At 61.8% G+C, this 101,939-nt stretch carries 93 protein-coding genes and 4 tRNA genes; 48 read left to right on the top strand and 49 right to left on the bottom strand.

Going from position 1 to position 101,939, the window contains the following annotated elements; translation table 11 throughout:
- Positions 1-140 precede the first annotated feature (140 nt).
- A complete protein-coding gene (locus tag Q8O69_RS10225) occupies positions 141-644 on the bottom strand; it encodes a cupredoxin family protein (RefSeq protein WP_305591805.1) in 504 nt (167 codons plus the stop codon).
- An 82-nt stretch (positions 645-726) separates the two neighbouring features.
- Positions 727-1,170, bottom strand: coding sequence for a hypothetical protein (locus Q8O69_RS10220; RefSeq protein ID WP_305591803.1), 444 nt, complete (start codon positions 1,168-1,170; stop codon positions 727-729).
- 84 nt (positions 1,171-1,254) lie between these two features.
- Between Q8O69_RS10220 and Q8O69_RS10215 the strand changes: the two genes are divergently transcribed.
- From Q8O69_RS10215 to Q8O69_RS10200, 4 genes are all read left to right on the top strand, one after another.
- Entirely contained in the window at positions 1,255-1,656 is a 402-nt protein-coding gene (locus Q8O69_RS10215) for a hypothetical protein (RefSeq protein ID WP_305591801.1), read from the top strand.
- Positions 1,657-1,792: 136 nt separating this feature from the next.
- On the top strand, positions 1,793-2,338 hold the full coding sequence (locus Q8O69_RS10210; RefSeq protein ID WP_305591799.1) for an AAA family ATPase: 546 nt from the start codon (positions 1,793-1,795) through the stop codon (positions 2,336-2,338).
- A 26-nt stretch (positions 2,339-2,364) separates the two neighbouring features.
- Positions 2,365-2,808, top strand: a complete 444-nt coding sequence (locus Q8O69_RS10205; protein ID WP_305591797.1) for an NUDIX hydrolase — start codon at positions 2,365-2,367, stop codon at positions 2,806-2,808.
- An 87-nt stretch (positions 2,809-2,895) separates the two neighbouring features.
- Positions 2,896-3,420, top strand: coding sequence for an NUDIX domain-containing protein (locus Q8O69_RS10200; protein WP_305591795.1), 525 nt, complete (start codon positions 2,896-2,898; stop codon positions 3,418-3,420).
- 82 nt (positions 3,421-3,502) lie between these two features.
- Here the strand turns inward: Q8O69_RS10200 and fhuF are convergent, their stop codons facing one another.
- Positions 3,503-4,249 (bottom strand): siderophore-iron reductase FhuF, encoded by a 747-nt coding sequence (gene fhuF / locus Q8O69_RS10195; protein WP_305591793.1) that lies wholly within the window; start codon positions 4,247-4,249, stop codon positions 3,503-3,505.
- Positions 4,250-4,452: 203 nt separating this feature from the next.
- On the opposite strand from fhuF, the gene Q8O69_RS10190 reads away from it, so the two are divergent.
- The 6 genes from Q8O69_RS10190 (at position 4,453) to Q8O69_RS10165 (ending at position 11,620) form a co-directional block, all read left to right on the top strand.
- Complete coding sequence (locus Q8O69_RS10190; RefSeq protein ID WP_305591791.1) at positions 4,453-5,673, top strand: MFS transporter; 1,221 nt, start codon at positions 4,453-4,455, stop codon at positions 5,671-5,673.
- A 61-nt stretch (positions 5,674-5,734) separates the two neighbouring features.
- Complete coding sequence (locus Q8O69_RS10185) at positions 5,735-7,696, top strand: TonB-dependent receptor domain-containing protein (RefSeq protein ID WP_305591789.1); 1,962 nt, start codon at positions 5,735-5,737, stop codon at positions 7,694-7,696.
- A gap of 58 nt (positions 7,697-7,754) precedes the next feature.
- The gene (locus Q8O69_RS10180) at positions 7,755-8,792 is read left to right on the top strand and encodes an iron ABC transporter permease (protein ID WP_305591787.1); all 1,038 of its coding nucleotides are present in this window, start codon (positions 7,755-7,757) and stop codon (positions 8,790-8,792) included.
- A gap of 2 nt (positions 8,793-8,794) precedes the next feature.
- On the top strand, positions 8,795-9,838 hold the full coding sequence (locus Q8O69_RS10175; RefSeq protein ID WP_305591785.1) for an iron chelate uptake ABC transporter family permease subunit: 1,044 nt from the start codon (positions 8,795-8,797) through the stop codon (positions 9,836-9,838).
- Positions 9,838-10,674, top strand: coding sequence for an ABC transporter ATP-binding protein (locus Q8O69_RS10170; protein WP_305591783.1), 837 nt, complete (start codon positions 9,838-9,840; stop codon positions 10,672-10,674). Before Q8O69_RS10175 ends, Q8O69_RS10170 begins: the two co-directional genes overlap by 1 nt.
- Positions 10,675-10,678: 4 nt before the next feature.
- Positions 10,679-11,620, top strand: a complete 942-nt coding sequence (locus Q8O69_RS10165) for an iron-siderophore ABC transporter substrate-binding protein (protein ID WP_305591781.1) — start codon at positions 10,679-10,681, stop codon at positions 11,618-11,620.
- Between the two features lie 21 nt (positions 11,621-11,641).
- Here Q8O69_RS10165 and Q8O69_RS10160 read toward each other — a convergent pair whose 3' ends face one another.
- The 10 genes from Q8O69_RS10160 to Q8O69_RS10115 all read right to left on the bottom strand — a co-directional run bounded on the left by Q8O69_RS10160 (position 11,642) and on the right by Q8O69_RS10115 (position 29,531).
- On the bottom strand, positions 11,642-13,120 hold the full coding sequence (locus tag Q8O69_RS10160) for an amino acid adenylation domain-containing protein (RefSeq protein WP_305591780.1): 1,479 nt from the start codon (positions 13,118-13,120) through the stop codon (positions 11,642-11,644).
- Positions 13,117-17,679 carry a non-ribosomal peptide synthetase gene (locus Q8O69_RS10155; protein ID WP_305591778.1) on the bottom strand — a complete coding sequence of 1,521 codons (4,563 nt, stop codon included), beginning with the start codon at positions 17,677-17,679 and terminating at the stop codon, positions 13,117-13,119. Before Q8O69_RS10155 ends, Q8O69_RS10160 begins: the two co-directional genes overlap by 4 nt.
- A gap of 10 nt (positions 17,680-17,689) precedes the next feature.
- Positions 17,690-18,448 carry a 2,3-dihydro-2,3-dihydroxybenzoate dehydrogenase gene (dhbA, locus tag Q8O69_RS10150; protein WP_371136094.1) on the bottom strand — a complete coding sequence of 253 codons (759 nt, stop codon included), beginning with the start codon at positions 18,446-18,448 and terminating at the stop codon, positions 17,690-17,692.
- Positions 18,449-18,602: 154 nt separating this feature from the next.
- Positions 18,603-21,722, bottom strand: a complete 3,120-nt coding sequence (locus tag Q8O69_RS10145; RefSeq protein WP_305591776.1) for an amino acid adenylation domain-containing protein — start codon at positions 21,720-21,722, stop codon at positions 18,603-18,605.
- The gene (locus Q8O69_RS10140; RefSeq protein WP_305591774.1) at positions 21,719-22,591 is read right to left on the bottom strand and encodes an isochorismatase family protein; all 873 of its coding nucleotides are present in this window, start codon (positions 22,589-22,591) and stop codon (positions 21,719-21,721) included. Before Q8O69_RS10140 ends, Q8O69_RS10145 begins: the two co-directional genes overlap by 4 nt.
- A gap of 13 nt (positions 22,592-22,604) precedes the next feature.
- Positions 22,605-24,245 (bottom strand): (2,3-dihydroxybenzoyl)adenylate synthase, encoded by a 1,641-nt coding sequence (locus Q8O69_RS10135; protein ID WP_305591772.1) that lies wholly within the window; start codon positions 24,243-24,245, stop codon positions 22,605-22,607.
- A complete protein-coding gene (locus Q8O69_RS10130) occupies positions 24,242-25,414 on the bottom strand; it encodes an isochorismate synthase MenF (RefSeq protein ID WP_305591770.1) in 1,173 nt (390 codons plus the stop codon). The genes Q8O69_RS10135 and Q8O69_RS10130 overlap by 4 nt, the downstream gene beginning before the upstream one ends.
- A gap of 273 nt (positions 25,415-25,687) precedes the next feature.
- Positions 25,688-27,622, bottom strand: a complete 1,935-nt coding sequence (locus tag Q8O69_RS10125) for a UvrD-helicase domain-containing protein (RefSeq protein ID WP_305591768.1) — start codon at positions 27,620-27,622, stop codon at positions 25,688-25,690.
- Between the two features lie 114 nt (positions 27,623-27,736).
- On the bottom strand, positions 27,737-28,339 hold the full coding sequence (locus Q8O69_RS10120; protein WP_305591766.1) for a glutathione S-transferase family protein: 603 nt from the start codon (positions 28,337-28,339) through the stop codon (positions 27,737-27,739).
- A 34-nt stretch (positions 28,340-28,373) separates the two neighbouring features.
- The gene (locus tag Q8O69_RS10115; RefSeq protein WP_305591764.1) at positions 28,374-29,531 is read right to left on the bottom strand and encodes a PLP-dependent aminotransferase family protein; all 1,158 of its coding nucleotides are present in this window, start codon (positions 29,529-29,531) and stop codon (positions 28,374-28,376) included.
- Positions 29,532-29,642: 111 nt separating this feature from the next.
- Between Q8O69_RS10115 and Q8O69_RS10110 the strand changes: the two genes are divergently transcribed.
- The 3 genes from Q8O69_RS10110 to Q8O69_RS10100 all read left to right on the top strand — a co-directional run bounded on the left by Q8O69_RS10110 (position 29,643) and on the right by Q8O69_RS10100 (position 32,112).
- Positions 29,643-30,074, top strand: coding sequence for a MarR family winged helix-turn-helix transcriptional regulator (locus Q8O69_RS10110; protein ID WP_275961499.1), 432 nt, complete (start codon positions 29,643-29,645; stop codon positions 30,072-30,074).
- 230 nt (positions 30,075-30,304) lie between these two features.
- Positions 30,305-30,916 carry a LysE family translocator gene (locus Q8O69_RS10105; RefSeq protein ID WP_305591762.1) on the top strand — a complete coding sequence of 204 codons (612 nt, stop codon included), beginning with the start codon at positions 30,305-30,307 and terminating at the stop codon, positions 30,914-30,916.
- A complete protein-coding gene (locus tag Q8O69_RS10100; protein ID WP_305591760.1) occupies positions 30,916-32,112 on the top strand; it encodes a benzoate/H(+) symporter BenE family transporter in 1,197 nt (398 codons plus the stop codon). Before Q8O69_RS10105 ends, Q8O69_RS10100 begins: the two co-directional genes overlap by 1 nt.
- 64 nt (positions 32,113-32,176) lie before the next feature.
- On the opposite strand, the gene Q8O69_RS10095 is transcribed toward Q8O69_RS10100, so the two are convergent.
- Together Q8O69_RS10095 and Q8O69_RS10090 are read right to left on the bottom strand one after the other, a co-directional pair.
- Positions 32,177-33,253, bottom strand: a complete 1,077-nt coding sequence (locus Q8O69_RS10095) for a 3-deoxy-7-phosphoheptulonate synthase (protein ID WP_305591813.1) — start codon at positions 33,251-33,253, stop codon at positions 32,177-32,179.
- Between the two features lie 169 nt (positions 33,254-33,422).
- The gene (locus tag Q8O69_RS10090; RefSeq protein WP_275961496.1) at positions 33,423-33,842 is read right to left on the bottom strand and encodes a PilZ domain-containing protein; all 420 of its coding nucleotides are present in this window, start codon (positions 33,840-33,842) and stop codon (positions 33,423-33,425) included.
- On the opposite strand from Q8O69_RS10090, the gene Q8O69_RS10085 reads away from it, so the two are divergent.
- From Q8O69_RS10085 to cysB, 5 genes are all read left to right on the top strand, one after another.
- Positions 33,841-34,227, top strand: coding sequence for a thioredoxin (locus Q8O69_RS10085; RefSeq protein WP_305591811.1), 387 nt, complete (start codon positions 33,841-33,843; stop codon positions 34,225-34,227). The genes Q8O69_RS10090 and Q8O69_RS10085 overlap by 2 nt on opposite strands.
- The gene (locus tag Q8O69_RS10080) at positions 34,227-35,174 is read left to right on the top strand and encodes a putative 2-dehydropantoate 2-reductase (RefSeq protein ID WP_305591758.1); all 948 of its coding nucleotides are present in this window, start codon (positions 34,227-34,229) and stop codon (positions 35,172-35,174) included. The genes Q8O69_RS10085 and Q8O69_RS10080 overlap by 1 nt, the downstream gene beginning before the upstream one ends.
- Before the next feature lie 9 nt (positions 35,175-35,183).
- Positions 35,184-36,089, top strand: coding sequence for a 5'-nucleotidase (locus Q8O69_RS10075; RefSeq protein WP_305591756.1), 906 nt, complete (start codon positions 35,184-35,186; stop codon positions 36,087-36,089).
- A gap of 158 nt (positions 36,090-36,247) precedes the next feature.
- On the top strand, positions 36,248-36,748 hold the full coding sequence (locus tag Q8O69_RS10070; RefSeq protein ID WP_305591754.1) for a universal stress protein: 501 nt from the start codon (positions 36,248-36,250) through the stop codon (positions 36,746-36,748).
- Between the two features lie 113 nt (positions 36,749-36,861).
- Positions 36,862-37,836 carry an HTH-type transcriptional regulator CysB gene (cysB, locus tag Q8O69_RS10065; protein ID WP_275961493.1) on the top strand — a complete coding sequence of 325 codons (975 nt, stop codon included), beginning with the start codon at positions 36,862-36,864 and terminating at the stop codon, positions 37,834-37,836.
- Between the two features lie 61 nt (positions 37,837-37,897).
- Here the strand turns inward: cysB and Q8O69_RS10060 are convergent, their stop codons facing one another.
- The gene (locus Q8O69_RS10060) at positions 37,898-38,782 is read right to left on the bottom strand and encodes a bile acid:sodium symporter family protein (RefSeq protein ID WP_305591752.1); all 885 of its coding nucleotides are present in this window, start codon (positions 38,780-38,782) and stop codon (positions 37,898-37,900) included.
- A gap of 146 nt (positions 38,783-38,928) precedes the next feature.
- Complete coding sequence (locus tag Q8O69_RS10055; RefSeq protein ID WP_305591750.1) at positions 38,929-39,690, bottom strand: SDR family oxidoreductase; 762 nt, start codon at positions 39,688-39,690, stop codon at positions 38,929-38,931.
- Between the two features lie 224 nt (positions 39,691-39,914).
- Here Q8O69_RS10055 and Q8O69_RS10050 point away from each other — a divergent pair, with 224 nt between their 5' ends.
- Entirely contained in the window at positions 39,915-40,922 is a 1,008-nt protein-coding gene (locus tag Q8O69_RS10050; RefSeq protein ID WP_305591748.1) for an NADP-dependent oxidoreductase, read from the top strand.
- 156 nt (positions 40,923-41,078) lie between these two features.
- Here Q8O69_RS10050 and Q8O69_RS10045 read toward each other — a convergent pair whose 3' ends face one another.
- From Q8O69_RS10045 to Q8O69_RS10025, 5 genes are all read right to left on the bottom strand, one after another.
- On the bottom strand, positions 41,079-44,147 hold the full coding sequence (locus Q8O69_RS10045) for an efflux RND transporter permease subunit (protein ID WP_305591746.1): 3,069 nt from the start codon (positions 44,145-44,147) through the stop codon (positions 41,079-41,081).
- The gene (locus Q8O69_RS10040; protein WP_305591744.1) at positions 44,144-45,175 is read right to left on the bottom strand and encodes an efflux RND transporter periplasmic adaptor subunit; all 1,032 of its coding nucleotides are present in this window, start codon (positions 45,173-45,175) and stop codon (positions 44,144-44,146) included. The genes Q8O69_RS10045 and Q8O69_RS10040 overlap by 4 nt, the downstream gene beginning before the upstream one ends.
- A 90-nt stretch (positions 45,176-45,265) precedes the next feature.
- Positions 45,266-46,045, bottom strand: coding sequence for an ABC transporter permease (locus Q8O69_RS10035; RefSeq protein ID WP_305591809.1), 780 nt, complete (start codon positions 46,043-46,045; stop codon positions 45,266-45,268).
- Positions 46,046-46,056: 11 nt separating this feature from the next.
- Positions 46,057-46,989 (bottom strand): ABC transporter ATP-binding protein, encoded by a 933-nt coding sequence (locus Q8O69_RS10030; RefSeq protein WP_275961486.1) that lies wholly within the window; start codon positions 46,987-46,989, stop codon positions 46,057-46,059.
- 209 nt (positions 46,990-47,198) lie between these two features.
- Positions 47,199-47,858 carry a transglutaminase family protein gene (locus tag Q8O69_RS10025; protein ID WP_305591742.1) on the bottom strand — a complete coding sequence of 220 codons (660 nt, stop codon included), beginning with the start codon at positions 47,856-47,858 and terminating at the stop codon, positions 47,199-47,201.
- A 165-nt stretch (positions 47,859-48,023) separates the two neighbouring features.
- On the opposite strand from Q8O69_RS10025, the gene Q8O69_RS10020 reads away from it, so the two are divergent.
- Together Q8O69_RS10020 and Q8O69_RS10015 are read left to right on the top strand one after the other, a co-directional pair.
- The gene (locus Q8O69_RS10020; protein ID WP_305591740.1) at positions 48,024-50,471 is read left to right on the top strand and encodes an acyl-CoA dehydrogenase; all 2,448 of its coding nucleotides are present in this window, start codon (positions 48,024-48,026) and stop codon (positions 50,469-50,471) included.
- Positions 50,472-50,537: 66 nt separating this feature from the next.
- A complete protein-coding gene (locus Q8O69_RS10015) occupies positions 50,538-50,948 on the top strand; it encodes a PA2817 family protein (RefSeq protein WP_305591738.1) in 411 nt (136 codons plus the stop codon).
- 112 nt (positions 50,949-51,060) lie between these two features.
- Here Q8O69_RS10015 and Q8O69_RS10010 read toward each other — a convergent pair.
- From Q8O69_RS10010 to Q8O69_RS09995, 4 genes are all read right to left on the bottom strand, one after another.
- Positions 51,061-51,136 (bottom strand) — tRNA-Gly (locus Q8O69_RS10010).
- A 21-nt stretch (positions 51,137-51,157) separates the two neighbouring features.
- Positions 51,158-51,233, bottom strand: a tRNA-Glu gene (locus tag Q8O69_RS10005).
- 43 nt (positions 51,234-51,276) lie between these two features.
- Positions 51,277-51,352, bottom strand: a tRNA-Gly gene (locus Q8O69_RS10000).
- Between the two features lie 38 nt (positions 51,353-51,390).
- Positions 51,391-51,466: transfer RNA gene (locus tag Q8O69_RS09995), tRNA-Glu, on the bottom strand.
- Between the two features lie 224 nt (positions 51,467-51,690).
- Between Q8O69_RS09995 and Q8O69_RS09990 the strand changes: the two genes are divergently transcribed.
- Both Q8O69_RS09990 and Q8O69_RS09985 read left to right on the top strand, forming a co-directional pair.
- Positions 51,691-52,461, top strand: a complete 771-nt coding sequence (locus Q8O69_RS09990) for a hypothetical protein (protein WP_275961482.1) — start codon at positions 51,691-51,693, stop codon at positions 52,459-52,461.
- A 51-nt stretch (positions 52,462-52,512) separates the two neighbouring features.
- Positions 52,513-53,175, top strand: coding sequence for a glutathione S-transferase family protein (locus tag Q8O69_RS09985; RefSeq protein ID WP_305591736.1), 663 nt, complete (start codon positions 52,513-52,515; stop codon positions 53,173-53,175).
- 67 nt (positions 53,176-53,242) lie between these two features.
- On the opposite strand, the gene Q8O69_RS09980 is transcribed toward Q8O69_RS09985, so the two are convergent.
- Both Q8O69_RS09980 and Q8O69_RS09975 read right to left on the bottom strand, forming a co-directional pair.
- The gene (locus Q8O69_RS09980) at positions 53,243-53,725 is read right to left on the bottom strand and encodes a GAF domain-containing protein (protein ID WP_305591734.1); all 483 of its coding nucleotides are present in this window, start codon (positions 53,723-53,725) and stop codon (positions 53,243-53,245) included.
- Positions 53,718-54,611, bottom strand: coding sequence for an ATP-binding protein (locus Q8O69_RS09975; RefSeq protein WP_305591732.1), 894 nt, complete (start codon positions 54,609-54,611; stop codon positions 53,718-53,720). Before Q8O69_RS09975 ends, Q8O69_RS09980 begins: the two co-directional genes overlap by 8 nt.
- A gap of 99 nt (positions 54,612-54,710) precedes the next feature.
- Here Q8O69_RS09975 and Q8O69_RS09970 point away from each other — a divergent pair, with 99 nt between their 5' ends.
- Positions 54,711-57,023: a response regulator gene (locus Q8O69_RS09970; RefSeq protein ID WP_305591730.1), complete on the top strand. Its 2,313-nt coding sequence runs from the start codon at positions 54,711-54,713 to the stop codon at positions 57,021-57,023.
- Here Q8O69_RS09970 and Q8O69_RS09965 read toward each other — a convergent pair.
- From Q8O69_RS09965 to msrB, 3 genes are all read right to left on the bottom strand, one after another.
- The gene (locus tag Q8O69_RS09965; protein ID WP_305591728.1) at positions 56,999-57,472 is read right to left on the bottom strand and encodes a MarR family winged helix-turn-helix transcriptional regulator; all 474 of its coding nucleotides are present in this window, start codon (positions 57,470-57,472) and stop codon (positions 56,999-57,001) included. The two genes, Q8O69_RS09970 and Q8O69_RS09965, sit on opposite strands and share 25 nt — an antisense overlap.
- A complete protein-coding gene (locus Q8O69_RS09960; protein ID WP_090387165.1) occupies positions 57,469-57,954 on the bottom strand; it encodes a glutathione peroxidase in 486 nt (161 codons plus the stop codon). Before Q8O69_RS09960 ends, Q8O69_RS09965 begins: the two co-directional genes overlap by 4 nt.
- A gap of 110 nt (positions 57,955-58,064) precedes the next feature.
- Positions 58,065-58,460, bottom strand: coding sequence for a peptide-methionine (R)-S-oxide reductase MsrB (gene msrB, locus Q8O69_RS09955; RefSeq protein WP_170048966.1), 396 nt, complete (start codon positions 58,458-58,460; stop codon positions 58,065-58,067).
- A 469-nt stretch (positions 58,461-58,929) separates the two neighbouring features.
- Here msrB and Q8O69_RS09950 point away from each other — a divergent pair, with 469 nt between their 5' ends.
- The 4 genes from Q8O69_RS09950 (at position 58,930) to htpX (ending at position 62,367) form a co-directional block, all read left to right on the top strand.
- Entirely contained in the window at positions 58,930-60,141 is a 1,212-nt protein-coding gene (locus Q8O69_RS09950; protein WP_305591725.1) for a pyridoxal phosphate-dependent aminotransferase, read from the top strand.
- Positions 60,142-60,153: 12 nt separating this feature from the next.
- The gene (locus Q8O69_RS09945; RefSeq protein WP_305591723.1) at positions 60,154-60,897 is read left to right on the top strand and encodes an SDR family NAD(P)-dependent oxidoreductase; all 744 of its coding nucleotides are present in this window, start codon (positions 60,154-60,156) and stop codon (positions 60,895-60,897) included.
- Positions 60,897-61,349: a hypothetical protein gene (locus Q8O69_RS09940; RefSeq protein WP_305591721.1), complete on the top strand. Its 453-nt coding sequence runs from the start codon at positions 60,897-60,899 to the stop codon at positions 61,347-61,349. The genes Q8O69_RS09945 and Q8O69_RS09940 overlap by 1 nt, the downstream gene beginning before the upstream one ends.
- Before the next feature lie 145 nt (positions 61,350-61,494).
- Entirely contained in the window at positions 61,495-62,367 is an 873-nt protein-coding gene (gene htpX / locus Q8O69_RS09935; RefSeq protein ID WP_275961473.1) for a protease HtpX, read from the top strand.
- A 53-nt stretch (positions 62,368-62,420) separates the two neighbouring features.
- Here htpX and Q8O69_RS09930 read toward each other — a convergent pair whose 3' ends face one another.
- Positions 62,421-63,077 carry a thiopurine S-methyltransferase gene (locus tag Q8O69_RS09930; RefSeq protein WP_305591719.1) on the bottom strand — a complete coding sequence of 219 codons (657 nt, stop codon included), beginning with the start codon at positions 63,075-63,077 and terminating at the stop codon, positions 62,421-62,423.
- Between the two features lie 171 nt (positions 63,078-63,248).
- Here Q8O69_RS09930 and Q8O69_RS09925 point away from each other — a divergent pair, with 171 nt between their 5' ends.
- Positions 63,249-64,019: a class III extradiol ring-cleavage dioxygenase gene (locus Q8O69_RS09925; RefSeq protein ID WP_305591717.1), complete on the top strand. Its 771-nt coding sequence runs from the start codon at positions 63,249-63,251 to the stop codon at positions 64,017-64,019.
- A 70-nt stretch (positions 64,020-64,089) separates the two neighbouring features.
- On the opposite strand, the gene Q8O69_RS09920 is transcribed toward Q8O69_RS09925, so the two are convergent.
- A complete protein-coding gene (locus tag Q8O69_RS09920; RefSeq protein WP_305591715.1) occupies positions 64,090-65,805 on the bottom strand; it encodes a DEAD/DEAH box helicase in 1,716 nt (571 codons plus the stop codon).
- Between the two features lie 332 nt (positions 65,806-66,137).
- On the opposite strand from Q8O69_RS09920, the gene Q8O69_RS09915 reads away from it, so the two are divergent.
- Complete coding sequence (locus Q8O69_RS09915; RefSeq protein WP_305591713.1) at positions 66,138-66,929, top strand: crotonase/enoyl-CoA hydratase family protein; 792 nt, start codon at positions 66,138-66,140, stop codon at positions 66,927-66,929.
- Between the two features lie 133 nt (positions 66,930-67,062).
- Here Q8O69_RS09915 and Q8O69_RS09910 read toward each other — a convergent pair whose 3' ends face one another.
- Positions 67,063-67,836: a spermidine synthase gene (locus Q8O69_RS09910; protein WP_275961468.1), complete on the bottom strand. Its 774-nt coding sequence runs from the start codon at positions 67,834-67,836 to the stop codon at positions 67,063-67,065.
- Between the two features lie 163 nt (positions 67,837-67,999).
- Between Q8O69_RS09910 and Q8O69_RS09905 the strand changes: the two genes are divergently transcribed.
- Genes Q8O69_RS09905 through Q8O69_RS09875 form a run of 7 tightly spaced genes read left to right on the top strand, consistent with a single transcriptional unit; the run spans position 68,000 to position 75,092 of the window.
- Complete coding sequence (locus tag Q8O69_RS09905; protein WP_305591711.1) at positions 68,000-69,340, top strand: NAD(P)/FAD-dependent oxidoreductase; 1,341 nt, start codon at positions 68,000-68,002, stop codon at positions 69,338-69,340.
- The gene (locus tag Q8O69_RS09900) at positions 69,340-70,275 is read left to right on the top strand and encodes a bile acid:sodium symporter family protein (RefSeq protein ID WP_305591709.1); all 936 of its coding nucleotides are present in this window, start codon (positions 69,340-69,342) and stop codon (positions 70,273-70,275) included. Before Q8O69_RS09905 ends, Q8O69_RS09900 begins: the two co-directional genes overlap by 1 nt.
- The gene (locus Q8O69_RS09895) at positions 70,275-71,057 is read left to right on the top strand and encodes an SDR family NAD(P)-dependent oxidoreductase (RefSeq protein ID WP_305591707.1); all 783 of its coding nucleotides are present in this window, start codon (positions 70,275-70,277) and stop codon (positions 71,055-71,057) included. Before Q8O69_RS09900 ends, Q8O69_RS09895 begins: the two co-directional genes overlap by 1 nt.
- Entirely contained in the window at positions 71,057-71,797 is a 741-nt protein-coding gene (locus tag Q8O69_RS09890) for a sulfite exporter TauE/SafE family protein (RefSeq protein ID WP_305591705.1), read from the top strand. The genes Q8O69_RS09895 and Q8O69_RS09890 overlap by 1 nt, the downstream gene beginning before the upstream one ends.
- Positions 71,794-73,548 carry an amidohydrolase family protein gene (locus tag Q8O69_RS09885; protein WP_305591703.1) on the top strand — a complete coding sequence of 585 codons (1,755 nt, stop codon included), beginning with the start codon at positions 71,794-71,796 and terminating at the stop codon, positions 73,546-73,548. Before Q8O69_RS09890 ends, Q8O69_RS09885 begins: the two co-directional genes overlap by 4 nt.
- A gap of 35 nt (positions 73,549-73,583) precedes the next feature.
- On the top strand, positions 73,584-73,727 hold the full coding sequence (locus tag Q8O69_RS09880) for a hypothetical protein (protein ID WP_305591701.1): 144 nt from the start codon (positions 73,584-73,586) through the stop codon (positions 73,725-73,727).
- An 18-nt stretch (positions 73,728-73,745) separates the two neighbouring features.
- Complete coding sequence (locus tag Q8O69_RS09875) at positions 73,746-75,092, top strand: class II 3-deoxy-7-phosphoheptulonate synthase (protein WP_305591699.1); 1,347 nt, start codon at positions 73,746-73,748, stop codon at positions 75,090-75,092.
- Between the two features lie 106 nt (positions 75,093-75,198).
- Here the strand turns inward: Q8O69_RS09875 and Q8O69_RS09870 are convergent, their stop codons facing one another.
- Both Q8O69_RS09870 and Q8O69_RS09865 read right to left on the bottom strand, forming a co-directional pair.
- On the bottom strand, positions 75,199-76,110 hold the full coding sequence (locus Q8O69_RS09870; RefSeq protein ID WP_305591697.1) for a response regulator: 912 nt from the start codon (positions 76,108-76,110) through the stop codon (positions 75,199-75,201).
- A gap of 1 nt (position 76,111) precedes the next feature.
- A complete protein-coding gene (locus tag Q8O69_RS09865) occupies positions 76,112-77,416 on the bottom strand; it encodes an ATP-binding protein (RefSeq protein WP_305591695.1) in 1,305 nt (434 codons plus the stop codon).
- Positions 77,417-77,601: 185 nt separating this feature from the next.
- Between Q8O69_RS09865 and Q8O69_RS09860 the strand changes: the two genes are divergently transcribed.
- Both Q8O69_RS09860 and Q8O69_RS09855 read left to right on the top strand, forming a co-directional pair.
- A complete protein-coding gene (locus Q8O69_RS09860) occupies positions 77,602-77,769 on the top strand; it encodes a DUF2897 family protein (RefSeq protein WP_305591693.1) in 168 nt (55 codons plus the stop codon).
- 22 nt (positions 77,770-77,791) lie between these two features.
- The gene (locus Q8O69_RS09855) at positions 77,792-78,550 is read left to right on the top strand and encodes a CPBP family intramembrane glutamic endopeptidase (protein WP_305591691.1); all 759 of its coding nucleotides are present in this window, start codon (positions 77,792-77,794) and stop codon (positions 78,548-78,550) included.
- Here the strand turns inward: Q8O69_RS09855 and Q8O69_RS09850 are convergent.
- The 3 genes from Q8O69_RS09850 to Q8O69_RS09840 all read right to left on the bottom strand — a co-directional run bounded on the left by Q8O69_RS09850 (position 78,501) and on the right by Q8O69_RS09840 (position 80,913).
- Positions 78,501-79,322, bottom strand: coding sequence for a substrate-binding periplasmic protein (locus tag Q8O69_RS09850; protein ID WP_371136090.1), 822 nt, complete (start codon positions 79,320-79,322; stop codon positions 78,501-78,503). The two genes, Q8O69_RS09855 and Q8O69_RS09850, sit on opposite strands and share 50 nt — an antisense overlap.
- Before the next feature lie 71 nt (positions 79,323-79,393).
- Positions 79,394-80,179 carry a substrate-binding periplasmic protein gene (locus Q8O69_RS09845; RefSeq protein WP_371136089.1) on the bottom strand — a complete coding sequence of 262 codons (786 nt, stop codon included), beginning with the start codon at positions 80,177-80,179 and terminating at the stop codon, positions 79,394-79,396.
- A gap of 110 nt (positions 80,180-80,289) precedes the next feature.
- Complete coding sequence (locus Q8O69_RS09840; RefSeq protein WP_275961456.1) at positions 80,290-80,913, bottom strand: TetR/AcrR family transcriptional regulator; 624 nt, start codon at positions 80,911-80,913, stop codon at positions 80,290-80,292.
- A gap of 242 nt (positions 80,914-81,155) precedes the next feature.
- Between Q8O69_RS09840 and Q8O69_RS09835 the strand changes: the two genes are divergently transcribed.
- The 7 genes from Q8O69_RS09835 to Q8O69_RS09805 all read left to right on the top strand — a co-directional run bounded on the left by Q8O69_RS09835 (position 81,156) and on the right by Q8O69_RS09805 (position 90,471).
- A complete protein-coding gene (locus tag Q8O69_RS09835) occupies positions 81,156-82,955 on the top strand; it encodes an acyclic terpene utilization AtuA family protein (protein WP_305591687.1) in 1,800 nt (599 codons plus the stop codon).
- Between the two features lie 2 nt (positions 82,956-82,957).
- The gene (locus Q8O69_RS09830) at positions 82,958-83,827 is read left to right on the top strand and encodes an SDR family oxidoreductase (protein ID WP_305591686.1); all 870 of its coding nucleotides are present in this window, start codon (positions 82,958-82,960) and stop codon (positions 83,825-83,827) included.
- A gap of 4 nt (positions 83,828-83,831) precedes the next feature.
- Positions 83,832-85,448: a geranyl-CoA carboxylase subunit beta gene (gene atuC / locus Q8O69_RS09825; RefSeq protein WP_305591685.1), complete on the top strand. Its 1,617-nt coding sequence runs from the start codon at positions 83,832-83,834 to the stop codon at positions 85,446-85,448.
- 18 nt (positions 85,449-85,466) lie between these two features.
- Positions 85,467-86,624 (top strand): citronellyl-CoA dehydrogenase, encoded by a 1,158-nt coding sequence (atuD, locus tag Q8O69_RS09820; protein ID WP_305591683.1) that lies wholly within the window; start codon positions 85,467-85,469, stop codon positions 86,622-86,624.
- 149 nt (positions 86,625-86,773) lie between these two features.
- Positions 86,774-87,571: an enoyl-CoA hydratase/isomerase family protein gene (locus tag Q8O69_RS09815; protein WP_305591681.1), complete on the top strand. Its 798-nt coding sequence runs from the start codon at positions 86,774-86,776 to the stop codon at positions 87,569-87,571.
- Between the two features lie 53 nt (positions 87,572-87,624).
- Positions 87,625-89,613, top strand: a complete 1,989-nt coding sequence (locus Q8O69_RS09810) for an acetyl/propionyl/methylcrotonyl-CoA carboxylase subunit alpha (protein WP_305591679.1) — start codon at positions 87,625-87,627, stop codon at positions 89,611-89,613.
- A 39-nt stretch (positions 89,614-89,652) separates the two neighbouring features.
- The gene (locus tag Q8O69_RS09805) at positions 89,653-90,471 is read left to right on the top strand and encodes an NAD(P)-dependent oxidoreductase (protein ID WP_305591677.1); all 819 of its coding nucleotides are present in this window, start codon (positions 89,653-89,655) and stop codon (positions 90,469-90,471) included.
- Between the two features lie 42 nt (positions 90,472-90,513).
- Here Q8O69_RS09805 and Q8O69_RS09800 read toward each other — a convergent pair whose 3' ends face one another.
- Positions 90,514-90,897, bottom strand: a complete 384-nt coding sequence (locus tag Q8O69_RS09800) for a VOC family protein (protein WP_305591675.1) — start codon at positions 90,895-90,897, stop codon at positions 90,514-90,516.
- A 180-nt stretch (positions 90,898-91,077) separates the two neighbouring features.
- Between Q8O69_RS09800 and Q8O69_RS09795 the strand changes: the two genes are divergently transcribed.
- Complete coding sequence (locus Q8O69_RS09795; protein WP_305591672.1) at positions 91,078-92,904, top strand: long-chain-acyl-CoA synthetase; 1,827 nt, start codon at positions 91,078-91,080, stop codon at positions 92,902-92,904.
- Positions 92,905-92,938: 34 nt separating this feature from the next.
- On the opposite strand, the gene Q8O69_RS09790 is transcribed toward Q8O69_RS09795, so the two are convergent.
- The 8 genes from Q8O69_RS09790 to Q8O69_RS09755 all read right to left on the bottom strand — a co-directional run bounded on the left by Q8O69_RS09790 (position 92,939) and on the right by Q8O69_RS09755 (position 100,448).
- A complete protein-coding gene (locus tag Q8O69_RS09790) occupies positions 92,939-93,196 on the bottom strand; it encodes a hypothetical protein (RefSeq protein WP_305591670.1) in 258 nt (85 codons plus the stop codon).
- Between the two features lie 392 nt (positions 93,197-93,588).
- Positions 93,589-94,365 carry a hypothetical protein gene (locus Q8O69_RS09785; RefSeq protein WP_305591668.1) on the bottom strand — a complete coding sequence of 259 codons (777 nt, stop codon included), beginning with the start codon at positions 94,363-94,365 and terminating at the stop codon, positions 93,589-93,591.
- Positions 94,362-94,943, bottom strand: coding sequence for an RNA polymerase sigma factor (locus Q8O69_RS09780; RefSeq protein WP_269382352.1), 582 nt, complete (start codon positions 94,941-94,943; stop codon positions 94,362-94,364). Before Q8O69_RS09780 ends, Q8O69_RS09785 begins: the two co-directional genes overlap by 4 nt.
- Positions 94,940-96,694 carry a VWA domain-containing protein gene (locus tag Q8O69_RS09775; protein WP_305591666.1) on the bottom strand — a complete coding sequence of 585 codons (1,755 nt, stop codon included), beginning with the start codon at positions 96,692-96,694 and terminating at the stop codon, positions 94,940-94,942. Before Q8O69_RS09775 ends, Q8O69_RS09780 begins: the two co-directional genes overlap by 4 nt.
- Before the next feature lie 78 nt (positions 96,695-96,772).
- Positions 96,773-98,212: a PLP-dependent aminotransferase family protein gene (locus Q8O69_RS09770; RefSeq protein WP_305591664.1), complete on the bottom strand. Its 1,440-nt coding sequence runs from the start codon at positions 98,210-98,212 to the stop codon at positions 96,773-96,775.
- 233 nt (positions 98,213-98,445) lie between these two features.
- Positions 98,446-99,258 carry an OmpA family protein gene (locus Q8O69_RS09765; protein WP_305591662.1) on the bottom strand — a complete coding sequence of 271 codons (813 nt, stop codon included), beginning with the start codon at positions 99,256-99,258 and terminating at the stop codon, positions 98,446-98,448.
- Positions 99,255-99,611 (bottom strand): DUF4398 domain-containing protein, encoded by a 357-nt coding sequence (locus Q8O69_RS09760; protein WP_305591660.1) that lies wholly within the window; start codon positions 99,609-99,611, stop codon positions 99,255-99,257. Before Q8O69_RS09760 ends, Q8O69_RS09765 begins: the two co-directional genes overlap by 4 nt.
- Before the next feature lie 9 nt (positions 99,612-99,620).
- Positions 99,621-100,448, bottom strand: coding sequence for an ABC transporter substrate-binding protein (locus tag Q8O69_RS09755; RefSeq protein ID WP_305591658.1), 828 nt, complete (start codon positions 100,446-100,448; stop codon positions 99,621-99,623).
- Positions 100,449-100,559: 111 nt separating this feature from the next.
- Between Q8O69_RS09755 and Q8O69_RS09750 the strand changes: the two genes are divergently transcribed.
- The gene (locus Q8O69_RS09750) at positions 100,560-101,489 is read left to right on the top strand and encodes an alpha/beta fold hydrolase (RefSeq protein WP_305591656.1); all 930 of its coding nucleotides are present in this window, start codon (positions 100,560-100,562) and stop codon (positions 101,487-101,489) included.
- A gap of 66 nt (positions 101,490-101,555) precedes the next feature.
- On the opposite strand, the gene Q8O69_RS09745 is transcribed toward Q8O69_RS09750, so the two are convergent.
- On the bottom strand, positions 101,556-101,939 hold a 384-nt coding region (locus tag Q8O69_RS09745; protein WP_305591654.1), incomplete at its 5' end, for an FAD-binding protein.

The raw sequence follows: 101,939 nt of genomic DNA, 5'->3' as shown, positions 1-101,939 counted from the left end.
CGGCCAGAGCACCTGGCTGTATGAGTCCAAGGCGATCATTGCCTATCTCGACGAGCGCTTCGCTGCAGTCTGAAAAAAACGGGGCCGCTAAGCGGCCCCGGTTGTTTCAGCGTTATGGCTGATCACTCAGGCCAACGTATTCAGTTAGCCAGCACCCGCACCTTACCCACCATACCGGCCTGGTAGTGGCCGGGAATCAGGCAGGCAAAGTCGAACTCACCTGCGCGATTGAAGGTCCAGATAAGCTCCTCGCGCTGCCCTGGGGCGACATGGGCCATATCCGGCGAATCGTGTTGCATGCCCGCGGATGTCGCCATCATCGCAGCATGCTGCTGCAACTCAGCCTGAGTGCCGAGCACAAACTCGTGCATGACCTGCCCCTCGTTGCGATGAACAAAGCGGATGGTTTCGCCCTGCTTAACTTCAAGCTGGTCGGGGCTGAAACGCATCTGATCGTTCATGCTGATTTCGATGGTCCGGCTGACCTGCTCCGGCTCGCCGGCGATGCCCCAGGCTTTCTGCTGTTTGGCCGGCGCTGCCGCGTGATGCGTGCCGTGATGTTCGCCAGCGGCCAGCGCAGCACTGGCGCCCAGCAACAGGCCCAGACTCAACAGCAAGGCAACGGAATTTGAAGATGCACTCATGGTTAGGTTCTCGAATTAGAAACTGAATAAACGCTGCGGGCCAAACGCAGCAGAGCGCTGACCGCATACAGCAACACACTGTTCAGACGAGAAATAACCGCGGGGGACGTTCGAGGGGTTCGCTGATAAAGCCCACAAACTGGTCAAGGCGCGCCAGGGATGGCTCACCGGCTTGCAGCGGTGCATCGCAGCCCTTCACTGAACTCAGGATTACCGCACCCACACAGAACGCACAAAGGCTACACAGGCTTTTATCCAAATCCGCTAGCGCATTGCTGGCGTTATCGCTGGTGTGATGTTCGCCATGGGTAGACGCCTCAGCAGCCTGAGCCGCGACCATCATGCCTGGATGATGCGCCGTCATCTGCGCATCAACCTGCGCCGTAGCGCTGCCCTGCTGGGTTAGCGCGCATAGCTGCATGCTGAGGGCGGCCATGCCCTGCGCCGGGAGGGCGAGCATCAGCATGCAGATCAGGGCAGTATGCAGTGAGCGCATGGCAGCGGAGGTGGTTTTGGGCAATGACATGGAGGCGGATTATCCGCCCAATAGCGGCTTTGTCCACACCCGAGCATGGGCAAAAGCCCCCGCAGCTGGCTATGATCGGAGCCCATGACCAACACCCCACCCTTGCGCCAACCCTGCCCACCCGGCGCCTGCGATTGCGGGCGCGAGCAGCTGTTGCAGCAAGCAAACAGCGATGTGCGCATCCTGTTGCTCACCCGCAACGAGGAAAAGCGCCTGCTAGAACGCCTGGAAAACCTTGAAAGCCTGGCCGACCTGGAAAAGCTGCAGCGGCGCATCTACGAGCAGCTCGGTGTGCGCGTCGTCGTCGCTCCCGGCTTTAATGAGGTGCGCAGCATGCGCGGCATCGCAATCCAGATCGCTGAACTGCCCGGGCTGTGCCGCAAAACCCGCCAGGCCATCCCCACCGCCATTCGCCGCGGATTGGAGAAACGCCCACAGATCGCCTACGACCTGCTTAACGCCCATGACCTGTTTCGCGATATTTAAGGGGCTGGCTAAGAGGGTCGTAAGCTGACCAAAAAGGCCAGACACCGGTCGACTGCATGAGCCGAAAACCGCGCGATTGACAGGCCGGTAAAAATCAGCAGAATCGCCGCCCCTTTTCAACGGATGGAAGTCCCTCGTGCAACGGATTGTGATTTTGGGCAATGCTGGCAGCGGCAAGTCCACTCTGGCGCGGGCCTTGAGCAAACGCCTCAGCTTGCCCGTCGTGCACCTGGATACACTGTTCTGGGAGCCTGGCTGGGTCGAGCCCGACGCGGCGCAGTTCCGTGCAAGGGTGCGCGATGCGCTCACAACGGATGCCTGGATCTGCGAAGGCAACTACGCCCGACGCACCTTCGACCTGCGCCTGCCCAACGCCGACCTGATCATCTGGCTTGATACACCAAGGCTGACCTGCCTGACGCGCGTTATCGTGCGTAGCGTATTGAATCGACCTCGCCCCGACCTTCCAGCAGGCTGTAGAGAGCAACTCGACCAGGCATTTCTGGGTTTTCTTAAATTCGTCTGGCAGTTCGACCATGGCTACCGCCAAGGTATCGATGCAGTGCGCATGACCATAGCCCCAACGCTGCCAACAGTGCATTTACGAGGCCGTCGACAGATTGCCGCCTTCCTTGCTCGGTTGCCCGCAACACCTGCAGCTCGGCCCAGTTCGATCAATTGAAGACCCGAAGAAAGGGATTATTACTCGTGGCAGAACACTTCATCCGCCCGCTCGCACTGTGCATTTTCCATCATCAGGGGAAAATACTGGTCAACCAATTCCACGATTCCGATGAGAACCGGATGCTCTTTCGCCCTATTGGCGGCGGCATTGAATTCGGCGAAAGGAGCCACTACGCCATCGTCCGCGAAGTGCAGGAAGAACTGGGCCGTTCGATCAGCGATATTCGCTTGATTGGCACGCTGGAAAGCATCTTCACCTACGCAGGCAAGCCGGGGCACGAGATTGTCCAAATCTACGATGCCAGGTTTGACGACGCAGAGGTCTATGAACAACCTTGGCTAGACGGCCACGAAAGCGATGGCGCGCCGTTCAGGGCCATGTGGCACTCCAGCGCAAGTTTCACCCCTGCATCACCGCTAGTACCCGAGGGGCTTTACGACCTACTCAAGCGAGCATTGCTGTTGTGACAGCCCATCGGTAGGCCGGGGCTGGCCGTATGCCAATTAAGGCTGTGTTGGCATGCGACGCAATTTTCAAACTCAAGGATCAGGCACATGGCATTACTGGTAGAGAAAGCGCCCATTACTAAAGCCCTGATGGAGGCTGACTTGAAAGATGCTTGTGACCCCAACCTGCTTGCGACAAAAGCATGCCCTGTGGTTGTGCGGATGATTGACGGCATGGAGTACCTGCTGGTGTTCAAACATCCACTAGCGGGTTACCAACTGGTGAAGGGCACCATTGAATTGGCTGAGCGGCCTGCCCATGCAGCCGTGCGCGAGCTTGCTGAAGAATCGGGCATTTGTAATGCCCAGGCAGTAAGGGATCTAGGCAGTTGGAATGCCGGGTACGAGCAACAGATTTGGTCGTTTCAGCTTTGTGAGGTCGCAGAGTCGCTACCCCAGCAGTGGCGCTTCGACACACATGATGATGGCGGACATGTCTTTGAGTTCTTCTGGCATCCGTTGAGTGCTGGTTTTCCCACGCCTTGTCACACGCTGTTTCAGGCAGCCTGGGCACAGATCAGAAATCGGCTTTACGCCACGGACGCGGACACACATAGCCCTTACAGGTGCTAACAGCAGCTCATCGATCCTCCCAAAAGCTGACCTGATTCACACCGAATTCACCCGCAACCTGCTGCACGATGCGAAGCACGTGCTACTTAGGCTGCTTCAAGCGTGGACAATTAGGGCAAAGCTCCACCCCTGGCAGCACGTAGCGAATGCAGCACAAACGGCGCTGCCGCCAGGGCCGTACCTGACCATCTGCGTGTTCGATATCGATATAGCGGATTGGCGCATAGAGCGGGTTGCGCGAACCATCCGGGCGTTGCGCGGTGCTTAGCAGGCACTGGCCGTCGAGCAATAACTGCGGCTGATCGCTGCGCTTTTGCAGTTGCCCAAGCCAAGCCTCGAAGTAGTTGCCGGCATTGCTCCAAAGCACCTTCGCCGAGACCCCGCTATGGGCGCAGAGCGCCTGAATAAACGGCTGCAGGTTGTCATCGAGCAGATGAGCAAAACGCTCGAAGGGATTTTGCGGCGGCGGCATCGGCTCGCATGGCCCAGGCAGCTTGAACACCAGCGGCAAGCCTTCGCCATCGACGATGATCGCCAGCTGTTCGAGCTGCAGCGGCATGCGTTGGTCCAGCAGCAGCGCCGCACTGATCACCGGCGGAAACAGGCGCATAAAGTACTGATTGGCCCAGATCGACGCCAAACCGCGCTGGTCGGCAGCCGCGAATTGCGGACGGAAGCGTGCCATCAATTCACTCAGCTTCTGCGGCTGAAGGAATTGCTCACCACTGATGGCCTCACGCGGATCATCCGCCGCCACAAAAACATTGCGATAACGCGCCTGATCGCCACTGAACAGTGTGGCCAGCTCGGACAGCATCTCTCCTTCCACGGAGGTATCCGTTGATGCCGCTAGAGCTGCGGTTGCAGGCAAATTCGGCGCCTCAGCAGCAGCGTTCTTCTTGGGAAAATCCTTGGCGTGCAATGCCGTCACCCGTCACAAAAAGCCAATATTAACGCTAACGATTAGCATTTGCGAAATACTGATTCATTACTTAAGATGCAGCCCGCGCCCAATCTAGAGCGGTTATGCACATGGATGATGTAGGACACTCGAAAGCAGCCGTGCATCTGGCGATGCTGATCAACCTGCTTTCCATCGGCAGTCTGATGATGGTGATGCCCCTGGGTCCGGATCTGGTTCGTCACCTCGGCATGCAGGCCAGCCATGTCGGTTATATCAGTGGCGGCGCCACGCTCGCCTCTGCCCTGAGCATGGCTCTGGCGGCGCCCTGGCTGGATCGCCTAAAACGCAAACAGGCGCTGGTGATCCTTCTAACCCTGCGTTTCGCCTTGCTGATGGCCTGCGCCCTGACCAGCAGCGCCGAGCAGCTGATTCTGCTGTTTGTGCTCTCCGGCCTGGTTGCCGGGCCCATGGGCGCGTTGCTGATGGCAAGCATGCTCGACATCGTCCCGCCGGCCGAACGCGGGCGAAAACTCGCCTATATCGGCATGGGCTTTTCTCTGGCAGCCATTGTGGTGGTGCCCCTGGCTCTGGAGCTGGCGCTGCGCTGGAGTTGGCAAGCGCCCTTTATCGTTTTCGGCGGTGTGGGCCTGGCGCTGGCGTTGTTGTGTCAACTGCTGCTGCACATTCAGGCCAGCGCTTCGCGGCCCAGCGGCTCGGTATTACCGCTGTTGAAATCGCCGCTGTGCCTGGGCGCACTGGCGATCACCGCGCTGCAGATATTCGGTCACTTTCTGCTGGTGCCGCATTTCTCCAACTACTTCCAGTTCAACCTGAGTTTTCCACGCGAGCAGATCGGCCTGCTGTTTCTCTGCGGCGGTCTGGCCAGCCTGGCCGCCATGCGCCTGGGCGGTATCTGGATCGACCGTGGCCAGGCATTGACGGTGATTCTGCTCAGCAGCTTCGGTCTGGCACTGACCACGCTGCTGGGTTTTGCCACGCCGATTGGCCTGTCGATCTACCTGGTCTTCGTGCTGTTTATGGCCGCCAGCGCGGTGCGCACCAACAGCAGCATGACCATTGCCGCAGCGATCCCGCCGCCGCACCAGCGCGCCGCCTTTATGGCGTTTCAGGGCACCGTCAGCAATATCGCCGCCGGGCTCGGTAGCCTGTTTTCGGCGCTCTACCTAAGCACTGGCACAGATAACCAGCTTCAAGGCTTCAACCAGTTAAGCGGCTTTTATGTGGTCGTCGGAATACTCACGGGGGTGGGTATGTGGTTGCTCCAACGCGGTATCCGGCGACGCGACGCCGCCAGCCACACCGCAGGCATAACAACACAGGCGGGCTGAAACCGCCGATCACCAGTGATCAGCTGTAAACGCGTCAACACCTACTCAAATGGAACCTGTCATGTCTTTTGTCAGAAACATCAATCGCCGTCGCGCCATCTCGGTGGGCGTACTGGGCGGTCTGCTGCCTTTCGCGGCGCTGGCCGACAACAGCGTCACCCTGGAAGACAGCATCGTCACCGCCTCGCAAACGGCCCACAGCCAGTTGAGCGTGCCCGCCAGCGCCTCGGTTATCACCCGCGCCGAGCTGGAAAAGATGCCGGTCTATGACCTGGCCGATGCGGTAAAGCGCCTGCCTGGCGTGCACATCAATACCTCCTCGGCCTATGGCCGCAAGGAGATCAAGATTCGCGGCATGGACTCGGACTACACCCTGCTGCTGGTCAACGGCCGCCGCATCAACTCGCGTGACGCCCTGACCTCCAACTACGCCAACGACTTCGACCTGTCCTCGATCCCCATGGCAGCGGTTGAGCGTATCGAAGTGATTCGTGGCCCGATGTCTTCGCTGTATGGCGCCGATGCCCTGGGCGGGGTGGTCAACGTAATCCTGCGTCAGCCAACCAACAGCACCAAAGCCGGCGTGGCCGCCAGCTATGAAAGCCCCCGCAAGGGCGATGAAGGTGACAGCCTGAAGACCAGCGGCTACCTCAGTGGCGCGCTGATTGAGGACAGCGTGCTTGGCAATCTGATTGTCGAGTCCACCGACCAGGAAGCCTGGCAGACCGACCAACTCACCTTGAAGGGCACCGATGCTGCGGAAAAACGCCGCGGCAACAACATTTTGGGCTCTCTCAGCTGGCTGATCGACGAACAGCAAAGTATCGACCTGGACATCAGTCACCGCGAAGAAGCACGCAAAGCGCGCTGGAACAACTACGGTGCGTTGATTACCAATGTCCAAGACATGGATCGCACCACGTTCGGCCTGGCACACAACGGCAACTGGGACAGCTTCAATTCCCGCGTGCGCTACTACTACGAAAAGGTCGAGCTGACCGACGACTCGCAGATCATGACCGCGCTACGCAAACGCATCGGTGAGGTGGAGCAGAACAACCACACCGTCGACGGCCAGATTTCCACCACCCTCGGCAGCCACCTGCTGACCGCCGGTAGCGAGCTGCGCCGTACCACCCTGGAGCATAACCAGAACCTCGGTAAGGAAACCGAAGTCGACCAGAAAGCCATCTACCTGCAGGACGAGTTTTCCCTCGGCGACCTCGATATCACCCTTGGCGCACGCTGGGATGACCATGAGGTATTCGGCGGCGCATTCAGCCCGCGCCTCTACAGCATCTACAACCTAACCGACAACTGGGTGCTCAAGGGCGGTGTCGGCAAGGCCTTCAAGGCACCGGACATTACCCAGTCCGACGAGAGTTACAGCGTGTTGGCCTGCCGAGGCATGTGCCAGATCGTCGGCAACCCGGACCTGAAGCCGGAAACCTCGGTCAGCTATGAGCTGGGCACCCTGTATCAGAACGAGCGCCTGCAAGCCGGCATCATGTTCTTCAACAACGAGATTGAAGACATGATCGTCAGTGACAGCTGGCGAGCTGGTTACCGCCCTGCAGTGATGACCTACACCAACGTCAGCAAAGCGCGCATCCAAGGCTACGAATTACAGGGCCGCTACGCCTTTACCGACGCCTTGGCCGCACGCGCTAATTACACTTACTCGGACGCCGAAGATCGCGACACCGGCAAACCGCTGAACTACAGCCCGCAACACATCGCCAATATCGGCTTCGACTGGCAGGCATTGCCAAAACTGGGCCTGAATCTGGACTACCAGTACACCGGCAGCCAGATGCTGGTCGTACCAGCCAAATCCGCCAGCTTCGAATCGGGGGCCTACTCCACCCTCAGCCTGGGCAGCAATTTCCAGGCAACCAAAGAACTCACACTCAAAGCCGGTCTGAACAATCTGACCAACACCAAGCGTGATGACGTCGCTCAATCCATCGATCACATCCTGATGGGCCGCACCGTTTACGTAGGCTTCAGCTACGACCTGTAACACCCGTACCCCGGCGACACCTGTCGCCGGGGTTACCCGAACTCTGCCCAGTAGAACCATGAGCCAACAAACCCGCACGCTTCACATCCAGCAACGCCACGTCTTGCTCGCCGGCAGCCTGTTGCTGCTTGGTCTGCTAGCACTGTCCCTGGCCACCGGTGCTGGGCAATACGGCGCGGCGGATGTGCTCGGTTTTCTACTGGGCAACCCCAGCAGCCTGGCCGATGACAAACTGGCTATGGTGGTTAACAGCCTGCGTCTACCACGCACTCTCGCCGCGTTGCTGGTCGGCGCCAGCCTGGCGCTGGCCGCCACCCTGCTGCAAAGCGCGACGCGCAACCCACTGGCCGAACCCGGCCTGCTCGGGGTGAATGCCGGCGCGGTGCTCGGCCTGGTGGTCGGGCTGATCTACTTCGGCGTCGAATCCACCCAGGGCTACCTGCTCTGGGCCGGTGCCGGGGCGCTGCTGGGCAACCTGCTGGTGCTCGGCATCGGCGTAATGCTTGGCCAGGCCAGCCCGCTCAAGCTGATCCTCGCCGGCATGGCCCTGGCGGCGGTGTTCGGCGGCATCGCCAATTTTCTGCTGCTCTCCACTAGGGTGGCGCTGGAGCAGTTTCGCTACTGGAACCTCGGTTCACTGTCGGCTTCCGAGCTGTCTGCCGTGATCACAGTCAGCCCGCTGGCGCTGCTCGGCTTGGTGCTCGCGGCCCTGCTCTGCCGGCAACTGACGCTGATGCAGATGGGCGACAGCCAGGCCCGCGCCCTGGGCATCTCGACTACCTGGGTGCGCGTTGGCGTTCTGCTCGCCGCCACCCTGCTGACCGCCTGCGCCATCGCCCTGTCCGGGCCAATCGGCTTTGTCGGCTTTCTGGCTGCCTACTGCGCGCGCCTGCTGGAACCGGTGGCGCTGCTACGTCAGCTATTGTTCTCCAGCCTGTTCGGCATGCTGTTTCTGCTCGCTGCGGACATCCTCGCGCGCTGGCTGGTGCAACCCTTTGAACTGCCGGTCGGCACCCTGCTCGCTGCGCTCGGTGCGCCGGCCTTGATCGCCATCGTCCTGCGCGGCGGCTTCCGTTCTCTATTGGCGGTGAAATAAACATGCCCAGCCATCAACCCTCCGGGCTCTGGCATCTGCGTCTGGGTCAGCTGAACCTGCTGCTGCATCGGCGCACCTGGCTGCTCAGCCTGCTGGTGCTTACGGTGCTGTTGGCGCTGGTGATCATGGCCATCAGCCTCGGCTCCGGGCGTATGGGCGTACTCGATGTACTGGCCACGTTGAGCGGCCAGGGCAGCAAGCTCAACGACATCATGGTGTTCAAAATCCGCATGCCACGGGTCGCCGCTGTGGTGGTCGCAGGACTCGCCATGGGCATGGCTGGCTGCCTGATCCAGACCCTGGTACGCAACCGCCTGGCCACCCCGGACATGGTCGGGGTTAACGAAGGCGCGGCGCTGGCGGTGATCGGTTTTGCTCTTTATCTGACTGTTGGCAGTTGGCCCTGGTGGGCCTCGCCGTTGGGTGCGGCGCTGGCTGCTGTGGCGCTGTTCGTGCTGTGCCGCCGGCCTGGCGAGCAGGGTTATCTGTTTATCGTTATCGGCATCGCCCTGTCAGAGCTGCTCGGCGCCATCGGTGATTTTATGATGGCCACTCAACCGCTGGTGCACCTAGGCAGCATCTACCTGTGGACCATGGGCCATTTCGCCGGAGCCAGCTACCAGACGGTCACACCGATTGCGTTGATCCTACTGGCGCTCTGCCCGCTGCTGGCTTGGCTTAACCGCCCGCTGGCACTGCTGCGCTTCGGTGAGGCGACCGCGCAGAACCTCGGCATCAAGGTCGCGGCGCTGCAACTGGCAGTGCTTGGCGTGGCGATTCTGGTGGCGGCGCTAGGCACCGCCATCGGCGGCCCGGTGATATTTATCGCCATGGCCGCGCCAATCATCGCCTCCTGGCTGGCCCGCGATCACCTCGCGCCGATCTGGCTGGCGGCGTTATGTGGCGCGGTGCTGCTGGTGGGCAGCGACACCCTGGTACGCCTGCTGGCGCAGCCCGAAGAAATCCCCACCGGGATCATGACTCGCCTGCTTGGCGGCGTTCTGCTGCTGATCCTGTTGCTCAAAGACCGCAAAGGCTCCGATTGATGCCCCTGTTACCCACGCCGATACCCCAGCCCCTACCTGCGCAACTGCGTGCGCATAACCTGAGCTTCGCCTACCAGGCCAAGAGCGTGCTGAAGGACGTCTCGTTCGAGCTGCCCAAGGGCAAGCTGATCGGCATTGTCGGGCCCAACGGCAGCGGCAAATCCACTCTGCTCAAGCTGCTGGCGCGGCAACTGCCATTGCAGGGCGGCCAAGTCGAACTCAACGGCATACCGCTGCAACGCTACGCAATGAAAGCCCTGGCCCGCGAGCTGGCCTTTCTGCCGCAGCGCCCAGTGATGGCCGAAGGCATTCGCGTCGAGCAGTTGGTGCAATACGGCCGTCACCCGCACCAGGGCTGGTTCAACCAGTGGAGCGCGGAAGACGCCCGCCAGGTCGCCCGCGCCCGCGATGCCATGCAACTGCAGGAGATCTGGCAGCAGGTCGCCTCCTCGCTGTCCGGCGGCCAGGCACAGCGTGCCTGGCTGGGCATGATCCTGGCACAGAACACCGACCTGGTGCTGCTCGATGAACCCACCAGCGCGCTGGATATCGGCCACCAAGCCGAGGTCATGGAGGCAGTGCTGAATATCGTCGGCGAGGGCCGCACCGTGCTGATCGTGATTCACGACCTAGGCGTGGCCGCGCGTTACTGCGATGAAATCATCGCCCTCGACAACGGCCGTATTGCCGCCATGGGCCCGGCCCGTGAGGTGATCAACAAGACCCTGGTCGACCAGCTCTACCACACCGACGTGGACATCCTCGCGGCGCCCGATGACGGCGCTCCCGTGGTGGTGCCGCGCCGTCGCAAGCCCGCCCACTCTGAACAGGACTAATCCGATGACGACTCTATTGCGCTGGAGTCTGCCCCTGCTGCTTGCCAGCCAGCTGTTAAGCGCGGCCGCCGTGGCCGGCACCCGCCAAATCGAAGATGCTTTCGGCAACCCGGTTACTGTGCCAAGTGCACCGCAGCGGGTGATCACCTTGAGTGAACTGGATCTGGATGCCGCGCTGGCCCTGGGCATCACTCCGGTCGGCACGATTAACGGCCGTGGCCAGGCCGCGCCGCCACGTTATCTCGACAGCCAAGCAGTAGCCGGGATCAAGGTGGTCGGCGATATCGACAACCCGAACCTGGAAACCCTGCTGGAGCTGGAACCCGACCTGATCCTCACCGGCCCGGTAAAACCCGAGCAACTGGCGATCCTCAATGAAATCGCCCCCACGGTGATCACCTTCGCCTGGGCCAAACCCTGGCAGGAAAGCCTGCAACGCACTGCCAACGCGCTCAACCAAAACGCTGCCGCCGATGCGCTGCTGGCACGCTACAACGCCCGCGCCGCCGAAGCCCGCGAACGCTTGAAGGCTCACCAGGGCGAGACCTTCAGCATCGTGCGCTGGAACCCCAAAGGCCCGTCCTACATGTTCAAGGATGCTTTCGCCAGTAGCGTGATCGCCGACGTCGGCCTGCTGCGCCCCAGCTATCAACAAGACCCCGGCCACACCCACTCCATGGCACTGAGCCTGGAATCACTGCAACTGTTGGATGCCGACTGGCTGGTGATCGGCACCCTGAGCACCAGCGGCGAAGCCGTGGAAGCCCTGCAACAGGCCGAACAGACCCCAGCGTTCAAGCAACTGTCGGCAATCCAGGGCAAACGCTTTGGCGCAGTCGATGGCTCGCTATGGACCTCCCTCGGCGGCCCACAGGCCGCGTTGCAGGTGATCGCCGATATCGAACAGCTGCTCGGCAAGGCTGACGCTCAGCCGATCAAAAACTGACTGAACGCCGTTCGGCTCCGGTTACTCCGGAGCCGGCAGGCGATTTCTATCCAGCTTGCCACTGGCGGTTTTCGGCAGGCTGTCGAGCAGCAGAATGCGCGCCGGAATCATGTAGTGCGGCAGCCGCTGCTGCAGCGCGCGGCGAATGCTCATACGGCCCAGACCAGCGCCCTCGCGCAGTTCCACGTACGCCACCAGACAGGCGTCATCACCGCTGCCATGCAACCGCACCGCCGCGTCCTGCACGCCGTCGATACGCCGCAGACAGACTTCGATCTCGCCCAGTTCGATGCGAAAGCCGCGCAGCTTTATCTGCTCGTCGCGCCGCCCCAGATAACGGTAGGCATCCTCGCCGACCCGCTGCACGCGGTCACCAGTGCGATACAGCTGGCGGCCTTGCCAGGCAATAAAGCTCTGTGCGGTCAGATCTGTGCGCGCCCAGTAGCCGCTGGCCAGCGACGGCCCTTCGATGCACAGCTCGCCCTCGCCGCCAATGGCCAAGGCCTCACCGGCCTCGTCCAGCACCCAGTGGCGGTAGCCATCGAGGGACTGGCGCAGCAGCACGCCCTGCTCGCCCAGAGGCAACTCCACCCGCGCCATCAGCGACCAGACGGTGGCCTCGGTGGGGCCGTAGCAATTCCACAACTGGCCTACCAGCGGAACCAAGCGCTCGGCCAGGGGCGCATCCAGTGCCTCGCCGCCGCATAGTGCAGTCAGTCCGGCGCGACCCGGCCAACCGGCCTTGAGCAGCATGCGCCAAAACGCTGGGGTGGCCTGCAGGGTGTTGATTTCCGGATGCTCGGCCAAAAGCCTGAGCAGCGCGTCCGGGTCCTTGTGCGCCGGATTGCCAACCACTTGCAGTGCGCCACCGGCCCATAGCGGGCCGAGCATTTCTAGCAGGGAGATATCAAAGGCTGGGGTGGTGATAAACAGCCAGCGGGTGGCGCTGCCCAACTGCAGCCTGCGGCTAGCGGCGCTGAGGAAATTGGCCAGGGCGCGGTGGCTGATCACCACCCCCTTGGGCCGCCCGGTGGAGCCCGAGGTAAACATCATATAAGCCGGCAATTGCTCATCCAGCTCCGGCCAGCTCAGCTCGCCTCCTACACCGTCTCGCAGGTGCAGGCTCGGCATGACAAAGCGGCCTTCGCCCCCAGCATCCTGCAACACCAGCGCCAGCTCGGCGTCGTCGGCAATCCCCTGCAAGCGCTCGAGGGGGAACTCCGGGTCCAGCGGCACAAAGCACAACCCGTTATGCAGACAGGCCAGCGTCGTCGCCAGCAAGTCAGCCGAACGTTGCAGGTACAGGCCAACCCGCGCCCCCACTGGCACGCCCTGCACCTTCAGTTGCGCGGCAATCGCCGCAGTACGTGCGGCCAGACGCGCGTAGCTATAACTGTCGCCAGCCCAGCCCAGCGCGGGCGCGCCGGCATGCTCGACGAACACCTGCGCCAGGTGGGTGCCCAGCAGTGGCACGCCAAGGTTCTGCTGCATCGCCGTCATGCCTGCACCGCCACGGCCAGCTCGGCCAGTTCACTGAGGTGCTGACGCAGACGCTGCAGCAGTTGCTCGCTGAGATCGCCGCGCAGGCAGCCGATCTGCCGCAGGGTCAGGCGACCATCAAAAATCCCGCCATGCAGGCTGATCAGTTCCGCCGAACGATTGTCCGCCGCACTTGGCCGGCCCGGTGCGATGGGCAACGGCTGCCAGTCGCCCTGGCCGCTGCGCGCGCTGCCCAGATAGTTCAACGCCACCGGCGGCAGCGGTAAGGGGTTGGGCTCCGCCAGGCTGGCGCGCAGTGGCATATAGCCGACGCCGTTATCCGGCACCTGGTGCAGCTGCTCGGCGCATTGCGCGATCAGCTGCGCCCAGTCCGCCTGATCATCCAGCACCAGCGGATACATGCTGGTGAACCAGCCCAGGGTGCGGCTGACGTCCAGGCCCGGGTCTATCGCCTCGCGGCCATGGCCTTCCAGCAGAATCCACTGACGCTGTCCCAAGCCCATTTCGCTAAGCGTGCGGGTCAACGCGGCCAGCAACAAACTGCGCACCTCACAGGCAAATACCTGGGTGGCGTGCTGGCTAAGTTGCTGAGTTAGCGCCGGTTCCAGCTCAAGTAGATGCACCTGGGTCGGCTCGGTGCTGATCCACTCAGCTGGGATGCGATAGTCCATCGCCGCCATGCGCTCGCGCCAGAAGCGCAGCTGCGCGCCGGCTTGCAGCACATAGGCGAGCAAGCCCTGGCCCCACTGGCGATAGCTGCTGGTCTTGGCCGGCAGCGCTTCGCCACGATGTAGACGCGCCAGGTCATCGGCGAGGATGCGCCAGGACACCGCATCGACCACCAGGTGGTGACAGGCGATAAACAGCCCGCGACCCTGCGGCAGGTTTTCCACCAGCGCCCAGCTCAGGCTACGCCCCAGCATCGGCTCGAAGTGGCTTTGCAGCTCGGTCAGCGCCGCTTGCAAACCGGCTTCGCCCAGTTCGGCGTAATCAAGGATTGCTGGCGCTGCCAGCGGCAGATTCTCCAGGTAACGCTGACTGGTCGGCGTCACCGCCAGGCGCAGGGCATCGTGATGCTGCAACAACTGCTGCAAATAACCGCGAAACTGCGTCACCGCAACGCCCGCAGGCAGGCGTAGCAATACGCCCTGATTCCAGTGCTGCGGGGTGGCCAGGGGCTGCTCGAAGAACCAGCGTTGAATCGGCTGCAAGGGGAACTCGCCAGTCAGCACGCCCTGTTCGGCCTCTACCGCGATCGCCTCACGCTTGCTGCCCAGCACCCGACACAGGCGGCGCACGGTCTTGGCCTCGAACACTTCCTTGACCGAGCAGGGATAGCCGGCATCGCGCAGGCGCGTGGTCAGCTGGATACTCAGGATCGAATCGCCGCCCAACTGGAAGAAGTCGCTCTGCACACCGAGCGGCTGATTCAGCACGGCCTGCCAGATGGCGAGGATCTCGGCTTCGAGCGGGTTGGCCGGCGGCGTATGCTCACCGCCAGCCGCCAGGTCGATCTTCGGCAACTGGCGCAGGTCGAGCTTGCCATTCGGCGTCAGCGGCATCTGTTCGAGCAGCACCAAGCTGCTCGGCACCATATATTCCGGCAGGCGCTGCGCCACGTCATGCAAGACCACTTCGATCACCGGCTGAGCTGCACCGGGCTTGAGCGCCGCGTAGGCGACCAGGGCCTGACGCTGGCCATCGCGCAGCACCAGCACCTTGACCTGTTGCAGCGCCGGACAGCTGAGGCTCAGCTGGGTTTCGATCTCCCCCGGCTCAATGCGGTAGCCGCGCAGTTTGATCTGCTCATCCAGCCGGCCCAGGTATTCATAGTCACCATTGCCCAACAGCCGCGCGCGGTCGCCGCTGTGGTACAGGCGCATGGTGACGCCGGCCACGCAGTGTTCGCGGAATGCCGCTGCCGTGCGCTGCGGCTGGTTCAAATAGCCGCGCGCCAGACCGAGGCCGGCCAGGCACAGTTCACCCGGCACACCGACCGGGCAGAGGTTGCCCAGCTCGTCGAGGATCAGCGCCTGCATACCGTCGATTGGCGTACCTATGCTCAGACTGCTGCCTGGTAGCAAATGCTTGCACAGCGCAGTCACCGTAGCCTCGGTTGGCCCATACATATTGATCAGGCGCACGCGCCCGGCCCAGCGCTCGATCAACCCGGTCGGACAGGCCTCACCGCCAAAGCCGATGGCCTGCAAAGCCGGCAACTCACGCTCGGGCAGGGTCGCGAGCAAGGCCGTGGGGCAGATCATATGGCTGCTGGCGCTGCGCTCGAGCTGCTCCAGCAGGCCCTCATCCGGGTCGCCCCAGACCAGGCTCGCACCGTGGGTCAGCGGCAGCAGCGCACACATATTGCCGGCGTCGAAGGACAGCGACATGCAGTTGAACATGCGTGCCTCGCAGCCCAGTTGCAGGCGCTGGGCGTGGTCCTGCAGCAGGTTGACCAGGCTGCCCTGTTCGACCATCACGCCCTTGGGCAAGCCGCTAGAACCGGAGGTGTAGATCACCTGAGCGAGCTGCTGCGGGTCGTGGCCGAGCGCCGGGGTGGTCGGTGGCATGCCGTCGAGTTGCGCCTGTAGGCCGGCATTCTGCAGATCGACCCAGCGCACGCCAGTATCCAATGCGAATGACGGCTGGCCCTGGCCGACTATCAGCTCAATGCCGGCATCGCCGAGGATGTGTTGTAAGCGTTCACGCGGGTAGGCTGGGTCCAGCGGCACGTAGGCGGCGTTGATTTTCCAGATGGCCATGACCGCCACGGCGAAGACATTCTCGCGGCGCGCCAGTACGCCCAGCAGCGCACCCGGGCCGCAGCCCTGGCTAAGCAGCCAATGCGCCAGGCGGTTGGCTCGCGCATCCAGTTCGGCATAACTTATCGCCTGCTCGTCAAAACCCAGGGCCGGGCGCTGCGGATGCAGCCGCGCCATATCCTCGAACAAGCCCAGCGCCGTACGCCGATTGGGATAATCCGTAGGCAACGAGGCCAGGCGCACGGCGGTCTGCTGTAACAGCGGCTGATCGAGCAGCGGCAGCGCCCAGATATCCATCTCGGGCTGTTCAACCACCGCTTCCAGCAGCAATAACAGGCGTTCGGCATAACGTTCGACCGTGGCGTGCTCGAACAGCGCCGTGGCGTAAAGCCAGTCAACCCGCACAGAGTCCATCAATTCGGTGACCTTGACCGAGATATCGGTCTTGGCCGGCAGCACCGGCGAGGTTTCCTCGACCGCCTGGCAACCGGGAATCAGGTCGTTGAAATCGACCCGCGCCTGGTATACCAGCATGATCTGAAAAATCGGGTTGATCGCCGTGTGGCGATCCATGCCAAGCGCCTCGCTAAGTGCCTCGAAGCGGTACAACTGGTGGTCGAAGGCCTCCAGATCATCCTTGCGACAGGCCTGCAGGTAATCGCTAAAACTCTGCCGCTCGGGCAGCTGGGTGCGCAGCACCAAGGTGTTGACGAAAAAGCCCACCAGCCCTTCGATATCCGGGCGCTCGCGGTAGGCCAGCGGCGTGCCGATAACGATGTCGCGCTCGCCACTATGGCGCGCCAGCAGCAGCGCGAACAGCGCATGCAGGCCGATAAAGGGCGAAGTGTTGTGGCGCTGGCAGAGCTCTTTGAAACGCGCCCACAGCGCATTGTCGATAGTCGAGAACACCAGCTCGCCGCCACTGGCCTGATGCGCCGGACGCGGCTTGTCCAGCGGCAGGCTGTGCACATCGGCAATACCGCGCAGGCGCTCGACCCAGAACGGTTTGAACTGCTCGTGGTAGTCACGGAACAGCGGCGAGTTGAACCAGCTGGCGTAGTCGATGTAGTTCAGCGCCGGCGCTTGCCAGTTCAACGGCTGGCGATTCTGGAAGGCCAGAAACGCGGTCTTGAGGTCGGCAAACATGTTCTTCACCGACCAGCCGTCGGAGATGATGTGGTGCTGGGTGATCAGCAGCACGTGCTCACGCGCGCCGAGGCGTAGCAGGTGCACACGGGTCAGCTCGCCCGTGGTGAGGTCGAAGGGCCGGTTGATCTCTTCGCGCACCCGTTGCGCCACCTGCGTTTCACGGGCGGGTAGCTCAAGAGCGGACACATCCTCAACGTCCAGCTGCAGCGACTGCTGCGACAAAATCTGCTGTTCGCCACGGCCCTGGGCATTGCGCACAAAGCGCGTGCGCAGGCTGGCGTGGCGCTGCGCCAGCGCGTCGAAGGCAAACGCCAGCGCCGGCACATCCAGCTCGCCGCTCAGGCGGAAATACACCGGCATGTTGTACAGGTGCGAGCTTTCCTCGTACTGCTCGATAAACCACAAACCGCTCTGCGATGACGATAGCGGGCCACTTTCGGCATGCTGCGCCTGGATCGGTGCGGCAAAGGCGTTGGCGGCGGCCAAGCAGGTGACGATGGCGTCGCGGTTAGCGCGAATCTGCTGGCCCAACTCCGGGGTGATGGCGTCCTTGCTCGACTGGGAAACTAGCTGGCCCTGAGCATTCAGACTCAGCTGCACGCCCTGGCGGGCCAGCTGGTTCAGCAGGCCGATGATATTAGTGTTCATGAGCTACCTCTTAGTCGGTCAGGCTTGCGCCGCCGTCAACCACGATGTCTTGCAGGGTGATGTGGCTGGCCAGGTTGGAGGCCAGGAACAGCACGACGCTGGCGACCTCTTCCGGGGTGGCGATCTTCTGCAGTGGGATGCCCAGCTTGAACTGCTCGGGAAAGCCGGCGATGGTGCGCGCTGGCGCGTCACTGCTGTGCCACATGCCGCGCTGCATCGGTGTGTCAGTGGAACCCGGCGACACCAGGTTGCAGCGCACGCCATGGGTCGCCAGCTCCAGGCCGGCGGTGCGGATCAGGCTGCTCAGCGCAGCCTTGGACGCGCTGTAGGCAGCCATCTGCATGCGCGGCACATGCGCCGCGTTACTGCTCACCGCCACCACTGCGCCACGCCGCCAGGCCTTGAAGCGTGGCATCAGTTGGCGCAGCAGGTAGAACGGCCCGGAGACATTCACCCGCAGGCAGGCATCCCAGTCCTCCAGTGCCAGCTCCTCAATCGGCGCCAGACGCAGCACGCCGGCGACACTGGCCAGCACATCGATCACCCCGTGGGCACCCAGCAGCTCAAAGCAGGCCTGCTGCACCGCCTGGGCATCGCCAATATCCAGCACATAGCGGGTAAAGCCGTAATTCTGCTCGGGGAAGCTCAGATCGAAGCCGATCACCTGCCCACCCAACTGGGCAAACCCCTCCGCCACGCTGCGGCCAATGCCCTGGCCGGCACCGGTGACCCAGATGGTCTGACCGCTGAAATCCATTTGTCTGTTCATCTACATGCTCCTTAGAGCCTGTTCACGATCTCGCGAGCTAGAGCGATACAAGGCAAAAACAAGCAAGGAAGCGGAATTTACGAGCGGTAAATGAGCATTCCGAGCTTGTTTTTAACGCAGTAGCGCCGACGCGCAGCAGATCGTGAATAGGTTCTTACCAAACCTGTTCCACCTGCGCCTCGCCCTGCAGCACGCGGCTGTCGAGGAAGTGGCAGAAGTCAGCCAGACGCGGGTGATCGAAAACATCGGAGACCTTCACCGCCGTGCCGAACTCACTGGCCAGGCGGTTAACGATCTGGATGGTCTGCAGCGACTGCCCGCCCAGCTCGAAAAAGTTGTCCGCGGCCTGAATCGCATTGACGCCGAGAATCTGCTGCCAGATGCTGCGCACCCGTTGCTGGGTCTCATCGTCCAGCGCCTGCTCGCGTGAGCCTTGCAGGTACTCCGTTTGCAGGCGCTTGCGGTCGAGCTTATTGGTGGCGGTGCGCGGCAACGCCGGGTAGTGCCGGTAGTCGGTCGGCACCATGGCCGCCGGCAGCAGCTTGCTCAGTTCCTGGCGAATGCCGCGCACGTCATCCCGCGGACCACTGATAAAGGCCACCAGCCGGCGCAGCCCACCGCCCAGTTCCAGGCCCTGCACGCAGGCCTCATCGACGCCACTCAAGGCCAGCAGGCGCGACTCGACTTCGCCGGGCTGGATGCGATAGCCGCTGATCTTGAACTCGTTATCCAGACGGCCGAGGTAAACCAGCCGGCCTTCCTCTATCCGCACCCGGTCACCAGTGCGGTAGACCTGTGTCTGTTGCGCGCCAATCAGCAAGCTGGCAAAGGCTTGCGAATCGCTGCCAAGGTAGCCGTTGGCTAACTGCGCGCCGCACAGCACCAGCTCGCCCTCCTCGGCCGGACGTTCGCCACGGCCCAGCACCAGCGCCGTGACGGCGGCCAGCGGCTGACCAATCGGCAGGTTGGCGCTACTCGTTAGGCTATCGCTGGCCGGCGCGACGCCTTGCAGATCGCAGGTAGTCGCCACCACCGTGGTTTCGGTCGGGCCATAGGTGTTGATCAGGCGAATCGCTGGCGGGGCCATGCGCTGCCAGGCCGTCAGCTGTTCGGGATAGACCGCCTCGCCGCCGATGATCACGCTCTTCAACCCACCCGGCACCTGTACCAGGTCGGCGCGCAGGGCCACCACCCACTCGTTCCAGAAGGCGGTCGGCAGGTCGAGCACACTGATTGCCAGTTGCTCGAGACCCTCGACAAAGGCGCTGATCGACTCCAGCAGCGCATCGGTACGCAGCACCAGCGTCGCGCCGGCGCTGAGGCTGACAAATACCTCCTCAATGCTGGCGTCGAAGTTGAACGGGGCGAACTGCAGCATGCGGTCCGAGGCATCCACGCCATAGCGCAGGCGCGCCGCCTGGATAAAGTGGTCCAGCGCGCGATGGCTGATTTCCACACCCTTGGGCGTACCGGTGGAGCCGGAGGTAAACATCAGGTAGGCCGCCGCCTCGCCCTGACGTGGCGCGCAGAGGCGATTGGCGCTGTGCAGCACGCCAGCCAGTTCGATCGGGCCGCTGTAGCTATCGGCCAGGCGATGGCGGAACGCCGCCTCGGTAACCACCAGCGCCAGCTGCGCGGTGGTGCAGATCAGCCGCTGGCGTTCGCCAGGCTGCTCCGGATCGAGCGGCACATACACCGCCCCCGCCAACAGCACGCCGAGCTGAACGACAATCGCCTCGGGGCTGCGACTGAGCATCACCCCGACCCGCTCGCCCGGCTGTACGCCACGTTCACTCAAGGCGGCGGCGATGGTTTCGGCCTGCGTTTGCAATTCGCCGTAGGTAAGCCTGCGCTCGCCCTGGCACAGCGCCAGGTGCTGCGGCTGGCGTTCGGCCTGGGCGCGAATGGCCTGTAGCACGCTGCCGACCTCGGCCATGGCGACCTGCTCGGCGGTCGGCGCGCTGAGCAGATGCTGCGCGCGGTACTGCGCGCTCCAGGCGCTCAACAACTGATCACGCGGCTGTTGCGGGGCCTGCAACCAGGCGGCCAGCAGGCTGAACAATTCCTCCTGCAGCGCGCGCACCTGCGCCTGGCTGTAGCACGCCGGGTTGGCGTCGTAATCCAGCAGCGGCACGCCGTTAGCCCCCAGGTGCACTTCCAGGGTCAGGTCTTCCACCGGACCGGCGCTCAGGCTCAGGGTGCGCGCCGGACAGTCACCGAAGGTCTGCGGCCGGTCGAACGGCATGATATTGATCAGCGGGCCGAACAGGCGCTGCTCGCCACCGACCCGAGCGAGATCGCGGCGCAGTGACTCGTAGCGGTAGTGCTGATGCTTGCGGCTGCTGCGGCGCAGCTTGCCGATGCTCTGCGCGGCTTCTAGCAGATTGGCCTGATCGCTCAGATCGAGGCACAGCGGTGCGATGTTCATCTGCATGCAGGGCACGTTGAAGGAGGCCGAACCCATGCGGTTCATCACCATCAGACCGAGCACCTGGGCGGCGCTGCCGCTGACCTGGCGCAGCTGTGCCGACAGTGCGGCCAGCAGCAGGTCTGGCCAGCCAAGCTTGTTGGCCTCGGCCAGTTGATTGAGGGCCTGCCACAGCGCCGGCGGAAACGCTGCCGAATGACGAAGGAAGGTCGCCGAAATAGGCGCGACGCGCTCGCTAAAGCTGACTGCCTCGGGCAGCGCACCCAGCTGTTCACACCAGTAGTCGCGAGCCGCAGCCGTGCGGCCCTGGCTTTCGCGCTCGGCGTCTTCAGTCAGCACTGCGGCGTAGTCACCAAACTCGCAAGGCGCAGCCGCCTCATCGCGCAGAGACGCACCGTACAAATCGGCAACGCGCTGATAGAGCAGGTTGCTGCCGTAGCCATCGAGGGCGATGTGGTGAATGCAGCCGTAGAGAAAATCCACCTGCTCGCCCTGCAGCAGAGTGAAGCGGCATGGCAGCTCGCGTTCCAGATCGAACGGCTGGCGAATCTCGGCCATGCCCCACTGCTGCACCCAGGCCTGGGCATCGACCCCGACCGGTATTTGCACCTGCGCCACACTGAGCGGCAGTTCGGCAGGGTTGAACCACACCTGCTCGCCATTGACCACGAAATGCCCGGACAGCGCTTCGCACTCGCTGACCGCCTGGCGCAGCGCGGCGAGCAGCGGCGGCGCCTGGATCTTGCCGGCGAAGGCGATGCATTCGGCGGTGTTGAACATGGCGCGGTCTTCATTCAGCACATAACCGTGCCACAGGCCCTGCTGGGCGACTCCCAAGCGCCTCATGCGGCACCGCCATGCTGTTTGATCAGGCTCCACCAGCCGTTCAACGTCGGCGTCTTGGCCAGATCGGTGAAACTCAGTTCCAGACCTTGCGCGCGCCACTCACTGAGCAGCGCCATCACCTGAATCGAGTCCAGGCCATAGTCGAGCAGGTTCTCGTCGGGATCGAAGGGTTCGTCCAGCTCATCCAGCAGGCTCAGCAGGCGCGCCTGCAAGGCGGCGCGGGTCAACGCCGGAGCGCCCGCGCGGCCCAGGCTGAGCACATCGGCGCAGCGAACCACCTGGCCACAGCGGGTCGCCACATAATTCAGCGCCATCTGGTGGTCGGCCTGGTTAAAGTCGGCCACGCCATCGGCCAGCAGGAACGGCTGGATGTCACGCATAAAGGCGTCGCAGGCGGTCATCAGGCAGCCGATATGAGCGTAGATGCCACCGATGATCAGTTGGTCGCGCCCCAGCTCCTTGAGCATGTGCTCCAGCGGCGAGCGCTGAAAGGCGCTGTAGCGCCACTTCACCAGCACCGTATCGTCGGGCTCCGGGGCCAGCCCGGCGATGATCGCCTGGCGCTCGGGGTGCTGGGTAATGCCCGGCCCCCACATATCATTGAGCAGGGCCCGTTCGGCGTCGCTTTGCACGCCGGGCTGGGCGGTGTAGACCACTGGAATGCCCAGCAGCTTGCACTGCGCACGCACTGCTGCCAGCCGCTCGACCAAAGCCTGAACGAAGGCGCTGTCGGCCTCCCAGAAGTCGGCGAAGTACGCCTGCATATCGTGAATCAACAACACCGCGCGGGATGGATCAAGCGTCCACGTGACCTTGTCTGGCGTCCATTCGCTGGGAATGCTGTAGGGCTGCAGAGCCGGGATAGCCATGGGCAGGATTTCCTTATTCAGTAGGGGCTGATTCAGTAGGAGCCAGGTGGGCCGCGATCCGCTGGCGCAGACGGGTCTTGTCGACCTTGCCGACGGCGGTCATGGGCAGCCTGTCGAGGTGTTCGAAACGGTCGGGCAGCTTGTAATCGGCCAGGCCCAGGCCACGCAGAAACTTGCGCAAGGCGATGCTCTTGAGCGCCGGGTCACGGCTGACCACGAAGGCGCAGCTCTTCTCGCCCAGCGCCGTGTCGGGCATCGCCACCAGCGCCGCGTGGGTGATTGCCGGGTGCGCCATCAGCAGGTTTTCCACTTCTTCGGCGGCGATCTTCTCGCCACCGCGATTGATCTGGTCCTTGATCCGCCCGACCACCTCCAGATAGCCATCGGCGCGCAGCCGCACCAGATCGCCGGAGCGGTAGAAACCATCGGCATCGAAGGCCTGGGCGTTGTGTTCGGGGCTCTGGAAATAGCCGCGAATGGTGTAAGGGCCACGGGTCAGCAGCGCACCGATCTCACCGACCGCCACCGGGTTGCCGGCGCGGTCGAGCACGCGCACTTCATCCGCCGGGCTCATCGGGCAACCCTGGGTGCCATAGACGTGCGCCTCGTCATCATCGAGACGGGTGTAATTGACCAAGCCCTCGGCCATGCCGAACACCTGCTGCAGGCGACAGCCCAACTCGCTGCCAATCCGCTGTGCCTGTGCCTCCGGCAAGCGCGCGCCGCCGACCTGCAACAGTTGCAGGCTGGCCAGCTCTGCCGCTCTCCCGCTAGCGGCCTGCAACCACAGCGACAGTGCCGGCGGCACCAAGGCGCTGACATTCACTTGGTGGCGGGCGATTAGCGGGAAGCAGGTCGCCGGCCCCGGATCGGCCGCCAGCACCACGCCGCCGCCGGCATGCAATACCCCCAGCGCGCCAGGCGAACTCAACGCAAAGTTGTGCGCGGCCGGTAGCGCGCAGAGATAGCGGGTGTGGCGGTCGAACGCGCAGATTTCCACGCTACGGCGCACGCTGTAGGCGTAATCGTCATGGGTGCGCGGAATCAGTTTCGGCGTGCCGGTGCTGCCACCGGAAAGCTGGAAGAACGCCACCTGATCGGCTGGCGTCGGTGCATAGGCACGCAACGCGACAGCCGGCTCCAGCCAGGCGCTTAGCGACCGCGTAGGGTCGGCATCGCCATCGAGCAGCATCGTGCCGAGCTCAGGAATAGCGGCCCGCAATTCGTCGAGGAAACTGTCATCAGCAAACAACGGATGCTGGCGACTGCCGATAAACAGCCGCGGGCGCACCTGCCCAGCGTAAGCCAGCAGCTCCAGGCGGCTATGGCTGAACAGCGCGTTGACCGGGGCAATACCCGCCTTGAGCAGGGCAAAGAAGACGATATAGAACGCGGCCTGATTACCTAACTGAACCAGCCCCCGATCACCCGGCCCGAACCCCTGATTGGCCAGGCGCTGAGCCAGGTGAGCGGCCTGCGCATCCACGTCGGCATAGCTCAGCTGGCGTTCGCCACAGATCAGCGCAATCGCCTCGGGTTGCGTCTGCACCTGGGCTTCAAGCAGTTGCGTCAGCGGCTCACCGCGCCAGTAGCCGGCCTGGCGATAGCGCGCGGCAAATTCCGCCGGCCAGGGCGTGAACGGCACCAGACTCATAGCGCCTCCCGTTCCAGGCCGAAGGCCGAGAGCATGGTGCCGAGCTTGTTGCCGGTCTCCAGCCACTCCGACTCCGGACAGGACGCGGTAACCAGCCCCGCGCCGGCAAACAGACTGACCCGCGTGTGCTCGACGATGCCGCAGCGGATCACCACCGCCCATTCGCCGTTGCCATCGGCATCACTCCAGCCGACGATGCCGCCAAATACGCCGCGGTCGAACGGTTCCAGCTCGGCGATCAGACGCTTGGCTGCCGCCGTCGGGAAACCGCACAACGCAGGCGTTGGGTGCAGACGACAGGCTAGGCTTAGCGCGGACGCAGGCGTATCTAGCTCGCCAGCGATCTGCGTCGACAAATGCCAGAGCCGCGCGGTTTTCAGCAACGAAGGCGCCTCGGCCACGCTCAGGCTGCGACACAGCGGGCGCAACTGGCGATCCAGTTCCTGGATCACCAGGCGATGCTCGTGCAAATCCTTGGCCGATTGCAGCAGCGCCTTCGCCACCAGCGCATCGGCAGCAGGATCGGCCAGCCGCTTGGCTGAGCCGGCCAGTGGATTGGAGGTGAAGTGCCGACCGTGTTGACGCAGCAACAGCTCGGGGCTGGCGCCGATCAGCACGCCGCCATCCGGCAAATCCATGGAAAAGTGGTAAGCCTCGGGGTTCTGCTGGCGCAGCCCCTGGAACACCGTGGCGGCGCAGGGTGCGTTGTCGAACTCCAGCTGCAACAACCGCGACAACACCACCTTGCTCACCTGGCCGCCACGCAACACTTCAACCGCTCGGCCTACGGCCTGCTTGAAGCCAGCCTGATCCGGCTGTTCAGTGCATTGCCGGGCCTTGCCGCAGGGTAAACCGCAAACCCTGGTTGGCGGTGCGACTGGCAACAGGCGCGAAACATGGCGCGGAACAAACAGACTGGACGGCTGCTGCTTGTCGAAGGGAATCACCCCAACCACCAGCGGCTGGCCCAAGCCCGCCGCCCTTGCCTCGGCAAAGGCCGCCTCTACCGCCCGTTCAACGCCGTGACCATCCTCACCTGCCGGTGTCTCGATGGCCTTGAAACAGCCGCCGGCCTCAACCCCGCCTTCGGGGGAATAGAACCTATAAGTGGGCGCATAGATATCGCTCCACGGGGAGCCCCCACGAGCGACACGCGTCAATGCATTCACTCCAACCTCCATATCTAACGCTAATACGAATAATTAGCATTTACAGAAAGGAGGCAAAACTAACCACTCGCAGAAGTTGCGTCAATTTATTTCTAAGGCTCTAGCCCGAGGGTTACTGAGACGAAATGGTGGGATTTGCAGCCATCCGCAGCGAACCTGCAGCCCGCATGCGGCTTTGGCCGGCAAGTGCAGCGATCCCGTCTGGGTGAATAAGCAAAAGTGATTTAGCCAATCTGCCAACGACATCGCAGCACTGACACCAAGAGGGAACTTCTACTTGCCCCGCCCCGCCAGGATGCGCGTTGCGCCCTGGGTTTTCTGGCAGTACCAGAACACCCGGCTGACCCCGCGGGTGATCGCCACGTAGGCCAGGCGCAGGCTTTCATCCTGCATGGCCTGGTCGTAGCTGTTGCTGAAGAAGCCCGAGTAGGCGTACAGCGCATTGCGCAGCGGGTGCGGTTCGGGCGGGTGGCAGTCGTCGAGGATGATCGCCACTTCGGCCTGCAGGCCCTTGGCGCGGTGGATGGTGTAGGCCTTGACCGGCAGTTTCTTATCCAGCTGCGCGGTGATGGCCTGCAGCGGCTCATTACGCCGACTGAGCAGCAGCACCGCATTGCGCTCACGGCTGTTGCGCCCGGCCGCATAGGCGCACTGCTCGCTGATCTGCTTGAGCAGTTCCGGCAGGCGTGCCTTGCTGTCGAAACGCTGGATCAGGCGCACGCCGTGATCGCCCGACTGGGTGGGTTTGATCGCCTGACTGGCCTTTGCCTGTTTATGTTGCACGCCGCCCAGCAGCGCTTCGGCGTCGCGGATAATCGGCTCAATCGAACGGTAGTTGTTGGCCAGGGTCAGCACGGCACTGCGTTTGGCTTTGCCTTTACCGGGAAAGTGCCGGTCGAAGTCGATAAACAGCTCCGGTGAGCTGCCACGCCAGCCGTAGATCGACTGCCAGTCATCGCCGATGGCCATCAGGCTGACGGTTGCGCCCTGCCCGGCTTGGGCACGCTGTACGGCCTGCAGCCACAGTACGATCTGCGGCGAGATGTCCTGAAACTCGTCGATCAATAGATGGCTGAATGGCGCCAGCAACTGCGCCGAAACGCCCTGCCCGCCAGCTCTCAACCGCACCGTCAGCTGGGCAAAGGCGCCATTAAAGGTCATCAGTCCCTGCGCCTGCAGGCAACGCTCGAAGTACGGCCAGAACAGCAACAGAGCATCGCTGAACTCGCGTACAGCTGCCGAACCAGTCAGCGCCTGGGACTGCATAGCCGACACATCAATACCGATGCTCTCGGCAAACCCGGCCTGGGCGTAGAACGCCTCATACAGCGGCGCAGCACTGAACTCGCCTGCCAGCTTGTAGGCATCCAATGGCGCCTTGGGCAGGCGCTTACCCGTATCGGCTGGCGGCGGCAACTGCAGCAGACTGTGCACCTTTTGCCGAAACGCCGGCTGTTCGGCATAGCACTGCTGATAAGCCTGTTTCAGCAGGCGCTGCTGAGCCGGTCGCAGGCGGCCGGCGCTTAGCGGGTTATCCAGTTCGCAGCTCGCCGCCTGTGGGTCATCTAACTGTTCGAACCAGCGCGGATTATCCAGCAGACTCTTGGCCACGCTACCCATGGCCGAGTGGAAGGTGCGCACGCACTGGCGCGCCTGACTGGCATCGAAGGGATAGTTGAAGAAGCCCAGTACCTTGAGCAGCTGTTCGCGCAACTCGGCGCAGGAGGCATTGGTAAAGGAAATCACCGTCAGCTGCTCGGGCTTGATGCCCAGGTGACAGAGCATAAACACCACCCGCAGCACCAGCGTGGTGGACTTGCCCGAACCGGCACCGGCGAAGATGCGCGTCAGCGGATGATGGCTAAAAATCATCGCCCACTGCTCATCCGATGGCGCACTCAGCAGCCCAGCCATTACCGCCCGCGCCACCTGCTCGCGCATGGCCTGAGCGTGCGCGGCTTCGACCGCCAGCATCGCCGGCCCGTAAATACCTTGAGTGCTTGGTTTACTCGCAGCGCGGCGTGGTTTAGCTGGCGACTTCGCGCTAGCAGATCGAGCCTTGGCAGGCGCTTTTTTCGCCCGTGGCGCAGGTTTTTTTAACGGCGCAGCCGCTTCACGCTCAGCGCGCAAATAGGCAGTGGTATGAGGGAAGTAGCGCGCCAGAGCAGCGGACAAAAGCCGCTTGTAACGCTGAACAGCAGATGGCATTCGCGACCCAGCCAGAAGATAGATCGTTGAATGATAAGTGCTTTTTACGGCGAGCTGGCGACTGAGCAGTGAGAAAGCGCAGCGCCTCTCACCGCTCAGTTCACCCGACGGCTATCAGTCGAGCATGCCGATATAGCGCGGGTGGCTGGCAACCCGCGCCAGCCAGGTGCGGATGGCCGGATACGGGGCCAGGTCGAAGCCGCCCTCATCCGCCACATGGGTGTAGGCGTACAGGGCGATATCGGCAATCGAGAAGTTCTCGCCAACCAGATAGGGCGTGCGCTGCAGCTGCTTTTCCATCACTTTGAGTGCCTTGTGACCGCGCACATGGCACTCCTCGTACTCGTTGCGGCGCGCTTCTGGCAGGCCCTGGTACAGCTGGATAAAGCGCGCCACCGCGACATAGGGCTCATGGCTGTACTGTTCGAAGAACTGCCACTGCAGCACTTGGGTGCGCAGGCGCGGCTCGCTGGGCAGAAACGCGCTGCCATCGGCGAGGAAGTTGAGAATGGCATTGGACTCCCACAGACAGGTGCCGTCGTCCAGCTCCAGCACCGGGATCTTGCCGTTGGGGTTCTTGGCCAGGAAGGCGTCGCTCTGGGTCTCGCCCTTGAGGATATCAATCGGTATCCACTCATAAGGCTGATCCAGCAGGTGCAGCATCAGCTTGACCTTGTAGCAGTTGCCCGAGCGGTAATCGCCATAAACCTTATACATATCGCCCTCCTCCTAAGCTGCTTGAACCCGTGGACTAGCTTGCTTGCGCCTGACGGATTACCTCGGCCAGGCGTTTGAGGCCTTCGCTCAAACGCTCCGGTGCGACGTGGCTGAAGTTAAGTCGCAAATGGCCCGGATGAGCGTCCGGGTCGATAAAGAAGGGTTCGCCCGGCATAAACGCCACGTTCTGCGCCAATGCCGGCGCCAGCAGCGTGCGAGTGTCCAGCGGCTGCTTGAGGGTCAGCCAGAAGAACAGCCCGCCCTGGGGAATCTGCCAGTCGGCCAGGTCGCTGAAATGCTCTTCCAGAACCGCCTGCATGGCATCGCGGCGGATGCGGTAGAAGTCGCGCAGCTCGGCCAGGTGACCGCGATATTTCTCGCTGCCCAGCCACTGCAGCGCCTGCCACTGACCGATGCGGTTGGTGTGCAGGTCCGCCGACTGTTTAAGGCGCAGCAGGTAGGGGAATAGATCCGGGGAGGCAATCAGGTAGCCAACGCGCAGGCCCGGCAGCAGGGTTTTCGACACAGTGCCGGTGTAGATCCAGCTGGCCTTCTGCAGGCGACTGACAATCGGCGTGGCGCTGCCTTCGTCGAACACCAGCTCGCGATAGGGTTCGTCTTCGATCAGGATCACGCCAAACTCGTCCAGCAGCGCCGCCACGGCGTCGCGTTTGGCTTCGCTGTAGCGCACCGCCGAGGGATTCTGAAAGGTCGGGATCAGGTAGGCGAAAGCCGGTTTGTGGTTTTCCAGGCGCTGACGCAAGGCATCAATCTGCGGGCCATCGGCTTCCTGTGGCACGGCGATGCAATCGGCACCGAACAGCTGGAAGGCTTGCAACGCAGCGAGGTAGGTCGGCGCTTCGAGCAGCACTTCGGTACCCGGATCGATAAACAGCTTGCTGGCCAAGTCCAGCGTCTGCTGCGAACCGCTGACAATCAGCACCTGGCTGGCATCGCACGGCACGCCAAGGGCACGCGCTTCAGCAGCAATCGCCTCACGCAGCGCCGGCTCGCCTTCACTCATACCGTACTGACCCATGCTGGCCGGCATGTCAGCCCACTCGACCTTCGGCAACATTGGCTCGGCCGGCAGGCCGCCAGCAAACGACATGACTTCCGGACGCTGCGCCGCGGCGAGGATTTCACGGATCAGAGAGCTTTTCAGGCGGGCAACACGTTCGGAGAAGGCCATGGATATCACCGGTAGCAAAGGCAAATAAAAATAGGTCAAACTGTTTGACCGAAATTCTGTTTGCCTGAAACTACGACGATCAACCCGAATACGTCAATAGGCTTGACCTTAATGCTTGACCTCAAGAGCACAACCACCCAGCAGACCGCCATGGAAGCTTTTTTCTTCGGCTACCAGGCATTTACTGCCAAGGCCGACGAAATGCTGGCGCGCCGTGGCCTGTCGCGAGTGCACCACCGCATCCTGTTTTTTATTGCCAAGTACCCAGGCCTGAGCATAAAAGAGCTGTTGGGCTATCTGGATGTGAGCAAGCAAGCGCTGAACACGCCACTGCGTCAGCTGCTGGAAATGGACCTGGTGCAGAGCCTTACCGCCGAAGACGACAAGCGCAAACGTCTGCTTGGTTTTACCGCCGAAGGCGCCAAGCTGGAACAGGCGCTGCGCCGCGAACAAGCCAGGTTGCTACAGCGGACCTTCGGCGAAGTAGGTGACGACGCGGTGCAGGGCTGGCTCAAGGTCAACCAGGCGTTGGCGGGGCGCTAAAAACACGCCTAGCCCAGGGTAGCCCGGATGCAATCCGGGGCGCATGTCGGGCCGCTTGAGCGGTCCCGGATTGCATCCGGGCTACGGACTGTACTGCCGCACCGGCAAAACTGTACCGGTATTATCCAAAAACACTTTCAAACTGTTACGCCCATTGCCCGCGTCGCTGTACCGCGACGCCTTGCCCCACGCCCCTTAGGCTGAGCAACACTGCCTCTGAGTGCTGCGCCATGACCACCGAACTGCTGCTCGCCTTTATCGCCTTTGCCTTTGTCACCTCGGTAACGCCGGGGCCGAACAATATGATGCTGCTCGCCAGCGGGGTGAACTTCGGCCTGCGTCGCAGCCTGCCGCATATGTTCGGCATCAGCCTGGGCTTTATGTTGCTGGTGGCCTCGGTGGGCCTCGGCTTGGGCCAGCTGTTCGAGCAAGTGCCACTGCTCTATAGCGTGCTGCGCTATCTGGGCGCCGCCTACCTGCTGTACCTGGCCTGGAAGATTGCCGGTTCTGGTGCGCCGGACAGCCAGAGCAACGCCGCCGGCAAGCCGTTCAGCTTCCTCCAGGCCGCAGCCTTTCAGTGGGTCAATCCGAAAGCCTGGATCATGGCCATCGGCGCCATCACCACCTACACCCCGCAGGAAAACTTCGTGGTCAATGTGCTGCTGATCGCCGCGCTGTTCGCCCTGGTCAATTGCCCCAGCGTCGGCCTGTGGACAGTCGCCGGCAGCCTACTGCGCAATTGGCTGAGCAACGCACGGGCCTTGCGCGTGTTTAATATCGGTATGGCACTGCTGCTGGTAGCCTCGCTGTACCCCATCTTCGCCGACACTGGATTGCTCTGATGCACGACCTACAGCAAGCCCGCCTACGGCCGCTGGCCGACACATCAACCTCGGCAGTGGTCGCCGGGTTTATCGCCATGCTCACCGGCTACACCAGCTCGCTGGTGCTGATGTTCCAGGCTGGCCAGGCCGCCGGACTGACGAACGGGCAGATTTCCTCGTGGATCTGGGCGCTGTCGATTGGCATGGCGCTCTGCTGCATCGGCCTGTCGCTGCGCTATCGCGCGCCGATCATGATCGCCTGGTCCACCCCCGGCGCGGCCCTGCTGATAACCAGCCTGCCCGGCGTGCCCTATAGCGAGGCGATTGGCGCCTATATCTTCGCCTCCGGGCTGATTGTGCTGATCGGCCTGACCGGCACCTTTGACCGCCTGATGCGGCGTATCCCCGCCTCCATCGCCGCCGCGCTGCTGGCCGGCGTGCTGTTCAAGATCGGCCTGGAAATCTGCGTGGCCGCCGAGCAGCAGCCGGTACTGGTGGTAGCCATGCTGGTCGCTTATCTGCTGGGCAAACGCCTGCTGCCGCGCTACGCGGTGTTGGCAGCGTTGATCGTCGGCAGCGTGCTGGCCGGGATTTTCGGCCTGCTCAATTTCGAGCACTTCGAGCTGCAACTGGCGGTGCCGGAATGGACTACGCCGAGCTTCTCCCTGGCGGCGGCCATCAGCATTGGTATCCCGCTGTTTATCGTCGCCATGGCCTCGCAGAACCTGCCGGGCATGGCCGTACTGCGCGCCAATGGTTATGACGTGCCGGCCAGCCCGCTGCTGACTACCACCGGACTGACGTCGATGCTGCTGGCGCCGTTCGGTAGTCATGGCATCCATATGGCGGCCATCAGCGCAGCGATCTGCGCCGGCCCGGAAGCCCACGAAGACCCGAAAAAACGCTACACGGCGGCCATCTGGTGCGGGGTGTTCTACGGCATCGCCGGTATCTTCGGCGCCACCCTGGCCGCGCTGTTTGCCGCGCTGCCCAAGGCATTGATCCTGTCCATCGCCGCGCTTGCGCTATTTGCCTCAATCATCGGCGGCCTGACCCAGGCCATGAGCGAACCGAAAGAACGCGAAGCCGCGCTGATCACCTTTCTGGTGACCGCCTCAGGCATGACCCTGTTCTCGGTGGGCTCGGCGTTCTGGGGGATTGTCGCGGGCCTGCTGACCCTAGCGATTCTTAACTGGGGCAAGCAGGACGCGTAATTCGCAGGTATAAAAAACGGGCTTATGCATACGCATAAGCCCGTTTTTGTTACAGCCGCTGTACTTAGCCGCGCTGACGCTTCGGCAGCACATCCTTGAGCTTGGCGTGCATGCCGCGCAGGGTTTTCTCGGTGCTTTCCCAGTCTATGCAGGCATCGGTAATGGACACGCCGTACTTGAGCTGGCTGAGGTCCTTGGGAATCGACTGGTTGCCCCAGCCCAGGTGGCTTTCCACCATCAGGCCGACGATCGACTGGTTGCCTTCCAGAATCTGGTTGGCAACGTTGTCCATCACCAGAGGTTGCAGGGCCGGGTCCTTGTTGGAGTTGGCGTGGCTGCAATCGACCATGATGTTCGGGCGTATGCCAGCTTTGGTCAGTTCCTGCTCACAAACGGCAACACTCACCGAATCGTAGTTCGGCTTGCCGTTGCCACCGCGCAGCACCACGTGGCCGTAGGCATTGCCCTTGGTGGTGACGATGGACACGCCACCTTCCTGGTTGATACCGAGGAAACGGTGCGGGCTGGAGACCGACTGCAGGGCGTTGATCGCCACAGTCAGGCCGCCGTCGGTGCCATTTTTAAAGCCCACGGACGACGACAGACCGGAGGCCATTTCGCGGTGGGTTTGCGATTCGGTGGTGCGTGCGCCGATGGCCGACCAGCTGATCAGGTCCTGCAGGTACTGCGGGGAGATCGGGTCGAGGGCTTCGGTGGCAGTCGGCAGGCCCATTTCAGCCAGGTCACGCAGCAACTGACGACCGATATGCAGACCATCCTGAATCTTGAACGAGTCATCCATAAATGGATCGTTGATCAGGCCTTTCCAGCCGACGGTGGTACGCGGCTTCTCGAAATACACCCGCATAACCAGATACAGACTGTCCGATACCTCGGCAGCCAGCGCTTTGAGGCGCGCGGCATACTCGTGGGCGGCCTTGATATCGTGGATCGAGCACGGCCCAACCACCACGAACAGGCGATGATCCTTGCCATCGAGAATATTGCGGATTACCTCACGACCACTGGCAACCGTGCGCAACGCAGCATCGGTCAGCGGAATCTCACGCTTGAGCTGTGCAGGGGTTATCAGGGTTTCGTTGGAGGCAACGTTCAGGTCATCAATCGGTAAATCAGCCATCGTGCTATTCATCAGTCAGAGTCATCAGGTCACGGGTGCCGGCCGCCAGCGATCCCCGTGTGGCGGAGCACAGCAATATGAGCACAGCGGGGAAGCCGAACCTTAGCGCGTATAGGCCTGGCTCGACAATGGGCTTGGCGGCTTAAGCCGCGCCGATGGGAGGATTCGGCTAATTCAGGCTAGCGCGGGAGAACTCGGCGGCATGCTGGCTGATCCACTCCTGCGCCACCACCTCGACCGGCAGGCTGCAGCCCAGTTCCTGCTCGCGCTGGTGGCGATAATGCTCAATCTGGCAGACCTGCTCGACCATGCGCGCGCGAAACAGCGTGTCCTCATCGACAAAGGCAATACCCACCAGGTATTTACCCTCCTGCTTGCGGCACCAGGCCACCAGGCCCGGATAGCGCGCATGCTCGCCGAACAGCGGAATACGCAGTTCGATGGCCGTACCACGGCGAAAAGCGCGGTTGGAGTTGCAAGCCACACCGCCGAGGCTGATATTGTTGAGCCGTTCTTTGGGTACAAATGCCTGTTTGCGCAGCACTAATTCAACCGGCATATCACTGGGATGACGCAGAAAGTGACGCATCTATGACTACCTCGGATGCCATCAATTTGATACCACATTGGCCAGTATAGTGACTGAACTGGAACTGACCGATTTAGATGCAGATCGCCATCTACTCGACTTGCCTGGCACTTCACTGCTGATATTTACCAGCATAGGTTGTGCCAGTTGCCGTTGGGCGCGCCGTGAGCTGCCTAATTTGCCCCTGCCGATACAGCGCCTGGCCTGGGTCGACGCGGCCAACAGTGGCGGTTTAGTGACGCGTTATGAGGTATTTCATCTACCCGCGTTATTCGTGATACGCGATGGTCATTTTTATGGCGCTTTGCAGAGCCGTCTGCAGGCTGCCGAACTTACTCAGGCGCTGGACACTGCCCTGTCGCGCCCCGCAGAGGAATTACCCTGATGAATGCAGCACCCCGTATCGGCATTATCGGCTCCGGCGCGATTGGCGGTTTTTATGGCCTGATGCTGGCCCGCGCTGGCTTTGATGTGCACTTTCTGCTGCGCAGCGAATTCGCCGCAGTGGCCAGCCAGGGCCTGCAGGTCAATAGCGCCGTGCACGGCAATCTGCACCTGCAACCGGTGCAGGCGTACCAATCGGTTGCCGATATGCCGCCGTGCGACTGGCTGCTGATCGGCGCCAAAACCACCAGCAACGCCGAACTCGCCCCGCTGATCAGCCAGGCCGCTGCGCCCGGCGCCAAGGTGGTGCTGATGCAGAACGGCCTTGCCGTAGAAGACGAGCTGCGCCCGCTGCTGCCGGACTCGCTGCACCTGCTGGGCGGCCTTTGCTATATCTGCGCCCATCGCAGCGCACCGGGGGTGGTCGAGCATCAGGCTCTGGGCAGCGTCAACCTGGGCTATCACTCAGGCCCGGCGAACGATGCCGAGAGCCGTCAGCAGATCCTCGAACAAGGCAGCGCTCTGTTCCAGGCTGCTGGGCTGGACTCCACCGCCATGGCCGAGCTGAACCAGGCGCGCTGGCAGAAACTGGTGTGGAACGTGCCCTACAACGGTCTGGCCGTGCTGCTGAACAGCGCCACCACGGCGTTGATGGCCAACGCCGACAGCCGTGCGCTGATCGAAGCGATCATGCAGGAAGTGGTGGATGCTGCTGGCGCCTGTGGCTATCAGTTACCCGCTGGGTTTGCCGGCAAGCTACTGGCGGCCACCGACCGCATGCCGGATTACCTGCCGAGCATGTACCACGACTTCACCCTGCAGCGCCCACTGGAACTGCATGCCATCTATGCCGCGCCGTTGGCCGCTGCGGCCCAGGCCGGCTGTGGCATGTCGCGCACCGAGATGCTTTATCAGACCCTGCGTTTTCTCGAACAACGCGCGCAATAGGACACAGCCATGAGCAAGGGATTAGGCGACAAACTGGTGCTGGCGATCTCCTCGCGGGCGCTGTTCGACCTCAGCGAAAGCCACCGCATCTATGAAAGCCAGGGCGTCGCGGCCTACCGCCAATACCAGATCGAGCATGAGGACGAGATACTCGCCCCCGGTGATGCCTTTCCCCTGGTCGAGAAGCTGCTGGCGCTGAACACAGCACTCAAGCAGCAGCGGGTCGAGGTAATTCTGGTCTCGCGTAATAGCGCCGACACCGGCCTGCGCGCATTCAACTCGATCCAGCACTACGGCCTGGGCATCTCCCGCGCGGCTTTTGTCGGCGGGCGCAGCCCCGACCCTTATCTGGCCGCATTCGGCTGCCATCTGTTTCTCTCCACCCATTCCGAAGATGTGCGCAGCGCGCTGCGGGCCGGCTTCGGTGCGGCGACCATCCTTTCCGGCGGCGCTCGGCGGGCGGCCAGCAATGAGCTGCGCATTGCCTTCGACGGCGATGCCGTGCTGTTTTCCGATGAATCCGAGCGGGTCTATCAGCAGGCCGGCCTGGAAGCCTTCCAGAGTCACGAACGCCAGTCGGCCCGCGAGCTGCTCGGCGGCGGCCCGTTCAAGCCGTTCCTCGCCGCCCTGCACCGTCTGCAACAGGAGTTTCCCGAAGAGCAATGCCCGATTCGTACGGCGCTGGTGACCGCGCGCTCGGCGCCGGCTCATGAGCGGGTGATTCGTACGCTGCGCGAGTGGAATATTCGCCTGGATGAATCCTTCTTCCTCGGCGGCCTGGAAAAAGCCGCGATTCTGGAAACCTTCGGCGCCGACGTGTTTTTCGATGACCAAACCGGCCACTGCGAAAAAGCCAACAAGGTTGTGCCAACCGGCCATGTGCCACACGGCATCAGCAACGAACCGCAGCTCTAGTCCCCACGTCCCCGCGCGGGGGCGATCAGCCGCCCTCGCCGCTTACCCCCTACCTACGTATATAACCATTCGTCCTCAAAACCTCGGCTTTCTTTGACTTATCGATGGCGCTGCTAAGCTCAGATCAGGCCCGCCAGTCAGGCAGTCAAGGAGGCCGCATGATTCGCTCGATTCTCTATGCCACTGATCTAGGCCTCTACGCCCCCTACATCCTGCAACACGCTCTGGCGCTGACCCGTTCCTTCAATGCCAGCCTGTATGTGGTGCACGCCGTGGAGCCCATGGGCCTGTTTGCCGAGTCGGTGCTGCAGACCTATCTGGACGAAGAGCGACTCAAGGACCTGCGCACCAACGGCCTGAGCACGGTGATGGCAAGTATCGAGCAGCGCGTGCTGGAGGGTTTCCGCGATGAGATCGGCGAAGCCCTGCATGATCTGGAGCTGATCAAGGCAGTGCGCGTGGTACAGGGCGATCCACCGCTGGTGATACTCGATGAAGCGCAGCAACTCGGCGTGGATCTGCTGGTCCTAGGTAGCCACAGCCACGGCACCGATATGGATATTCCACTGGGGCGTACCGCCTCGCGCCTGGTGCAGTTGTCCGAAGTACCGGTGTATCTGGTGCCGATGCTGCAACACCGCAGCCGCGGTGATCTTTAAAAGAAGCGCAGCACTTTTTAATTTTTGGTCTAGATTTAATGCTTCAATCATCATTATGGTTATATAAAACGCCGGTAACCTGAACGGCTGTCTTTTTGCTTTGAGGGATTTTTATGAAGCTTCAGCAACTGCGCTACATCTGGGAAGTCGCGCATCACGACCTCAACGTTTCTGCCACCGCGCAAAGCCTCTACACCTCGCAGCCCGGCATCAGCAAACAGATCCGCCTACTGGAAGACGAACTGGGGGTTGAAGTCTTCGCCCGCAGCGGCAAGCACCTGACCCGCATCACCCCAGCCGGCGAGCGCATCATCAATACCGCCGGGGAAATCCTGCGCAAGGTCGAAAGCATCAAACAGATCGCCCAGGAGTTCTCCAACGAGAAGAAAGGCACCCTGTCCATCGCCACCACCCACACCCAGGCGCGCTATGCCCTACCGCCGGTGATCAGCGCCTTTATCAAGCAATACCCGGACGTAGCCCTGCATATGCACCAAGGCACGCCGATGCAGATTGCCGAAATGGCCGCCGATGGCACCGTCGATTTCGCCATCGCCACCGAAGGTCTGGAGTTGTTCAACGACCTGATCATGATGCCCTGCTACCGCTGGAACCGCTGCGTGGTGGTGCCCCAGGGCCATCCGCTGACCAAGCTGCCGAAGCTTACCCTGGAAGCCCTGGCCGAATACTCCATCGTCACCTACGTGTTCGGCTTTACCGGCCGCTCCAAACTCGACGAGGCTTTCAGCCATCGTGGCCTGACGCCGAAAGTGGTGTTTACCGCCGCCGACGCCGACGTAATCAAAACCTACGTACGCCTGGGTCTGGGCGTGGGCATCGTGGCCAAGATGGCCGTCGATCCAAAACTCGATCCGGACCTGGTGGTGCTGGATGCCGGCGAGCTGTTCGAAGCCAGCGTGACCAAGATCGGCTTCCGTCGCGGCACCTTCCTACGCGGTTTTATGTGCGACTTTATCGAGAAGTTCGCCCCGCACCTGACCCGCGACATGATGGCCAAAGCCGTGCAATGCCACAGCAAGGTCGAGCTGGAAGAGCTCTTCGAAGGCGTTGAACTGCCGCTGCACTGAGCCGACCAGCAGATATGAAAAAGCCCGTCCAAGTGACGGGCTTTTTCATACTCGGCCATACCTATTCAGTGGCTTTCAATTCTTTGCCATGAGCAAAGTTCACCCACCAGCCAAAGGCCGCCGCAGTAAAGAACATGATGATGCTGTAGATCGCCGCGGGGATCGACATGGTCGCGTTATTCAGCAGCATCGGGCTCAGCGCCAGGGCAATCGCCAGGGTGCCGTTGTGGATGCCGATCTCCATGCCAATGGCAATCGACTGGCGCAGGCTCAGCTTGCACAAGCGCGGCACCCAGTAGCCCACCGCCAGGCTGATCAGATTGAAGGCCAGCGCCGCCCCGCCCACCAGCGGTGCGTAATCGACAAAAGTCTGCCAATCCTTGACCACCGCCAGGATGATGATAATCAGCAGAAACAGTGCGGAGATGATTTTTACCGGCTTCTCCATACGAGCGGCAAAGCCAGGGAAGCGGCTGCGTATCCAGATGCCAATCGCCACCGGGCCGAGCACGATGACAAACACCTGCACCACCTTGGTGAACTGCAACGGCAGGGCCTGATCGCCTTCCATAAAGTAGGCCAGCGACAGGTTGACGATCAGCGGCATGGTCAGCACCGCAATCACCGAATTGACCGCCGTCAGGGTGATATTCAGCGCCACATCACCATGGGCCAAATGGCTGTAGAGATTAGCCGTGGTGCCGCCCGGCGAGGCGGCCAGCAGCATCAGACCAACCGCCAGCGCCGGGGCCAGACCAAAGGCCTTGGCCAGGAAGAAACACACCAGCGGCAGCAACAGCAGCTGGCAGCCCAGGCCGATCAGTACTGGCTTGGGAAACTTCACCACCCGGGCAAAGTCCGCCAGGGTCAGCGACAAGCCCAGGCCAAGCATGATGATGCCCAGGGCGATAGGCAGGAACAGGGTCAATAACGGGTCAGCTGTCACGGCTTGCTTACTCCTTGATCAAAGCGCTGGGCGATCTTGAACAGCGGCGTAGAACACTGCAGTGACTTTAGTGGCCAATCGTGTGAAAGAAATGGCGAGGTATAAAAAAAGCGCCCAGATGGACGCTTTTTTATCGCTGAAGGAAATCAGATAGCCGTGGCGCCGCCATCTACCGCCAGCGCCTGGCCGGTGGTGAACGCCGCGTTATCGCAGCACAGGTACAGCACTGCGGTGGCGATTTCCTCGACCTTGCCGATGCGCCCGACCGGATGCATAGCAGCGGCGAACTCACCCTTCTTCGGGTCGGCTTCATAGGCGCGGCGGAACATATCGGTGTCGATCACCGCCGGGCAAACCGCATTGACCCGTACTTTCTTCTTCGCATACTCGACCGCTGCCGATTTGGTCAGGCCGATCACCGCGTGCTTGGACGCGGCATAGATGCTCATCTTCGGCGCCGCGCCCAGGCCGGCGACCGAAGCAGTGTTGACGATGGCACCGCCCCCCTGGGCCAGCAGCAACGGAATCTGGTGCTTCATGCACAGCCACACGCCTTTGACGTTGACGCCCATGATGGCGTCGAACTCGCTTTCGCTACCCTCGGCCAGCTTGCCCTTCTCGATCTCGATGCCGGCATTGTTGAAGGCATAGTCCAGGCGCCCGTAGGCACCCAGTGTGCGCTCCATCAGCACTTTGACCTCAGCATCGCGAGTCACGTCGCAGCGCACAAACAGCGCGTCGCCACCGGCTTCACGGATCAGCGCGACTGTCGCCTCGCCGCCCGCCACATCGACGTCAGACACCACCACCTGCAGGCCTTCGTTGGCGAATGCCTGTGCCGTGGCACGACCAATACCAGCAGCACCACCGGTGACCAGGGCAACCCGGCCGGAAAAGCTAAAGCTCATCTGCGTGTCCTCGCAAGGATTAGAAACTGCCGCGAGTCTAATCAGCTCCATGATTCCAAGGCAGCACTATCAAACTGCTGGTGATGACCTCATTGAAATGAGTGATTAACACCCCAGGGCACCCATCACTCGAATGGATTAACAACCATTCGTCCCATGGGCAAATCTTGCCCATGGCGCCACTACGGGCTATCAACAGTCTTTCCGCTCAATGAGTACCTGCCATGACTGCCCCACTCAATCGTCAGTTCCTGCTTGCCCAACGCCCGGTCGGCCTGCCCAGCCGCGAGACTTTCAGCTATGTGGAAAACAGCGTCGGTGAACCCGGCCCCGGGCAGATTCTGGTGAAGAACGCCTACCTGTCGCTGGACCCGGCCATGCGCGGCTGGATGAACGATGCCAAGTCCTATATCCCGCCAGTCGGCATTGGCGAAGTAATGCGTGCCCTCGGCGTCGGTGAAGTGGTGGCCTCGCAGCACCCGGACTTTGCCGTGGGCGACCATGTAAACGGCGCCCTCGGCGTGCAGGATTATTTCCTCGGTGAGCCCAAGGGCTTCTACAAGGTCGACCCCAAGCGCGCGCCGCTGCCGCTGTATCTGTCCGCCCTGGGCATGACCGGCATGACCGCCTACTTCGCCCTGCTCGATGTCGGCGCGCCGAAAGCCGGTGAAACCGTGGTGATTTCCGGTGCAGCTGGCGCAGTGGGCAGCATTGCCGGGCAGATCGCCAAGCTCAAGGGTTGCCGCGTAGTCGGCATCGCTGGCGGCGCGGACAAGTGCAAGTTTCTGATTGATGAGCTGGGCTTCGATGGCGCCATCGACTACAAAAGCGAAGACGTGATTGCCGGCCTCAAGCGCGAATGCCCGAAAGGCGTGGACGTGTACTTCGACAACGTCGGCGGCGACATTCTCGATGCCGTACTGACCCGACTGGCCTTCAAGGCGCGGGTGATCATCTGCGGCGCGATCAGCCAGTACAACAACAAGCAGGCCGTAAAAGGCCCGGCCAACTACCTCAACCTGCTGGTCAACAGCGCACGCATGGAAGGCATGGTGGTGATGACCTACGCCCCGCGTTTTGCCGAAGCGGCTGCGGAGATGGGCGGCTGGCTGGCCAGCGGCCAGCTGAAATCCAAAGAAGATATTGTCAGCGGTCTGCAGACCTTCCCGGAAACCCTTCTCAAGCTGTTCAGCGGCGAGAACTTCGGCAAGCTGGTGCTTAAAGTCGAGTAACGCCAGATTCCGGTTTGTGTGGGAGGGGCTTTAGCCGCGACTCTATCGCGGCTAAAGCGTAACGCCGCCCGGCCCCTCCCACAGGCTCAGCCTGTAGCCCGGATGCAATCCGGGGAAATCTATTGCCTGCCACACCGCTCCCGGATTGCATGCGGGCTACGCAGCAGCGGCCTCTAACGCGCCCTGTTTAATCGGCTGCCAGCGGCGCAGCAGCATATACAGGGTCGGGATCACGAACAGGGTGAAGAGGGTGCCGACCAACAGGCCGCCGACAATCACCAGGCCGATCTGCTGACGGCTTTCCGCCCCCGCCCCGGTGGCAATTGCCAATGGCAGTGAGCCCAGTACCATGGCCCCGGTGGTCATCAGAATTGGCCGCAGACGCTGTACCGACGCCTCAATCACCGCGCCGCGCAACTCATGGCCCTGACGCAGCAGCACGTTGGCGAACTCGACGATCAGAATGCCGTGCTTGGTAATCAAGCCGATCAACGTCACCAGGCCAATCTGCGAGTAGATATTCAAGGTGCCGCCGAATAACGTCAGCGCCAGCAAGGCGCCGGCCATCGACAAGGGCACGCTGAACAAGATGATCAGCGGGTCGGTAAAGCTCTCGAACTGCGCCGCCAGCACCAGGAAGATAAACGCCAGGGCCAGGGCGAAGATCAGCGCAATGCCGGCGCTGGATTCCTTGAAATCCCGCGAGGTGCCGGTGTAGTCGTACTGGGTTTCGGCTGGGAACACCGTGCGCGCGGTGTTTTCCAGATGCGCCAGGGCTTCTCCCAGGGTGTAGCCGCTGCCGACGTTGGCGCTCACCGTCACCGCGCGCAGCTGGTTGAAGTGGTTAAGCTCACGCGGCGCCACGGTTTCACGCACCTCGATCAAATTGGACAACTGCACCATGCTGTCATCGCGGCCACGCACATACACACGGTCCAGGTCCTGCGGGTTGCTGCGGTCCACGCCCTGCAACTGCACCATCACGTCGTACTGCTCGCCATTCTGCTTGAAGCGCGTCACCTGACGGCTGCCGAACAGGCTTTCCAGGCTGCGGCCGATGGTCGCCACATCAGTACCCACTGCCACCGCCTGTTCGCGATTGACCGCGACTTTCAGCTGCGGCGCGTTGAGTTTGAGGTCGCTGTCCAGGCTTTCCAGCCCCGGATAATCGCGCAACGCGTTAAGCAGCTCGTCGACATAGACCTGCAACTCGCTGTACTCCATCGACGAGCGAATCACGAAGTTGACCGGTTGATTGCGCGCGCTCTGCCCCAACGGAGGCCGGTTGACCGGGAAAGCCCGTACCCCGGCGATATCCTGCAGCTTAGGCAGCAGTTCGTTACGAATCTCGAACTGGCTGCGCGAGCGATCGCCCCAATCCTCCAGCTTCATAAAGGAAATGCCCTGGGCCACTGTGGGGAAACCGGCGATGACCATGTAGCGATTGGTTTCCGGGATGCTGGCGTAGGCTGCTTCGATCTCGCGGGCATAACGCCCGGTGTAATTGATGGTGGCGCCATCCGGGCCGTTGAACACGCCGATGATGGTGCCGGTATCCTCGGTCGGCGCCAGCTCGGATTTAAGCCCCGAGAACAGCAGCACGCAGGCCACCACGGTGAGCAACAACACGCCCACCACCAGCACCCAGGCACTCAGTGCCTTGGCCAGCAGGTGTTTGTAGCTGTAGGTCAGGTTGTTGAGAAAGTCTTCGATCAGGTTGTACAGACGGTTATGCCGCTCGCCGGCCTGATGCGGCTTGAGCAACAGCGCGCACATCATCGGCGTCAGGGTCAGGGCAACAAAACCCGACACCAGCACCGCGCCTGCCAGTGTCCAGGCAAACTCGGTAAACAGCTTGCCGGTGGTGCCCTGCATAAAGCCAATGGGGGCGAATACCGCAGCCAGGGTCAGGGTCATGGCGATTACCGCAAAGGCAATCTCACGACTGCCCTTGAACGCCGCCTGTACCGGCTGCATGCCCTCCTCGATATGCCGGTGGATGTTCTCCAGCATCACAATGGCATCGTCCACCACCAGGCCGATGGCCAGCACCATGGCCAGCAGCGTCAGGGTGTTGATGGTGAAGCCCATCAGCGACATCAGGGCAAATGCGCCGATCAGCGATACCGGAATGGTCACCAGCGGAATGATGGTGGCGCGCAGTGAGCGCAGGAAGATAAAGATGATCAGGATGACCAGCCCCACCGCTTCCCAGATGGTGATAAACACGTTGTCGATCGACTCGCGAATAAACAGCGAGTTGTCGTTGGCCACCTGCATGCGCATGCCTTCGGGCAGCAGCGCCAGCACATCAGGCATGGCCGCCGCCAGGCCATCGGAGATGTCCAGCGGATTGGCGGTGGCCTGCTTGATCATGCCCATCGACACCGCTGGCTGACCTTTGTAGCGCACAATGCTGCGTTCGTCCTTGGCGCCGATTTCGGCATAGCCGACATCCGAGAGACGCAGCAGATAACCGCGTGAATCGTCCAGAATCAGCTGATTGAACTGCTCCGGGGTGTTCATATCGGTTTCCGAGAGCACGGTGAATTCGCGCTGCTGCGATTCAATGCGCCCGGCCGGAATCTCCACATTCTGCCGGCGCAGAGCGTCCTCCACGTCCTGCACGGTCAGGTTGTGCGCGGCGAGCTTCTCCGGGTCCAACCAGATGCGCATGGCGAAGGTGCGGGCGCCGCGAATCTGTACCTCGGAAACGCCGGGAATGGTCTGCAGGCGATCCTTGATCACCCGCTCCAGCACGTCGGTGATCTCCATGGCGCTGTAGCGTTCGCTGTAGAAAGCGATCCAGATCACCGGCTGGGCGTCGGCCTCGACCTTCTGCACGATGGGCTCGGCAATTTCATCCGGCAGCAGGCCACGCACGCGACCCAAGCGGTCGCGCACATCGTTGGCGGCTTCATCGGAGTTGCTGCCCAGGCGGAACTGCGCGGTGATCTGGGTATTTTCCGAGCGGCTGATGGAGCTGACGAAATCCAGACCATCGATGCCCGACAGTACATCCTCGATCGGCTGGGCGACTTGGGATTCCATAATCTCCGGGCTGGCTCCCGGGTAGGTGACGTTGACCGTGACAATCGGCACATCGATATTCGGGTACTCGCGCACCGCCAGGCGGTCATAGGCCATCAAACCGAGCAGCACCACAATCAGCGACAACACGGTGGCAAACACCGGCCGGCGGATGCAGATATCCGACAGGGTCATGGCGTTTGCTCCACCACCTTGGTGCGTACCGGCGCGCCGGCCCGAACCTTCTGCCAGCCGGCGCTGATCAGGGTTTCATCACCCTGCAGGCCTTCTAGAACCTCGACCTTGCCAGCCAGACGCTTGCCCAGTTTGACCTCACGCAGCTCGACTTTGCCATCGACCACCAGGTTGACCAGCAGCTTGTCCCCCACCGGCATGATGGCTTCTTCTGGAATCACCAGAGCATTCGGCCGCTCGGCGAGGATCACCGAAACCCGCACGAACTGCCCGGGGCTAAGGCGACCATCACTGTTGCTGATGTGCGCGCGAATCGCCTGACTGCGTCCGGCTTCGTCGAGACGTGGGTTGATGGCGAAAATCTCACCGTTAAAGCGCTCGCCCGGATAGGCATCCAGGCTGATTTCGATTACCTGCTTGAGGCGGATCTGGCTGACGGCTTTTTGCGGGATGCGGAAATCCACCTTGAGTGGATCGAGCACTTCCAGATTGACGATGTCCTGGCCTTCGCTGAGGTAATCACCGGGGCTGACAGCGCGCAACCCCAGCACACCATCGTAGGGCGCGAGGATACGCGTCTTGTCCAGCCGTGCCTGGGACAGCGCTAGGCTGGCGCGCGACGCCTGTTGTTGCGCACTGGCTTCATCCAGCGCTTGGGCGTTACTGGCACCGCGCTTGAACAGCATCTGCGCGCGCTCGAAGTTCTTTTCCGCCAGGTTCAGGTTGGCCCGCGCCTGGGCAAACTCGGCACGGGTAATCGAGTCATCCAGGCTGACCAGCAGTGCACCGGCTTCGACGCGCTGGCCTTCGCGAAAATGCAGCTGCGCCACCCGGCCGGCGATTTCCGGGCGGATCATCACCGACTCGTCGGGGCGTAGTGAACCGAAGGTCACCAGCTCGTCACGCACCAGGCTTCGCTCAGCCTTGACCACCTCAACCAGCGGCCCTTCATTGGCCTGCGCTTGCCCACTGACAAGCGAACACAGCACAACGACCGTAGCAAACAGAGCAGGTGCGCGGGCAAACATATACAACCCCTAATTCTTTGTAGAGGCTGAGTCTAACGGCCGAGCCGCGCAGATCAGCCGTTAAAAATGTTTCCCGATGTTGGTTACCGGCTACTGACGCATACCGCGGCCACTGACCAGCAAACGAATGCACACGCCATACAGCACGGCGGTGGCGACCAGCATAAAGCCGATGGCCACACCGATGCGGATATCGGAAACCCCGAGAATGCCATAACGGAAGGCGTTGACCATATGCAGCACCGGGTTGGCCAGCGACACCGTCTGCCAGAACTGCGGCAGCAGGCTGATCGAATAGAACACCCCGCCCAGGTAGGTCAAAGGCGTCAGCACAAAGGTCGGGATGATCGAAATATCATCGAAGTTGCGCGCGAACACGGCGTTGATAAAACCGCCCAGGGAGAAGATGGTCGCGGTCAGCAGCACCACCAGCACGGTCACGCCGAGGTGATGCACCTGCAGCTTGGTGAAGAACAGCGACAGCAGAGTGACGATAAAGCCCACCGCCAGGCCGCGCAGCACGCCGCCGATCACATAGCCGGTGAGGATGATATGCGGCGACACCGGCGAGACCATCAGTTCCTCGATGGAGCGCTGGAATTTGCTGCCGAAGAAACTCGACACCACGTTGCCATAGGAGTTGGTGATCACCGACATCATGATCAGCCCCGGCACGATGTACTCCATATAAGTGAAGCCGCCCATATCGCCAATCTGGCTACCGATCAGGTTGCCGAATATCACGAAGTACAGAACCATGGTGATCGCCGGCGGCAGCAGGGTCTGCGGCCAGATGCGGGTAAAACGGCGGATCTCGCGGTAGACGATGGTGCGCAGCGCCACCATGTTGGCGGTGAATTCGGAGTTCAGATAAGCCGTGCTCATACCGCCACCTTCGCCAGGTTTTTCTCGACCAGGGAGACAAACAGCTCCTCCAGGCGATTGGTTTTATTGCGCAAGCTGAGCACCTCGACATTCTGCAGAGCCAGCTGACGGAACAGCTCAGTAATGCCCTGCGCCTTGTCCACCTGCACTTCCAGGGTGTGCCCATCGAGCAATTGCGCTGGGTAGCCGATCAGCTGCGGCGCAACCAGCAGCGACTCCTTGAGGTCGAGCAGGAAGGTTTCCACATGCAGTTTTTTCAGCAGGTCCTTCATGCTGGTGTTCTCGACAATCCGCCCGTGGTCGATGATGCCGATATTGCGGCACAGCTGTTCGGCCTCTTCCAGGTAATGGGTGGTGAGGATAATGGTGATGCCCTGCTCGTTCAGCTCGGTGAGAAAGCTCCACATCGAGCGGCGCAGTTCGATATCAACCCCAGCGGTCGGCTCATCGAGAATCAACAAACGCGGCTGATGCACCAGCGCGCGGGCAATCATCAGGCGTCGCTTCATGCCGCCGGACAGCTCGCGCGACGGCACGTTGTGCTTGCCCCACAGGCCGAGCTGGTTGAGGTACTGCTCGGCGCGCTCCTTGGCGATTTTCGCTGGGATACCGTAGTAACCGGCCTGGGTCACGACGATGTCGAAGGCCTTCTCGAACTGGTTGAAATTGAACTCCTGCGGCACCACGCCCAGACAGCGTTTAAGCGCAGAGGGCTGTTTGTCCAGGTCGTGACCGAACACATTTACCGTGCCGCTGCTTTTGGTCACCAGGGTCGAAAGAATGCCGATGGTGGTGGATTTTCCGGCACCGTTGGGGCCGAGCAAGGCGAAGAAATCGCCTTCAGCCACGTCCAGGTCGATGCCATGCAGCGCCTGGAAGCCGTTGCCATAGGTCTTGGTCAACTGGCGAATGGACAGAGCAGTACTCATAAAAATGCGCACACCTGATCAGATAAAAAGAAATTCGAGAGGGGCTGCGCCACGCAGCGCGAAGTGGCCCAAGTCTAGCGCCTGGAACCTCACCACCACAGTATCTTTGCGCAAAACTGCCGCCCCCACGGCTGGGCAGCAGCCTACCAGCGCCAGGCGCAGATTAAACCCGGCAGTTTCCGATGGTGCTTATCAGCCCTGTCGATACATCAGCCGGGCACGGCCTCAGCGGCGAAGTCGCCACTGATCGATAGCGCATCCTCGGCAAACAGATGTGGGTAGCAGGCGGCAAGATGGCCGAAGAACAGCTGCTCCGGCACATCGACAAACTGGCCGTGGTCGTGCAGGTATTCCATATAACGCTCGCCCTGCTGGTTGAACGGGTGAAATACGCTGTCGCTCAGGCCATCGAACTCCAGTGGCGCCACCTTGAATACCCGGCACAGCGCCAGGTTGAACGCCGGCGTGGCCTTGACCCAGCGGCCCTCAAGGTACAACTCGGTGTAGCCGTGCATGGCGAATACTTCACTGCGCAGCATCTCCAGCAGCCGTGGTGTGGCCAGATGGTTGCGCACATCGGCCAGGCCGATGCGCGCCGGGATGCCGCAATGGCGGGCGCAGGCGGCGAGCAAAGTGGCTTTGGGCACGCAGTAACTCTCCCCCGCCAGCAATGCGTGGCTGGCCTTCAACGTGTCGGCGTCGCGGCTAAACACATAGGGGTTGTAGCGAATTTCATCGCGCACCGCGTAGTACAGCTTGATGGCCTGCTCACGCGGCTCGCGACTGGCCCCGCGAAACTTTTCTGCGAACTCCACCAGCGCTGGGTGGTCACTATCGATGAAGCGGCCGGGCTCGAGGTATTCACGCATCAGGGTTTCTCATGATTGAAAGCCAATGACTGAGAAACCAGTCTAACGATGCGAGTCCGGCCAATGTCACGACGATTCGGCCAAGCTCACCGCTCTTGTCGCCATCAATGACGACTACGCTCGTGATGGTGCGTACACACGCATTGTCATCATGGAGGATTCTGCATGCTCGCTCTCTGGTTACTCGCCCTGCTGCTTGGCACGGCCTTTCTCGCTCACCGCCGCACCGCGCCCCTGCCCGCCCTGGGCATCGTGGCCAGTTTTTTGATTCTGATGGGCGTGTTCAGCCATGCACCGGTCTGGCTGATGGGCCTGTTTTGGTTGCTCCTGCTGGCCGTGGCCTTGCCGCTGCTGCTGCCCGAGCAACGCCGTAGCCTGTTCACTGCACCGCTGTTTGCCTGGTTTAAGCGCGTGCTGCCGCCGATGTCGGCCACCGAGCGCGATGCCATCGAAGCCGGCACAGTGTGGTGGGATGGCGAGCTGTTCAGCGGCCGCCCGGACTGGGACACCCTGCTCGCCTACCCCAAGGCCCAGCTCACCGAGGAAGAACAGGCGTTTATCGACGGCCCCACCGAAGCGCTGTGCGCCATGGTCAGTGACTGGCAGATCGGCCAGCAGATGGACCTACCTGCCGAGGCCTGGGCACATATCAAGAGCCATGGCTTCTTCGCCCTGATCATCCCCAAGCAATACGGCGGCAAGGGCTTTTCCGCCTATGCCCACTCCCAGGTGGCGATGAAGCTGGCCACCCGCTCCGGCGATCTAGCCTCCACCGTGATGGTGCCCAACTCGCTGGGCCCGGCCGAACTGCTGCTGCACTACGGCACCGACGCCCAACGTGACCATTACCTGCCGCGCCTGGCGCGCGGTGAAGACATCCCCTGCTTCGCCCTAACTGGCCCCCTGGCCGGCTCCGACGCCGGCGCCATGCCGGACACCGGGATCATCTGCAAAGGCCAGTGGCAAGGCGAGGAAGTGATCGGCCTGCGCCTGAACTGGGAAAAGCGCTATATCACCCTCGGCCCGGTCGCCACCCTGCTCGGCCTGGCCTTCAAAGCTTACGATCCTGAGCACCTGCTGGGCGAAGAGGAAGACCTGGGCATCAGCCTAGCCCTGGTACCCACCGAAACGCCCGGTGTCGAAATCGGCCGCCGCCATCTGCCCCTCGGCGCCGCCTTTATGAACGGCCCGAACTCCGGCAAGGATGTGTTTATCCCGCTGGATTACCTGATCGGCGGCGAAGAAATGCTCGGCAAGGGCTGGATGATGCTGATGAACTGCCTGTCCGTGGGCCGCTCGATCTCCCTGCCGGCAGTCGGCACTGGCGCGGCCAAGTTCACCAGCCTGACCACCGGCCAGTACAGCCAAGTCCGCGAGCAGTTCAACGTGCCGCTGTCCGCCTTCGAAGGCATTCAGGAAGCCCTGGCCCGTATTGGCGGCAACGCCTGGTTGATGGATAGCGCACGCATCCTCACTGCCAATGCGGTGGATCTGGGCGAAAAACCCTCAGTGCTCTCGGCCATCCTCAAGTATCACCTGACCGAACGCGGCCGCGAATGCATCAGCCACGCCATGGACGTGCACGGCGGTAAGGGTATCGTCATGGGCCCGAACAACTACCTGGCGCGCTCGTGGCAAGGGGCGCCGATCTTTATCACCGTGGAGGGGGCCAATATCCTCTCGCGCAACCTGATGATCTTTGGTCAGGGCGCAATTCGCTGCCACCCCTACGTGCTCAAGGAAATGGCCCTGGCCGGTCGCGAAGACCAGGACCAGGCGCTGCAGGAGTTCGATGAACTGCTGCTGCAACATATCGGCTTTGCCGTGAGCAACGCCGCCAGCAGCCTGCTGCTCAGCCTCGGCTTTGGCGTCTTCAGTCAGGTGCCCGGCGACCGCATCAGCCGCCCGTATTTCCGCGCGCTCAACCGGCTGGCAGCGTCCTTCGCCCTGCTCGCCGACACCAGCATGATGTTGCTCGGCGGCGAACTGAAACGCCGCGAACGCCTGTCGGCGCGACTCGGTGATGTACTCAGCCACCTGTACCTGGCCTCTGCCGCGCTCAAGCGCTACCACGACCTCGGCTATCCGGAGCATTCACAGCCCATGCTGTGCTGGGCCGTGGAAGAAAGCCTGGGCAAGGCCGAACAGGCGCTGGAAGAGTTGCTCAGCAACTTCCCCAGCAAACTGCTCGGCTGCGCCCTGCGCTTGCTGGTATTGCCATTAGGCCGCCGACACAAAGGCCCAAGCGATCAACTGGACGCCGAAGTGGCTGGCATCATCGGTCGTAACAGCGGCGACCCGGCGCTGGAGGAACTGCTCGAAGGCTGCTATCGCCCACAAGCTGAACAGGACCCGGTGGGTGCCCTGCAATATGCGATGAACCTGCTGCAGGACGTACAGGGCCTGCAGAAGAAACTGCACAAGGCCGTCAAAGCCGGCCAGGTCCAGGAACTGCCCGGACAAAGCCTGATCGATGCCGCGCTGGCTGCTGGGGTTCTCAACCCGGAAGAAGCGCACAGCCTGCATCAGGCCGAAGCGGCGCGGCGGGTGGTGATCGATGTCGACGACTTTGCCAAGGAAGAACTGACCTTGGGTGCGGGTAAAGTCCGCTAAACCGACAGGACAGCGGGCGACGCGAGCCTTATACTTGCGCGCCCGTTTTACCTACAGGATTGCCCCATGGCCAACACTCACATCGACCATCACCTCGCCCTGCTGCAGCACCTGCGCACCATCCTGGTCGCCCTGGGCGAAGCCGAGCAGATTCTCGATGACAGCCACGCCATGTACCTGGAGCGCTACGACGAATTGCTCAGCGACCTGCCGAGCGATCCGGAAGCCAGCCTCTACCTGGGCCAGGACCTGATCAGCCAGATCTTCCAGCGCTACCCGCAAATCGCCCACCTGGTGCCGCGCGACCTGCTGTGGTTCTTCGGCGGCGACTGCCTGCACTTTATGCCGGACGAAGAAATCGAGATGTACCAGACCCTCGAAGAACGCCGCTTCTACGCCGAAGAAAACGACGAACCCTTCGACTGGAACCAGGAAAAGCAGCTGCTGACCATGCCCGCGCAAGGCGGCACACACTAAACCTCAGCCAGAAGCAAAAAAGCCCGCACGGCATAACCGGCGGGCTTTTTTTGTAGGCAATAAAAACAGCAGAAACAAAAACGCCGCTCAGTGAGCGGCGTTTTCGTTTATTTGGAGCGGGAAACGAGACTCGAACTCGCGACCCCGACCTTGGCAAGGTCGTGCTCTACCAACTGAGCTATTCCCGCAATACAGCTTGGTACTAAAAATGGCGTCCCCTAGGGGACTCGAACCCCTGTTACCGCCGTGAAAGGGCGGTGTCCTAGGCCACTAGACGAAGGGGACCTTGGAACTTGTCGGCTACCTGCCTAAGCAGACCACCTGAATCTGGAGCGGGAAACGAGACTCGAACTCGCGACCCCGACCTTGGCAAGGTCGTGCTCTACCAACTGAGCTATTCCCGCATACAACTTGGTTTTTTGCAGCACACTTCATTAAGAAGTGGCGTCCCCTAGGGGACTCGAACCCCTGTTACCGCCGTGAAAGGGCGGTGTCCTAGGCCACTAGACGAAGGGGACGCAGCCCGGAAACTACAACTTCTATCCGGCTTCTACACGTTTTGCCGTGAGGCATTGCGCTACGAAGTGGCGCGCATTCTATGGAGCCTTGCAAGGCCCGTCAACCTCTGTGTAAAAATTTTTATAAATCAAAGACTTCAGCTCCGAATGTGAGGCAGCCCTATCAGCCTCCCGGCTAAGGCACTACACTCGGACGAAAAACCGGTGATCGAGAGGCTGCACCCATGTCCCCACTCGTGATTACCATATTGATTGTTTCTGGCATCGTCGTTTTGATCGCCATTGCCTACATCAATCATATGGTCGAGAACAACAAACTGGAGAAGGCGCGCATCAAGGCCGACCTTAATGATCGCCTGCGCCGCTGCACCGATCTCGCCGAAGCCCTCCCCGGCCAACTGATGACGCCAGCACTGAAGCTGATGCTCAGCCGCCTGCAGTTGCACTTCAGTGAACGCATGCTGCCGCTGGACAAGGGCAATAACGCCCTCAAGGCGCGCATTGAAGAGCTGCGTAAGCTGATCGCCCAGGGCGAGTCGATTGCCGTAAACAACCCGCCGCAACCCATCCTCAATGAAGCCAAAGCTAAGGAAGTACGCTTCCAGCTGGAAAACCTCCATGGCCAGCTGACCCGCTGCGCCAAAGACGGGATTATCCCGACCAACGAGGCCAAGCATTGGCTGAAAGAAGTGCGCCATATGCTGACCCAGGTGCATATCGAGTTTTTCGGCAACCTAGGCCAACAGGCCCTGCAGCAAAACCAGCCAGGCCAGGCACGCCTGGCATTCGAGCGCGGCGTGCAGTACCTGCGCAAACAACCTGATCCAGCGCCTTACCAGAACGCCCTGAAGAAATTCGAAGAACAACTGGCGCGCGCCAATGCCATGGTTCTGGAAAGTAACAAGCCGACCACTGACCAAGCCAGCGAACTGGATGCCGGCCTGGAGTCGCTCGGCGGCGATGACGAATGGAAGAAGAAGAACATATACGACTAACCCCTCCAGCGCGCAGCTTGCGCGCTACCGCCCTGCCCACGAGTGCCGCACATGAGCCTGACCGTATACGGTGCCCCGCTGTCGCCCTTCGTCCGTAAAGTCCGTCTGTTTCTGGCTGAAAAGAACCTGGACTACCAGCTGGAAATCATCCTGCCGTTCGGCCAGCCAGCCTGGTACCGCGAGCTAAGCCCACTGGGGCGCATTCCGGCGATGAAGGATGGCGATTTCACCCTCGCCGACTCCAGCGTGATCTGCCAGTACCTGGACGACAAGCATCCAGATCGCCCTAGCCTGCTGGGCCAGAACGCCGAACAACGCGCACAGGTGCGCTGGCTGGAGAAATATGCCGACTATGAGCTGGCCCCGCTGTGCACCTTCAGCGTGTTTCGCAACCGCGCACTAAAACCCAGCATGGGCCAGAGCTGCGACGAAGCAGTCGTACAAAAAGCCCTGCAGGAAAAGCTACCCGCCCACTTCGACTACCTGGAACAGACCCTTGGTTCAGCTGCATACCTGGTCGGCGATAGCCTAACCCTGGCCGACCTGGCCCTGGCCTGCCAACTGATCAATATGCAGCATGGCGATGAGCAACTGGACGCACAGCGCTGGCCCAACCTGAGTGCGCACTATGCGCGAATCACTGCACGCGACTCGGTGCAGGCCGTATTGCCAGGCGAGCTGAAGATGCTCGCCAAGATGGCCGCCAAGGCCTGAATAATCGCTGGCCATCCAACAAAAAGCCCGGCGATTGCCGGGCTTTTTGCCTTGTTTTTAGCGCTGCTCAGCAATCGGTCAGTTCGACAAACACCTCGACCAGCCGCTCGATACCGGCCTGATCCACTGCACTAAAACGTGCCAATGACGGGCTGTCGAGATCCAGCACGCCAAGCATGCGGCCGTCCTTGAACAACGGCACCACCAGTTCGCTATTGGAAGCACTGTCGCAGGCGATATGCCCGGCAAATGCATGTACATCTTCAACGCGCTGAGTCTGCCCAGTGGCCGCTGCGGCGCCGCACACGCCGCGACCGAAGGGAATCCGCACACAGGCCACTTTGCCCTGGAACGGCCCGAGTACCAGCTCCTCACCACGGGCCAGGTAGAAACCCGCCCAGTTCAGGTCACTCAGCTCCTGAAACAGAAACGCCGAAAACTGCGCCGCATTGGCGATAAAATCGCGCTCACCCGCCAGCAGCGCCTGCAGTTGCGCCACCAGCAGTGGGTAGCCGTCGAGCCCCTGCCCGCTCTGTTGTAGATCAATCATCGTGCTTACTCAGTAGTTGCAGGCCCACCCAGTCACGGGCGAATTGATAGGCGCAGCGTCCGTTACGGTTGCCGCGGCCCAAGGCCCAGCGTATGGCGGCCTTTTCCAGCTCGTCGTGCCATTGCCAGGTCAGGCCGGCCTGTGCGGCGTGCACTCCGACCCAGTGGCGGACCACATCAAGAAAATGCTCCTGACTAAAGGGATAGAACGACAGCCACAGACCGAAGCGGTCGGACAACGCGATCTTGTCTTCCACCGCCTCGTTAGGGTGCAGCTCGCCATCGACTCGCTGCCAGTTTTCGTTATCGCTCTGCTTTTCCGGCAGCAGATGGCGACGGTTGGAAGTGGCATACAGCAACACATTGTCCGGTGCACGCTCCAGCGAACCATCCAGCACGGTCTTCAGCATGCGGTAGTCACCCTCGCCAGCCTCGAACGACAGGTCATCGCAAAACAGCACGAAGCGCTGCGGTAGCTCGCTCAGCTGTTCGACGATGCGCGGCAGATCGGCCAGATGATCACGTTCGATCTCAACCAGGCGCAATCCCGCCGCCGCATGTTCGGCCAGCAGAGCACGCACCAAGGATGATTTACCCGTGCCGCGCGCACCCCAGAGCAGGGCGTGGTTGGCCGGAAGACCCTGAATAAACTGCTGGGTATTGCGCGCCAACTGGGCACGCTGGCGATCCACGCCGATCAGATCGTCCAGATTTACATCCAGACTGAGCTGCAGCGGCGCCAAAAAGCCGCTGCGACCATCACGCTGCCAGCGGGCCGCTAGGCTCTGCTGCCAGTCGATAACCGGGCGCTGGGCCGGTAGTAATGGCTCCAGGCGCGCCAATACAGCCTCGGCGCGCAACAAAAAATCACTTAAACGCGAATCCACAACACACTCCAGGGTTTTCAGGCCGTTCTACCACTGCCGTCCGGCAAAACAGATGGGCTATGCTTGGCAGGCGATTCAACACGAGAACAACCGGCCCATATGGATATAGCGCTAACCCAACGCCTGTCATTCAAACAGGCCGGCTTGACCGTATTGGTAGCCTTTATCCTCGGCACGGCGCTCAGCTTTATTCAAGTGGGCATCGATTATGCCAGCGAAGATGCCTCCATCAACCGCGAGATTAACGCGCTGATGGAAATCAGCCACAACCCGGCTGCGCGCATCGCCTACAACATCGACGCCGAACTTGCCCAGGAACTGGTGCTCGGCCTGCTGCGTTCACCAGCGGTGATCAGCGCACAGATCATCGACAACAACCAGCTAACCCTGGCCAGCGTCAGCCGCCCGGCTCTGGAAAGTCGCTACCGGGTACTCAGCGACTTTATGTTCGGCAAACGCCGGCACTTCGAAACCGCGCTGTTCGTCAGCCACTCGCCCAGCGAAGCGCTCGGCAAGCTGAGCCTGGAAGTCGACACCTACGCCTTTGGCAGCCACTTTCTCAATCGCTCGCTGCTGACCCTGCTCACCGGCTTCGCCCGTAGTTTGCTGCTGTCGCTGATTCTGCTGGTGATGTTCTATTTCATGCTGACCAAGCCGCTCACCGGTTTTATCCGCGCCCTCAGCGAACGTGACCTGCGCAGCCCCAACAATGCCAAGCTGCCCTACCCGCCCAACCATGAGCGCGACGAGATCGGCGTGCTGGTCGATGTGACCAACCGCCAACTGAGCAGCATCGCCAGCGAAATCGAGCAGCGCCAGCAAGCCGAAGCCCGCCTGACCCGCTACCTGGCCGAACTGGAAGACATGGTCTCGGCGCGCACCGAGCAACTGGAGGCCGCCAACAGCCGCTTGCTCGACTCCAACCGTGAGCTGGAGCAGGCCAAACGCACAGCGCTGGACATGGCCCAAGCGCGTTCAGCCTTTCTGGCCAATATGAGCCACGAGATTCGCACCCCGCTCAACGGCCTGCTGGGCATGCTTGCGCTGTCGCTGGACGGCCCACTGAATAACGAACAGCGCCAACAGCTGTCGATTGCCCACGACTCCGGCAAGGTACTGGTCGAGCTGCTTAACGACATTCTCGACCTGTCGAAATTCGAGGCCGGACAGTTGGAACTGGAGCAGATCCCCTTCGACCTTGGCAGCATGGTCGAAGACACCGCCAACCTGCTGTCGCAAAACGCCGCACCCGGCGTCGAACTGACCTGCCTGATCGACCCACTGCTACCTAACCAGCTGCTCGGCGACCCGACGCGGGTCAGGCAGATTGTCAGCAACCTGCTGTCCAACGCCTTGAAGTTCACCCGCTTTGGCCGCGTCGATATCAGCGTCACTGCCCAGGCCGGCGGCGTCAGGATCATCGTGCGTGATACCGGCATCGGCATTGCCGAAGACGCCCAAGCGCGGATCTTCCATCCATTTGCCCAGGCTGGGGTTGGCATCACTCGGCAATTTGGCGGCACCGGCCTGGGCCTGGCCCTGACGCGCCGCCTCTGCGAAGCCATGCACGGCCAACTGAGCCTGGAGACACGGGAAGGTTTCGGCAGCACCTTCTGCGTCGACCTGCCGCTACCCGGCCAGACCAACGCTAAGCAGCTTCCCCTGTTGCACGGACACATTATCGGGCTCAGCCCCGCCAGTTCCGGGCTCAGTGAACAGCTGGCCAGCCTGCTGCCAAGCTGGGGCCTGCAGTATCAACACTTGGACGCCGACGCCGCGCTGGGCACGCTTGATGCCGACCTGCTGATCAGTGATTGCCCGCAGCGTTTGAATGAGCTGCGTACGCTCTGCAACCTGCCGATTCTGCTGGTCAGCGCCTACGGCAACTTTCTCAGCAGCGAGCAGGTGGAAAAACTTTCGCCTATCGAACAACTGGCCCGGCCGCTGTCACGCCAGGCACTGCTGCAGGCCTTACGCCGCACCCTCGGCCAGGGCGAGACGCATGCCGCCGAGCAACACAGCGAGCCGCAACGCAACCGCCAGGCGCGCGTACTGCTGGTGGAAGACAACCCGGTCAACCAGTTGGTGGCTAAAGGCATGCTAGGCAAGCTCGGCTGCGAGGTGCTGCTGGCCAATCACGGCGGCGAAGCCCTGACCCTGCTGGAAACCCAGGCGGTCGATCTGATTCTGATGGACTGCAATATGCCGGTCATGGATGGCTATGAAACCACCCGACGGATTCGCCAGAAAACCGAATTCGCCGAGCTACCGATCATCGCCCTGACAGCCAACGCGCTGTCCGATGAACGCGAGCGCTGCCGCGCTGCGGGAATGGACGACTACTTGGCCAAGCCCTTCCGCAAGGATGAGCTGGCGGCCCTGCTCGATCAGTGGTTAAGCACCATAAACTGATCAAGAAGCACACCGACCTGGCTACGCAACGCGGCAACCTGATCGAGATCAATCCCGCGCTCGCACAGCAGCTGGCTTTTCAGCGGCAACACCTGCTCACGCAAGGCGCAGCCGGCCGGGGTCAGCGCCAGGTGCACCTCACGCTCATCACTGACCGAACGCTTACGCAGCAGCAAGCCTTGCAGCTCCAGGCGCTTGAGCAACGGCGTTAGCGTGCCGGAATCCAGCAGCAAGCGCTCACCCAGGGCCTTAACCGTCGGCAAGACCGGCGGTTGTTGCTGCCACTCCCACAGCACCAGCATGGCCAGGTACTGCGGGTAGGTCAGGCCGAGCTGATCGAGCATCGGCTTGTAAGCGCGGATCACCGCCCGTGAAGCGGCGTAGAGCTTGAAACACAGCTGGTTGTCCAGCTGCAGCCCGTCATCCGCGTGCAGACTGGCCTGGGTCATTTCAGCAGTGCTTCGATCTCGGCAGTCAGGTCTTCAGGCTTGGTGGTCGGGGCGAAACGCTTGATCACCGTGCCATCGGCACTCAGCAGAAACTTGGTGAAGTTCCACTTGATGCCCTGGCTACCGAGCAGGCCCGGCGCGCTCTTCTTCAGGTTGACGAACAGCGGGTGGGCATCACTGCCATTTACATCGACTTTCTTGAACAGCGGGAAGCTCACGCCGAAGTTCAGCTCGCAGAACTCGCTGATCGCACCCTCATCGCCCGGCTCCTGCTTGCCAAACTGGTTGCAAGGGAAACCCAGCACCACCAGGCCCTGGTCCTTGTACTGCTGCCAGACGTTCTCCAGGCCCTTGTACTGCGGGGTGAAACCGCACTTGCTGGCGGTGTTGACCACCAACACGGCCTTGCCGCCGAAATCGGCCAGGGTCTTCTGCTCGCCCTTGATGGTAGTAACCGGAATATCGAAGAGTGCGTTGCTCATGCTGGTCATCCTGAGGAGTGGGAATGGACGCAAGATAGCGAGCAATTAAATTGCATGCAATTTAATTGCTGCTAAATAAGGCCCGCTGATAGCGGGCCTGTGCAATGGCATTAAGCCTTCGGCACCAGCTTAAGCGATGCCGAGTTGATGCAATAACGCAGCCCCGTCGGCGCCGGCCCATCTGGGAACACATGCCCCAGGTGAGCATCGCACTTGGCGCATTTGACTTCTATACGGTGCATGCCGTGATTGAAGTCATCCAGACTGGCGATGGCCTCGCTGCTGACCGGCTGAAAATAACTCGGCCAACCGCTGCCAGAGTCGTACTTGGCATCCGAGTCGAACAGTTCGGCCTGGCAGCAGGCGCAGTGGTAAATACCCGGCACCTTGCTGTCGTGATACTGCCCGGTAAAGGCGCGCTCGGTGCCGCCCAGGCGGCAGACGTGAAACTGTTCCTCGGAAAGCTCTTCGCGCCAGGCTTCCAGGGGTTTTTCCAGCTTGTCCATGGTCACAATCCTCAATAAAAACGCCAAAACGATATTCAACATCACGTGACAACGACCCAGCGGGAGCCACGACGGCGCACAGGGTGGCGGCCATGGATGGCACACCACAAAAACGCCGGGAGCGTTTTTGCGCGCAAGCCCCGAAGGGGTGAAGCACATGGATGTGCTGAGCACAAAAAAGCCCGACCAGTACCTTTGCCAAGGTCGGGCTGCCACGTATCATTCGATCCCAGTCTGTCACCGGCGTTACAACCTGCCAAGGCTCGTCAGATCGCGTCTTTTTGCAGAGTAATTCAGAGGGTGTTTACAAAAGTAGCGAGCGATGGCCAGGCAAGGCGAAAGCAGCCGAAAAAGCGGAGTGTACAAGTTGTACATGAGCATTTTGAGGCTGCTTTCAACGCTGCATGGTCGAGTGCAGTAATTTGTAAACACCCTCTCAGCGGCGTTCCACCATTCGGGATCACTTAATATGCAGTTCAGCAAATCGAACAAGCTCGCCAACGTCTGTTACGACATCCGCGGGCCGGTGCTCAAGCACGCCAAGCGCCTGGAAGAGGAAGGCCATCGCATCCTCAAGCTGAATATCGGCAACCCGGCACCGTTCGGTTTCGAAGCGCCTGAGGAAATCCTTCAGGACGTGATCCGCAATCTGCCTACAGCCCAGGGCTACAGCGACTCCAAGGGCTTGTTCAGCGCGCGCAAGGCGGTGATGCAGTACTACCAGCAGAAGCAGGTGGAAGGCGTCGGCATCGAGGATATCTACCTCGGCAACGGCGTGTCCGAGCTGATAGTGATGGCCATGCAGGCGCTGCTGAATAACGGCGATGAAGTGCTGATCCCGGCACCCGATTATCCGCTGTGGACCGCCTCCGTAGCCTTGGCCGGCGGCAAGCCGGTGCATTACCTGTGCGATGAGCAGGCCGGCTGGTTCCCCGATATCGCCGACATGCGCGCCAAAATCACGCCGAATACCAAGGCCCTGGTGCTGATCAACCCGAACAACCCCACCGGCGCGGTGTATTCCAAAGAAGTGCTGCTGGATATCGTCGAACTGGCGCGCCAGCACAACCTGGTGCTGTTCTCCGACGAAATCTACGACAAGATCCTCTACGACGATGCCGTGCATATCTGCACCGCCTCCCTGGCCCCGGACGTGCTCTGCCTGACCTTCAACGGCCTGTCCAAGTCCTACCGCGTGGCGGGTTTCCGCTCAGGCTGGGTGGCGATTTCCGGGCCCAAGCACCGCGCCCAGAGCTATATCGAAGGCATCGACATCCTCGCCAACATGCGCCTGTGCGCCAACGTGCCGAGCCAGCATGCAATCCAGACCGCACTGGGCGGCTACCAGAGCATCAATGACCTGGTGCTGCCGCAAGGCCGTCTGCTGGAGCAGCGCAACCGTACCTGGGAGCTGCTCAACGACATCCCCGGGGTCAGCTGCGTCAAACCAATGGGCGCGCTGTATGCCTTCCCGAAGATCGACCCGAAGGTCTGTCCGATCCATAACGACGAGAAGTTCGTGCTGGATCTGCTGCTCTCGGAAAAACTGCTGATCGTTCAGGGCACCGCGTTCAACTGGCCGTGGCCAGATCACTTCCGCGTGGTCACCCTGCCGCGCGTGGATGAGCTGGAAATGGCCATCGGCCGCATCGGCAGCTTCCTCAAGACTTACCAACAGTAATCGGAGCAAGCCATGAGCCAGGGCAAACGCTATCTGCTGACCGGCGCCAGTTCTGGCATCGGCGCCGCCCTGGCCCGCGAGTTGGCGGCCAAGGGTTACGACCTGGCGCTGGCCGCACGCCGCGAAGACAGCCTGCATCTGCTGGCCGCCGAGCTACAGGCGCGCTTTCAGCGCAAGGTAGTGGTGCTGCCGCTGGATGTGACCGACTACGACGCTTGCCAGGATGCCGTGGGTCTGGCCGCTAATGCCCTCGGCGGGCTGGACGGGATTATCGCCAACGCAGGCATCGCCCTGACCGGTAAAGCCGGCGGTGGCCACTTCAAGCGCGCCCGACTGACCGTGGAAACCAATCTGATAGGCGCAATTGCCTGCCTGGATGCCGCCTGTGCGCTGTTTCGCCAGCAAGGCCACGGCCATCTGGTTGCCGTCGCCTCAGTCGCCGGCAAACGCGGCCTGCCACATACGGCGGCCTATTCGGCGAGCAAGGCCGGCCTGATCAGCTATATGGAAGCAACCCGCGCCGAGCTGCTGGGCAAGAACATCGACACCACCCTGCTGCTGCCGGGCTTTATCGACACGCCACTGAACAGCGACATGGCCAGCCGGCCATTCCTGATTGGCGTGGAACGCGGCGCGGCGCTGATCGCCAAGCACATCGACAAACGCCGTGTCAGCGCCTACGTGCCTGGCTGGCCTTGGGCGCTGCTGGGCCGCGTGCTGCCTTACCTTCCAACCTCAATGATTGGCAAATTCTGATGGACCTGCAGATCGACGACTTCTACAAGGATGCCGCCGCCGGCATGCTGACCCTGTACCAGGCGTTTCCGAGCAAATCAGCACTGTATGTCGAAGACCTGATCGGCCGTGAAGAGCCCGACGAATTCGGCCTGCCCACGCCACGTCATCAAAGCTGCTTAGGCGCCCTGCTGTGGCTGGCCGAGGAAGGCTATATCCGCTTCGACTCCACCATCGGCTACGACGCCCTGGATCAAGCCGTACTCAGCGAAAAGGGCTTTCTACGCCTGACTCGCGGCGTACCCCATGCCCTGCGCGAGGGTGATGCCTTACCGCCTAGCGTGCGCCGCGTGCACGCCACGCTGGCCTTTCAGCTGCGCGAAGCACTGGGCCAACGGCATGGCGAACGCGTTGCCCGCCTCACCCGCCTGCTGTTCGAATCCAACCTAAACGGCGCAAGCGACATAGTTTGAAATAGTCGCCAGGTTGAAGTGCCGGGGGGTGCGCCCTTATATAGCCGTCATAACCAATAGTGGCCGTTGAAAAATCAGGCGAAGCAGCCAAAACAGGGTTTTCAGCGGCCTGATAGATGTTTCCCGTGAGGAGTCTCAATACACCATGATGCGCATTATGCTGTTCCTGGCCACCAACGTTGCGGTGTTGATCATCGCCAGCATCACCCTGAAGTTGCTCGGGGTCGACCGCTTTACCGGCCAGAACTATGGCAGCCTGCTGGTTTTCTGCGCCGTGTTCGGTTTCGCCGGTTCGCTGATTTCGCTGTTCCTGTCCAAGTGGATGGCGAAGATGAGCACCAAGACCGAAATCATCACCCAGCCACGCACCCGTCACGAACAGTGGCTGCTGCAGACCGTAGAAGAGCTATCCCGCGAAGCCGGGATCAAGATGCCGGAAGTCGGTATCTTCCCGGCCTATGAGTCCAACGCTTTCGCCACCGGCTGGAACAAGAACGACGCCCTGGTAGCGGTCAGCCAAGGCCTGTTGGAGCGTTTCTCGCCTGACGAAGTACGCGCCGTACTGGCACACGAAATCGGCCACGTGGCCAACGGTGACATGGTCACCCTGGCGCTGATCCAGGGCGTGGTGAATACCTTCGTGATGTTCTTCGCGCGGATCTTCGGCAACTTCGTCGACAAGGTGATCCTGAAAAACGAAGACGGCCCAGGCATTGGCTACTTCGTAGCGACCATCTTTGCCGAGCTTGTTCTGGGCATCCTGGCCAGCATCATCGTTATGTGGTTCTCGCGTAAGCGCGAATTCAAGGCCGATGAAGCCGGTGCCCGCCTGGCTGGCACTGGCGCGATGATCGCTGCCCTGCAGCGCCTGCGCGCCGAGCAGGAAGTGCCGGTCACCATGCCTAACAGCCTGACCGCCTTCGGCATCAACGGCGGCCTGAAGGGCGGCCTGGCTGGCCTGCTGATGACCCACCCGCCACTGGAAGTGCGTATCGAAGCCCTGCGTCAACGCGGCTAAGTACAACGCAGACGAAAAAGGCGGCCCACGGGCCGCCTTTTTCTTTTCCGGCTTCAGGCCTTACACAAGCGATAGACGCGCTCATCCAGGCGCTCAAGGCCGCGCTTGAGGAACTTCCAGTTGTCGCCCAGCACATCGCCGCACGCCAGTTCCTCTAACTGCCAATCGGGCGTAAACAGCCGCTGCACCTCGTCATTCGTCACAGCGAAGGGCGGCCCGTCCATCTGCGCCTGGTCATAATCCAGGCTCACCAGTAACCCCTGGCAGCCGCTGGGTAGAATCTTCGCCAGGTGCGCCACATAACGAGCGCGCATCTCTGGCGGCAATGCAATCAGTGCAGCGCGGTCATACAGTGCGGTGCAGCCGGCAAGCTGCTGAGCCGTCAGGGCAAAGAAATCACCGCAGTAGATCTCCACAGTGCCAGCCCGATACAGCCTGAAAGCACCCACTTCGCTGACCTCCGGCTGCAGCTTATGCTCGGCGAAGAAGTCCTCCACCGCACGCTGCGCCAGCTCAACACCGACCACCTGATAGCCCTGCCCCGCCAACCAGGCCAGGTCCAGGCTCTTGCCACACAGCGGCACCAGCACCCGCGCACCTTCCGGCAAACCCAGCGCCGGCCAGTGCTGCTGCAGGTAAGGATTGACCTCAGGCAGATGAAAGCCGATTTCACTGCTCGCCCAACGCGCCTGCCAGAATTCTGCGTGCATACCGCCTCCTGTAAATAATCAACTGAGGATCGTGCCGCAACGCGGCCAATAAGGCCAAGGGATTCCGCCTGCACCAACCCATCTATTAAAACGATCAAAACACCTTAGCTTTTGCGCTTTTATGCACAGATTGGCTGATAGAAGATGCAAGGAATCCATCAGGAGTCTGCCATGTCACTGCCCAGCCTGTTTATCTCCCACGGCTCACCCATGCTGGCCCTGCAACCCGGCGCCAGCGGCCCTACCCTGGCTCGCCTAGCCAGCCAACTGCCCAAGCCGCGCGCCATTGTGGTGGTTTCGGCGCACTGGGAAAGCCACGAGCTGCGGGTCGGCAGCGCGGCGCAACCGCGAACCTGGCATGACTTTGGCGGTTTTCCTGCCGAGCTCTATCAAGTGCAATACCCGGCGCCCGGCAACCCAACGCTGGCGGCGGACATACTCCAACTGCTGGCCGCCGCCAACCTGCCAGCGCAGCTCGACGCCGAGCGCCCGCTGGATCACGGCGTCTGGGTGCCGCTGTCGCTGATGTACCCGCAAGCCGATATACCCGTGGTGCAGGTCTCCCTGCCCAGCCAGCAGGGCCCAGCCTTGCAACGTCAGGTCGGCAAGGCCCTGGCCAGCTTGCGCACGCAAGGCGTGCTACTGATTGGCTCCGGCAGCATCACCCATAACCTTGGCGAACTGGACTGGCACGCAGACCCGGATGTCATCGAGCCCTGGGCACAGGCGTTTCGCGACTGGATCGTAGAGAAGCTGACTGAGCAGGATCACGCCGCTCTGCAGGACTACCGCCGACAAGCGCCCTTTGCGGTGCGCAACCACCCCAGCGACGAGCACCTGCTACCACTGTTCTTCGCCGAGGGCGCAGGCGAGCAATTCAAGGTCGAGCACAGCGGCTTTACCCTAGGCGCACTGGGCATGGATATCTACAGCTTCACTTAAGCCATACGCCCGACAAACAGCAGGAATAAAAAAGCCCCGCACTAGGCGGGGCTTTTTATTCAACGAAGCATCAATCTTCGCGATAACGACGCAGCTTCAGTGGCTTGCCACCGACGCGGGTGTCTTTCAGCTTGGTCAGCAGACGCTCAAGGCCTTCTTCTGGCAGCTCGACCAGGCTGAAGCTCTCGCGCACCTGGATGCGGCCAATGGCTTCGCGGACCAGGCCGCCTTCGTTGAGGATCGCGCCGAGCAGGTTCTTCGCCGCGATACCGTCGCGAGCGCCCAGGGCGGTACGGCAACGGGCACGGCCTTCGGCCAATGGCACCGGAGCACGACGCTCACGGCTGCCTTCGCGATCAGGACGCTCAGGACGATCACTGCGCTCGCTACGTTCACGTGGGCCATTGCTATTCGGTACCAGCGGCTGGTCACGCTCGACTTCAGCCAGGGTCAGCGCTTGGCCATTGGTGGCCTTGCGCAGCAGGGCTGCGGCCAGGGCACGCGGGCTGCAACCGATGTCGGCAGTCAGACGATCAAGCAGATCACCGTGGCTGGCTTCGGCATCAGCAACCAGCGGAGCCAGGCTGTTGGTGAGCTTCTTGATACGTGCGTCCAGCACCTGCTTGGCGTCTGGCAGCTTGACTTCACCGACCTTCTGCCCAGTTACACGCTCGATCACTTGCAGCATGCGGCGCTCACGTGGAGTCACCAGCAGCAGGGCGCGACCGGTACGACCGGCACGACCAGTACGGCCGATACGGTGTACGTAGGATTCTGGATCGTACGGCATGTCCACGTTCATCACGTGGGTGATGCGTGGCACGTCGAGGCCGCGGGCGGCAACGTCGGTGGCGATCACGATGTCCAGACGACCATCTTTCAGCGAGTCGATAACGCGCTCACGCTGGTTCTGTGCGATGTCGCCGTTCAGTGCAGCAGCCTTGTAGCCCTTGGCTTCCAGCGCGGCGGCCAGGTCCAGGGTGGCTTGTTTGGTGCGGACGAAACCGATCAGCGCGTCGAACTCTTCGACTTCCAGCAGACGCAGTACGGCGGCGTGCTTCTGGTCGGCGTGAACCATCAGATGCACCTGCTCGATGGCAGTTACAGTCTGGGTCTTGGTTTCGATCTTGACGTGCTTGGGGTCACGCAGGTGTTTTTCAGCGATGGCACGGATCGAGTGCGGCAGAGTGGCGGAGAACAGCACGCTCTGACGGCTTTCCGGCATGGCTTTGAAGATGACTTCGAGGTCATCCATAAAGCCCAGCTTGAGCATCTCGTCGGCTTCGTCGAGGACCAGGTGCTGAATGGTCGACAGCACTTTCTCGTCGCGACGCAGGTGGTCAACCAGACGACCTGGAGTGGCCACAACAATCTGTGCGCCATTGCGGATGGCTTTAAGCTGCGGGCCCATTGGCGCGCCGCCGTAAACGGCGATAACACTGACGCCCGGCATTTGCTTGGCGTAGGTTTCAAAAGCGGTGGCAACCTGCAGCGCCAGCTCACGAGTCGGAGCCAGGATCAGCGCTTGTGGCTGACGCTTGGCCGGGTCGATGCGGCTGAGGATTGGCAGAGCGAAGGCAGCGGTTTTACCGGTACCGGTCTGCGCCTGGCCGATCATGTCGTGGCCGGCGAGAATTACTGGAATCGCTTGAATCTGAATAGCCGAAGGCTCTTCATAGCCAGTGGCAATTACAGCAGCGAGAACATTGGGATGTAGATCGAGAGCGGCGAAGCCGCCGATTTCCTGGGTCATGGGTCTGCCTCTAGTGCATCCGCAAAGACCCATGTTCCAAAGCTGCGCATGCCGTGTAAGACCCGAAAGTCACCCTGGCAGCCATGTCGGCGGGGATTTGCGAAAACGTGTGATAAATGAATCGTCAAGGATAGTCCGCAAAACGGACTAACTGCCAAAGTAAACCTTCGGGCGAGTTGTACTACCTGAACGTGGCCAAGAATTGACCGGCGCGCACTATACCGGAAAACCTGGCCAAATGTACTGGTTTTTCCTGAAATAGAGCATATAGCACGCCGGATGGTCATCCTCTGATAGCCTGCAACTGCCATGCTGTAACGGCTTCACGCCCCAGTTTACTAACCTGCGCACAAGGACTCCCCGCCATGACCCAAAGCACCAGCGGCCGCGTCAGCCGTGAAAAACGCGGCCAGATCATGTTGATCGGCCTGGACCGAGCGAGCAAACGCAACGCCTTCGATATGCCCATGCTCGACGACATGTGCCTGGCCTACGGCGAGTTCGAGCGCGACAGCGAAGCGCGGGTGGCGCTGGTATTTGCCCATGGCGAACACTTCACCGCCGGGCTGGACCTGGCCAATGTGGCCGCGCAGTTTGCCGCTGGCTGGAAGATTCCTGAAGGCGGCTGCGACCCCTGGGGCGTATTCGGCGGGCCGCGAGTGAGCAAGCCGGTGATCGTCGCCGCGCAAGGCTACTGCTACACCATAGGTATCGAGCTGATGCTGGCTTCGGATATCAACCTGTGCGCCAGCAATACCCGCTTCGCCCAGATGGAAGTGCAACGCGGGATCTTCCCGTTTGGCGGCGCCACCTTGCGCATGCATCAGACCGCCGGCTGGGGCAACGCCATGCGCTGGCTGCTGACCGGCGATGAGTTCGATGCTCACGAAGCCTATCGCCTGGGCTTTATCCAGGAGGTGGTGGCCAGCGAAGAGCTGCTGCCCAAGGCGCTATGGCTCGCCGAACGCATTGCCGCGCAGGCGCCACTGGGCGTGCAAGCGACTCTGGCTTCGGCGCGCCAGGCTGTGGTCGAAGGCCCGGCAGCCGCAGCCGCCAGCCTGCATCCAACCGTGACCCGTCTGATGGCCAGTGAAGATGCTAAGGAGGGTGTCAAAGCCATGTTGGAACGCCGGCCAGGCGACTTTAAAGGACGTTGAGCCTCGCTACGCGGTCAGGGCATTTGCTTTCGATGTTTGGGTTATAAACCTGTAGGAGCGGCCCATGGCCGCGATACCACGACTCGCGGGCATGGCCCGCTCCTACAAGCCAAGACAAGAATGCATGACTTGATCAGGTCGCCGGACGCACCGCTTTAATCAACGACTCCAGCGAATAACCGAACTGCGGCGCCAGTAGCTCATTACGGCGGCGCAGTTCGGCAAAGTCGATTTCCTGGTCCAAATCCGCCGGCACCAGCAACACCACGTTGCCCTCCTTTACCGGACACTCCCAGTAATGCCGATGGTAGAGGCCGCGCAACAGCGGCGCGCCCAGCGGCTTGCCGTCGTTACCGGCCCACTGGTTGATAATCAACCAGCCACCGGGGTTAAGCTGCTTCTGGCAGTTTTCCAGAAAGCGCCAGGCCAGATGCCCAGTTGCCGGGCCATGGTCGGTATACAGGTCGACAAACAGCAGGTCGGTCTTTTCCGCGCTTTCCAGCAGCTCCAGGGCATCGCCGATGCGGATGGTCAGGCGCGGGTCATCGACCAGGCCCATATGCTCCATGGCCAAGCGCGGCACATCAGCGCGCAGCTCGATCACTTCGACATCTTCCAAGGGCAGAAAGCGCAGGCAGGCCTGGGTCAGGTTGCCGGCACCGAGGCCAAGAAACAGCGCGCTTTCTGGATGTTCATGGCACAGCGCGCCAAGCAGCATGGCGCGGGTGTAGTCGTACTCCAGCCAGCTGGGGTCCGGCATATACACGCAGCTCTGCTCAATCGCCTCGCCGAATTCGAGAAAGCGGTAAGCGCCCATTTCGACTACCTGGATCACCCCGAAGGCATCGTGCACTTCGGCGATCAACAGCGGGTCCGGCATCTGCCCAACCGGGGGTAAACCTGGCATCCACCACTCTCCACCGTGACATCCCCGACCATTTCGGCCAGAGGAAAGGCGCTAATTGTCATTGAGGCACCCTCCCCTGGTCACGCGATAATTTGCCGCAGTCGGGGGCGCCGAGTTTATCGTTCTGCGACTACAACAATAAAAACGATTATCGAGGTTTGCCATGTACGCCATTATCGGTGCCGGCCCCATGGGGCTGTGTACAGCACGTCAACTGCACAAGCACGGCATCGACTTTGTCGGTTTCGAACTGCACGCGGATGTCGGCGGCCTGTGGGACATCGATAATCCGCACAGCACCATGTACGACTCGGCGCACCTGATTTCCTCCAAGGGCACCACCCAGTTCAGCGAATTCCCGATGCGCGACGAAGTGGCGCCTTACCCGCATCACAGCGAGATGCGCCGTTATTTCCGCGACTACGCCAAATATTTTGGGCTGTATGCGCACTACCAGTTCAATACCCGCGTGGTGGAAATCCAGCGCTTGGACAAAGGCTGGAAGCTGATCAGCGAGTACGACGGCGTACAGCGTGAATGGCTGTTCGACGGCGTGTTGATGGCCAACGGCACCCTGCACACGCCCAATCAGCCGGCGCTACCCGGCACGTTTACCGGCGAGCTGATGCATTCCAGCGACTACCGCTCGGCAGCGGTGTTCGACGGTAAGCGCGTGCTGGTGATCGGCTGCGGCAACTCGGCTTGCGATATCGCCGTGGACGCCGTACACCGCGCCGCCTCGGTGGACCTGTCAGTGCGCCGTGGCTATTACTTCCTGCCCAAATTCACCCTGGGCCGGCCGACCGATACCCTCGGCGGTGCGATCAAGCTGCCGCGCCCGCTCAAGCAATTTCTCGACGGCCTGCTGGTGCGCGCGCTGGTCGGCAAACCGTCGCAATACGGCCTTCCCGACCCGGACTACAAGCTCTACGAGTCGCACCCGGTGATGAACTCCCTGGTGCTGCATTACCTCGGCCATGGCGATATCCAGGCACGCCGCGATATCGCCAAGGTGGAAGAGAAACTCGTCACCTTTAGCGATGGCGAACAGGCCGAGTACGACCTGATTCTGCAAGGCACCGGCTACAAGCTCGATTACCCCTTTATCGACCGTGCGCACCTTAACTGGCCGAACAACGCCGGAGCGCCGCAGCTGTACCTCAACGTGTTCCACCCCGAGTATGACGACCTGTTTATGTTGGGCATGGTCGAAGCTTCGGGCCTCGGCTGGCAGGGCCGCGACGAGCAGGCCGAGCTGGTGGCGCTGTATATCAAGGGCCTGCAGGCTGGCAGCCAAGCGGCCAGGGACTTCCAGGCACTCAAACGCGAACGAGCGAGCATGCGCATGGACGGCGGCTACCAATACCTGCAACTGGAGCGCATGGCCTACTACGTGCACAAGGACAGCTATCGTCAAAGCATCGCGCAGCACAGCAATAGCCTGCGCGCCGGCCTGGCTGCGCTGCCCGCTACCGCCAGCCGCACTGTTGAAGGAAGCCTGTGATGGAGCCGGTGAATATCCAGTTCGACCCCAGCAGCCTGGTGCTGATCAACGTCATCGTCGCGGTGATGATGTTTGGCGTCTCGCTGGAGCTGCGCCTGGATGACTTCAAACGTATCGTCCGCGAGCCCAAGGCGCCGCTGATTGGCCTGTTCGCGCAATTTGTCCTGCTCCCGGCGCTGACCTGTCTGGCCTGCTGGGCGCTGCGCATCGAGCCGATGCTGGCCCTGGGCATGATGCTAGTCGCGGCCTGCCCCGGCGGCAGCTTCTCCAACATCATGACCTGGATGGCCCGTGGCAACGTCGCGGTATCGGTGAGCATGACTGCAGTATCCAGCCTCGCCGCCAGTGTGCTGACGCCGCTGAACTTCGGTTTTTATGCCTGGCTTAATCCGCTGACCCGCCCGCTGCTGACTGAAATCGCCATGGACCCAATCAGTTTGCTACTGCTAGTGCTGCTGGTGCTCGGCCTGCCGTTGATCGCCGGCATGTGGATCGGCCGGCGTTTTCCCAGCCTGTCACTCAAGGTGGAAAAGTCGCTGCGGATCTTTGCCCTGCTGGTGATGCTGGCCTTCGTCACCCTGGCCTTTAGCCGCAACTTCGACCAGTTTATCGCGCACTTCCATCTGTTCTTCTGGCTGGTGGTGGCGCACAACGCCCTGGCGTTGGCGGTGGGTTACGGCTGCGCGCGGCTTTCCGGGCTGCCGGCAGCAGATCGCCGGGCGATCACCCTGGAGGTGGGCATCCAGAACTCGGCCCTGGGCCTGGTGATCGTTTTCACCTTCTTCCCGCAGGCCAGCGGCATGTTGCTGATCGCCGCGTTCTGGGGCTGCTGGCACTTGGTCAGCGGCCTGACCCTGGCATTTATCTGGTCGCGCCGCGCGCCCATCGCCGCTTCACCCGCCCCTGCGGCACTGGCTAACGCTGGAGAAAAATAATGCACACCGTAATGATCACCGGGGCCGCCAGCGGCCTCGGCTGGGAACTTGCGCGCGCCTATCACGGCCAAGGCTGCAATCTGCTGCTCACCGATATCAATGCAGACGGCCTGACCGCGCGGGTGAATGAACTGGGCGCCGAGCGGGTAATCGGGCTGGCCGGCGATATCACCGACCCGCACCTGCATCAGCAATTGCTGCAAACCTGCAGCGAGCGCTTCGGCCGCCTAGATGTGCTGATCAACAACGCCGGCATCACCCACCGCTCACCGGCCATGCAGACAGACCCTGCGGTGCTGCGCAAAGTCATGGCCGTCGACTATCAGGCCCCCGTAGAGCTGACCCTGAGCGCCCTACCGCTGCTGCGCCAAAGCCGTGGGCAGATCATTGCCATCGGCTCCATGGCCGGATGGATGCCGGTGCTGGGTCGCGCCGGTTATTGCGCGGCGAAAAGCGCCCTCGGCCAGTTCTTCGAGGTGCTGCGCGCCGAGGCCGCCCGCGACGGCATCAAGATGCTGCTGGTGTACCCAAGCTTTCTCGACACGCCCATCGAACAGAACGCCCTTGGCGGCGACGGCAAGCAGGCGCAACACGGCCGCTCGACCATCGGCCAGGTACGTGGTGCCGACTGGATGGCCGCGCAGATTCTTGAGGCTCAAGTGCAAGGCCGCGAGCGCCTGTTCCCCGACCGTGGCAGCTGGCTGGCCAGCCTGCTCTGGCGAGTCGCCCCCAGTTTCTACTACCGCAAGATGAGCGCGCGCTTCGCCGGGGAGATGGGCTGATGGAGCTTATCTGGCTGGCCCTCGCCGGTTTTATCCTGCTGGCGTACACCCTGGAGGCGATCACCGGTTTCGGCAGCATCGTGATTGCCCTGTCACTGGGCGCCCTGTTACTGCCCATCGATCAGCTGCTGCCAGTGCTGGTGCCGCTGAATATCTGCATGACCGGTTACCTGGTCTGGCGGCATCGGCAGATGATCGACCGCCGCCTGCTATTGGGCATGATCCTGCCCGGCATGCTGCTCGGTACCGCTCTCGGCTATGCCCTGCTGCCCTTCCTCGACGCCGCCCTGGCCAAGCGCCTGTTCGGCGCACTGGTGCTGTGGTTTGCCGCCCGCGAGCTGTGGCGCCTGCGTCATGCAGCAATGCAGCCCGTACGGCCCATGTGGCTCAGCCGCCTGCTCAGCCTGTGCGCCGGCGTCAGCCACGGTCTGTTTGCCTCCGGCGGCCCGCTGCTGGTATTCGCCCTGGCCGGTACGCAATTAGACAAGGCACGCCTGCGCGCCACCCTGGTCAGCGTCTGGTTCACCTTGAACAGCCTGTTGACGGTGGCCTTTCTACTCGACGGCCGTCTGCTGCCCGCGCTGCCGCAAGTCGCCAGTTACGCCCCGCTGCTACTGATCGGCGTGTGGCTGGGTGAGCGCCTGCACCAGCGCTTCAACGAACAGCATTTCCGCATTGCCATCTACCTGTTGCTGCTGGTCACCGGCGGCCTGCTGCTCGCGCCCTGGAGTCTGCTATGAGCCACGACATCATTATCAAGAACGGCCTGTACTTCGACGGCAGTAACCAGCCAGGGCAGCTGCGGCATATCGGCATCAAGGACGGACGCATTGATGTGCTGAGCCTCAGCCCACTGGATGAAAGCGGCTGCCCCGAGGTGCTGGATGCGGCCGGCAAGTGGGTGACGCCGGGCTTTCTGGAAATCCACTCGCACTACGATGCCGAAGTGATCGCCGCCCCAGCATTGAAGGAATCGGTGCGCCACGGCGTGACCAGCGTGACCATTGGCTCCTGCTCGATCAGCATGGTGTTGGCCGATGCAGAAGACTGCTCGGACCTGTTCACCCGCGTCGAAGCGGTGCCGCGTGAATACGTGCTGCCGATCCTGCAGGAGAAGAAGACCTGGCGCGACGCCGCCGGCTACCGCGCGTTCTATGATCAGCAGCCGCTGGGGCCGAACGTCAGCTCCTTCCTTGGCCACTCCGAACTGCGCGTGGCGGTGATGGGCCTGGAACGCGCCACCCGCAAGATCAAACCGACTGAAGCTGAACTTGCGCGCATGGAGCAACTGCTGGAAGAGGCGCTGGACGCCGGCTGCATCGGCCTGTCGGTGATGACCACGCGCCTGGACAAGATGGACGGCGACCGCGCCTGGTCCAGCCCGCTACCGTCGACCTTCGCCAGCTGGACCGAGTTCTCGCGCCTGTTCGCCGTGCTGCGCCGGCGTGGCGCAGTGCTGCAGGGTGCGCCGGACGCGGTGACCAAGGTCAACGTATTCGCCTTCCTCTACCAGGCCCACGGCTGGCTGCGCAAACCTCTGAAGTGCTCGATGCTCACCGCCCTGGACCTGAAATCCCAGCCGCTGCTGCATCGTTTCACCCGTCTATCCGGTTGGCTGGCCAACCGCGTGCTGCGCGGCCACTTCCGCTGGCAGACCCTGCCGGCGCCCTTCACCCTGCGCCTTGAAGGCCTCAACGTGAACGCCTTCGAAGAGTTCGGCGCTGGCGAGATCCTGCGCAATATCAAGGACCCGGACGAGCTGTATGCCAAGGTGCTGGAGCCGGAGTTCCGCGCCCTGTTCAAGAAGCAGGTCAAGGCCATCCTCACCAAAGGCCTGTGGCACCGCGACTTCTCCGATTGCTGGGTAAGCGAATGCCCGGACGCCAGCCTGGTCGGCAAGAACTTCAAGCAGCTCGGCGCTGCACGGGGTCTAGACCCGGTGGACGCCTACTTCGAGCTGGCCTGCCAGTACCGCGAAGCGCTGAAGTGGACCACCTGCTACGGCAACCAGCGCGAGGCGGTGATGCACAAGCTGCTCTCCAGCCCCTGGACCCAGCCGGGCTTCGCCGACTCCGGCGCGCACCTGCGTTCCATCGCCCAGTACAACTTCCCGCTGCGCTTCCTTAAATACGTGCGTGACGCCGAACTGGCCGGCACGCCATTTATGGAGCTGGGCCGCGCCATCCACCGCCTGAGCGGCGAGCTGGCGGACTTTATCGGCGTGGATGCCGGCTATATCCGCGTCGGCGACCGTGCCGACCTGGTGATCGTCAACCCGGCCGGGCTGACCGATGAGCTGGACGCTATCCATGAAGCGCCAATGGAGGTGCTGGGCCTGGAGCGCGTGGTCAAACGCAACGACGCGGCGGTGGATGCAACCCTGATCAACGGCCGCATCGCCTACCGCCGTGGCAGTGAGTTCCCTGAGGCACTGGGCAAGCAGCAGGGTTTCGGTCGCTTCCTCTCGAGCCGCGATGTAACGCCACGCTGATAATGTAGCCGGATCACAATCCGTAGGAGCGGGCCGTGCCCGCGAAACGCATCGCGGCCATGGGCCGCTCCTACAGGGAAACGGCAAACCTGATCAGCAGCATCATGCAGCGGCTCTATCGCGCCTATCGGCTTGCCGGCGATGGCTTATCGGTTACCATGCCCGTCCGCCTAAATTGACTTAAGCCGAGAGCCGCAATGTCGCAACCCTGGAGCCCTGAAAGCTGGAGAGCCAAGCCGATCCAGCAGCAACCGCAGTACCCGAACGCCGCGCAACTGGCCCAGGTCGAGCAGACCCTGGCCGGTTATCCGCCGCTGGTGTTTGCCGGTGAAGCCCGCGAACTGCGCCGCCAGTTTGCCGAGGTCACCCAAGGTCGCGCGTTTCTCCTGCAGGGTGGCGATTGCGCCGAGAGCTTTGCCGAGTTCAGCGCGGCGAAAATACGCGACACCTTCAAGGTGCTGCTGCAGATGGCCATCGTCATGACCTTTGCCGCCGGATGCCCGGTGGTCAAAGTCGGGCGCATGGCCGGCCAGTTCGCCAAACCGCGCTCGGCCAACGATGAAACCATCGACGGCGTGACCCTGCCTGCCTACCGTGGCGATATCGTCAACGGCATCGGCTTCGACTCTACCAGCCGCGTGCCGGACCCGGAGCGCCTGCTGCAGGCCTACCACCAGTCCACCGCCTCGCTGAACCTGCTGCGCGCCTTTGCCCAGGGCGGTTTTGCCGACCTGCACCAGGTGCACCAGTGGAACCTCGACTTTATTGCCAACTCGGCGCTGGGCGAGAAGTACAGCCAGCTGGCCGACCGCATCGATGAAACCCTGGCCTTTATGCGCGCCTGCGGCATGGACGGCGCGGCGCAAGTGCGTGAAACCAGCTTCTTCACCGCCCACGAGGCGCTGCTGCTGAACTACGAGCAAGCCTTTGTGCGCAAGGACAGCCTTACCGGCGGCTGGTACGACTGCTCGGCGCATATGCTGTGGATCGGCGACCGCACCCGTCAGCTGGACGGCGCGCATGTCGAGTTTCTGCGTGGCGTCGGCAACCCGATTGGGGTGAAAGTCGGCCCGAGCATGGACAGCGAAGAGCTGATCCGCCTGATCGATATCCTTAACCCGGACAACGATCCCGGCCGTCTCAACCTGATCGTGCGCATGGGTGCGGACAAGGTCGAAGCCGGCCTGCCGCGCCTGATCCAGACCGTGCAGCGCGAAGGCCGCCAGGTGCTGTGGAGCAGTGACCCGATGCACGGCAACACCATCAAGGCCTCAAGCGGCTACAAGACCCGCGACTTTGCGCAGATTCTCGCCGAAGTGAAGCAGTTCTTCGCCGTGCACCAGGCCGAAGGCAGCTACGCCGGTGGTATCCATATCGAGATGACCGGGCAGAACGTCACCGAATGCATCGGCGGCGCGCGGCCGATCACCGAAGACGGCCTGTCAGACCGCTACCACACCCACTGCGACCCGCGGATGAACGCCGACCAGTCGCTGGAACTGGCCTTCCTGATCGCCGAAACCCTTAAGCAAGTACGCCGCTAACGACTGTTTTTTTCGCGGGCATGGGTTAGGCACCCCCGCTCCTACAGTCACTGACACCTGTAGGAGCGGGCCATGCCCGCGAACAATCTCTGACCCAATCAGGCAATCAGGCAATCAGGCGTTCACGCAAACGCCCGAGCATACCCAGCAAACTGCCGACCTTCTCCCGATCACGCTCTTCACGCGGCTGCTGCGCCAGGCGGGTGACCACCTGCGCCGGCTGCGCACGCCAGAGTTGCGCCTGTTCGGCCGCCGCCAACAAGCCCTTGTCGAATAGACCGCGACGAATCGGCTTGGGCAGATAACGAAAAATCTGCGCCTCATTAATCAGCTTGAGCAGTGCCTGGGTATCGCAGAACGGCGTAACCACCAGACTGAGCAAACGCGGATGGGCCTGCGCCAGGCTTTTCAGCAGCGGCGCGGTGTCCTCCCCGGCCACTTGCAAGTCACTGACCAGCAGATCGATTGGCTGGCTATTAAGCAGCGCCACGGCCTCGCTCAGCGATGCCGCGCGCAGCAGGCGATGGCCGCCGGCCACGCAGAACTCGGCCACCACAGCCAGGGTAGGCGCATCCTCATCCAAGAGCAGCACATTGAGCGCCACCTGCGGTATGGCCATCAGCACTTTCGGCGCCTGCAACTGGCGGGCGGCAATCTGCGCCGCCTGGCGCAGGGTGAAGGCCATCCCCTGCTGATCCCTGTGCTTGGTCAGGTAACGGAAGATGCCGCCGCTGTTGAGTGCCTCCACGGCGGCATCCAGATCGCTGTAACCGGTCAGCAGAATGCGCAGGGTATCGGGGGCAATCTCACGCGCCTGGGCCAGCAGCTCGGCACCGCTCATCTGCGGCATGCGCTGGTCGCTGACGATAATCTGCACGCTCTCGCTTTTCAGGCGTTCCAGGGCGCGACGCGGATCACTCTCGGTCAGCACCTCATATTCGCGGCGAAACTGCAGGGCCAGGCTGCGCAGGATGCGCTCTTCATCGTCGACAAACAGAATACGAATCGGCTCGCTCATATCAGGCACTCCGTTGTAATGGCAGCGCCTGCGGGCGCGGCAGGCGGATCAGAAAGCGCGTACCGCGCCCAGGCTCGGACGCCGCGCGAATCTGCCCGCCGTGGTCCTGGATGATCTTGTAGCTGATCGACAGTCCCAGCCCGGTGCCCTGGCCCACCGGCTTGGTGGTGAAGAACGGATCAAAGATGCGCGCCAGCACCTCGGCCGACATGCCGCGCCCGGAATCCTGCAGGGAAACAAACACGGCGCTGTCATCGGCCCAGGTTTTCACCAGGATCTGGCCGAAACCGTCGATGGCCTGGGCGGCGTTGTTGAGCAGGTTGAGCAGCACCTGGTTGATCTGCGACGGCGCACAGGGAATGCGTGGCAGTTCGCCCAGTTGCAGGATGGTTTCGGCCTTGTCCTTGATGCCGTTGCGGGCAATCACCAGGGCGCTGCGGATGCACTCATTGAGGTCGACCTCCTCGCTCATGGCGCGGTCCAGGCGGGCGAAATCCTTCAGCCCGACCACCAGTTCGGCAATCTGCTCCAGACCATAAAGGGTGTCGCTGAACAGCTGGGTAAAGTCGTCCACCAGCAGTTCCGGCGCAGCCTTGGCGCGGGCCTCGGCGGCGGCCTCCAGGGCCATGGCCAGACGGGACTCATCACAGGCCGGATCGTTCAGGCAATCGCCCAGCGCGGCTTGCGCCTCGGCCAGCTCGAACAGCGGCGTACTGAGCTCGCGCAGCAGCTGCACGTTGTTTTTCACGTAACCCAACGGCGTGTTCAGCTCGTGGGCAACGCCGGCGACCATCTGCCCAAGCGAGGCCATCTTTTCTGACTGCACCAGCTGAGTCTGCGACTCCTTGAGTTCCACCAGCGCCTTGCGCAGCACCAGATTGCGCTGGGCGATGCGCACCTCCATCGCCTTGAGCAGGTCGAGCACGGTGCCCAGGCCGCGATACAGGCCCTGGGCGTCGACCAGGATAAAGTCTTCGGTAATCGGGTACTGCAACTGCCCGGTGATCTGCTTGGCTGCGTCCTCCAGGCTGGTCTCCAGGCTGACCACCAGCGGCGCCGCGTTCATCACCTCCTGCACCGCATGGCGGCCGCGCAAATCGCGGCCAAAACGCTGCATAAAGATGTCCTGCAAAGTGGTACGGCTGACCAGGCCCAGCGGCCTACCGGCGCTATCGACAATTGGCAGCGAGAGAAAGGCCTTGTGCTCCGGCGTCAGCAGGCGATCCGCTACATCGGCAATGCTCATGTCCGCAGCCAACGGCGTAACCGGCTTGAGCAAGCGCGTAAGCGCGCTGGCAGTGGTCATGGGCAAACTCCCTGTGCGTTGGAAAGTCGCCATTCAACCAGCGCCAAGTTGCTGCCGTGTGACAGTCATCACACTCACTCACCCCGAGCCAGAGCGGCGGGTTATGCCCAGCAGAAGGATGTTGGCGTTTAATTGCTGGCCGCCGCGCGCTATGGTGGAGGCTCAACTCTGCAAGGACGGCTTTTATGACCTGGTATATCTGGTTGCTGATGCTCCTGGTGCTGGGTTCCATCGTGGGTGGCCTGATGGTACTGCTGCGCACGGCCAAACCGCTGCCGCTAAGCGAGGAACAGCTGGCGAAGATCCGCCAACGCCAGCTTGAGCAAGAAGCCAAGGACGCCCGCGAGCCTTAACCGCGAACCACAAGGACGTACCATGCCATTGCATCTGCGCCTGCTGCTGCCAGCCCTGTGCTTGGCCAGCGGGTTTGCCCTGGGTTATATCCAGCTGCCGGGGCTGGCCGCCGGGGCCGCGCTCTGCGCATTACTGCTGTATGCCGACAAATACCTGCCCAGTGCGCTGTGGACTGGGCTGAGCCTGCTGGCCTGCATCGCCTTTGCTGCGCACCTCATTCCAGGCTTTAGCGCCACCGCGCTGTGGCCACCGCGGCAACTTAGTGCCGATGCGGCGCCTTACGCCCTGCGTTTGTCCTGGGACAAGCTGCTGGTCGGCGTCACGCTGCTGGCCTGGTGGCTAGGGCAAAAAACGCCGAGCAAAGCGCTTTCAACCGGCGTCTGGCTAACGGCCGCACTGACTCTGCTCGGTGTACCGCTGCTGGCATTGGCGCTGGGCCTGGTTGGCTGGCAGCCGAAATGGCCCGCGCAATTGTGGCTGTGGTTGGCGGTCAATCTGGGAGTGGCCGTGCTGGCCGAGGAACTGCTGTTTCGCGGTTTGCTGCAAAGCCGCCTGGTCAGCTGGCTCGGCGCCTGGGCGGGGATTGGCCTGACGGCGCTGCTGTTCGCCGCCGTACACCTGCCGTTCAGTCCGTTATTTGCCGTGGTCGCAGGCGTCGCCGGCCTGGGCTATGGGCTGATCTTTCACCTTAGCGGGCGGCTCAGCCTGGCCATCGCCCTGCATGGCGCAGTCAATGTGCTGCACCTGTTGCTATTGAGCTATCCGTTACGCGTGGGATAACGGCGACCTGATAGCGGCTGAAAATCTTCTCCAGCTGGCCGTTACTGCGCAACGGCTCATACAGCGCCATAAATTGCTCAGGCGTGATCGGCGCTTGTGGACGCAACAGCACATGATGGCGATAGCGCTGATCGGCGCGTTCGGAAATCAGCAACTGGCCAGCGTATTGCCGGTTGCGTTCGAGAAAATCGCCGATATAGGAGCGCGTTACCAAGGCGATTTCCGCCCGCTGGTGCAACACCATCAGCAGGTTGCTTTCGTGGGAATGGGTCAAGGTGGCGTTGAAGGTCTTGATCAGGTGATTCGGCTCGGCATTGAAACTGGCAAAGGCATAGTGATAGCCGTGGTAGAGCGCCAGACGCTTGCCTTTGAGCGAGTCGAAATAACCCTGATCGCGGCCCGGCTCAGCGCGGGCGACAAACACTTCGGAGTCTTCCAGGCCCATATCCAGGGCCACATGCGCAACGTCCTGCCAGCCCCAACCGGGATTCTCGAAAATCGCCAGGTCAATGCGCTGTTGTTCGAGGTCACGAAAACGCCGTTTAACTGCGGTCGGCACCATTACAAAGCGGTAGTCCGTCTGGGCCTGGTTCAGCGCCGCCACCAACTCATCGAGCAAACCGGTAGGCTGGGCCTGTTCAGGTTTGAACACATAGGGTGGGAAATACACAGCAGCCACGCGCACGTCCTGCGCAGCCATAAGTGGCCCGGCCAGCAGCAACGCCAGGCCCATGCCGAAAAAACTGCTTACCCCACGTTTGAAGAGCCCCATTTGCCGCCAACTTCCCTATTTTTCGAGTAACTGCAGCCTAACTCAGGCAAATCTGACCGAACAGAGCATTTTCAGTCATTTATTAGCACCGATGCATCACGCAGGTGATAACGCCCCAGCAGCTTATCCAGCTGCTTGTCGCGATTGAGTTGTTTAAGCAGCTCAGCAAACGCCTGTGGCTGCATGGTCGACTGCGGGCGGAACAGCGCCTGGTGCTGGTAAACTTGATCGACGCGCTGAGACACCAGCAAGGCGCTGCTCTGCTCCGGGTAGCGCTGCTGGTAGGCGCGCAGGTAGGAACGCGTGACCACTGCCACATCAGCCCGGCCGCGCAGCAGCATGACCAGGTTGCTGTCGTGGGAGTAGGTCAGCACCGCGTTGAATGTATCGCTGAGAAACTGTTTATCCGAGTTGAACCCGGCAAAGCCGTAGTGATAACCGCTGTACAGGGCCATGCGTTTGTCTTCGAGCGAGTCGAAATAGCGCTGATCACGCCCGGGCTGCAGGCGTGCGACATAGACTTCAGCATCTTCGATATGCAGATCCAGCGCAGCATGTGCGGTGTCCTGCCAGCCCCAAGCCGGAGATTCAAACAGGATCAGGTCGTAACGGCCGCTTTGCAGATCGCGATAGCGGCGCATCGTCGAGGTCGCGACCAGGGTAAAACGGTAGTCGCTTTGCAGCTGATTAAGCGCCTGCAGCAGTTCCGGCAACAGGCCACCAGGGCGCTCGCTTTCCGGTTTAATCACATAGGGCGGGAAATGATAGGCCCCCACTCGCACCTCTTCCGCGGCCTGTGCAACGCACACCACAGAAAACAGCAAGCCGAGCAGTAAACCTCGTAACAGCGTGGCCAAACGGCGAACCTCAGAACAAAACGCAGCGACTTCTTCCGTGACCTGAAACGCTCGCAATCCGTTGGCGCCAAAATACTATCAATGTGCCACCCTAGCGTAGCTGAATTTCCTCAAGCGTCCTTGAGCACCAGCGACAACGCCTCCTCGGCCAGCTGGTCGAGGGTCATCGGCCCTTCTGGGCGGAACCAGGTGGTGGTCCAGCTCAGCGCGCCAGTCAGCAGGCGACGCAAAATAAAGGGGTCAGCCTTGAAGTAGCCGGCCGCCTTGGCCTCACCCAGCACCTGCAGCCAAAGCTGTTCGTAGTTATCGCGCAGCTCCAGGATAAATTCGCGGCCCGGCTCCGACAGCGAACGCCATTCGTACACCAGCACCGCCATGGCCTCCCCCGTGCCGCCCATGATCGACTGCAATTCGCAGCGGATCAGCGCCAGCACGCGGCCGCGCAGGTCACTGGCTTCGGCCAAGGAGGCCTGCATCAAGGCGGTGTTGTAGCGAATGGTCTCCTCCATCACCGAACGCAGGATCTCGTCCTTGCTCTTGAAGTGATGAAAGATGCTGCCGGACTGAATGCCCACGGCGCTGGCCAGATCGCGCACTGTGGTGCGCTCATAACCCTTGCTGCGAAACAGGTGTGCTGCAGTTTGCAGCAGCTTGCCGCGTGCGCTGTCCGGATCAGTGATCTGTCCGCTGGCCACCAGTTGCTGCATCACCGCCTGCGCTTGTTGATCATCCACGCTAAGTACTCTCCAACTCTCTTTATGCCTCGGGCCAAGCGGCCCAGCCTGCAATTGCACGCTGGTTCTCAGCTGGTTTACCCAAGTGCTTGTCGTTATTAGTGAAATTTATGCTGCACCAGCCACCCAAGCAAGCGCTTGGCCACACTTTCGGTTAGAAAGATTCGCTGCGGGGCTTTTCAACCAAGCGCTTGCTTGGTAGCCTTCGATTCACCTTATTCATGTGTTGCGGACCTATTCCAATGACTAAAACCGTACGCATCGGCTGTGCTTCCGCCTTCTGGGGCGACACCAGCACCGCCGCCGCCCAGCTGGTAAAAGGCACCGAACTGGATTACCTGGTATTCGACTACCTGGCCGAAGTGACCATGTCGATCATGGCCGGCGCGCGGATGAAGAAGCCCGACGCCGGCTACGCCACCGATTTTGTGGAGACCCTCGCGCCGCTGCTGACCGATATCGCCGCCAAGAAAACCCGCGTGATCAGCAACGCCGGCGGGGTTAACCCCAGCGCCTGTGCTGCCGCCTTGGCTGCGGCCTGTGAGCAAGCCGGAGTCAACCTGAAGATCGCCGTACTGCACGGCGACAACCTGCAACCCAAGCTCGGTGAGCTGGCCAAGGCTGGCACCGTGGAAATGTTTAGCGGCGCGCCATTGCCGCCCTTCTGCGTTTCGGTCAACGCCTACCTCGGCGCACCGGGCATCGTCGAAGCCTTGAAGCTCGGCGCAGATATCGTTATCACCGGCCGCGTGGTCGACAGCGCCGTGGTCAGCGCCGCCCTGGTGCATGAATTCGGCTGGCGCTGGAGCGACTACGACCAACTGGCTCAGGCCGCGCTGGCCGGGCATATCATCGAGTGTGGCGCGCAGTGCACCGGCGGCAACTTCACCGACTGGCAAAGCGTGCCCGACTACGAACATATCGGCTTCCCGGTGGTGGAAGTGGCAGCCGACGGCAGCTTTGTCGTGACCAAGCCGGAAGGCTCCGGCGGCTTGGTCACGCCTTTTACCGTGGGCGAGCAGATGCTCTATGAAATCGGCGATCCACGGGCTTATTACCTGCCCGATGTGCTCTGCGATTTCACCCAGGTGCAACTCACTCAGGTCGGCGACAACCGGGTTGAGCTGAAAGGCGCACGCGGCCTGCCGCCGACTGATCAATACAAGGTCAGCGCCACCCACCCGGACGGCTTCCGCTGCACCGCCAGCTGCCTGATGGCTGGTATCGATGCGGTGAAGAAAGCCCAGCGGGTCAGCCAGGCGATCATCCGCAAGACCGAAGAAATGTTCGTCGAGCGCGGCTGGGGCCCGTACAAGGAAGTCAGCATCGAGCTGCTGGGTTCCGAAGCCACCTACGGCCCGCGTGGCCAGCGCAGTGACACCCGCGAGATCGTGATCAAGATCGCCGTGCGCCATGCCAAGAAAGAAGCCTTGATTTTGTTCTCCCGCGAGATCGCCCAGGCCGCGACCGGCATGGCACCGGGGCTGACCGGCATCGTCGGTGGTCGCCCTACGGTTTACCCGGTGATCCGCCTGTTTAGCTTCCTGGCTGACAAAGGCGCCTGCGCCATGGAAGTGGAACTGAACGGCGAACGCACACCGGTCACGCTGCCGCAAATTGCGGTGCTGGATAGCGCGCAGATCGCCGCCGATATGGCCGCCCCACTGCCAAGCGGCCAGGCCGACACCAGCGTGCCGCTGATCAAGCTGGCGGTGGCGCGCTCTGGCGACAAGGGCAACCACAGCAATATTGGTGTAATGGCCAGAAAGCCCGAGTACTTGGCCTGGATCGCCGCTGCGCTGAGTGAGGGTGCCGTGGCCGAATGGATGCAGCACGCGCTCGACCCGCAAACCGGCAAGGTCAGCCGCTGGTATCTGCCCGGCAGCCATAGCCTGAACTTCCTGCTGGAGAACGCCCTCGGTGGTGGCGGCGTCGCCTCCCTGCGCATCGACCCGCAAGGCAAGGCATTCGCCCAACAGTTGCTGGAATTCCCGATACCGGTGCCTAAGGCGCTGGCCGCTAGCCTCGAACAAGGACAATAACAATGAGCTACGACTCGGTCTTTAAACCCGGCCTCTTTAGCGGCCAAACGATTCTGGTCACCGGTGGCGGCAGCGGTATCGGCCGTTGCACCGCCCATGAGCTGGCCGCCCTCGGCGCTCATGTGGTGCTGGTCGGGCGCAAGGCCGACAAGCTGGAAAAGACCGCCGGCGAAATCCGTGAGGATGGCGGCAGCGTCAGCTTCCAAGTCTGCGACATCCGCGACGAGGAATCGGTCAAGGCCATGGTCGCGGCAGTGGTCAACGAGCGCGGGCCGATCCACCACCTGGTCAACAATGCCGGCGGCCAGTTCCCCGCGCCACTGATCGGCATTAACCAGAAAGGCTTCGAGACCGTGGTGCGCACCAACCTGGTCGGCGGTTTTCTGATCGCCAAGGAAGTGTTCCTGCAGAGCATGAGCAAACATGGCGGCAGCATCGTCAATATGCTCGCCGACATGTGGGGCGGTATGCCCGGCATGGGCCACTCGGGTGCCGCACGTGCCGGCATGGAGAACTTCACCAAGACCGCCGCCTACGAATGGGGCCACGCCGGGGTGCGGGTGAACGCCGTGGCACCAGGCTGGATCGCCTCCAGCGGCATGGACACCTACCCCGAATCGATGAAGAACATGATCCGCTCGCTCAAGGACCATGTGCCGCTGCAACGCATTGGCAGCGAATCGGAAGTGGCCGCCGCCATCGTCTTCCTGCTCACGCCAGGCGCCAACTTTATCAGCGGCAACACCATCCGCATCGACGGCGCGGCGAGCCAGGGCACCCGCGCCTGGACCCTAGGCAAGGCGAAGAACAGCGAAACCTATAACGGCTTCCATCGGGCCTACGTGCCTGACGTACTCAAGGGCGAGGAGTAACGCCATGCCGGTTATCCACTCCGAGATCGATGTGCATGGCGAGGACTTCGCCAAGAACCGCGAAGCCATGCTGGCCGCCGTCGACAGCTTTCGCCAGATCGAACAGAACTGCCTGAACAAGGCCGCCGAGGCCAAAGCGAAATTCGAAAAGCGCGGCCAGCTGCTGCCGCGTGAGCGCCTTAACCTGCTGCTCGACCCCGGCGCGCCGTTTCTCGAACTGTCGTCGCTGGCCGGCTACAAATTGCACGACGACAAGGACGGCACCCAGGCCGGTGGCGGGATTATTTCCGGCATCGGCTATATCGCCGGAGTACGCTGCCTGGTCACCGCCAGCAACAGCGCTATCAAGGGCGGCACCATCTCCCCCACCGGCTTGAAGAAAACTCTGCGCCTGCAGCAGATCGCCTTCGAGAACAAACTACCGGTGGTGGCGTTGACCGAAAGTGGCGGCGCCAACCTTAACTACGCCGCCGATATTTTTGTTGAAGGCGCACGGGGCTTTGCCAACCAGGCGCGTATGTCGGCCATGGGTTTGCCGCAGATCACCGTGGTGCATGGCTCAAGCACCGCTGGCGGGGCTTACCAGCCGGGGCTGTCCGATTACGTCATAGTGGTGCGCGGCAAGGCCAAGATGTTCCTCGCCGGCCCGCCGCTGCTGAAAGCTGCCACCGGTGAAATCGCCACCGATGAGCAGCTGGGCGGTGCCGAGATGCACGCCCAGGTCGCCGGCACCGCCGAATACCTGGCCGAGAATGACGCCGATGGCGTGCGCATCGCCCGGGAAATCCTCGCCATGCTGCCGTGGAATGCCCAACTTCCAGCGCGCCCGGCCAAAACCTACAGCGAGCCGCTGTACCCGGCTGAAGAACTGCTCGGCCTGGTGCCGGCAGATGCCAAGAAGCCCTACGACGTACGCGAAATCATCGCCCGCATCGCCGACGGCTCGGCCTTTCTCGACTTCAAGAACGAGTTCGACAACCAGACCGTTTGCGGCCACCTGCAGATCGAAGGCCAGCCCTGCGGCTTTATTGGCAACAACGGCCCGATCACCCCGCAAGGCGCGGCCAAGGCGGCGCAATTTATCCAGCTGTGCGAACAGAGCAACACGCCGATCCTGTTCTTCCACAACACCACCGGTTTTATGGTCGGCACCGAGTCGGAACAGCTCGGCGTGATCAAGCACGGCTCGAAGATGATCCAGGCGGTGGCCAACGCCACGGTGCCAAAACTGACCATAGTCGTTGGCGGCTCCTATGGCGCCGGCAACTACGCCATGTGCGGCCGTGGCCTCGACCCGCGCTTTATCTTCGCCTGGCCCAACAGCAAAACCGCGGTGATGGGCGGTGCCCAGGCCGGCAAGGTGCTGCGCATCGTCACCGAGGAAAAACACCTGAAGGAAGGCAAGGAAGCCGACCCGAAAATGCTCGACATGCTGGAAACCGTCACCGCGCAAAAACTCGACAGCCAATCCACCGCGCTGTACGGCACTGCCAGCCTGTGGGACGACGGCCTGATCGACCCGCGCGATACGCGCAAGCTGCTCGGTTACCTGCTGGATATCTGTGCCGAAGCCGCTGTTCGCCCGCTTAAAACCACCACTTTCGGCGTAGCCCGCCTGTAACCCTTCGGAGAATAAAAAATGATCTTCACCCAAGAACACGAAGAGCTGCGCCGCACGGTCCGTAACTTTGTCGACAAAGAAATCAACCCGCACGTCGAGCAGTGGGAAAAGGACGGCCGCTTCCCGATCCACGAAATCTTCAAGAAAGCCGGCGACCTCGGCCTGCTGGGCATCTCCAAGCCGGAGAAATTCGGCGGCATGGGCCTGGACTACAGCTACTCGATCGTCGCGGCCGAAGAGTTCGGCACCATCATCTGCGGCGGTATCCCGATGTCCATCGGCGTGCAGACCGATATGTGCACCCCGGCCCTGGCGCGCTTCGGCTCCGATGAGCTGCGCGAAGAATTCCTCAAACCGGCAATTGCCGGCGAGATGGTCGGCTGCATCGGCGTTTCCGAAGTCGGTGCCGGCTCGGATGTGGCCGGGCTGAAAACCACCGCCAAGAAAGACGGCAGCGACTATGTGATCAACGGCAGCAAGATGTGGATCACCAACTCGCCGAGCGCCGATTTTATCTGCCTGCTGGCCAATACCAGCGATGACAAGCCGCACGTCAACAAATCACTGATCATGGTGCCGATGAACACCCCAGGCATTTCGGTCAGCCCGCATCTGGACAAACTTGGCATGCGCAGCTCGGAGACCGCCCAGGTGTTCTTCGACAACGTGCGCGTGCCGCAGCGCTACCGCATCGGCCATGAAGGCGCCGGTTTTATGATGCAGATGCTGCAGTTCCAGGAAGAACGCCTGTTCGGCGCGGCCAATATGATCAAGGGCCTGGAGCACTGCATTAACGCCACCATCGACTACTGCAAGGAGCGCAAAACCTTTGGCAATGCGCTGATCGACAACCAGGTGATCCACTTCCGCATGGCCGAGCTGCAGACCGAAGTCGAGTGCCTGCGCGCCCTGGTTTATCAGGCCACCGAGCAATACGTGCGCGGCCGTGACGTCACCAACCTGGCCTCGATGGCCAAGCTCAAGGCCGGCCGCCTTGGCCGTGAGGTTACCGACAGCTGCCTACAGTACTGGGGCGGCATGGGCTACATGTGGGAAAACCCGGTGGCCCGCGCCTACCGCGACGTGCGCCTGGTGAGCATCGGCGGCGGTGCCGACGAAATCATGCTGGGCATTATCTGCAAGCTGATGGGCATTCTGCCTGGCAAGAAAAAATAGCCGGGAGCTATTTTTAACGTCGCATAGCGACGGCCCGAAGGGTGGCCGCCAGGGATGGCAGGCCATAAGAAGGCTGATCCGTAGGGCGGGTGCAACCCGCGCTGATGACAACGCGGGTTGCACCCGCCCTACTTCAACGGAACGATGAAATGTCTCTACCGAACTGCGAAACCCTGCTGCTAAGCCTCGATGCCGGCGTGTTGCACGTCACCCTCAACCGCCCGGACAGCCGCAATGCCATGAGCCTGGCCATGGTCAGCGAATTGCGCGCGGTGCTGGAAAGCCTGCGCAATGATCTGAGCGTGCGCGCGATTGTCCTGCGCGGTGCCGGTGGGCACTTCTGCGCCGGTGGCGATATCAAGGACATGGCCGGTGCCCGAGCGGCCGGTGGCGATGCCTACCGCAGCCTTAATCGCGCCTTCGGCAGCCTGCTGGAAGAAGCGCAGAACACCCCACAGGTGCTGATCGCCGTGCTCGAAGGCGCAGTGCTCGGTGGCGGCTTTGGCCTGGCCTGTGTGTCGGATATCGCCATCTGCCAGCAGGACGCCAAGTTCGGCCTGCCGGAAACCACCTTGGGCATTCTTCCAGCGCAAATAGCCCCTTTCGTGGTCAAGCGTATCGGCCTGACCCAGACCCGACGCCTGGCCCTAACCGCCGCCCGCTTCAATGGCAGCGAGGCCGAACGCCTGGGTCTGGTGCATTTCAGCGAAGCTGATAGCGAAGCCGTCGACGCCCGTTTGCACCAGGTACTCAGCCAGGTACGCCAATGCGCGCCGCAAGCCAATGCCCAGACCAAGGCCCTGCTGCTGGCCGCAGAAAACGAAGCACTCGGACCACTGCTGGACCGCGCCGCCGAGCAGTTTGCCGCAGCGGTAACAGGCGGCGAAGGCATCGAGGGCACCATGGCCTTTATGCAAAAACGTGCGCCGAAGTGGGCTGCTGAATAGCCCCTCTACAAATGACCTGATCGCCAGGCTTACTACCCAGCAGGAGCACACAGATGCCCGCCTTTAACAAAATCCTGATCGCCAACCGCGGGGAAATTGCCTGCCGGGTGATGCGCACCGCCCAGGACCTCGGCTACCGCACCGTGGCCGTCTATTCGGAAGCCGACGCCGGCGCACGCCATGTGCAGGAAGCCGATGAAGCTGTGTGCATCGGCCCGGCCCAGGTCAACCAGTCCTATCTGCTGATCGCCAATATCATCGACGCGGCGCAGAAAACCGGGGCCGACGCGATCCACCCTGGCTACGGTTTTCTCTCGGAGAACGCCGACTTCGCCCGCGCCTGTGAGGCCGCTGGCATCGTGTTTATTGGCCCGACCGTGGAAGCCATCCACCTGATGGGCAGCAAGCGCCTGTCGAAAATCGCCATGCTCGAAGCCGGCGTGCCGTGCATTCCCGGTTTTGAGGGCGCAGCCCAGGACGACGAGACCCTGAGCCGCGAGGCCGGTCGCATAGGTTACCCGCTGATGATCAAGGCCAGCGCCGGTGGCGGTGGCCGTGGCATGCGTCTGGTGCATGAGTCCAGCGAGTTGCTGGCGCAGATCCGCACCGCCCGCTCCGAGGCGCAGAACGCCTTCGGCTCCGGCGAGCTGATTCTCGAACGTGCAGTGATCCAACCGCGCCATGTGGAAATCCAGGTGTTCGGCGATCAGCACGGCAGCATCGTTTATCTCGGCGAGCGCGACTGCTCGGTGCAGCGCCGCCACCAGAAGGTGGTCGAGGAAGCGCCCTGCCCGGTAATGACGCCTGTGCTGCGCCAGGCCATGGGCGAGGCGGCGGTGAAAGCCGCGGCGTCAGTGAACTACGTCGGTGCCGGCACCGTGGAGTTTCTCCTCGATCAGAGCGGCGAATTCTTCTTTCTGGAAATGAACACCCGCCTGCAGGTCGAACACCCGGTCACCGAACTGATCACCGGCCAGGACCTGGTCGCCTGGCAGATTCGCGTCGCCGAAGGCCAGCCGCTGCCGCTCAAGCAGGACGAGATTCGCCTCACCGGCCACGCCATGGAAGTGCGCCTGTATGCCGAAGACGCCACGCAGAACTTCCTGCCGCAGACCGGCACCGCCCTGCGCTGGGAACCGGCGCTGCGCGACGGCATTCGCATCGATCATGGCCTGGTCGAAGGCCAGGCGATCACGCCGTTCTACGACCCGATGCTGGCCAAGGTCATCGCCTATGGCGCCACCCGCGAAGAAGCACGGCGCAAGCTGGTGCGTGCGGTTGAGGATTGCGTGCTGCTGGGCGTCAACGGCAACCAGCGCTTTCTCGCCAACCTGCTCAGCCACCCCGAGTTTGCCGCCGGCAATGCCACTACCGCGTTTATCGCCGAGCATTTCGCCAGCGACCCAAGCCTTAGCCCACAGTCGCCAAAAGCCAGCGAGTTGGCCGCCGCCGCCGCCCTGCTGTTCCAACAATCGGCCAATGCCCGCGCGCACCAACCGGGGCTCTCCGGCTGGCGCAATGCGGGCAGCGCGCCCTGGCGCTTTCTGCTTAAGCAGGGCGAACAGCAATTTGCCGTGGAGCTGGATGTATTGGCCGACGGCCCACAGCCCAGCCTGCTGGCCACGATTGGCGAGCAACAGGTCAGCCTTAAACTGCTGGCCAGCGACGGCCGTTGGGCCACCCTGGATCTGGACGGCATCCGCCAACGCCTGGCCTATCACCTGGCCGGCGAAAACCTCTGGCTGTATGGCCATAACGGCAACCTGCAGCTCACCGATATCACCCATTTGCCGGTCAGCAGCGCCGCCGGAGCAGGCTCGGGCAGCGTCAAGGCACCGATGGACGGCGCGATTGTCGAGGTGCTGGTCGAGGAAGGCGCCAGCGTCAGCAAAGGCCAACTGCTGGTAGTGCTGGAAGCGATGAAGATGGAACACCCGCTCAAGGCCAGCATCGACGGTGTGGTACGGCGGATTGGCGTCAGCCGTGGCGATCAGGTGAAGAATCGCCAGCTGCTGGTGGAAATCGAAGCCAGCGAAGCCTGATGCACTCGCCCCTATAACAACAAGACACGGAGCACGCATATGTCACTGCAAGGCAAAACCCTATTTATCACCGGCGCCAGCCGCGGCATCGGCCGTGAAATTGCCCTGCGCGCCGCGCGTGAGGGCGCCAATATCGTGATTGCAGCGAAAAGCGCCGAGCCCCACGCCAAGCTGCCCGGCACCATCCATTCGGTAGCCGCCGAGGTCGAGGAAGTCGGCGGCAAGGCCCTGGCCCTGCAAGTCGATGTGCGTGACGAAAACGCGGTAAAAGCGGCCATGGCCCAGGCGGCCGAACACTTTGGCGGCATCGACGCGTTGATCAACAACGCCGGCGCGATCAAGCTGGTGGGCGTGGAGAAACTCGAACCCAAGCGCTTCGACCTGATGTTCCAGATCAACACCCGCGCGGTGATGGTCTGCAGCCAGGCCGCGTTGCCCTACCTTAAGCAGAGTAAGGGCCATATTCTCAGCCTGTCGCCGCCGCTTAACCTCGACCCCAAGTGGTTCGCCAACTACGGCCCCTACACCACCACCAAGTACGGCATGAGCATGCTGACCTTAGGCATGCATGAGGAATTCAAGAAGTACGGCATCAGCGTCAACTCGCTGTGGCCGAAGACGGTGATCGCCACCGCCGCCATCGAGTTCGAAGCCGGCGGCCCGGCGGTGATGAAGGCCGCACGCCTACCAGCGATCATGGCCGATGCCGCCCACGCCATCCTGTCCAGCAGCGAACGCAGCATCAGCGGACGCCTGCTGATCGACGAGGAAATCCTCCGTGAGCAGGGCCAAAGCGACTTCGAGCAGTACCGCTATGACCCGGCCGGCAAACTGATGAACGATCTGTTTGTCGACTAAATCGACATGCCCGCTTCTTGGAGCGGGTCTGGGCGCAGTGCATTAAGCGTCTTGTTGGAGGCGCCAAGGCGGGTTCAAGCGATTCTCACCGGCGTGGTATAGGCACAACGGATTGCCATCGGGGTCTTGCAGATAGGCTTCGCGCCACAGCCAGGGCTGATCGGTCGGCAGCATGCTGAACTCGACGCCCTGAGCCTGTAGGCGGGCGACGGTCTGATCCAGCGCCGCGCATTCGAAGTAGATCAGTGTCTGACTGTCCGATACCTGGGCAACCTTGCTCAGGGAAAAGCTCGCCTGGCCATCCGGGCAACAAAACCGCGCATAGTCCGGCAGGTTCTCAACAATCAGTTGCAGGCCCAGTTGCTGGTAAAAGCGGATCGCACGTGGCACATCGCTGACCGCAACAGTGATTTGATTCAGGTTCATCGCCGGCTCCTCCAGCATTCAGCGCTCCCTGTAATGCCACAGCCCGAGTGGCTCGGCAACGGCCCATGCGGTTATTTGCCGAACTGCCCTGCCCGGCTTGCGCCAGAGCCATGGCAGGCGTACGAGCAGGCGACTAGAGTTGGCCTTCGCCCCCGCATAACAACCATAAGCGCGAGAGCCATGAGCCAGACCGATCTGATTTCCCCGCTGCGTTTTCTCACCCGCTTGCCGCAGCATCTGCCGCGTGTACCGCGCATGCTGCGCGGCCTGTATTACGCGGGCATCCGCAACCGTGAAAAGAACCTGTCGCTGGCCTGGGCGCTGGAACGGGCGGCGCAGCAGCACCCGCAGCGTCCGGCGCTGCTGGATGAGTCGCGCAGTCTCAGTTATGCCCAGTTCAACGCCTGGGCCAACCGCCTGGCCTGGGCTTTCAAGGCCGAAGGCGTGCGCCATGGCAGTGTGGTAGCGGTGATGCTGGAAAATCGCTTGGAGCTGCTGGCGATTCTCGCGGCGTTGAGCAAACTCGGTGCGGTCGGTGCCCTGGTCAACACCACCCAGCGCGGCAAGGTGCTGGCGCACAGCCTGAATCTGGTGAAACCGGGTTTTATGCTGATCGGTGAAGAACTGCTCACCGCCTTCAACGAGGTCGCCGAGCAGCTCGATAACCCGCAGACGACGCGTTACTGGGTGGCCGATCAGGATTGCCTCAGCGATCCCGGCCAAGCCCCCAACGGCTGGACCAATCTGATGCAACTGGCACGCAGTCAGGCCAGCGATAACCCGCCCGACAGCGCCAAGGTGCAAATGAAGGACCCTTGTTTCCTGATCTACACCTCCGGCACCACCGGCCTGCCCAAGGCCTCGATCATGAGCCATGGCAAGTGGATCAAGGCCTACGGCGGCTTCGGCCATTCCGGCCTGACCCTGGGCACTCAGGACGTGCTCTACCTGACCCTGCCCTGCTACCACAACAACGCCGTCACCGTATGCTGGAGCGCCGCCCTGGCCGGTGGCGCGGCCATCGCCCTGCGCCGCAAGTTCTCCGCCAGCGCTTTCTGGCCTGATGTGCAGCGCTATCAGGCCACCTGCTTCGGCTATATCGGCGAGCTGTGCCGCTACCTGCTTAACCAGCCCGAGACGGCCGCCGAGAAGAACAACAGCCTGCGCTGCATGATCGGCAACGGCCTACGGCCCTCGATCTGGGCCGAGTTCAAGGCACGCTTCGGAGTTGAGCAGATCACTGAGTTCTATGCCTCCAGCGAGGGCAATATCGGTTTTACCAACGTGTTCAACTTCGACAATACCGTGGGCTTCTCCCCCGCCACCTATGCCATCGTGCGTTACGACCTGGAGAACGACCAGGCGGTACGTGGCAAGAAAGGTTTTCTGGAAAAAGCCAAGAAAGGCGAAGCGGGCCTGCTGATCAGCGAGATCAGCGCCAAGTGGCCGTTCGACGGCTACACCGACCCGGCCAAAAGCGAGGCGGCGATCCTGCGCAATGTATTCAAGAAAGGTGATGCCTGGTTTAACACCGGCGATTTGATGCGCGATATCGGCTGCAAGCACGCTCAGTTTGTCGACCGCCTGGGCGATACCTTTCGCTGGAAAGGCGAGAACGTCTCCACCACAGAGGTAGAGAACGTGCTGGGTACCTTCCCCGGCGTCGAGGATGCGGTGGTGTATGGCGTGGAAATCCCCGGCACCAACGGCCGCTGCGGCATGGCCGCACTGCGCCTGAGTGAAGGCCAGCAACTGGATAGCGCCGCCCTCGCCGCGCACCTGGATGCCGAATTGCCGGTGTATGCCGCGCCGCTGTTTATCCGCCTGCTCGGTGAGGTGGAAACCACCGGCACCTTCAAATACAAGAAGACCGACCTCAAGCAGGCCGCCTACAACCCGGCAGCCGTGCAGGAGCCGCTGTGGGTGCGCCTGCCGGGCGAGCAACGCTTTACCCCACTGGATCAGACGCTGTTCGCCGCCATCGGCGAGCAAGCCTACCGCTTCTGATTGCCGGCAGCAGGCGGACTATCCACGCTGCCTGCTATTGCTTGAACTCAAACTGCAGCTGCGCACCCTCGACCGACTCCCAGTAGTCATCGCCGCGCTCATTGGTGATCAGCTTGCCATTGAGCTGGAAGGGCCCCTCAGTCTTGTCCTTGTCGCCAAACATCGGCGGCAATAACGGGACCGACAGGTCGCTGAGCGGTGCCACCGGCTGCAGGGGATCAAACACATTGGTATGCAGGCTCAGATCCAGCGGTGCTTTCGGCTCTGCGGGTTCGGCCTTACGCGCAACCACAGCAGGTTTCGGCTTGGCTTGAGCCTCTGGCACAGGTTTGCTTTCAACAGCCCTGGGCTTATTTACGACGGGCGCCGGCTCGGTCTTGGCCGCTTTGCTGGGCGCTGCGGCTGGTGCCGGTTGCACCTTGACGGTTTCAGCTTTGGGCTTTGCAGGAGGGTTGGTGCTTTGCTCGCAAGCTGCCAGTGACAAGACAGTCAACAGCAGCACGAGGTTTCGAATAGGCAACATGGGCAGGTACAAAGGCAGTGACACAAGCCGCTATGCTGGCCTCTGCCCCGTACTCTGGCAAGCACGCAATCGGTACGGCAGGTTACAACGCGGCGCTCTAGCCTAAGGATCAGCCAACAGCCACCGGGATCGATGGCCGCCAGCGACTGACCCATGCCGTCTTATTCATCCTGCTGCAGTAGCTGCAGCCGTGCGTCGATATCCAGCTCCGGGTGCTCACGCATCAGTTGCAACAGCAAGGCATCGGCCTCATCCGTCCAGCCATCGCGGCGCAGCTTGAGCAAGCGTTGCAACTCGCTGTGCAGCTGCTGTTCAGCCTGAATGCCTGCGGCTTCTGCCGCTTTTTCAGGGGCTGATACAGCAGGCGCACGAGCTGCTTGTGGCAGTTGCTCATCCAGCGCATCGGCCGCAGACTCTTCACGCAACAGCTGATTGGAGGCACCGGCCGAAAGCTTCTTCTCGGCCTTGGCGGCATCGGCGCTGTAGCCCTGGATCACCGGTGCAGGCTGCGCGGCCCGTGAACGTTCTGCCTCATCACTAATCGCCGCGGATTCCGCCAATGGCGCGGACATCGGTGCCGATTGTGGCGCCATCCTCGCCGCAGCCGGCGCCATCGGTGCGCCGCTGGGCACGGCATCAAAGGCATCGGGCGCCTGCTCGAAGGTACGCCAGGTCAGGCTTACACCAATCCCCAGGCAGGCAACCCCAGCCAATACCACCGACCAGCGTTGCCGGCCACCAGCGCCGAACAGCCAGTTGTGCAGGCGCGCGCCCAAACCGGGTTTGGCCTTATCTGTGGCCACGTTGCGCACGGCGGCAGTGGCAGCCGCGAGAATCTGTGCATCCAGCTGCGCGCTGGGTTCACCGCTGCTGTGCTGGCGGAAATGCTCAAGCATCTGCCGTTCCTGCTCATCGAGCCTATGTTGATCGTGGTTCATACGGACAACTCCTCGGCGGCCGGGTCAGCCAGCAGCCGACGTAACTTCTGCAGGGCATAGCGCAATCGGCTCTTTACCGTCTCAGCAGGTATCTGGGTCAGCTCGGCGATCTCGGCCAGTTCCAGGTCGCCATGGGCGCGCAGCAGAAATACTTCGCGCTGCTCCGCCGGTAAATCCGCCAGGGCGGCCTCTAAACGCTGCTGGTCACGGCTCAGGCTGAGCTGCTGCTCAGGCCCCGGCTGCGGGTCGTGCGGGGCATGCTGCTGTTCATCGTACTCAGCATGCCCCGCCTGGTGCCGACCATGCTTGCGCCAGGTGTCGATCAGCCGGTTGCGGCCGATCTGGTAAAGCCAGGTTTTGAACAACACGCTATCGCGCTGCTCACTCTGGCTGCGGATCAGGCTCATCCAGGTGTCCTGAAACACCTCCTCGGCCAGGGCGTGGTCGCCACACAGGCCGAGCAGAAAACGAAACAGGCCGAGCCGGTGGCGCTGGTACAACTCGGCGAAAGCCGCCGCGTCACCGCGGCGGTAACGCCGCAACAAGGCGGCGTCGTCATCCGTGAGGGGTCGATTCACTGCTGTACTCGTGCGGTAGTTGAACGGTTCGTCGCAGTTTGCAGACTCTGCGCCAGTTCCACCAGCTGCACGAACTCAGCACGCAGGCCGAAGCGGTCATCGCCCTTGGCGGCACGCGCCAGCTCGGCGCTGTCAGCCAGGCTGAAGCGCCCGGTGTAGGTATCGCCTTTAAGCTGCTGAGCAAACGCAGCCACGGCGGCGGCAAAGCGCAGGTCTTCGCTGGCCTGGCCGATAGCAGGCACATCAGCGGCTTGAATCGGCTGCTCCAGCAGTTTGCTAACGTTCTGCCCTGGCGCCTTGTAGCGAATGCGTAGCCAAGCCAGTTCGCCCGCCTGGCTGCCCGCCTTGGCCGCTTGCTGATAGCGCAGCGGCTCCAGCCAGCCCTTGCCGCCCACCGGCACCACTTCATACAGCGCGGTTACCGTATGGCCGGCGCCGATTTCGCCGGCATCGACCTTGTCGTTGCTGAAATCCTCACGTTTCAGCGCACGGTTCTCATAGCCCAGCAGGCGGTACTCGCTGACCTCGGCCGGGTTGAACTCGACCTGAATCTTCACATCGCTGGCGACCGTCGCCAGGGTCGAGCTGAGCTGATCAACCAGCACCTTTCGCGCCTCGCGAAGGTTGTCGATATAGGCATAGTTACCGTCGCCAGCGTCGGCCAGTTGCTCCATCAACTGCTCGTTGTAGTTATCAGTGCCAAAGCCCAGGGTGGTCAAGGAGACGCCGGTCTTGCGCTTGTCGGCGGCCAGTTGTTTGAGCGTTTCGAAATCACTGATGCCTACGTTGAAGTCGCCATCGGTGGCCAACAGGATGCGGTTGATCCCGCCGTCGATAAAGCCCTGCTGCGCCTGCTGATAAGCCAGTTGTATGCCCGACTCACCCGCCGTTGAACCGCCCGCCGTAAGCTGGTCGATGGCCGCGCGGATCTTGGCTTTATCACTACCGGAGGTCGGCTGCAGCACCACGCTGGATGAGCCGGCATACACCACCAGCGACACCTTGTCCTGAGCACGCAACTGCTCGACCAGCAGCTTCAAGGTGCTCTGCACCATGGGCAGCCCTTCGCGGCGGTCCATCGAGCCGGAGACATCCACCAGAAATACCAGATTGGCTGGCGGCAGCTCGTCTACGCGTAAGTCCGAAGCCTTGATGGCAATACGCAACAAGCGGCTCTCGGGGTTCCACGGCGTGGCCGCCAGTTCAGTGTGCACGCCAAACGGCACATCGCCCTTGGGCAGCGGATAGGCGTAGGGGAAGTAGTTGACCAGCTCCTCCAGACGCACCGCATCCTGCGGCGGCAACTGCCCGCCATTGAGGAAACGCCGCACATTGGCGTAGCTGCCGGTATCCACATCGATGCTAAAGGTCGACACCGGCGTCTCGGCCACGGCATGCACCGGGTTGTCGGCCAGTTTCTGATACTGCTCGCGGTTCTCGTCGCGGCTCTTCCCCAAGTAAGCAGGCGACAAGGCATCGGCCTGCACCGACATCGGCGCATAGGCCACGCTGGGCATTACGGCACCGCCCACAACCTGGCTTTTGCGTTGCAGTTCAGCGGGGGCAGCGGCCAGCTGTTCATGCAATTCGGCACGTTCACGCTTATGGGCCTGATCGCTCAGCTGCGGGCTGCCAGCATCGGTAGCCGGCGCCTCGGGGTTAGCGGCGCTGCACGCACCAAGGCTGATCAGTACGCCTGCGGCAAAACCGGCAAGCAGAGGACGGGTAAGCAATACGGGGTAAGCAGACATGGGGGCATCTCCTGAGCGATCAAACGAACCATTCGCTCAGGTAGACGCAGCCCTCATTTAAATCGGGTTAAAGCGCTGTTAAAAACTCGCAACGCCTTCCTGACACAGCTGCCCGGCCAGCATGCCCAAAGTCATCAAGGCGCGCTCAGCTTCGCGGTTCCACGGGATGCCACAGTTCAGCCGAATGCAGTGGTTGAACTGCTCGGTATTACTGAAGATCAGCCCCGGCGCAATGCTGATGCCCTGCTGCAGAGCGCGTACGTGCAGGTCCTTGGTGTTGACCCGCGCTGGCAGACTGACCCAGAGAATAAAGCCGCCCTTGGGCCGACTCATCTGCGTGCCCTCGGGGAAGTACTGCTGCACCGCCAGCTGGAAGGCGCTGAGGTTCTTGCGGTACTCCTGGCGGATAAAGCGCAGGTGGCGGTCGTAACCGCCGTTCTCCAGATAGGCCGCTACCGCCATCTGCGTCACGCTGCACGCCGAGTGGGTGCTGAAGGTCTGCAGACGCTGAATTTCATCCTGATACTTGCCGGCGACAATCCAGCCGATACGCACTCCTGGCGACAGGGTCTTGGAGAAGCTCGAGCAATACACCACCCGCCCTTCACGATCATGGGATTTGAGCGCTTTAGTCGGCCCTTGCTCGAACATCAGTTCGCCGTAGATATCGTCTTCGATAATCTGGATATCGTAATCACCGGCCAGACGCAGCAACTGGCGCTGACGCTCTTCGGGAATGGTGCCGCCCAGCGGGTTGCTCAGCCGCGCGGTCAGCACCAGCGCCTTGATCGGCCATTGGTTGGCCGCCAGCTGCAGGGCTTCCAGGCTGATGCCGGTGGTCGGGTCGCTGGGAATCTCGATAACTTTCAGACCGAGCAGGTCAGCCAGTTGCAGCAGACCGTAATAGGTCGGCGACTCGGCGGCGATCAGATCACCCGGCTTGGTCAGCACGCGCAGGCTCATCTGCAGGGCATCCACGCAGCCGTGGGTGATCACCACCTCAGTCGGGTCGACCACCACGCCAGCGTCGCGCATGCGTATCGCCACTTGGCGCCGTAGCGGCTCAAAGCCCGGGCTGAACATATAACTGAAGGCCCGCGCACTGTGAAAACGGGTGACCTTGGCCAGTTGCTGGTGCAACGCGCGCACAGGCAGGTAATCCACATGGGGCACTGCCGCACCTAAGGGGAACACGCCCTCGCGGCGCGACTCGGTGAGCACCTGATTGATGATGCTGCTGCGCGTCACCAGACCAGGGCGCTCTACGCGGGCGATATCCGGGGTTGGCGCAGTCAGAGCCGGGGTCTGGTGCACGTAGAAGCCAGACTGCGGGCGGGCGCGAATCAGGCCCTGATCTTCTAGATTGGCATAGGCCTGCAACACAGTCGCGTGGCTGACGCTCAGCTGCGCACTCATCTTGCGCACCGAAGGTACACGCTCACCGGGCTGGTAAACGCCGCGGCGGATGTCTTCCGCCAGTTGCTGGGCAATACGCTGATAAAGCAACAGATTGGTCATGACCGCGTTCCTGCTTGACTGAACCGTAACAGTAAACCGGGCTTTTACAATTGCACCGGTACAGCTCACTGAATTGTGGGCGATACAGTGCCAACCCGCCAGGACTGTAGCGGTTCAATTAACAGGTGTATGGACTGTGCGGCGATGCCTAGCGACTACCCGCAGGCTGCGCCGCTCTGAATGACAGACAATAAAAAGCCCCGGCTAACCGAGGCTTTTTAACGACAGAAGGCTTAACGAGACGAGCCGAGATTGCCTTGCTCATCGGAGAACACGATCTCTACCCGACGATTCTGCGCCCGGCCTTTGGCCGAGGCATTTTCGGTTACCGGGAAGCTCTCGCCATGGCCCTGCACTTCGATGCGTTTGCCATCGATGCCCAGATCGACCAGTACATCGGCAACCGCCTGGGCACGGGCGCGGGACAGTTCGAGGTTTTCCTGGGCATCACCACGGCTATCGGTATAACCCTCGATGCGCACGATGCGTCGGGGGTTGAGCTGAAGGAACTGCACCAGCTTCAGCACCGTGCGGTTGGCTGAAGCCTTGAGGTCGCTGTGGCCGGCATCGAATAGCACATCGCCCAAGGTCATCACCAGGCCGCGCTCACTCTGGCTGGTGGCCAGGCTGACCATCTGCTCTTCGAGCCAGTTGCTCTGATCCTGCACACTGAGCAGCTTGGCCTCACGCAGGGCCAACTGCAGGCGCTGGCGCTCCAGTTCCAGTTTGACCGCGCGCTCCTGATTCAGATTGAGCGTGCTCTTCTGCCCAGCAATCGCACTGTACTGCTGGCTGAGATAGGCATAGTGGCTGACATCAGCGGCGCTGCCCCAGTAGCTCGACAAGCGATCAGCCTTGGCCAGCGACTCGCCAGCGCGAATCAGGTCCTTGGGTGCGCTACGCAGCACGTCAGCATCTTCCTTGACCTGCTGGAAAGCCGCGTGTGCGCCCTGCAGAGCCTGGTCGCTGGAGCTGTGCGATGAGGCGCAGCCGGTCAACAATACAGCCGCGAAAATCGCCAACAGGCTTTGTTGAGCATGCTTCATTGCAAGCCCCCCAGCTGTTTGCGCAAGCGATTGATGGCGTTGCTCAGCTCGGCCAGTTGCTGCTGGCTTTTCTCGGTCAGGTGCTCAGCTTCGGCCAGCCGCGCATCCAGCTCAGCCTGCTCGGCATACACCCGCGCCTGTTTGTAATCCTCGTCCTGCATGGCCGTTTGCGCTAAAGCGAATTTTTCCTCAGCCAGGCGCAGCGAGGCCGATTGCTCAGCAGAAATACCCAGCGCCTTGGCCTGGCTGAGCGCCTGTTCGGTCAAGCGCAGCTGCTCATTGGGCGCGGGGTCGGATGCACAGGCGCTGAGCATGAGCGGCAGCAAGGCCGCACAGACACGTCGATAAATCACAGAATTTCCCTACTGTTCAGCATCACCGGTGGGTGTGAGCTGTTGATCTTTCCAGCGCTGCAGATTGCGCTGCAGCAAGACGTCCGGCAAACCGCTGGCGACTGCCTCGTTCATTTTCTTCGCCAGCATGCCGCGCAGCCACGCATCGTTGCAGGCCGAGTTATGCGACAACGTCAGGTACAGGCCTTCGCTGGAGATCGGTGGATCTAGCACCAGCAGGTCGTCCTGCATACCCAGGCTATCGGCCAGAGCCTGTCCCGGATAACGCTCGTAAAGCACGTAGTCGGTACGCCCCAGCAAGAGCTTCTGGAACGCCTGAGTCAGGCTGGCAACGCCTTCCAGAGTCAGGTTGCTCTTGGCGTAGGCATCAAATGTCTGGCCAAAACTGTTGTTAACCAAGGTATCGCCAGTGCGATTGCGCAAGTCATCCCAGCCGGCATAGGGGAACTCGGCACCGCGATGCACCCAGACCACACTTGGGGTGTAGAAAAACGCCGGATGCACGTAATCCATGACTTCCAGGCGCGGCAGGGTCAGGAAGGCACCGGCTATCAGGTCAACGCGGCCGGTGCGCACTTCATCCTGCGCCCGCGACCAGGGCCCGGTATAGATAATGTCCACCACCACACCCAGCTCTTTGGCCAGGTGCTGCAGCAGGTCGGCATTGGCACCGATCAATTGCTGAGGATTCTGCGGGTCGCGCCAGAGGTATGGCGGGTACTCCGGATTACCAGTCGCCACCAGGCGCTCGCACTTGCCTGCGGCAACGGCAAACGCCGGCATCAGCAGCGCTGCGAACAGCAGGAGAAACGACCTATAAAAACCACGCTCAAGCATTGGCGACTTCTCGACTTAACCTTGGATGGGCGTCTGCGGCCACACATCGGGAGACTTCTGGATCATGCTAGCTTAATACGCATCCATACGAATTCGCGATAAAGACTAACCATGAAAAAACTGATCGCAGCATTGATGCTACTGCTCGCTGGCACCGCTGCCCTGCTCTACCTGTCGCCCGCGGCTCTGTTGACGAGCATACAGTTGGTAGAGCGACAGCGCGCCGGGCTGAGTCTCAAACAGATCAGCGTGGGCGATCTTAGCATTCATTACTACGAGGGCGGCCCAAGCAGCGCACAAACCATCTTGATGGTGCACGGCTTTGCCGCCAACAAGGACAACTGGCTGCGTTTCGCTCGCCACCTCAGCCAGGATTATCGGGTTATTGCCCTCGACCTGCCGGGCTTTGGCGCCAGCGACAAACCGGCCGGCAGTTACGATGTAGGCACCCAGACCGAGCGCCTGGCCAGCGTGATCGATGCACTGGGAATCGAGCAGTCGCACCTGATCGGCAACTCCATGGGAGGGCATATCAGTGCGCTGTATGCCGCGCGCTATCCGCACAGAACCCGCTCTCTGGCGCTACTCGACAATGCCGGCATCACATCGCCGCAGCCTAGCGAGCTGATGCAACGGCTGCAGCGCGGCGAGCCCAATCCGCTGGTGGTGAAGAGCCCCGAGGATTTTCAGCGCCTGCTCGACTTTATCTTCGTGCAGCCGCCTTACCTGACGGAATCGCTCAAGGGCTATTTCGCCGAGCAGGCCATCGCCAACAGCGCCCACTATGACCAGGTATTCGCCCACCTGATCGAACGCTATATCCCGCTGGAACCGGAGCTGCCGAAGATCCAGGCGCCGACACTGATCATCTGGGGCGCAGAAGATCGGGCCTTGCACGTTTCCAGTGTCGAGGTCATGCAACCGCTGCTGCGCAAACCCAGCGTGGCTATCCTGGCGGATACCGGCCATGCACCGATGATTGAACGGGCGGAGCTGACCGCGCAGCACTACCGGACCTTTCTCCAAGCATTGCCGGATTAGCGCAAAAATGTAGGCAATAAAAAACCCGCTCAGTGAGCGGGTTTTTTATGCACTAGGAAAACCGGCTTAAACCAGTTTCTCCAGCTCAGGTACTGCTTCGAACAGATCAGCTACCAGACCGTAATCGGCTACCTGGAAGATCGGCGCTTCTTCGTCCTTGTTGATCGCAACGATCACCTTGGAGTCTTTCATGCCGGCCAAGTGCTGGATCGCGCCGGAGATACCGACGGCGATGTACAGCTGTGGCGCAACAATCTTGCCGGTCTGACCGACCTGCATATCGTTCGGTACGAAGCCTGCGTCGACTGCGGCGCGCGAGGCACCTACAGCCGCGCCCAGCTTGTCGGCCAGAGCGTACAGGTGCTTGAAGTTGTCACCGTTCTGCATGCCGCGGCCGCCGGAAACGACGATTTTGGCAGCGGTCAGTTCCGGACGATCGGACTTGGCCAG

Origin of the sequence: Pseudomonas sp. (genome assembly GCF_030690725.1) — a bacterium.
Classification (GTDB): domain Bacteria; phylum Pseudomonadota; class Gammaproteobacteria; order Pseudomonadales; family Pseudomonadaceae; genus Aquipseudomonas.
The sequence above is the reverse complement of the archived record's forward strand: the minus strand, read 5'-3'. Positions and strand labels throughout refer to the sequence as shown.

Bases quoted from the DNA above. Each gene is read 5' to 3' on its own strand.
- Q8O69_RS10225 (WP_305591805.1), bottom strand. From the start codon at position 644: ATGAGTGCATCTTCAAATTCCGTTGCCTTGCTGTTGAGTCTGGGCCTG.
- Q8O69_RS10220 (WP_305591803.1), bottom strand. From the start codon at position 1,170: ATGTCATTGCCCAAAACCACCTCCGCTGCCATGCGCTCACTGCATACT.
- Q8O69_RS10215 (WP_305591801.1), top strand. From the start codon at position 1,255: ATGACCAACACCCCACCCTTGCGCCAACCCTGCCCACCCGGCGCCTGC.
- Q8O69_RS10200 (WP_305591795.1), top strand. From the start codon at position 2,896: ATGGCATTACTGGTAGAGAAAGCGCCCATTACTAAAGCCCTGATGGAG.
- Q8O69_RS10190 (WP_305591791.1), top strand. From the start codon at position 4,453: ATGGATGATGTAGGACACTCGAAAGCAGCCGTGCATCTGGCGATGCTG.
- Q8O69_RS10185 (WP_305591789.1), top strand. From the start codon at position 5,735: ATGTCTTTTGTCAGAAACATCAATCGCCGTCGCGCCATCTCGGTGGGC.
- Q8O69_RS10180 (WP_305591787.1), top strand. From the start codon at position 7,755: ATGAGCCAACAAACCCGCACGCTTCACATCCAGCAACGCCACGTCTTG.
- Q8O69_RS10175 (WP_305591785.1), top strand. From the start codon at position 8,795: ATGCCCAGCCATCAACCCTCCGGGCTCTGGCATCTGCGTCTGGGTCAG.
- Q8O69_RS10170 (WP_305591783.1), top strand. From the start codon at position 9,838: ATGCCCCTGTTACCCACGCCGATACCCCAGCCCCTACCTGCGCAACTG.
- Q8O69_RS10165 (WP_305591781.1), top strand. From the start codon at position 10,679: ATGACGACTCTATTGCGCTGGAGTCTGCCCCTGCTGCTTGCCAGCCAG.
- Q8O69_RS10160 (WP_305591780.1), bottom strand. From the start codon at position 13,120: ATGACGGCGATGCAGCAGAACCTTGGCGTGCCACTGCTGGGCACCCAC.
- Q8O69_RS10155 (WP_305591778.1), bottom strand. From the start codon at position 17,679: ATGAACACTAATATCATCGGCCTGCTGAACCAGCTGGCCCGCCAGGGC.
- dhbA (WP_371136094.1), bottom strand. From the start codon at position 18,448: ATGAACAGACAAATGGATTTCAGCGGTCAGACCATCTGGGTCACCGGT.
- Q8O69_RS10145 (WP_305591776.1), bottom strand. From the start codon at position 21,722: ATGAGGCGCTTGGGAGTCGCCCAGCAGGGCCTGTGGCACGGTTATGTG.
- Q8O69_RS10140 (WP_305591774.1), bottom strand. From the start codon at position 22,591: ATGGCTATCCCGGCTCTGCAGCCCTACAGCATTCCCAGCGAATGGACG.
- Q8O69_RS10135 (WP_305591772.1), bottom strand. From the start codon at position 24,245: ATGAGTCTGGTGCCGTTCACGCCCTGGCCGGCGGAATTTGCCGCGCGC.
- Q8O69_RS10125 (WP_305591768.1), bottom strand. From the start codon at position 27,622: ATGCCATCTGCTGTTCAGCGTTACAAGCGGCTTTTGTCCGCTGCTCTG.
- Q8O69_RS10120 (WP_305591766.1), bottom strand. From the start codon at position 28,339: ATGTATAAGGTTTATGGCGATTACCGCTCGGGCAACTGCTACAAGGTC.
- Q8O69_RS10115 (WP_305591764.1), bottom strand. From the start codon at position 29,531: ATGGCCTTCTCCGAACGTGTTGCCCGCCTGAAAAGCTCTCTGATCCGT.
- Q8O69_RS10110 (WP_275961499.1), top strand. From the start codon at position 29,643: ATGCTTGACCTCAAGAGCACAACCACCCAGCAGACCGCCATGGAAGCT.
- Q8O69_RS10105 (WP_305591762.1), top strand. From the start codon at position 30,305: ATGACCACCGAACTGCTGCTCGCCTTTATCGCCTTTGCCTTTGTCACC.
- Q8O69_RS10100 (WP_305591760.1), top strand. From the start codon at position 30,916: ATGCACGACCTACAGCAAGCCCGCCTACGGCCGCTGGCCGACACATCA.
- Q8O69_RS10095 (WP_305591813.1), bottom strand. From the start codon at position 33,253: ATGGCTGATTTACCGATTGATGACCTGAACGTTGCCTCCAACGAAACC.
- Q8O69_RS10090 (WP_275961496.1), bottom strand. From the start codon at position 33,842: ATGCGTCACTTTCTGCGTCATCCCAGTGATATGCCGGTTGAATTAGTG.
- Q8O69_RS10080 (WP_305591758.1), top strand. From the start codon at position 34,227: ATGAATGCAGCACCCCGTATCGGCATTATCGGCTCCGGCGCGATTGGC.
- Q8O69_RS10075 (WP_305591756.1), top strand. From the start codon at position 35,184: ATGAGCAAGGGATTAGGCGACAAACTGGTGCTGGCGATCTCCTCGCGG.
- Q8O69_RS10070 (WP_305591754.1), top strand. From the start codon at position 36,248: ATGATTCGCTCGATTCTCTATGCCACTGATCTAGGCCTCTACGCCCCC.
- cysB (WP_275961493.1), top strand. From the start codon at position 36,862: ATGAAGCTTCAGCAACTGCGCTACATCTGGGAAGTCGCGCATCACGAC.
- Q8O69_RS10055 (WP_305591750.1), bottom strand. From the start codon at position 39,690: ATGAGCTTTAGCTTTTCCGGCCGGGTTGCCCTGGTCACCGGTGGTGCT.
- Q8O69_RS10050 (WP_305591748.1), top strand. From the start codon at position 39,915: ATGACTGCCCCACTCAATCGTCAGTTCCTGCTTGCCCAACGCCCGGTC.
- Q8O69_RS10045 (WP_305591746.1), bottom strand. From the start codon at position 44,147: ATGACCCTGTCGGATATCTGCATCCGCCGGCCGGTGTTTGCCACCGTG.
- Q8O69_RS10040 (WP_305591744.1), bottom strand. From the start codon at position 45,175: ATGTTTGCCCGCGCACCTGCTCTGTTTGCTACGGTCGTTGTGCTGTGT.
- Q8O69_RS10030 (WP_275961486.1), bottom strand. From the start codon at position 46,989: ATGAGTACTGCTCTGTCCATTCGCCAGTTGACCAAGACCTATGGCAAC.
- Q8O69_RS10025 (WP_305591742.1), bottom strand. From the start codon at position 47,858: ATGCGTGAATACCTCGAGCCCGGCCGCTTCATCGATAGTGACCACCCA.
- Q8O69_RS10020 (WP_305591740.1), top strand. From the start codon at position 48,024: ATGCTCGCTCTCTGGTTACTCGCCCTGCTGCTTGGCACGGCCTTTCTC.
- Q8O69_RS10015 (WP_305591738.1), top strand. From the start codon at position 50,538: ATGGCCAACACTCACATCGACCATCACCTCGCCCTGCTGCAGCACCTG.
- Q8O69_RS09990 (WP_275961482.1), top strand. From the start codon at position 51,691: ATGTCCCCACTCGTGATTACCATATTGATTGTTTCTGGCATCGTCGTT.
- Q8O69_RS09985 (WP_305591736.1), top strand. From the start codon at position 52,513: ATGAGCCTGACCGTATACGGTGCCCCGCTGTCGCCCTTCGTCCGTAAA.
- Q8O69_RS09980 (WP_305591734.1), bottom strand. From the start codon at position 53,725: ATGATTGATCTACAACAGAGCGGGCAGGGGCTCGACGGCTACCCACTG.
- Q8O69_RS09970 (WP_305591730.1), top strand. From the start codon at position 54,711: ATGGATATAGCGCTAACCCAACGCCTGTCATTCAAACAGGCCGGCTTG.
- Q8O69_RS09965 (WP_305591728.1), bottom strand. From the start codon at position 57,472: ATGACCCAGGCCAGTCTGCACGCGGATGACGGGCTGCAGCTGGACAAC.
- Q8O69_RS09960 (WP_090387165.1), bottom strand. From the start codon at position 57,954: ATGAGCAACGCACTCTTCGATATTCCGGTTACTACCATCAAGGGCGAG.
- msrB (WP_170048966.1), bottom strand. From the start codon at position 58,460: ATGGACAAGCTGGAAAAACCCCTGGAAGCCTGGCGCGAAGAGCTTTCC.
- Q8O69_RS09950 (WP_305591725.1), top strand. From the start codon at position 58,930: ATGCAGTTCAGCAAATCGAACAAGCTCGCCAACGTCTGTTACGACATC.
- Q8O69_RS09945 (WP_305591723.1), top strand. From the start codon at position 60,154: ATGAGCCAGGGCAAACGCTATCTGCTGACCGGCGCCAGTTCTGGCATC.
- Q8O69_RS09940 (WP_305591721.1), top strand. From the start codon at position 60,897: ATGGACCTGCAGATCGACGACTTCTACAAGGATGCCGCCGCCGGCATG.
- htpX (WP_275961473.1), top strand. From the start codon at position 61,495: ATGATGCGCATTATGCTGTTCCTGGCCACCAACGTTGCGGTGTTGATC.
- Q8O69_RS09930 (WP_305591719.1), bottom strand. From the start codon at position 63,077: ATGCACGCAGAATTCTGGCAGGCGCGTTGGGCGAGCAGTGAAATCGGC.
- Q8O69_RS09925 (WP_305591717.1), top strand. From the start codon at position 63,249: ATGTCACTGCCCAGCCTGTTTATCTCCCACGGCTCACCCATGCTGGCC.
- Q8O69_RS09920 (WP_305591715.1), bottom strand. From the start codon at position 65,805: ATGGGTCTTTGCGGATGCACTAGAGGCAGACCCATGACCCAGGAAATC.
- Q8O69_RS09915 (WP_305591713.1), top strand. From the start codon at position 66,138: ATGACCCAAAGCACCAGCGGCCGCGTCAGCCGTGAAAAACGCGGCCAG.
- Q8O69_RS09910 (WP_275961468.1), bottom strand. From the start codon at position 67,836: ATGCCAGGTTTACCCCCGGTTGGGCAGATGCCGGACCCGCTGTTGATC.
- Q8O69_RS09905 (WP_305591711.1), top strand. From the start codon at position 68,000: ATGTACGCCATTATCGGTGCCGGCCCCATGGGGCTGTGTACAGCACGT.
- Q8O69_RS09900 (WP_305591709.1), top strand. From the start codon at position 69,340: ATGGAGCCGGTGAATATCCAGTTCGACCCCAGCAGCCTGGTGCTGATC.
- Q8O69_RS09895 (WP_305591707.1), top strand. From the start codon at position 70,275: ATGCACACCGTAATGATCACCGGGGCCGCCAGCGGCCTCGGCTGGGAA.
- Q8O69_RS09890 (WP_305591705.1), top strand. From the start codon at position 71,057: ATGGAGCTTATCTGGCTGGCCCTCGCCGGTTTTATCCTGCTGGCGTAC.
- Q8O69_RS09885 (WP_305591703.1), top strand. From the start codon at position 71,794: ATGAGCCACGACATCATTATCAAGAACGGCCTGTACTTCGACGGCAGT.
- Q8O69_RS09875 (WP_305591699.1), top strand. From the start codon at position 73,746: ATGTCGCAACCCTGGAGCCCTGAAAGCTGGAGAGCCAAGCCGATCCAG.
- Q8O69_RS09870 (WP_305591697.1), bottom strand. From the start codon at position 76,110: ATGAGCGAGCCGATTCGTATTCTGTTTGTCGACGATGAAGAGCGCATC.
- Q8O69_RS09865 (WP_305591695.1), bottom strand. From the start codon at position 77,416: ATGACCACTGCCAGCGCGCTTACGCGCTTGCTCAAGCCGGTTACGCCG.
- Q8O69_RS09860 (WP_305591693.1), top strand. From the start codon at position 77,602: ATGACCTGGTATATCTGGTTGCTGATGCTCCTGGTGCTGGGTTCCATC.
- Q8O69_RS09855 (WP_305591691.1), top strand. From the start codon at position 77,792: ATGCCATTGCATCTGCGCCTGCTGCTGCCAGCCCTGTGCTTGGCCAGC.
- Q8O69_RS09850 (WP_371136090.1), bottom strand. From the start codon at position 79,322: ATGGGGCTCTTCAAACGTGGGGTAAGCAGTTTTTTCGGCATGGGCCTG.
- Q8O69_RS09835 (WP_305591687.1), top strand. From the start codon at position 81,156: ATGACTAAAACCGTACGCATCGGCTGTGCTTCCGCCTTCTGGGGCGAC.
- Q8O69_RS09830 (WP_305591686.1), top strand. From the start codon at position 82,958: ATGAGCTACGACTCGGTCTTTAAACCCGGCCTCTTTAGCGGCCAAACG.
- atuC (WP_305591685.1), top strand. From the start codon at position 83,832: ATGCCGGTTATCCACTCCGAGATCGATGTGCATGGCGAGGACTTCGCC.
- atuD (WP_305591683.1), top strand. From the start codon at position 85,467: ATGATCTTCACCCAAGAACACGAAGAGCTGCGCCGCACGGTCCGTAAC.
- Q8O69_RS09815 (WP_305591681.1), top strand. From the start codon at position 86,774: ATGTCTCTACCGAACTGCGAAACCCTGCTGCTAAGCCTCGATGCCGGC.
- Q8O69_RS09810 (WP_305591679.1), top strand. From the start codon at position 87,625: ATGCCCGCCTTTAACAAAATCCTGATCGCCAACCGCGGGGAAATTGCC.
- Q8O69_RS09805 (WP_305591677.1), top strand. From the start codon at position 89,653: ATGTCACTGCAAGGCAAAACCCTATTTATCACCGGCGCCAGCCGCGGC.
- Q8O69_RS09800 (WP_305591675.1), bottom strand. From the start codon at position 90,897: ATGAACCTGAATCAAATCACTGTTGCGGTCAGCGATGTGCCACGTGCG.
- Q8O69_RS09795 (WP_305591672.1), top strand. From the start codon at position 91,078: ATGAGCCAGACCGATCTGATTTCCCCGCTGCGTTTTCTCACCCGCTTG.
- Q8O69_RS09785 (WP_305591668.1), bottom strand. From the start codon at position 94,365: ATGAACCACGATCAACATAGGCTCGATGAGCAGGAACGGCAGATGCTT.
- Q8O69_RS09775 (WP_305591666.1), bottom strand. From the start codon at position 96,694: ATGTCTGCTTACCCCGTATTGCTTACCCGTCCTCTGCTTGCCGGTTTT.
- Q8O69_RS09770 (WP_305591664.1), bottom strand. From the start codon at position 98,212: ATGACCAATCTGTTGCTTTATCAGCGTATTGCCCAGCAACTGGCGGAA.
- Q8O69_RS09765 (WP_305591662.1), bottom strand. From the start codon at position 99,258: ATGAAGCATGCTCAACAAAGCCTGTTGGCGATTTTCGCGGCTGTATTG.
- Q8O69_RS09755 (WP_305591658.1), bottom strand. From the start codon at position 100,448: ATGCTTGAGCGTGGTTTTTATAGGTCGTTTCTCCTGCTGTTCGCAGCG.
- Q8O69_RS09750 (WP_305591656.1), top strand. From the start codon at position 100,560: ATGAAAAAACTGATCGCAGCATTGATGCTACTGCTCGCTGGCACCGCT.